Raw genomic sequence first — 93,023 nt, forward strand, 5'->3', positions numbered from 1 at the left:
GGCCGCCATGCAGCGGCAGATGCAGGTGGCCGACTACCGCGCGCGCTATCCGGATGCCTTGTACGAGGTGCTGGAACTGGATGGCGCGGCGGTCGGTCGGCTCGTCACGGCCGCGGTGGGGGACACGCTGCGGGTGGTCGACATCGCCGTCATCCCGTGGGCGCGCGGGCGCGGTGTGGCCGGCACGGCGCTGCGCAGGGTACAGGCACAGGGCGCGCGCCAAGGACGCGACGTGGCGCTGGCCGTGCGCAAGGACAATGGGCGCGCGCGCCGCTTGTATGCGGCGCTGGGTTTCGCGCCCGACGGGGAGGATGCCTTCAGCGTGCAGCTGCGCTGGCGGGTTCAGGCAGGCGTCGCGCCGGGCAGCACCGCCTAGTCGATGCCCGGGTCTGCGCCCAGCCTGAACGCCTTCATCGTGTCCCGGGTGTCCGGGGAACAGCACCCGCCCACGTCCTTGTCCAGGCGGTGCATCGTCCCGGAGACGAGGTACATGTCGTTGCGCACGTTGCCCACCGCCTCGGCGGGCACGTTCGCCATCGAACCGTATTCGCGTACCTGCGCGCCGCTCGAGCGCGGCACGCCGAGGAAATCGAAGCAGCCGGACCATACGACGGCGAGGGCGACAGGCCGACCGACGAACGCAGCGAACAGCACGCCGACAAGCAGGGCGGTGCGCAAGGCGGACGGCGGCAGCCGCGACCTCGACCGCGTGGTCGGGCAGCCGGACCAGACGCGTAACCTGACCGTCTTCTACGCGCGCAAGGGATTCGAGCTGCGCGCGGCCTACAACGACCAGGGCAAGGCATTGCGCTCCATCGTGCCGGACATTCCGTGGCAGGACTTGTACTGGGCGCCGCGCTCCCAGCTGGACCTGCAGGCCGGCTACAATTCACGCCCACGCTTTCGCTGTTCGGCCAGGTGCAGAACCTGCATCGCAGCCGCATGACCAGCCTGACGGCCCCGGACAGAGCCTGCTGAAGGATACCTATTCGGCGCCGCTGGTCGGGTGGATCGGCTTGCGCTATGCCCCGAAGTTCTCAATGCCCGGAACTCGGCGACGAGCGCGTGCAGACGCTGGCCGAGATGCTGGAGGCCGCCGAGCGCCGCATCATGCTCGATCTGGACATGAAGGACGAGCGCGACATCTACGCCGAGGTCGTCGCGCATGCCGGCCCCCATGGCATGGCGCGCCAGCTGGCGGCCAAGCGCAAGCAGGCAGGCGTCGAGCTGGTCTTCCTGCCGCAGGCGCAGTTCATGCCCGTGCGGCTGTGGGCCAACACCCTGACGGCCGTCGGCGTGATCAGCGTGATCGGCAAGGGCGGCGACCTTGGCCGCTGCTGGATTTCCTCGAGCGCGAGGGCATCAAGCACTGATGGACACGCGGCAGGGCCGTTGCTACCATGGTCGCCCTGTCGCGTTCCTTTGCCCTGCGCAGCCCGAATCCATCATGCCGCAACCGCTTCCATCCCCGCCGGACCGCGCAGGCGCCGCCGCGCTTCCCTTGCTCAATCCGCGTCCGCACGTAAGCGTGGTGCCGATCGTCGACGACCGCCAGTGCATCGTCGTCGACGACTTCATGCTGGAGCCGGAAGAGCTGGTTGCGTACGCGGCGCGCAACCGCGCGCACTTCAAGGACGATCCGCGCAACTACTATCCGGGCCCGGAGCTGGCGCTGGGCGGCACCTTCGCGGCGGGCGTGCGCGACGCCTTCCTGCAGCATGCCCGCACGCCGCTCAAGGCCCGGCGCGTGCTCGGGATGGCGAGCCGCCTGTCGCTCGTGACCCGCCGTCCGGACCAGGTGCTGTCCGCCCAGCGACTGCCGCACCGGGACTCGGACGGCCTGCCCGCGGGGGAGGGCATGGCGGCCATGGTGCTGTACCTGTTCAAGGACGAGCGCCTCGGCGGCACCAGCTTTTTCAAGCCGCGGGTGCCGATGTAGGAGATCGCGGCACTGCTGCAGGAATTGAAGCGCCAGGAGCTGGCCGGAGAAACGCCGTCGGCGGACGAGGCGGCGACCTTCGCCATCGCGTCGAGCCGCCATTTCGAGAAGGTGCTGACGATCCCGCCGCGCTACAACCGGGCGATCTTCTACGACGGCGCCGTGTTCCACTCGGGCGACCTGCGCGCGCCCGAGCTGATGGTCGACGATCCGCTCGCCGGGCGCCTCACGGTGAATGCCTTCTTCCGCGTGCGCATGGCCGCGGCCTGAATCGGCCGGCTCAGTGCCGCCATCCGCCGGCCAGCAAGGCCCGCAGCCTGCGCCACGCCCCGGCGCCAGCGCCCGCAGCCGCGTAGGCGCGCGCGCCGGGTAGCCGCAGGACCACTTCCGTACCCAGTTGCGGCCGGCTCCAGATCTCGACGGCGCCGCCAAGCGCCCGCGCGCGGTCGTGCATGCCGCGCACGCCCCAATGGCCCTCGCGGCCGCCGTCCTGCTGGACGCTTTCCTGTACGCCGGAGCCGTCGTCGCGCACCATCAAGCCGAAGGCCTCGCCGTAGACCAGCTCCAGCTCGACGTGCGTGGCCTGCGCGTGCTGGTAGGCGTTGAACACCGCTTCGCGCCCGATCCAGTAGATTTCTTCCCACGCAGCGGCGTCGATCGCGCGTGCATCCCCTTCGGCGACGAGCGTGAAGCGCGGACCGAACTGTTCCTGCAGCGAGGCGCCGAAGCGCGCGAGGACACCCGCGATATCGTCTCCCGCCTGCGGACGCGCGCGCAGGTTGAGCAGCTCGCTGCGGCCTTCTGCCATCACCTTGTCGGCCTGGTCCAGGATCGTCTCGACGCCGCGCTGCTGCTCGCTGCCCGCCGGCCAGCGCTTGGCCATGCCGTGGAAGCGCAGGATCAGTCCCTGCATGCTCTGCAGCAGCGTGTCGTGCAGGGCGCGCGCGATGCGTTCGCGTTCGGCCAGGCGCTCGTGCATCAATTCGCGGTAGCGCCGCCTGATGCGGTTGGTGCGCCAGCGGTACAGGGCGGCGAGCAAGGCCAGCAGGGCGGCGGCGCACAGCGTCTTGAACCAGACCGTCTGCGTCGGCCTGGGCGCGATGTCGAACGACGTCGACGCACCGCGCGTGTTCCAGACGCCATCGTTGTTCGATGCCAGCACCTCGAAGCGGTAGCGGCCGGGGCCGAGGTTCGTGTACGTCGCGGAACGCTGGCCCTCGCTGTCGCGCCAGTCGCGGTCCACGCCGGTGAGGCGGTAGCGGAACGCCATGCGCCCCGGCTCCTGGTAGGACAGGGCGGTGAAGTCGATCTGCAGCGTCTCGGTCCCGGCCGGAAGGCGCAGGCCATTGGCCGGCGCGAGCGTGGTGCCGCCCAGCCGCATGCCGGTGATCGCGACCGGCGGCACCAGGAGATTGCGCGCGAGGCCGGCCGGATTGAAGCTGTACACGCCGCCGGTGGTCGTGAACCACAGCGTGCCGTCGTCGCTGCGGGCGACCGACGGGACCGGGACGATCGCGCTCGTCGTGCCGACCAGGCCGTCGCGGTAGTCGAAGCGGGAAAAGCGCACCGGATAAGCGGGTTCGCGCAGCGCATGCGCCAGTTCGTCCGGCGCAATGCCGGAGATGCCGCCGCTGCCGTTGATCCACAGGGTGCCGTCGCGCGCGAAGGCCAGGCCCGTGATGCCGGCGAACGGCTCGCCGCGGACGCCGGCGACCGGCGCGAAGCGCTTGCCGTCGAAATGATGCAGCCCGTTCTCGCCGCCGATCCAGGCGCCGCCGCCGTCGGTCGGCAGGATCTGCACGACGGTGCCGACGGCCAGGCCGTCCGCGCGTCCGTAGCGCTCCACCGCGCCGGCGCGCATCACGAGCAGCTGGTTGTTCACCGAACCGAGCCAGACGCCGCCCTGCGCATCGGTGGCCACGGTGGATGCCGCGAATGCCGCCAGCGCCGGCACGCCGCCGCCGGGCGACCAGCGGCCGTCGCGGAAGGTGTACAGCCCGTTGCGTCCCATGGTGACCCACAGGGCGCCGGTGCTGTCCTCCGCCAGCGCATAGATCGCACCCCGTCCCGGGACCCCGGGCGGCGCGCCGATGGTGCGCACGCGCCCGTGCTCGAGGACCTGCAGCGTGCTGTTGTAGCGGCCGATCCAGACGTGGCCGCCGGCGCCGCGGTGCAGCGCGGTGATGAGGTCGTTGACGGAGCCGGACGGCATGAAGGCCTGGGGCGTCGCGCCGGGATCGGCAAGGTACAGGTTGTCGAGCCACGCGCTGCCGCCCGGCCCGCCCGCGACCGCCCGCGCGGATGCGCGCTGGTAGGGCGGCAGGGGCAGCGCGCTCAGGCGCGGATCCTTGAAACGGGCCAGCCCGTTTTCGCTGCCGATCCAGATGTTCTGTTCGCGGTCCTCGAAGACGACGTTCGCGGTGCTGTCGCCGGCCCCGTGCGCGACCGGGTGGCGCCGGCGCGGGGCCGGGGCGCCCTGGGGGGCGATGCGCTCGAGACCGTCCGGACCGTCCGCCCAGGCGCGGCCCAGGTGGTCGAAGGCCAGTACCCCGGCGCGGATATCGCCGTCCCAGCGCAGCGGCGGGCCGCGATCCGGTCCTGCCAGCATGTGCATGCCGGGCGTGTCGATGTTCACGGCCCATACGCTGCCGTCCGGATGCTGGGCCAGCGCGCCGTAGCTGATGTCGGCCAGCGTCAGTGCCGGGACCACGCGGTCGGCCCCGCGCGCCAGCATGTAGACGTGGCGCTCTCCGCGCAGCCAGAACGCGCCGCGGCGGTCGAGCAGCAGCTTGTAGACGCGGCCCGGCGGTATGCCCAGTGCGGGGTCGGGGCGCCGCCAATGCCCATCCAGGTAATACAGGCCGCGGCTCGTGGCGAGCCAGGTACGGCCGGACGCGTCCTGGGCGGCGTCGAACACGGTGCCCGCCGGGGTGGCGGGGTCGTCCAGGGTGAAGTGGCGCATGCGCCCGTCGCGCATCAGGCTCACGCCGCCGTATTTGTAGCCGACCCACAGCGTGCCGTCGCGCAGGACGCCGATGGTCGAGATGCCGGTCGACAGCGGTGCCTGTTCTCCGTGCGCGCGCAGGAAGCGGATGCCGTCGAAACGGTACAGGCCCGACGCGCTGCCGATCCAGATCCAGCCGTCCGGCGTCTGGCCGATGCCGGTGATGCCGGTCGGGGCGCCTTCGCGGGCGGTCCAGCTCGTGTACAGGAGGCCGGCGTCCGGCTCGGCGCGTGCGCTTGCCGGCGCGCCGGCGGCCGCCTGCGCCTGCACGGGCGCGAGGAGCAATGCGAGGATGATCGCCAGCAGGGCCGGACGGGTTGCAGGTGGTGAGCGCATGCAGCGGCGGGTTCGTTTCCGGTTGTTCGTGGTGACCGAAATGAATCTTATATGAAGTCCGTCCGGCAGGGGTTGTGTCTGTTGGGCATTTTTTCAACTTCGCCCACCATCCTTCCCGTCCGCAGGCCGCGTGCACCACGCACGAGGCCGATTCATCCGGGCTCAGCAAGGCGACGGGAATGTGGTCATTCATGCTACGCTGCGACGACAATGCGGCCGGGGCAGCGCGCGAGAGTGCGGCCCCGCGGCCGCGGCATCGCCAACATTTCGATAGAAAGCAGCGTCATGAAAACAGAACATCATCCGCCGCGCTTCAGCGTGGCGTCGGCGGTTTTCAATGTGCTCGATCCGATCCCTTTCGGCTTCTTCGTGGGCACGTTGATCTTCGACGTCATCTATGCAAAGACGGCCAACGTCCTGTGGCTGAAGAGCGCCGCCTGGCTCGTGAGCATCGGCCTCGTGTTCGCCATCATTCCCCAGCTGATCAATCTCTGGCGTGTCTGGTTCCAGAAGAACCGCGTCCGCACGACCGGCCATACCGTCAATTTCTGGTTCAACGTGGCCGGCATCGTGGCTGCGCTCGTGAACGCCTTCGTGCATAGCCGGGACGCCTACGCGGTGATCCCCGACGCCGTGTGGCTGTCCGTCGCGACCGTGCTGGCGCTGGGCATCGGCAGGATCATCCTGGCTGGAACACATGTCACTTTCAAGGAATACGGCCATGGGCAAGCGTGAATACGGTTGGGGACGCGCGTTCGGGCTCGCCGCCGGTTTGTCGCTGGTGCTGGGCGCCTGCAGCGAAAAGGCGGGCATCGACCCGTCGCGGCAACTGGGCGCCAATCCGGAACTGCCCAAGGCGCAGGATTTCCTGGTGCCGCCGATGCAGGTGCCCGACGGCGTCGGCTGGAAAGGCGATGCCAAGCCGCAGGTCGTTGCCGGCCTGCGCATCGAGAAGATCGCATCCGGGCTGAAACACCCGCGCCAGCTTCTCGTGCTGCCGAACCAGGACGTGCTGGTCGTGGAAGCGAACGGACCGGGCGAGGAAGCGGTCACGACGCCCAAGCAGGTCATCGCCGGCATCGTCAAGAACCGTTCCGGCAAGGGCGGCAAGGGCGGCAACCGCGTTACCCTATTGCGCAAGAAACCCGGCGCCGCCGGCGAATGGGAGCAGCACGTCTATATCGAGAAGCTGCATTCGCCCTTCGGCGTCCAGCTCGTCGGCGATACGCTGTATGTTGCGAACACGGGCAACATCATGAAGTACCGCTACGTGCCCGGGGAAACGAAGATGTCCGATCCGGGCACGGAACTGGGCGACCTGCCCAGCACGGTCAATCACCATTGGACCAAGGCGCTGCTCGCGAGCCCGGACGGCAAGAAGCTGTACGTCGGCAGCGGCTCGAACAGCAACATCACGGAAAACGGCCTGGACGTGGAATACCGGCGCGCCGCCGTGCTGGAGGTCGATGCCGAAACGGGCGCCAGCCGCGTATTCGCATCGGGCCTGCGCAATCCGACCGGCCTGCAGTGGGAACCGCAGTCCGGAAAGCTGTGGGCGATCGTCAACGAGCGCGATGAAATCGGCGCGGACCTCGTCCCCGATTACATGACATCCGTCCAGGAGAAAGGTTTCTATGGCTGGCCGTACAGCTATTATGGCCAGCACGTGGACCATCGCGTGCAGCCCCAGCGGCCGGACCTGGTCAAGAAGGCGATCAAGCCGGACTACGCGCTCGGCTCGCACGTGGCCGCGCTGGGACTGCTGTTCTACACGGGGACCGGCCTGCCGCAGCAATACCGGAGCGGCGCCTTCGTCGCCGAGCACGGCAGCTGGGACCGCTCGCCCCTGAGCGGCTACCAGGTCGTGTACGTACCGTTCGAAAACGGCATGCCCAAGGGGGCCGCCCAGCCGGTCGTCACCGGTTTCCACTCCAAGGACGAAAAGGAGCTGTACGGCGCGCCGGTCGGACTGGCGCAGGATGCCGAAGGCGCCTTGCTGATCGCCGACGACGTGGGCAATGTCGTCTGGCGGGTGACGAGCGCCGGGCGATAATCGACCTGGCGCGGCTGAATCGACGCGGTCAGCCGTCGGTCGACACCGTCAAGCCTTCCCACCGGTCGAGTTCCTGCGCGAGGGAAGCCAGCTTGCCGCGCACGAGCTGCAGCGCATCGCTGCCCAGCAGCAGGTGCACGGGTGGATCGTCGTGCCCGATGATGGACAGCATCGCGCGCGCCGCCTTCACGGGGTCGCCCGGCTGCTTGCCGCTTTTTTCCGCGCGCGCCTCGCGCACCGGGTCGTCGATGGCCTCGACGTCCGTCACGTCGAGGATACTGGCGAAGGCGCGTCCCGGCGCAAGTTCCTCGAATGCGCGCTTCGCCTCGCTGCCGCGCACGGTGCCGACCAGGCGGTGGCCGTCGGCCAGCGCTTCGCTGGCCAGGGCGCGCCCGAAGCCGCTGCCATCCTTGCCTGAAACGATGAATCGGCAGGCCCGGCGTCAACGCGCGGCGTCCGCCGTCATCATGGGTAGTTGCGGGGAATCGAACGCGGCTTGCGTCGCCGTGTCGTGGCCGACGATGCCTGCGCAGAAGGCGAGCCTGGGGAGGGGATCCCATCGCCCTGGCGCGCGAGCGTCATGCCCAGCGCGACGCCGGCGACGAGGCAGCAGGCGATGCACAGGGCCGCGACGACGAAGGCGTGCGCGATCGCCGCCGGATCGTCGCGTGCGCCCAGGACCGTGTAGAAGATCCCGCCGATCAGGGCCACGCTCAGTGCCGTGCTCACTTGCAGGGTGGAGCTGGCGACGCCGGCGATCATGCCCGACAGGGCGGGCGCGACGCGGCCCGTGATCATCCGCATCAGCGTCGGCAGCCCGAACCCCTGTCCGAAACCGATGGCGAAGAGCAGGGCGGCAAGCGCTCCGGACGCCGGCACCGTGCCGGCCTGCGTCGTACCGACGAGCCAGGCCAGGCCGAGGAAACCGGCGGCCTCCATGCCCATGCCGACCGGATTGACCCAGGCGCCGAACAGGCGCCTGCAGAACGGCGTCGCCAGCGGTCCGAGCAGGAAACCCGCGCCGAAGGGCAGGAACACCAGTCCGGCGCGCAAGGCGCTCACGTGCAGCGCGTCCTGCAGGTAGACCGAGAACAGCAGGAAGAAGGAGCCGATCGAATAGAACGACAGGGCGACCAGCAGGGCGCGGCCCAGCCCCGGCGCGCGCAGGGCGGCGGGGTCGAGCAAGGGCGCGCCGCCGGCGCGGGCAAGTCGGCGCTCGTGGTGCCAGAACACCGTTGCCAGCACGGGCGCGGCGGCGAGCGCCAGCCAGGACCACAGCGGCCATCCCGCCTCGCGCCCCTCGGTCAGGGGCACGATCAGCAAGGCCAGCGTGAGCATCGACAATCCCATGCCGCCCAGGTCCAGCCTGCCGGCCCGGCGCCCGTGCGTCCTCTTCAGCAGGGGAATGCCGAACAGGAGGACCAGGACGGCCACCGGCAGGTTGACGAGGAAGACCGCGCGCCATCCCAGGCCGAACAGGTCCAGCGCGATGAGGATGCCGCCCAGCGCCTGGCCGATCACCGAGGCCAGGCCGAAGACGGCGCCGTACAGGCTCAGCGCCAGCGGCTTCTCCGACTCGGGGAAGATGGCCTGGACGGAGGCGAGCGCCTGCGGCGCCATGACCGCCGCCGTCACCCCCTGCAAGGCGCGGCCGGCGACCAGCGCCCAGGGCGACCAGGCGAAACCGCACAGCAGCGAGGCGGCGGTGAAGCCGACGAGCCCGAGGAAGAACATGCGGCCGCGGCCGCGCAGGTCGCCCAGGCGCCCGCCGGTGATCAGGGTGGCCGCCTATAGCGCGGCATAAGCGGAAATGACCATCTGTTCGGCCGAGGACGAGGTGCCCAGCTCGTGCTGGATCGACGGCAGCGCGACGTTGACGATGAAAAAGTCGAGCGGCGGCAGGAACGATCCCACCAGCAGGACGGCGAACATGGCCCAGCGGCGTGGGTCGGGTGCGGCAGGGGCGGCGTGGGTCATGGGATCTCCTTATGGAACCAAGCGGTTCCTAATTGGGCAAAAAAATTTGTGGTCAGTCGAGGACAAGCATCGTGGTATCCACCATCGCGGCCATATCCGCTTCCGTCATGCCCGTCTTTCCCAGGACGCGCATTCCCTGCGCCTGGCCGACGAGGAAGCGCGCCAATGCCTGCTCGTCGCGCTCGGGGATCTCGCCCCTGGCCTGGCCGCGCACGATGGCGGCGGCATACAGCTGCTGGAGGCGCCGGAACATGCGGCCCGTCCGCTCGGCAATCTCGGGATCGTGCGCCGCCATCTCGGTCGCCATCGCCACGACCAGGCAGCCGCGCCGCCCCGCCTCGCCCGAGGACAGGCGGGCGTAGCGCAGCAGCGAGGCGCGGATCGCATCCTTGACGGCGCCGGGCTGCGACAGCAGGTCCGACGTGTCCTTCAATCCCCTGGCCATGTACACGTCGAGCGCCGCCAGCAGCAGGCCCTTCTTGTCGCCGAACGCCTTGTACAGGCTGCCCCGCGACAAGCCGGTGCCCTCGATCAGGTCGGGCAGGGAGGCGCCTTCGTAGCCGCGCTGCCAGAACACCTCCATGGCGTCGCGGGTGGCGACGTCCAGGTCGAATTCGCGGGGACGGCCGGGGCCGGATTGGTTTGTCATCGTCGTGTCTGCCGAAGGTCGGTGCCAATATATGGACTGATTGGTTCCTATATTAGCAGTCGGCTGGTGCGCGATGCAAGGGTCGATTGCATGCGTGACGCACGTCGTCGGTCATGTCGTCACGCCAGGCTTTTTGCGATAAAAAAAAATGGTCCGCCCCAAGATTTCCCAGTCGCAGAAGCTGGAAAAACAGTCTTCTCAACAGCAAGCCCTGTGTATCGACGTTCCTCACGAAATTGATATACGTGCTCAGCGTCTCGTAGCGGATCGGTTGCAGCGCTTCCAGGCGGAGCATGTCGGCGAGCGATTCGCGCCAGAACAGATTGATGTGGTGGGGCGGGTCGACCATGCCCCATTTTTCGATACCGTGGATGCGCGCATGGATGCAGCCGGGATTCGGGGTCGTCAGTGCGAGGATGCCGCCCGGCTTGATGCGCGCGACGACGGACGACAGGAAGGAACGCGGATCGGGAACGTGCTCGATGACGTTGAAGCAGGTCACCGCGTCGTAGACCTGCTCGTGCTCCTCGACACGCTCGTTGATCAGTTCAACGCCGACCGTGTCCCTGGCGAACCGGATCTCTTGCTCGGACAGCTCGATGCCGCCGGCGCGCATGCCGAACTCCTTCTTCGCCAGCGCGCCGAGATAGCCGTTGCCGGCGCCGACGTCGACAAGCGGGTCGCGCGACCGGCCGGAAGGGGCCGGCGCGGTCGCGCCGGCCGAAGCCTGGGAAGCGCCTCAGGCCGCCTGCTCGCCGCGGTGCGGCAGGCGCCAGTCCTTGCGCACGAAATGGCAGGTGTAGCCGTTCGGATGCTTGACCAGGTAGTCCTGGTGCTCGGGTTCCGCTTCCCAGAACGGGCCGGCCGGCTGCACCTCGGTGACGACCTTGCCGGGCCACAGGCCGGACGCGTCGACGTCGGCGATCGTGTCCAGGGCCACGGCGCGCTGCTCGTCGCTGGTGGTGAAGATGGCGGAGCGGTAGCTGGTGCCGATATCGTTGCCCTGGCGGTTGCGCGTCGTCGGGTCGTGGATCTGGAAGAAGAATTCGAGCAGGCGGCGGAAGCTGGTCTGCTCCGCATCGAAGACGATCTCGAGGGCCTCGGCGTGCGTGCCGTGATTGCGGTAGGTGGCATTCGGCACGTCGCCGCCCGAATAGCCGACACGGGTGGAGATCACGCCCGGCAGCTTGCGGACCAGGTCCTGCACACCCCAGAAGCAGCCGCCGGCGAGGATTGCGGTTTCTTGTTTCACGTCGATTCCTTTCATCGTTGACCAGCCATCCCGGCAGCGTGCCGGGACGAAACGCTGTGTTCCAAGCACTATAGCGCGTTTGGCGAAAGGCTTCCGGCCGCCCTCCGTCACGCGGATGTTGCAAGGGAGCGACGAAAAATGTACCCAAATGTATTTCCATAAAGAAATTGAATATGGGTAATTATTCTCGCATATAGTTGTATGGCGGCAATATTCCGCAGCCCGACGCGTCTCCAAGCTTCCGACGCATTCAATTTCAGTCTTCGATAAAAAGCCAAGAAAATGTTCAAGAAACTGTCGATACGTACCCGTCTCATTGCCACCATGGGCCTGCTCGGCCTGATCCTGCTCGCCTTCGCGGTGCTCGGCCTGTTCGGCATGCACGCTGCGGAAGCGTCGCTGAAGAACGTCTATACGGACCAGCTCAAGTCGACGGTTGCCGTCAATACGGCCAAGAACTTCCTGTCGCGCGCGCGCTTCACGATGGACCGCGCGGCGCTGCACCCGGACGCGCCCGACGTCGAGGCGACGCTCGCGCGTGCCAACGGCTTCCTGGTGCAGGCCGACAAGGCCTGGACCGCCTACATGGCGCTGCCGCAGGACCCGGAAGAAAAAAGCCTGGTGCAGGCCGTGGACGCCAAGCGCGAGATCTACGTCCGGCAGGGGCTGGTGGCGCTGGCCGACGCCGTCCGCAAGGGCGATATCGCGACGGTGGACCGGCTGGCCATGAAGGACCTGACCGCCAGCTATGGCGAATACAACAAGGCGTCCGAGAAGCTGGACGACTACCAGGTCACGGTGGCGAAGGAACAGTACGAGCGCAGCCTGCGCCTGGACCGGAACATCTTTTATGCGCTGGTCGGCGGCATGGCCGTCAGCGTGCTGCTGATCGTCGCCTCGTCGCTGGCATTGGTGCGCGCCATCGTCGGTCCGCTGGGCGAATTGCTTGCGCACTTCGATGCGATGGCCCGCGGCGACCTGTCGACCCACGTCGACCTCGACCGCCACGACGAGATGGGCAAGCTGCTGCACGGCTTCGCCGACATGCAGACGAGATTGGCCACGACCGTGCGTAGCGTGCGCGACAGCAGCGGCCTGATCGCCAGCGCCAGCAGCGAGATCGCGGCCGGCAACCTGAACCTGTCCAGCCGCACGGAACAGCAGGCCAGCAGCATCGAGGAGACGGCGGCGTCGCTCGAGGAACTGACCAGCACCGTGCGCAACAATGCCGACAATGCGCGCCAGGCCAACCAGCTGGCCACCTCGGCATCCGAAGTGGCCGTGCGCGGCGGCAGCATCGTGTCCCAGGTCGTGGACACGATGGGCAACATCAACGAATCGTCGCGCCGCATCGTCGACATCATCACCGTCATCGACGGCATCGCGTTCCAGACCAATATCCTGGCGCTGAACGCCGCCGTCGAGGCCGCAAGGGCGGGCGAGCAGGGCCGCGGCTTCGCCGTCGTGGCGGGAGAAGTGCGCAACCTGGCGCAGCGCTCCGCATCGGCCGCCAAGGAGATCAAGGAACTGATCACGGCGTCGNCGCAAGGGCGGGCGAGCAGGGCCGCGGCTTCGCCGTCGTGGCGGGAGAAGTGCGCAACCTGGCGCAGCGCTCCGCATCGGCCGCCAAGGAGATCAAGGAACTGATCACGGCGTCGGTCGCCAACGTGGACACGGGCGCCCAGCTCGTGGACAAGGCCGGCGCCACCATGCAGGAGATCGTCGACAGCGTCGCGCGCGTCACCGGCATCATGGGCGAGATCATGATCGCCGGCGAGGAGCAGAGCAGCGGCATCCAGCAGATCAACCAGGCCATCGCCCAGATGGACCAGGTGACGCAGCAGAACGCCGCCCTCGTCGAGGAGGCGGCCGCCGCGGCCGACGCGCTGCAGGAACAGGCGCAGACGCTGGCGTCGGCGGTGTCCGCATTCCAGCTGGACCAGGCGGCCGGCCGAATCGGCGCGCCGTCCGGGCCGCGCCGCCTGGCCATCGCGGTGCGCTGACCCGCGGCGGCGCGCCGGTTCACACGACCCGGCGCGGCCGTCAGCGGATCGCCGCTGTTGGGCGGGCAACGGGACAGGAGGGCGGACGGCGGTTTGATGCTATCGTAGCGGTCGTTTCATCCGACCGGACCCTGCATGACACCTCCCGCTCCTTCTTCCGCACACGCTGGCCCCGGCCCGCTGGCGGCCCTGCTGCCCTACGGCGCCTTGCTGGCGTCGCTGCTGTCGGTGACCGTGGGGGCCTCGCTGGCGAAGCAGATGTTCCCGCTGGTCGGCGCCGCCGGCGCCACCGCGCTGCGCCTGTTTTTCGCGGCGCTGATGCTGTGCGCCGTGTTCCGCCCGTGGCGCGGGGGCTGGCGCGCCGATCCGCGCGCGCTGCTGCTGTACGGCGGCACGCTCGGCGTGATGAACCTGAGTTTCTATTCCTCGCTGTCCTATATTCCGCTGGGGATCGCGATCGCGATCGAGTTCACGGGACCGCTGGCCGTCGCCGTGTGGACGTCGCGCCGGCGCATCGATTTCCTGTGGATCCTGCTCGCCGTCGCCGGCCTGGCGCTGCTGCTGCCGATATCGTCGCAAGCCTCCAGCCTCGACTGGCGCGGCATCGGCTTCGCGCTGCTGGCCGGCTGCTGCTGGGCGATCTACATCCTGGTCGGCAAGCGGGTCGCCGGGACCTACGGCGCGGCCGGCTCGGCCTGGGGCGTGGCGCTCGGCACCCTGGTCGCCGTGCCCGTCGGCACCTACCACGCCGGCGCGGGCCTGCTGGCGCCGTCCGTGCTGGCGCTCGGGCTGGCGGTGGCGCTGTTCTCCAGCGCGATCCCGTATTCCTTCGAAATGGTGGCGCTGCGCCGGCTGCCGTCGAATACCTTCAGCACGCTGCTCAGCGCCGAGCCGGCCGTCGGCGCGCTGATGGGCTTCCTGATGCTGGGCGAGCGCCTGACGGCCACGCAGTGGCTGGCGATCGGGCTCGTGATCGCGTCTTCCGTCGGCGCGGCCACCAGCGCCGCGGTGGGAGGCGGCGCGGCCGCGCGGCGCCGGCCGGCGGAAGGCGCCGAGCCACCGCCGCCCCTCTAGGCGCCCGCCGCACGGGGACGCCCGTGCCGGGCTAGTCGGCCACCTTGATCACCAGCTTGCCGAAGTTGCGGCCCTGGAGCAGGTCGATGAACGCCGCCGGTGCGTTCTGCAGCCCGTCGACGACGTCTTCGCGGTAGCGCAGGCGGCCGTCGGCGATCCAGCGCTGCGCCTGTTCCAGGAATGCCGGCCGCAAGTGCGCGAACTCGCGCTGGATGAAGCCGCGGACCAGCAGGCTTTTCTTCAGGATGTCGCGCATGGCCAGCGCCAGCCGGTCGGGGCCCGGCTCCGCCTGCGGCAAGGCGTTGTACTGGGCGATCAGGCCGCATACGGGTACGCGCGCGAAGTCGTTCAGCAGCGGCAGCACGGCATCCCACACCCGTCCGCCCACGTTCTCGAAATAGACGTCGACGCCGTCCGGGCAGGCGGCCGCCAGCTGCGCCGCAAAGTCGGGGGCGCGATGGTCGACGACGGCATCGAAACCCAGCACGTCGCGCACGAACGCGCACTTGTCGGCGCCGCCCGCGATGCCCACGGCGCGCGCGCCGTGGATGCGCGCGATCTGGCCCACGACGGAGCCGACCGCGCCGCTGGCCGCGGCCACCACCACTGTCTCGCCGGCTTGCGGCCGGCCGATCTGCAGCAGGCCGGCCCACGCCGTAAAGCCGGGCATGCCCAGCACCCCCAGGGCCGTGCTGACGGGCGCGGCGGACGGGTCGAGCTTGCGCAGGGCGGCGCCATCGTCGAGCGCATAGCGCTGCCAGCCCGAGTGCGAGAGCACGATGTCGCCGGGGGCGTAACCGTCGTGGCGCGAGGCGACGACGCGCGCGACCGTGCCGCCTTCCATCACGGCGCCGATGTCGACGGGCTTGGCATAGGACTTGGCGTCGTCCATGCGGCCGCGCATATAGGGGTCGAGCGACAGGTACAGCACCTGCAGCAGCACCTGGCCGTCGCCCGGCACGGGCAGCGCTTCCTGCTCGATGCGGAAGTCGTCGGGGCGCGGCAGGCCGGCGGGGCGGGCAGCGAGTACGATCTTGTCGTTGAGCGTCGTGGTCATGGGCGTCTCCCTGTGGATGAAGCTTTCATCGTACGCCGGATCGGCGAAGTCTTCAGGCGGACGGCGCCATGCCGGAAGGACGGTGGACTGCGGCCGGATGTGGTAAAAGATGCCCATCTCATACCAGGAGTCCACGATGAACGATGCAGTCAAGATCACGGCACTACTCATCCCCCGGCCGGGCCAGGCGGCGGCGCTCGAGGCGCTGCTGTTCGACATGGCGCCGCGCTGCCGCGCGGAGCCGGGCAACCTGCGCTGGGACGTATGGCGCGAGCAAGGGCAGGGCGATGAGCGCCGCTTCGTGCTCGACGAGCTGTACCGCGACAACGAGGCCGTCGCCGCCCACCGCGCCACGCCGCACTTCAAGCACTACCTGGCCACGATCAACGACCTGGCCGAGCGCGTGGCGCTGGTGCTCGATCCGGCCCAGGTGGCGTAGCGGCGCGCCCGGCCCGGACGCCTCCCGCGTCGGGCGTCAAGCCGGGCTGTCTTGATGCCGCGTCGACGATCAGGACACCGCGGCGTGCTCGGCGATCCGCACCACGTCCACCGCCGCGATGCGGTGTTCGACGACCCGCGCCACCGCGAAGCGGAAGCCGTCGATGTCGAGCGCGTCACCCACGGCCGGCACGGCGCCGAAGCGTTCCAGCAGCAGCCCGGCCAGCGTCGCAAAGTCGGCGGTGCTGTTGCCGTTGCCCTCGCCGCTGCCGAGCAGGGCGCCGGTCTGCAGCACCTGCTGCAGGTAGTGCAGGTCGGCGCTGCCGTCGACGCGCCAGCGTCCCGGCCCCGTCTCCTGCACGACGGGCTGCTCGTCCTCGTCCGGGAATTCGCCGGCAATCGCCTCCAGGATGTCGATCGGCGTGACGAGGCCCTGCAGCGTGCCGTATTCGTCGGCGATCAGCACCACCTGGCCGTGCGAGCGCTTGAGCGTCTCCATCACCTTCAGTACGCCGCTGGCTTCCGGCATGACGATCGGGGCCCGGATGCTGGCGCGGTCGACGGCGCCCGTCAGCACGATGTCGGCGACCAGGTCGCGGGCCCTGGCCACGCCGACGATCTCGTCGAGCTGGCCGCGGCAGACGGGGAAGAAGCCGTGCGGCGTGACCATGACGCGCTCGCGGATCGCGGCCGGGTCGGCGCCGATGTCGATCCACGAGATGTCGGCGCGCGGCGTCATGACGGAACGGATCGAGCGCTGCGAGAGGCTCAGCACGCCGCTGACCATGTTCCGTTCCTCCGCCTCGAAGGCCGGCGCCTCGCCCGCATCGCTGGTCTCGCCATGGGCCTCGTCCGCTGCGTGGCGCGGCCGGCCGCCCAGCAGGCGCAGCACGGCGTCGGCGGTGCGTTCGCGCAGCGGCACGCGCGCCTCGCGCCTGGCGAAGTTGCGGCGCGCCAGCTGGTTCAGCGCCTCGATCATGACCGAGAAGCCGATCGCGGCGTACAGGTAGCCCTTCGGGATGTGGAAGCCGAAGCCTTCGGCCACCAGGGACAGGCCGATCATCAGCAGGAAGCTCAGGCACAGCACGACGACGGTCGGATGCGCGTTGACGAAGCGCGTCAGCGGCTTCGAGGCGAACAGCATCACGCTCATCGAGATCACGACGGCGGCCATCATGACGCCCAGCTCGTCGACCATGCCGACCGCCGTGATGACGGCGTCCAGCGAGAACACCGCGTCGAGCACGATGATCTGGGCGACCACGGCGGCGAAGCTGGCGTAGGCGCGCTTGCCGCCAGCCGCATGCGTCTTGCCTTCGACGCGCTCGTGCAGCTCGATGGTTGCCTTGAACAGCAGGAACAGGCCGCCCACGAGCAGGATCAGGTCGCGGCCCGAGAAGGACAGCGACCCGGCCGAGAACAGCGGGGCGGTGAGGGTGACCATCCACGAGATCATCGTGAGCAGGCCGAGGCGCATGATCATCGCCAGCGAAAGGCCGACGATGCGGGCCTTGTCGCGCTGGTGCGGGGGAAGCTTGTCCGCCAGGATGGCGATGAAGATCAGGTTGTCGATGCCGAGGACGATCTCGAGCACGATCAGCGTGAGCAGGCCGACCCAGATGTTCGGGTCGAGGAGCGCTTCCATGGTGGTCCGGGGTAGTTAAGGAAAAATCATTGTAGGGGACGGCACCTGCGCGTCGGCGCAGTCTGCACCGAAGGAATAGTGCGGTTTTTCGGGCATGCCCGGCGGCGCCGTGCGCGCAGGTACAATCGAGGCCTCTCATCGCATTGCCGACCATGGATCAACTACTCGCCATCCGTACCTTCGTCCGCATCGCCGAAGCCGGCAGCTTCGGCAAGGCCGCCGACCAGCTGAACATTCCCCGTTCCACGGCCAGCAAGTTGATCCAGGACCTGGAGCAGATGCTCGGCACCCGCCTGGTCCAGCGCACGACGCGCCAGGCCACCGTGACGCCCGAGGGCGCCGCCTACTATGAGCGCGCGCTGCGCCTGCTGGGGGACCTGGACGAGATGGATGCGGAGGCGCGCCGCACGCGCGCGCAGCCGAAAGGCCGGCTGCGCGTGGACATCGGGTCCGCCCATGCGAACTTCGCGCTGATCCCGGCGCTGCCGGACTTCCAGGCGCGCTATCCGGACATCGACCTGCGCCTGGGCGTGAGCGACCGCCCGGCCGACATGGTCGGCGAAGGCATCGACTGCGTGATCCGCGGCGGCGAGCTTGCCGAAAGCACGCTCATCGCCCGCAAGCTGTGCGAGTTGGACATGGTGGTGTGCGCGCACCGCAAATACATCGACCGCCACGGCATGCCCGCGCACCCTTCGGACCTCGAGGACAAGCACCGCGTGAGCGCCTATTTCTCGTCGCTGACAGGGCGCCCGTTCAGCCTGCGCTTCGAGCGCGACGGCGAGACGGTCGAGGTCCAGCCGAAGGGGAACATCGCCGTCAACGAAAGCACGGCGCACCTGACGACGCTGGTGTCGGGACTGGGCATCGGCCAGACCTTCCGCTACCAGTTGCGGCCGTGGCTGGAGCGCGGCGAGGTGGTCGAGGTGCTGCCCGGATGGCGCCTGGCGCGCCATTCGGTGTATGCGATGTACCCGCAGACCCGCCACATGAACGCCAAGGCGCGCGTGTTCATCGACTGGGTGGTCGAGGTGTTCGGCGCGCTCGACGCGCGGGAGCGCGCTTGACACCTGGTATTGTGCCGATTAAAGTCACATTCATGTCCCAGACCAACGTCCAGTTTTCCGTCGCTTCCCACGTCATGGCCGCCCTTGGCGCCCACTACGGCGAGCCGGTGCGCTCGACCGAGCTGGCCGGCAGCGTGAACGCGGAGCCTAGCTTCGTGCGGCGTGTGGTGTCCAAGCTGGCCAAGGCCGGCCTGGTGACGACCACGCGCGGCAAGAACGGCGCGTGCATGCTGGCCAGGCCGCCCGAGCGCATCACGCTGCTGGAGATCTACCGGGCCAGCGAGGCGCCGCCGGCGTTCGCCGTGCACAGCTATCCGGTGCAGGAAGGTTGCCGGATCAGCCGCAACATCAAGGGCTGCATGGACGACGTGCTGCGCGACGCCCAGGACGGCTTCGAGCAGCGCCTGGCGCGCCGCACGCTGGCCGACGTGGTGGCCATGGTGGGGCAGGACGGCTGATTTTTTTACCTGTATCTGTGTTTTTTAAGGTCACAATAATAAGGAATGTCCATGCAAGCACTCGATGACAAGCCGCTCGTCCATGCCGACGGCGAGTCCGCCGGCGCGGCCGCCGCGGCCATTTCCACTGCCACCGCGGCCCCGGCCTGGCTGGCGGTCGCGTCGCTGGCGATCAGCACCTTCGCCTCCGTCACCACCGAATTCCTGCCGGTCGGGCTGTTGACGGGCATCGCGGCCAGCCTGCACGTCAGCGAAGGCGCGGCCGGGCTGATGGTGACGATGCCGGGCCTGGTGGCGGCGGTGACGGGGCCGGCGCTCATCATCGCTTCCGGACGGCTGGACCGCCGCATCGTGCTGCTGGTGCTGTCGGCCGTGCTGGTCGCCTCGAACCTGCTGGCGGCGCTGGCGCCGAACCTGGCGGTCATGCTGCTGGCGCGGGCGCTGCTGGGCCTCGTGGTCGGCGGCTTCTGGACGTTCGCGCCGGGCGCCACAGGCCACCTGTTGCCGGCGCCGCTGCAGCCGCGCGCCATGTCCTACGTGCTGGCCGGCATCTCGCTGGCGACGATCGCCGGCGTCCCCGCCGGGGCCTTGCTGGGCGGCCTCGCCGGCTGGCGCGCCGCCTTCCTGGCCTCGGCGCTCGTGGCCGCCGTGGTGCTGGCGCTGCAATTGAAGGTGCTGCCGCGCATGCCGGCGGCGCGCGCCGTCGTGCCGCGCGACCTGCTGGCGCCGCTGGCGGAGCCGCGCGCGCGCACGGTGCTGGCGGTGGCGCTGTTCCTCGTGTCCGGCCACTTCGTGGGCTATACCTATATGCGGCCGATGCTGCAGCAGGTGTTCGGCTTGTCGAACGACGCCGTCACGACGCTGCTGCTCGCTTATGGCGTGGCCGGTTTCGCCGGCACCTTCCTCGGCGGACGCCTGGTAGCGCGCAGCGTGCGCGGCACGGCGCTGCTGGCCGCCGCCACGATCGGCGCCGTGCTGCTGCTGTCGATGCTGGCCGGGCAGGGCGCGGTGCCGGCCGCCGTCGCCGTCGTCGCCTGGGGCGTCGCGTTCGGCCTGGTGCCCGTCTCGATGACCACCTGGATGCTGCAGGCGCTGCCGCGCTCGCAGGAAGCGGGCCAGGCCCTCCTGGTGACGTTCTTCCAGGTCGCCCTCTCGTTCGGCGCCTTCGTCGGCGGCCTGGTGGTCGACGGCGCGGGCATCCAGAGCGCGTTGTTGCTGGGCGGCGTGCTGGCCATCGCCGGCGCCGTGCTCGTCGGCTGGACTTCCGCTACCATGCGTACACCCTGAAAGGAGAATCGAATGTCCCTCACCATGTCCCAACTGACCGTGCCCGTGTTCGTGCGCGGCCTGAAGATCCTGTCCACGCTGCTGACCAAGGGCGAAGAACACGCCGCGCAGAACGGCATCCTGCCCGAGGTGCTGCTGGGCGCGCGCCTGGCCGACGACATGCTGCCCCTGTCGGCCCAGGTGCAGCGCGCCAGCGACACGTCGAAGTTCGCCGCCCAGCGCATCGGCGGCGGCAGCGCGCCCTCGTTCGCCGACGACGAGGCCACGTTCCAGCAGCTGCAGGAACGCATCGCGAAGACGATCGCCTACCTGGAAAGCGTCGATGCGGCGCAGCTCGACGCGGGCGCCGCGCGCGAAGTGAAGCTGGGCTGGATGCCCGAGGGGACCGTGTTCACGGGCGAGAGCTACCTGCTCACGTTTGCGCTGCCGAACTTCTACTTCCACGTCGTCACCGCCTACGACATCCTGCGCCACAAGGGCGTCGACATCGGCAAGCGCGACTACCTCGGCCCCTTTGGCCCGCGATAAGCCTGCGGCCGGCGCCGGGCCTGCTCGTGCGCCCAGCCGAGCGGGCCGGACGTGGGCCACAGCAGCAGCGCGGCGAGGAAGGCGATGACGCAGCCGATCAGGTTGTCCTCGAGCCGGGCCAGCGCATACAGCTGCCCGGCCGCCGGCGCCGCGAAGTCGGCGACGAGGATGAAGGCCGGCGTGAGGAAGGCGACGAACACCCGGTAACTGTGCGCGCGCAGCGCCATCGTCAGCCCGAACAGCGGAAACACGGCCAGCGCGATCGCCAGCGGCGTCGTGGCGACGAGGCCCAGGCCCATGGCGATGACGGTGCCCGCGACCGTGCCGACCGCCCGCTCCAGGCAGCGCGGCCAGATGCCGGCCGCCGCCGGCTGCAGGATGAGCAGGACGGCCATCGTCGCCCAGTAGCCGTAGTGCAGGCCCATGACGTGGACGACGAGGTAGGCCAGCGCGGCCGCCGGCCCCAGGCGCAGCGCATAGTGGGCGATGGGCGCGGGCGGCACGGCGGGCGGTGCCTCGGGCGGCGGCGGCGCCAGCCGCCAGGCGATGGCGCCCACCACGGCCGCGAACAGGCAGCCGAGCGCGTAGGGCACGATGAAGTGCCAGCCGGCGGCGCCCGCCGGACGGTCCATCATGACGACGCAGGCCGTCGCCACCAGGATCGCCCCCTGGTAGGCGTGCGGCTTCCAGCTGCGCACGAATCCCGCCCCGCCCGCGACGGCCAGCACGGCGAGCGTTCCGGCGGCCAGCCCCTGGTCCGCGGCCCAGGTCGCGGCGGCGCCGCATGCCGTCGACCAGGCCGCGAAGTCGACCATGGCCAGCAAGCGTTGGCGCGCCGTACCCGAGATGGCGGCCAGCGTCGTCCAGAACGCGCCGATGGCGGCCCAGGCAAAGCCGGGCGCGTCCAGCGCCCAGCCGAGCAGCAGCATCGGCGTGCAGGCGAAGGCGCCGCGCAAGCCTTCGCGCAGGTCGAATGCCGCCAGCAGCGAGCGGAGGAACGGTCCCTTCATGCGCGGCCCTGGCGGGTGGCGGCGATGGCGGGCGTGGGGTAGGGCATGCGGACTCCGGGCAAGAAAACGTCAACCCGGAGTCTACGACAGAAATTGTGCGCTGCACCAGACGCCGTGCGCTCAGGTGCGCTCAGTTGCACTCATGCGCGCGCGGTGCCGTCCTCCGGTACCACCGCCCAGGCGGCGCGCGCCAGCAGCAGGTCCGACAGCAGCGCCAGGCCGAAGGCGATCGCGCCGATCAGCATCGGTACGCGGTGCGCGCCGCCGGTGGCCGCGAAGATCCACGAATAGGCATAGCCGGCCAGCGCCTGGAATAGCGCGAACACGGTCGTCGCGCGGCTCCAGGCGGCGCCCTGGGCGGCCGCGTCGTGGCGCAGCGTGTGGCGGATGCGACCCAGCGTCAGCGGCACGACGCCGGACGGGAACGTGCCGATCACGAAGGTCGCCAGCACCAGCGCGGCGCTGCCGTGGGCCAGGACCATCGCGGCCGCGGCGGCGATCTGCAGCGCCAGCGTCAGGCGCGTGGCGTTGCCGATGCCGAGGCGGTCGCCCAGGAAGCCGTACAGCATCGGCCCGGCCGTGGCGCCGGCGCCGTAGACGACCCAGAACAGCGCGGCCGTGTGCGTGTCCATGTGCAGGCCGCGCGCCACGTAGTCGACCAGGAACACCATCATCGGCACCAGCCCGACGGCCTTCAGCGCGTACTGGCCGTAGATCAGCTTCAGCGCGAATCCGGTGCGGGCCGGCGCGGCCAGCGGGGCCTCGTCTGGGGCAGGGGAGGGAGCCGCCTGCGCCTGCGGCCACCAGGTCCAGCTGGCCAGCGTCAGCAGCAGCGACAGCACGCCCAGCCCGGCCCAGGTGGCCGCCAGTCCGCGGTCCAGCAACAGCGGCACGATGGTGCCGGAGGCGGCGATGCCCAGGCCGATGCCGAGGAAGATCGCGCCGCTGGCCAGCCCGCGGCGCGCCGGGGCCACCGTCGGCAGGATGGTCAGCGCGGCCAGCACCATGACGATGCCGCCCGCGAGGCCGGACAGGAAGCGCCAGCCGAAGAACCAGGCGGTATTCAGGGGCACGGCGCAGGCGAAGAACGCGAGCGACGCCAGCAGCATCATCGCCTGCAGCGTGCGGCGCGCACCCAGCCGCGCCGCGAGCGGACGGCCGGCCAGCGCGCCGGCGAGGTAGCCGACCAGGTTGGCCGCGCCGAGGAAGACGACGTCGCTGGCGGCGAACCAGTGGGCGCCGATCAGCGCCGGGATCAAGGGGGTGTAGGCGAAGCGGGCCAGGCCGATGCCGACCAGGCTGGCGCACAGGCCGGCCAGGATGGCGCGCGTGGAAGACCCCGGCGTTGCAGCGGATTCCATGACGATTCCTTATCGTTCGGTGAGCATGTTTGACAGGCTAGTCAAACTTGACATGCCTGTCAAGGATCGGAATAATAGGTTCCATGGCTGGCACAAAACAATTCGACGAGGACGTGGCCCTGGACCGGGCGCTGGACCTGTTCTGGCGCCAGGGCTTCGGCGCGACCTCGATGCAGGACCTGGCGCAGGCGACGGGCGTGCTGCGCGGCTCGCTGTACCACGCGTACGGCGACAAGCAGGCGCTCTTCCTGCGCATCTATGCGCGCTACCGCGAGCGCTACCTGGCGCGGGTGCGCGAGGCGCTGGCGGCGCCCACGCCGGACGAGGCGCTGCGCCGCTACGTCGACTTCGCCGTCGAGATGATCGGCGCTGCCGACGACGCCTCGATGTCGCGCGGCTGCCTGACGACCAAGACGGCGACCGACGAGACGGCGATGGACGCGCCGATCCGCGCCGCGCTGCGCGAGCTGCTCGACGCCGTGCGCGCGCTGGTCGAGGAGCGCCTGGCGCGGCCGGACGCGCAGGGACGGCTGGCGCTGCCCCCGGCGGCGGCGGCGCTGCTGCTCGTGACCGCGACGCGCGGCATGGTCGTGATGGAGCGGGTGTACCGTGACGCGGCGCAGCTGCGGGCCGTGGGCGGGGACGTCGTGCGCTTGCTGTTGCGTCCCGCCTGAACGCGGCGGGCGGCGGGGCCTGACCTTTGGCCAGGCTGGTGCGGTGGGAACGGGCGTAAGATGGTGCGCATTTTGCATGCCTGAACAGGAGCTTCAATGAGCAACGATTGCCAGCATTTCCACGAAGTCGGCCCGCGCGAGGGCAATACCGACGGCTGCGAAGAGTGCCTGCAACTCGGCGACAGCTGGGTGCACCTGCGCGTCTGCCTGGTCTGCGGCCACGTCGGCTGCTGCGACCAGTCGAAGAACAAGCATGCGACCCGCCATTTCCACGCCACCGGCCACCCCGTGATCCGCTCCGACGAGCCTGGCGAGACCTGGGGCTGGTGCTATGTCGACAAGGTCTTCAAGGACCCGGCTTAACGACTTGGCTTAACGCCCCCGTGTAACGACTCTTGCGCAGGGCGGGCACCCCGTGCCCACCGGCCTCGCGCAGCTTACGCGACGCCGCGCCAGCGCACCTGGCCACGCCCGGCCAGCTTGGCCTGGTACATCCAGTGGTCCGCTTCCTTGATCAGGGCGTCGGCATCGAGGGCGCTGCCGGGCGCGTACATGGCGATGCCGATGCTGGCCCCCACCTGCACTTGGCTGCCGCAGACCCGCACCGGTTGCGAGACGGCGCGGATCAGCTTCTCGGCGATGGCGACGGCGTCGCGCGCCTGCTGCACGTTCTCCAGCACGACGGTGAACTCGTCGCCGGCCAGGCGGTACACGCCGTCGGTCTCGCGCACGGCCCCGCGCAGGCTTCGCGCCACATGTTCCAGCAGGCGGTCGCCCGCTTCGTGGCCGCGGCTGTCGTTCACGGCCTTGAAGCCGTCCAGGTCGATGAACAGCAGGGCCAGCGCATGGCCGGCGCGCTGGGCGCGCTTTTGCGCGACGGGCAGCTGCTCCATCAGCGCGCGCCGGTTCGGCAGGCCGGTGAGGGCGTCGTTGCGCGCTTCGAAGTCACGGCGCGCCTCGGCCAGCTTGCGGTCGCTGATGTCGTGCAGGAAGCCGCTGAAGATGCGCCGGCCGTTGACCTCGAGCGCTGTCACGCGCACTTCCAGCGTCACGATGCTGCCGTCCTTGCGCCGGCCCGGCAGCTCGACGCGCCGCCCGATCATCGCCGAGGCGCCCGTGCGCAGGTAGCGCTGCATGTCTTCGCGGTACGCGTCGACGTAGGCGGGCGGGACGATCAGGTCCGTGAGCGGCTGATCCAGCGCTTCGCTGGCGCTCCAGCCGAAGGTGAGTTCGGCCTGGCGGTTCCATGCGACGACTACCCCGCGCTCGTCCAGGCAGATGTAGGCGTCGCTGGCGTTCTGGATGACGCTGCGCAGTTCGGCCTCGCGCTCGCGCAGCGCGCCTTCCGCGCGGCGCTGCTGGATCACGGACGCGGTCAGCATCGCGTTGGTGTTCTGCAGTTCGTGCGTGCGCGCGGCGATCCGTTGCTCGAGCTCGGCGTTCATGCGCCTGATCGCCTCTTCCGCGGCCTTGCGTGCGCCGATGTCGCCGATCGCCGCCACGTAGTATTCGATGGCGCCGTCCGGCGCCGTCTTGCTGGAGACGTTCAGACTGGCCCATACCGGGTCGCCGTTCTTGCGCACATAGCGCTTTTCCATCTGGTAGCTGGCGATCTCGCCGCGTTGCAGGCGCGCCAGCAGCTGCAGGTCGGCATCGAGGTCCTCGTGCCAGGTGATGTCCTGGAATGTCAGCCCCATCAGTTCGCGCTCAGTGTAGCCCAGGATGGCGCACAGGGCCGCGTTCACACCCATCCAGGCGCCGTTCGGCGCGACCAGGGCGATGCCGACGCTGGCCAGCTCGAAGATCAGGCGGAACCGGTCTTCGCTGGCGCGCGCGGCGGCGCTGCTCTCCAGCACGCGCTCGCGCGCGACGTCCAGGCGCTCGCGCGCCTGCACTTCCTTGCTCATGATGTCGGCCAGGTCCTGCAGCGTTTGGCGGTCCTCGGCCGACAGCACGCGCGGTTTCGAATCGATGGCGCACAGCGTGCCGACCGCGTGGCCTTGCGAGGTGCGCACCGGCGCGCCGGCATAGAAACGGATGTGCGGGCCGCCCGTCACCAGGGGGTTGTCGGCGAAACGCGCATCGCGCGCCGCATCCTCGACCACCAGCGGTTCGCTGCCCAGGATCGTGTGGGCGCAGAAGGCTTGCTCGCGCGGGGTCTCGACGGCGTCCAGTCCCACGCGCGACTTGAACCACTGGCGCTCGCGGTCGACGAGCGAGAACAGCGCGACCGGCACGTCCAGCAGGCGTGCCGTCAGCCGGGTGATGCGGTCGAAGACCGGTTCCGGCGCCGTGTCCAGCAGTTGCAGCGCATCCAGCGAAGCCTGGCGCGCGGATTCCGAGGGCGGTCGAGCGGCGATTTGCATGGCAAGGACGGGTCAATGGCAATGCGCTTGACGCGATGCTAGCGCATTCGGCTGATCCATGAGCGCGCGCCGGTTCTTGGGCATCGCCAGCATGAGAGATCATGAATGAATGGCGGTATTCATGATGTGAATTCATAAGCCCATGCAAAGTCCGACCCGTTTTGCATGTCGTTTCGCCATTATCATGCCTGCCTTCATGGCGTACTCCGCCGTATCTCCCACTGCCATTGCCACCACAGCGAAAGGAATCCCATGTCCGTCAAAGCCTACGGCGCCCATGCCGCCGACAAGCCCCTCGAATCGATCGACATCGTGCGCCGTGCTCCCGGCCCGCACGACGTCCAGATCGACATCGCCTTCTGCGGCGTGTGCCACTCCGACCTGCATACCGTGCGCGCCGAATGGGCCGGCACCCTGTATCCCTGCGTGCCGGGCCACGAGATCGTCGGCCGCGTCTCGGCCGTCGGCGCCCACGTCACGACCCACGCGGTGGGCGACCTGGTCGGCGTCGGCTGCATGGTCGACAGCTGCCAGCACTGCGCCGATTGCGCGGACGGCCTGGAAAACTACTGCGACGGCATGGTCGGCACCTACAACGGGCCTACCCCGGACGCGCCGGGCCACACGCTGGGCGGCTACTCGGAGCAGGTCGTCGTGCACGAACGCTACGTGCTGCGCGTGCGCCACGACGAGGCCCAGCTCGCCGCCGTCGCGCCGCTGCTGTGCGCCGGCATCACCACGTATTCGCCGCTGCGCCACTGGAACGCGGGTCCGGGCAAGACCGTGGGCATCGTCGGCATCGGCGGCCTGGGTCACATGGGCATCAAGCTGGCGCGCGCGATGGGCGCCCACGTGGTGGCCTTCACGACGTCGGAATCGAAGCGCCAGGACGCGCACGACCTGGGCGCCCACGAAGTCGTCGTCTCGCGCGACGCCGAGGCGATGGCCGCGCGCGCCAAGACGCTGGACCTGATCGTCAATACCGTCGCCGCCCCGCACGACCTGGACGCCTTCCTGAACCTGCTCAAGCGCGACGGCACCATGGTGCTGGTCGGCGCGCCGGCCACGCCGCACCCGTCGCCGCAGGTGTTCAACCTGATCACCAAGCGCCGCGCGATCGCCGGCTCGATGATCGGCGGCATCCCGGAAACCCAGGAAATGCTGGACTTCTGCGCCGAGCACGGCATCGTCGCCGACATCGAGATGATCCGCGCGGACGAGATCAACGACGCCTACGAGCGCATGCTCAAGGGCGACGTCAAGTACCGCTTCGTGATCGACAGCACGACGCTGGCGGCCTGACGGGCAGCATGGCCGCATGGCCGGATGCAGGGATCAAGCCTTGTGGCGGATGGCGTCGATGACGAGCATCAGCGCGCGCGAGGAATGGCGCCGGCTCGGATAGAAGGCGTGCAGCCCGGGAAAACGGGGGCACCAGTCTTCCATCGCGCCGACCAGCCGCCCCGCGCGCACGTCGTCTCCCACCAGGCTCTCCGGCAGGAAGGCGATGCCGACGCCGGCCAGCGCCGCGTCGCGTATCGGATAGAGGCTGGAAAACACCGCCTGGCCGCGCACGCGCGCCTCCAGGTCCTGTCCCTCGTGCTTCAGTTCCCAGGCATACAGCCCGCCGCTGCTGGGCAGGCGCAGGTTGATGCAGTTGTGCTTCATGAGGTCCTGCAGCGACGCCGGCAGCGGGCGCCGCTCGAAATACGCGGGCGCCGCCACCATCATCATCAGCGTGTCTTCCGTCAGGCGCACGGCGATCATGTCCTTGTCGACCTGGTCGCCGTGGCGCACGCCGATGTCGTAGCGTTCCGCCGCGATGTCGACCAGCCGGTACTCGGAACTGATTTCCACGTGCAGGTCCGGGTACTGCGGCAGCAGCGGGGCGATGCGCGGCCACAGGATGGTGTCGACCACGTGGTCGATCGCCGTGATGCGGACCGTGCCGGCCGGCTTGTCGCCCAGGTCGCTGACGGCCGCGATCTCGGCCTCGATCTCTTCCAGGCGCGGCGCCACGTTCTGCAGCAGCCGTTCGCCCGCCTCGGTGGGCGAGACGCTGCGCGTGGTGCGCGTGAGCAGGCGCACGCCCAGGCGCGCTTCCAGCGAGCGGATGATGTGGCTGAGCGCCGACTGCGTCATGCCCAGCTTGGCGGCGGCGCGCGTGAAACTGCGTTCGCGCGCGACGGCGAAGAACACGAGGATGTCGTTGATGTTGTCCCTGGCCACGGCAGGCTTTCATGAATAAGATCTGGTAATTGTATGCCATATTCATGATCAGCCTTCATGAAATCGGCGTGGTCGCGGCCGCGCCGCTGCGCCGCCTGATTTCATCTGCATCCGGCTATTTGCCGGCCGCGGGTCCGAGCCCGACCGTGACGTTCGCATCGAGTCCCGCGTGTGCATCGACATTGCGTATCTCGGCGACGTAATGGCCGGCGTCGAGGCGTACCGTGCCGATGTCCCGGTAATGGACGAGGGTGGACGGATCGTGCGATGTCGTGCACAAGGTCTCGAATCGCCGGTCTGCCACGATCCGGCCGTTCGCTTGTTCCCTGATCGTGACCTGGACGGAAACCGGTCGCCCCAACGACGGCTTGGCCTCGTCGCGAACGATCGCCGCGTCACGGCCGCAGTACCGCCCGTCGAACGTGCCGGCGAATGCGTCCTGCCGGTAGGCTGCTTGTGACGGGAACTTGAACGCGAAGTAGAACGTATACGCGGTGTCCACCGGGGCGACGAACGCGCGGATGACGCGCGCGTCTTTCCGGTCGAGCGCGAGCGGCGCGTCCGAGAACAATGGCGGAAAGGCGCATGCGGTGCCGATGAAGAGTATCGGACCGATGAAGGAATTCTGGCACAGCGAATGGACGAGTGGATTCATGGCGGTGGCGGTGTCGGCAGAAAAGAGGTCATGATGCCTTGCGCGACCGCCGCCGGGCCCGTGCGGATCCCATGTCGCCGGATCTGCACGGGCAAGTAGCGAAATCCGCTACCTGCGTCCAGTGATCCGTGCGGCCTGCGGCCACGCCTGCCGTACGAAAAATGCCCGGATGCGCAAGCGGATCCGGGCGAAAGGCCGTGCGGGAGAGAATGGCGCGGCGTAGAGGAGACAGTTGCAGGATAGACGATGGCGCGGCGTCCGCCAATCATACGGAAGGATAGGGGGCAGGCAGACGGAAAGGGCGCTCGGAATTTTAGGCAAGGAACTCGGAGCATCGCCCATGGAGAAGCGGTCTCGCGCTTCGTAGAATGCTCCTGCGGCGCATTCCCGCTGCATGGAAGAGGAGAACAACGATGCCCAACGATGCCACCCCTGTCTGGTTCATTGCCGATGCGTCGGCCGGCCTGGCCGCCGCGCTCGCCGAGGCCGTGCTCGACGCCGGCCAGCGTGCCTTCCTCGCCGCGCGCGAGCCGGAGCGCCTGCGCTCCCTCGTGGAACGCCATCCGGGCCGGGCCGAGGCGGTCGCGCTCGACGTCCTCGACGGCGCCGCGGTCGATGGCGCCCTGCGCGATGCCGAGGCGCGGTTCGGCCGCATCGACGTGCTGGCCGCGAGCGCGCAGCAGCGCTACTTCGGCGCGGTCGAGGAGGGCGACGAGGCCGCATTGCGCGCCGTGTTCGAGGAAAACGTGTTCGCTCCCGTGAACCTGGCGCGGCGCGTGCTGCCCGGCATGCGCGCGCGCCGCGCCGGCCACATCGTGCTGCTGGCGCGCGGCGCCGCCCATCTGCCGGCGGGCGACGGCTTCTGCCATGCGGCCCGCTCGGCGCTGGAGGCGCTGGCCGAAGCCCTGTTCCATGAGGTGGAGCGTTTCGGCATCGGCGTGACGCTGGTCGATCCGGGCCCGGGCGACGACGGCCGCGCCACCCCGGCGCGCGCCGCCGGCGCCGCCATCGCCGACTATGCCGACCTGGCCGGCCGCCAGAGCGCAAGCGGCGCGCCGGTCGACGCAACGCGCGCGGCACAGGCGATCCTGCGCGCGGTGGCGGGCGGTCGCGGTCCGCTGCGCCTGGTGCTGGGCCGCGCGGCGCTGCAGCGCGCCTACGACCGCCTGCGCATCCTGAAGGTGGGGTTCGATGCCTGGGCCGAGCTGGCCGCATCGGCCGATCCCGACCTGCCGGAAGCGGCACCGTCGCGCACGCCCCGGGCCGCGCGCGGCCGTGCGCGCACGGGCGCGCCGGCCTGAGGCCCTCACGCCGCCGCCGCGGCGCCCTGCATTTTCCCGCACAGCAGGCGCCCGGCAGGGCTCAGGCAAATCTTGCCGTTGCCGGCGGCATCGTGTTCCAGCGCGATCCAGCCGCCGCCGGCAAGCACGGTCAAGTCGCGCATCAAGTCGCTCATATGACAGTCGCACAGCGTGCGTAGTTGCGCCATCGAGCAGCCGCCTGGACGTGCCAGTTCGGCGTCCCGCAGTGTCATCAGTATCGTCGCCGGCCGCGCCAGCACCTCGTCGTCCATCGTGTTTCCCTCGTCGTTGCTTGACCGTCGCCGGCATGGGATGCGGCGCGTGCGCCCGTGCGGCACAGTCCTGGAGGCGGAGGGTGTCTCCATCGATGGCAGTGTAGCGGCCGTGGCGCTGCCCCGCCACCATACGTCGGTATGGGCGAAGCGCCTGCCGCATGAACGGCTACATCTGCCGGAACAGGTGCGCGAACAGGGGACTCACGCGCAGCCGTTCCCCGCGTCCGCGCAAGTGCAGCGCGAGCTTGCCCGCATCGTCCCGGCTGGCGCCCGCCACGTGGAGCAGGTTGACGATGGTGCCGCGGCTCACCTGCGGGAACTGCCGCGGATCCAGTTGCGCCAGCAATTCCTTCAGCGGTAGGCGGATCAGCGCGTCGCCCTCGAGGCTCACCACATTGACGTACTTGTCGAGCGCCTGGAAGTACACGACGTCCTGCACGGGAATCAGCCGCACCATGTTGCCGACGGCGGCGCGGATCGTGTCCAGGTGGCGGGCCGCCTGCGCTGCAGGCAGCAAGGCGCGCATCTGCGCCACCAGGTCCGCCATGGCGCCATCGCCGCCTCGCTCGCGCAGCCGTTCCTGGATGCGCCGCACCGTGCCGTCCAGCCGCGCCGCGGACACGGGCTTGAGCACGTAGTCGAGCGCCGCCTGTTCGAAGGCTTGCACGGCATAGTCGTCGTAGGCGGTGACGAAGACGACGATGGGAAAAGGCTTCGCGCCGTCCCAGCGCTCGGCCAGTTCCTCGGCCGCTTCCAGTCCGCTCATGCCGGGCATGCGGATGTCGAGGAACAGCACGTCCGGCCGGTGGGCCAGCGCGGCGTCGACGGCGGCGGTGCCGTTCGGCGCGTCCGGCAGCAGGTGCAATCCGGGCCACAGCCCGCCCAGCGTCTGCGCCAGGACGGCGGCCAGGATCGGTTCGTCCTCGGCGATCAGGGCGCTGGCGTTCATGCGGCCTCCAGGGGAACGGTCAGGCGCGCCAGCGTGCCGCGCGGGGTGGCCGGCGCCAGCACGAGGGCGGCGCGCGCGCCGTACAGCGCCTGCAGCCGTTCGCGCGTGGTGGCGAGGCCGATGCCGCCGCCGGATCTGCTGTCGCCGGCCGGCAGGCCGATGCCCGTATCGCGCACGCACACTTCCAGCATCCCGTCGCGCGCTTGCGCCTCGACGACGATCTCGCCGCCGTCGACGTGCGGCTCCAGGCCATGGACGATGGCATTCTCGACGAGTGGCTGCAGCAGCATGGGCGGCAGCCGTGCGCCGCGCAGCGCATCCGGCAGCGTCACGCGATGGCGCAGCCGCGCCCCCATGCGCACACCCATCAGGCCCAGATAGGCCTCGATCGCATCGAACTCCTCGGCCAGCGTCGTCGTGTCGAGGCGGGTGGCGGCCAGCGTCGCGCGCAGGTACTGGATCAGGTGGTCCAGCATGGCGCCCGCGCGGGCCGGATCGATGGCGATCAGGCCCTGCAGGTTGGCCAGCGTATTGAACAGCATGTGCGGCTCGATCTGGGCCTGCAGCAGCCGCAGTTGGGCCTGCAGCGCCTGGCGTTCGATGCGTTCGGCGCGGGTGCGCGCCTCGGCACGCTCGGCCTTGATGCGCTCGACGCGTTCGCGGGCCAGCACCAGCAGTACGACGACGCTGATGGCGAGCAGCGTGAACAGGACGAGGCTGATGCGCGGCACGCTCGGATAGCCGGCCAGGTCGGGCACGGGCCGGCCGATGACGGCCCCGCCGAGCGCGATGCCGGCATAGTGCGCGACGGGCGCGGTGACGACGATGAGCGCCAGCATCGGGCCCGTCCAGCGCCTCCGCCGCGCCGGATCGCCCAGCACGAACAGGCGCACGCCGTCCAGGATCAGCAGGGCGACGAGGCCGACGCAGAGGGAGTAGACGACCTGCTCGTACAGCTCCTGCGGCCGGCCCGCGGCGAGCGTCAGCACGACCCCGGCCCAAGTGCTGACGATGACGGTCCAGCCGAGATCGTCGGCAAAGCGGCGCAGGCGCGGCCATGCCGATGTGTCGGGCATGCAGGTGGGGAGGAGTCGGCCGAGGGTCACCATGGTCTTGCCTTTTTGTAATCCGATGCCGCATTGTGCCGTCGGCGGGAGGCAGGGAGCAAGCCGCATGCGACGAAGCCGGCCCGGCGCGGCATGAAACCGTGCCACGGGCGACGAAACGAGGCGGACGCTGCCCCGCCCGGGCCTCGCCGATAATACGGCATCGCTCTCCACCCGCATGGATCACCATGGAATTCCAGTTTCTCGGTACCTCGTCCGGCACGCCCAGCCGATCCCGCAACGTCAGCGGCCTGGCGCTGCATTCGCCCACGTCGAAGGGGTGGGTGCTGGTCGACTGCGGCGAAGGCACCCAGCACCAGATCCTGCGCACGCACCTGACGCTGCACGGCCTGCAGGCCATCTTCATCACCCACATGCATGGCGACCACTGCTATGGCCTGCCGGGCCTGCTGGCCAGCGCAGGCATGGGCAACCGCACGGCGCCCCTGGCGATCGTCGGTCCGCCGCCGTTGTGGCGCTTGCTGCAGGCCGTGATGGAGACGAGCGAGCTCGCGCTGCCGTTCGCGCTCGACTTCATCGCCATCGACGACTTGCCCGGCCATGCCGCGTTCTGCGACTTCGACGTGCGCGCGACGGCGCTGTCGCACCGGATGCCCTCGTGGGCCTACACGTTCACCGAACGCGACGTGGAACGCCGCCTCGATCCGGAGCGCCTGCGCGCCGCCGGCGTGCCGCGCGGCGAAGCCTGGGGGCGGCTGCAGCGCGGGGAAGACGTGGTCATGCAGGATGGCCGGCTGGTGCGCCCGGTGGACGTCTTGCAGACACCGCGCCGGCCGCGCAGGATCGTCGTGGGCGGCGACAACGACCGGCCGGAGCTGCTGCTGGACGAAGCGCGCCAGGCCGATGTGCTGGTGCACGAAGCGACATATACGGAGGCGATACGGCTCAAGGTGGGACCGGGACCGCAGCACAGCTCCGCGCTGATGGTGGGACGCATGGCGCAGGAAGCGGGCTTGTTGCACCTGGTGCTCACGCACTTCAGCCCCCGCTACCAGGAGCGGCCGGGGCCGGGACAGCCGGGCATCGGCGACGTGGAGGCGGAAGCGCGCTCCGTGTACGAAGGCGGGCTGTTCATGGCGCGCGACTTCGACCGGTATGTGCTCGACAAGCAGTACGTGCTGGAGCGGCTGCCAAGCGAAGAACGGCGGCGGTCCGATGTGGCGTCAGCGCTACAGCCGACGTAGATTTCTCACCATGTCAAAAAGTTTCATCTTTCATTAGAAGAAATATCTCGGATTGTCACAATGTGTGTGCCGCGACGGGCGGCGACGCCACGTCCAGCGGCATCGCCAACGGTGCGGCGACGGCGGGAACGGCGGGACGGAGCGGCGCCAGCAACGACGCGCGCCTGAACGTGGGAGTGGGGGCGAACGCCAACGGCACCCGCCTCGGTGACGTGGCCAGCAGCGCCGGCCCGGAAGCGGGCCGCTCCGCGGCCGGCGTCCAAGACGCAGGACTGGGCAACGTGACCAAGGTCTCGCCCAGCGGCTTGTTCATCAAGAGCCCGGACGCCAGCGGCAGCTACGTGTACGAGACCCGGCCGCAATTCGCCAACCAGCAGCAGTGGACCAGCAGCGACTACCTGTTGAACCAGCTGACGCTGGACCCGGCCACGACGCAGAAACGCCTGGGCGACGGCTTCTACGAACAACGCATGGTGCGTGAGCAGTTATCCGAACTGACGGGCCGTCAATCCGACATCGGCGCCAGCGACGACAGCACCTACAAGCAGCTGCTGACCAACGCCGTCAGCGCCGCCCAGGAATTCGGCCTGCGCCCCGGCGTGGCGCTCAGCGCCGACCAGGTCAGCCGCCTGACCAGCGACATCGTGTGGATGGAAAACCAGACCGTGATGCTCCCGGACGGCAGCACCGAAACGGTCCTTGTGCCGCGGGTGTACCTGGCCCACGTGGGCCAGGAATCGGTGAAACCGACCGGCGCGCTCGTCGCCGGCAATGGCGTGAGCATCAACGTCACCGAGAGCATCGTCAACCAGGGCGGCTTGATCGACGGCGGCAACGGCCGCACCGTGCTGGTGGCGGGGCAGGATATCGTCAATGCCGGCGGCACGATCAAGGGCGGCGCGGTGGCGCTGAAGGCCGACGGCGACATCCGCAATGAATCGCTGACCGTGAAGGAGACGTACGACTTCGGGCCGAACAGCGGGAGCTACACGTCGCTGTCGAACGTGGCGACGATCTCGTCGAGGGGCACGCTGGACATCCTGGCCGGCCGCGACCTGGTCGACCTGGCCGGCAAGATCAACGTCGGCACCAACGCCACGCTGAGCCCCGGCGGCAACATCGACTTCAGCACCATCCAGACCGGCAGCACGTATCAGTCGCAGAGCGCCGGCGTGACGGAGAAGGACAGCAGCATCACGCACCAGCTGAGCCAGATCGGCACCGGCGGCGACCTGACGATCGCCGCAATGGGGAACCTGACCGGTACCCAGGTGTCGATCGGCACCGGGGTAGCGGGGCCGGCAAGCTGCTGGCGGGCGGCAGCATCAACATCGCCGCCGTCAAGAACGAGGTCAAGACCTCGGTGCAGAACGGGCGTGCGCGCAGCGCAGCCGCGCAACTACCAGTTGCGCCTCAAGCATTGGCGCGACTGGCAAGGCGAAGCAGGCGTCATTGCCCGCCATCTCATCAGCTTGCGCGTACAGTAAGAGCTTGGAACGACCTCGATGCCGGCGATATAGGCGCGACCGCTCGCGTTCTCAGGGCGCGTGCCTGGGCGGCGGTCGCGGACCGGAATCCGCCGGGCAGGGGTGGCGCTGCGGGATCCGGACCAGGAATTCGCTGCCGCGTCCTTGCCCTTCGCTGCGCACCTCGATCGTCCCGCCGTGCAGCGCGACGATCTCCTTCACCACCGAGAGCCCGATGCCCAGTCCCGCGCCGCGCTCGGCGTGGGTGCCGTCGGCCTGGGTGAAGATGTCGAAGATGCGCGGCAGCAGCTCCGCGCCGATGCCCTGGCCGTCGTCCTTCACGTAGCAGACGAAGTGGGACTGGTCCACGGTGCAGGACAGCCAGATGTTGCCGCCGGCCGGCGTGTACTTGATGGCGTTGTTGAGCAGGTTGACGATCACCTGTATCAGGCGGCTCGCATCCACGTCGACTTCGATCGGCACCGGCGGCATGACGTGGTGCAGCGTCGTGCCCTTGCTCTCGGCAGCGCTGCCGCAGGCATCGAGCGCTTCGAACAGGACTTCCTGCAGGATGGCGCGGCCGTAGGCGATGCTCATCTTGCCCGTCTGGACGCGGGTGAGGTCGACCAGGTCCTCGATCAGCCGTTCCAGGAAGCCGACCTGGCGGTCCATGATCTTGATCGGCTGCGCATGGCGCGGATTCGGGTCCGGCTGGCGCTTCATGAGTTCCAGCGCCGTCTTCAGCGGCGACAGGGGATTGCGCATCTCGTGCGCGATGGTTCCGATGAACACATTTTTCTCGTGCTGGCGCACATTGCATTCGTGCTGCACGTTCTCCAGGTACTTCATGCGCGTGCGCAGGTGGGTGACGTCGCGGAAGATCTTCACGAAACGGGTGCCCTGGCCGTCTCCCGCATCCATGGCCATGCTGGCGCCGCTGGACCAGAAGCGCGAGCCGTCCTTGCGCAGATGCCAGCGCTCGTCTTCGGCCACGCCCACGACCCGCACCGTATTGGCCTCGTGCTCGTGCATCCGGCGCTCCACGTCTTCGGGCACGAACAGGATGGCCGTCGAGCGTCCCAGCACCTCGTCGGCGCGCCAGCCCGTGACGAAGTGCGCCCCCGCGCCCCAGCCCGTGATGCGCAGCGCATCGTCGTAGAAGACGACGCCGTACTGCTGCGCCGCGCCCAGCAACAGGCGCGCGAACGCGGCGGCCTGGTCGGCATTCCAGTAGCTCGGCATGTCATCCACGATGCGGCTTGTCTCCTCGAGTCACCCATATGATGTCGCCTGTCCCCAACGCTGGACGGCAAGGCATACGCTAGCGCATTTCGGGAAATTCGGGCGCGGCAATCCCGCTAGACCGCGAGTGCGTCGGCCAGCGCCTGCGCCGCCGGCGGCAGTTCGGGCGGGCTGCGCATGCACACGGCGAGCCGCCGCAGCGCCCAGGCATCGGCCAGTGCGACGATGGCGAGGTCGAGCGATTGCGCGCCGCGCCGGGCCGCCACTTCGGACACGATGCCGACGCCGATCCCGCCCGCCGCCAGGCGGCACACGGCATCGAAGCTGCCCACCCGCACGCGCACGCGCAAGGTGCGGCCCGAGCGCGCGGCCTGGTCGGCCAGGTAGCGGCCCAGCGCGCTGTCGTCGGCCAGGCCCACGTGGTCGGCGTCCAGCAGGCGCGAGAACGATACGGCGGTGGCGTCCGGCGCCAGCAGCGCGCGTGCCGCATCCGGCGCCGCCACCGCCACCAGGCGGTCGACGCGGAAGGGCAGGCAGGCCAGGCCGGCCAGGTCGACCGTGTCCGCCGCGATGCCGAGGTCGGCTGCCCCCGCGCGCACCTTGCGCGCCACCTCCGCGCTGGGACACTCGTCCAGCTCCACGTCGATGCCCGGATGGCGGGCCATGAAGCCGGCGAGCGCGTCAGGCAGGTATTCGCTCATCGCGGCCGTGTTGCACGCCAGCCGTACGGCGCCCTTGATGCCGCCCGCGTGGTCGCCCAGTTCCGCCTGCAGCCGCGCGAGCTGCTGGAACACGAGGCGCGCATGGCGCACGACGGCGTCGCCGGCCGCCGTGGGCCGCACGCCACGGCGCCCGCGCAGCAGCAGCGGCATGCCCAGCGCGTCCTCCAGGGCCCCGATGCGCGCGCTCGCCGATGCCAGCGCCAGGTGGGCGCGCGCGGCGCCGGCGGTGATGCTGCCCGCATCGACGACGTGCAGGAACAGCCGCAGGTCGGTCAGGTCGTAACGCAATCGGTTCTCCTCTCTTGCGGAGTGCCTTCGGCAAGGACGAAGGCTGCCTCCGGTTCTTCCGCATTGTCGCAGACCGGGGCGTGGCGAACAATACGCGCCATGAACACGATCCTGTCCGCTGAAGGCCTGGGCACGCTGGCCTATATTTTTCTCGTTTTCCTGCTCGCCGGAACGGTGAAGGGCGTTGTCGGGCTGGGCCTGCCGACGGTGGCCGTGGGCTTGCTGGGCATCGTGATGGCGCCACGCGAGGCGGCCGCGCTGCTCATCATCCCTTCGCTGGTGACGAATGCATGGCAGCTGGCGGCGGGGCCGGGCCTGGCGGACCTGTTGCGCCGCCTGTGGCCGATGCTGGCGGCGATCGTCGCCGGCACGCTGGCGGGCGGGGCGCTGCTGCCGCCAGGCGGCGCGGCGGGCGCGGGGGCGGCGCTGGGCGGCGCGCTCATGCTGTACGCGGCGAGCGGCCTGGCCGCCTTCCGCCTGGACGTGGCGCCGCATGCGGAGCGCCATGCCGGACCGCTCGTCGGCCTGGCGACGGGTCTGATCACGGCGGCGACGGGCGTGTTCGTGATTCCGGCGGTGCCCTACCTGGGCGGTTTGCGGCTGGAGCGGGACGCGCTGGTGCAGGCGCTCGGCCTCGCATTCACGGCGTCCACCTGCGCGCTGGCGGCGGCCTTGCTGCTGGCCGGACAGTGGCGGCTCCATGCGGCTGGCCTGTCGCTGTACGCGCTGGCGCCGGCCCTGCTGGGCATGTGGCTGGGGCAGCACCTGCGCGGCCGCATCCGCCCCGCGCTGTTCCGGCGCTGCTTCTTCGCCGGCTTGCTGGCGCTCGGCCTGCACCTGATGCTGGCGCCGTTCATCCGCTAGCGGGTGCCGGCGCGTCGCCGCCGATGTGCAGCGTCCCGGCGAAGTGCGCGACCAGCGCCTGCATCTTGGCCGCATGCTGGCGGCTGCGCTGCCAGACGAGGTGCAGCGGCAGGCCCGGCGTCGCCAGCGCGGGCAGGATCGCGACCAGCCTGCCTTCGCGGATGCGCTGTTCCACGAGCCAGGTCGCGAGCTGGGCGATGCCCAGGCCGGCCTCGACGGCCGCGACCTGGGCTTCGGCCTGGCCCAGCACGATGCGGCCCTCGACGTGGTGGCGCGTGGGCGGCCTGGCGCCGTCGCGCACGGTCCAGGGGCCCGTGCTGCCGTCGGCGCGGCCGTACAGCACGGCGGCGTGGCCCAGCAGTTCGTCGAAGGAGCGTGGCGTGCCGTGGCGTTCCAGGTAGGCCGGCGCCGCGCAGAAGACCAGTTCCTCGTTGCCCAGGTGGCGGCAGGCCAGCGCCGGCGGCCACGCGTCCGCGCCGCCGATGCGCACGACGAGGTCGATGCCATCCTCGACCGGATCGACGAAGCGGTCGGTGAAGGTGACGTGCGGCGTCACCTGCGGATGCTGCCGAGCGAATGCGAGCAGCGCCGGCATGCCGTGCAAGCGGCCGAAGGTGGCGGGCATGTCGACGCGCAGCCGTCCCGACGGTTCCAGGTGATCCGCCGCCAGCAGCCGCTCGGCGCTGTCCAGCTCTTCCAGCACGCGCACGCAGGTTCGATAGAAGGCGTCGCCGGCATCCGTCATGTCCAGGCGCCGCGTGGTGCGGTCGAACAGCTGCTTGCCGACGCGGGCCTCCAGCCGGGCGATCGCCTTGCCGACGGCCGAATTGGTCAGGTGCAGCCGCTCGGCGGCGGCCGTGAAGCTGCCGGCTTCGGCAACGGCAACGAAAGTCTCAACGCCTTTCAGGCGGTCGGCGGCGCTCATGGCGGTCTATTTCGGAATTTTGTTCTTTAAAGGCTTGGAATTTATATCCAACACGGGAATTCTCGTCTTTTATACCATGCACGCTGGGATTTTTTAAGAAAGCATTGCAATGTCCGGTACCCATTCCGCCGCCCCGGCGGCACGCGCGCCCGTCCAGGGAGGCACCGCGTCGATCACCATCCTCGCCGTGGCGGCCTTCGTCATCGTCACGACGGAATTCCTCATCGTCGGCCTGCTGCCCGCGCTCGCGCGCGACCTCGGCATTGGCGTGGCCAGCGCTGGCCAGCTGGTGACGCTGTTCGCCGTCGTCGTCATGGTCTGCGGACCGTTCCTCACGGCGGCGCTGGCGCACGTCGACCGCAAGCGCCTGTTCGTCGGCATCCTCGTGCTGTTCGCAGCGGCCAACGGCCTCGCGGCGATCGCACCGAACATCTGGGTGCTGGCCGTGGCGCGCCTGCTGCCGGCGCTGGCGCTGCCCGTGTTCTGGGGCACGGCGAGCGACACGGCGGCCCGGATCGCGGGGCCGGGCAAGGGCGGCCGCGCCGTGTCGACCGTCTACCTCGGGATTTCCGCCGCCATGCTGTTCGGGATCCCGCTCGGCACGCTGGCGGCCGACGCCGTCGGCTGGCGCAGCGCGTTCGCGCTGCTGGCCGGGCTGTCGCTGCTGATCGCGCTGCTGATGGCGGCGACGCTGCCGGCCGTGCGCGGCAACGACGCCGCCGCGCCGGGCAGCCAGGCGCAGATCCTGAAAAGCCCGTACTTCCTCGCGAACGTGGCGCTGTCCGTGCTGGTATTTACCGCCATGTTCACCGGCTACACCTACCTCGCCGAAACCTTGGAAAAATCGGCCGGCATCGCCCCGGCGCGGGTGGGCTGGTGGCTGATGGGTTTCGGCGCCGTCGGCCTGGCGGGCAACTGGCTGGGCGGACTGTGGATCGACCGCAAGCCGCTGGCCACGACGGCCCTCTTCAGCGTCGTGCTGGCGCTGGGCATGGCGGGTACGATGGCCTTCGTCGGCCGCTTGCCGGCCTTCGTGGGCGCGCTGGCCGTGTGGGGCGTCGCGAACACGGCGCTGTATCCGATCTGCCAGATCCGCGTGATGAAGGCGGCGACGGGCGGCCAGGCGCTGGCGGGCACGATCAACGTGTCCGCGGCCAACGGCGGCATCGCGCTGGGCGCCGTCGTGGGCGGCGTGAGCATCTCCAACTGGGGTGCCGGGAATATCGGCTACGTGTCCGCCGCCATCGCGCTGCTGGCGGCGCTGGCCGTGCCGCTCGTGGCCGGGATGGCGGCGCCACGCGCATAAAAGCGCGTATCCACCGCCATGACGGGAAACGCGGCGGGCAGGTCCTGCCGCGCCACCTGTTCGAAGCCGTGCTTCTCGTAGAAGCGGTGCGCGGCCAGGAACTTGTCGGTCGTGCCCAGCCAGATGCGGCGCATGCCCATCGTGTGCGCGTGCGCGAGCAGCGTGTCCAGCAGCCGCGCCGCCGTGCCGTACTCCTTCCCCCTGTGGTTCGCCGCGACAAACATCTTGCGCAGCGCGCCGTCGCCATGGCCGCCGTCGTGCAGCCCAATGTCGAGCAGGGCGATGGTGCCGACGACCGTGCCTTCGTCCAGCGCGACCCAGAAGCCGCCGCCGCCTTGCTGGTAGAAGCCCGCGATGTCTAGCAGGTCGGGCTGGTCGGCCAGCGTGACCGGGATGCCGAATTCCGCCTGCTGGATCGGAAGGATGACGTCGACGACGCCGGCGGCGTGGGGTGGGGAGAAGGGAACGATGTGCATCCCCCCAGCGTAACAGCTTATTTTGCGGGAGTCAGTCCAGGTTCTCGTGGTGCTCCGCCACGCCTTCCTTCCAGTAGGCGGACACGCGCGTGGCCTGGCGCGGAATCCCCTTGTCCGCCAGCAGCTTGCGCACCTGCGCCATCACGAACGCTTCGCCGCCGCCCCAGGCAAAACCGTGGCCGGGCGGCAGCGCCAGCTGTTCCAGCGCCGCCAGCAGCGCATCGGGCGTGTCGAACCAGCGGATGTCGGCGGCGGCGGCGCCGGCAAAGGCGCGGCGGTCGGCGGCGTCGGCCAGCGCCAGCACGAACGCGCGGCTGCCGGCCGGCAGTTCTTCCAGGCGGCGCGAGATCGCGGGCAGGGCGGTGGCGTCGCCCACCAGCAGGTGCCAGGCCGCCTCCATCGGGATGATGAACGAGCCGCGCGGGCCGCCGATCTGCATGCGCTGGCCCGCTTGCGCCCGGCGCGCCCAGTCGGACGCGGCGCCTTCGCCGTGCAGGGCGAACTCCACGACCAGTTCCCGCGCTTCGCGGCTGAAGCGGCGTGGGGTATAGTCGCGCCTCGCCTGTCCACCGTTGCCGTCGTCGAAGAAGAATTTCACATGGTCGTCGAAGGACAGCGAGACGAAGTCGGCCAGCGCCTCGCCCTGGAACGTGACGGCGACGAAGCCGGGGCTCAGCGGCTCGACGCGCGCGACTTCGAGGTCGCGCAGCTTGAGTTCGTGGCGCACGCGCTGGATTTCCGGTGCGGCGGCGTTGGTGTGCGTGGCATCCTGTTGCATCGTTGCTCCAAAATTAGTTGATAATGTCCACCATTATGCAAAGCAAAGTTGATAAAGTCAACCAATCCCCTGCCGCAGGCGAGGTCATCGAGGCCATGCACGCGATCATGCATCTGTTCCGCTCGGCGCGGCAGCGCAGCCTGCGCGACGGCGCCCACGAGCTGGCCCATATGGAGGCGAAGGCGCTCGGCTACTTCGCGCGCCATCCCGGCGCTACCCAGAGCGACATGGTGGCGCACGCGGGCCGCGACAAGGCCCAGGTGGCGCGCCTGATCCGCACGCTGCGCGAGCGTGGCCTGGTCGACGCGACGGTGGACGAACAGGACCGCCGCATCACGCGGCTGGCGCTGACGCCGGCCGGCGAGGCCATGCACGCGGCCCTGCACCAGGACGACGGCCGGCTGGCCGAGGCGGCGCTGGCTGGCATCGGCGAGGCCGAGCGGGCCGCGCTGCTGGCGCTGCTCGACCGGGTACGCATCAACCTGGCGGCACAAGAGGACTGAAACCAACTGTGGTTTTTTTACGCGGGTAATGACACAGCGCAACGATGCAGCTATAGTTTCCTCAAACAAATATTGCTGGAGACGATCGATGCGCTGGTTGAAGACATTACAAGCCCGTCTCGGCGGTACGCGCCTGCGCGGGTCCCTGCGTGGCCTGGTCGCCCATGCGCGGGACGGCAGCATCACGACGGCCATCAACGCCGCGCGCCTGCGCAAGGAAGTCGACCATGCGCTGGGCCGCGCGCGCGAGCAGGCGGCCGCCGCGCAGGCGCTGGCCGGCGCCGCGCGCGAGGTGACGGACCTGTCGGCCGGCGTCAAGGCCGGCACCGACGAGATCGCGGGCACGGCGGGCCGCAACCTCGACGCGGCGCGCGCCTCGATGGGCGAACTGGCCAGCCTGGAGCAACGCATGCGCGCCATCGAATCGCAGGTCGAGGGCTTCGCCGGCACGGTCGAGCAACTGGTCGCGCATTCGCGTGCGATCAGTGAATTCGGCGCCATCATCGACCGCATCGCCAACCAGACCAATCTGCTGGCCATCAATGCCGCGATCGAGGCCGCGCGGGCCGGCAGCGCCGGGCGCGGGTTCGCCGTCGTCGCCGGCGAGGTGCGCCGGCTGTCCCAGCTCGTCAACGAGGAAACGGCCAAGATCGCCGGCGCCAACGGAGAGATGCGCGAACTGGTCGAATCGGCCAGCGGGGCCACGTCCGCCATCCTGGACGGGGTGCACGTGTCGGCGCGCGAGGTGGCGCAGGCCGCCGGCCGCTTCCAGTCCTTCGTCGCCGACTTCGAAAGGATGACGGGCACCGTCAACGAGATGGCGCAGGCGATGCAGGCGCTGGACGGCATCAGCCAGGACATCGGCGTGAAGGTCGGCGACGTGGCCCGCAACGCGTCCGAAGCGGGCAGGGCGATGAACGACGCCTCGCGCCGCGTCGACGAGGTGCGCGCCACCACCGAGGACATCCAGGCCACGCTGGCGGGCTTCCACACGGGCGGCACGCCGTTCGATGCCCTCGTGGAGGCGACCACGGGCCTGCGCGACGAGGTGCGGCGCTGCCTGGAAAGCCACCAGGCGCGCGGCGCCGACATCTTCGACCAGGCCTACCGCGCCATCCCGAATTCGGATCCGCCGCGCTATACCACGTCGTACGACGGCGCCGTCGAGCGCGACCTGCAGGCGCTGTTCGACCGCGTGCTGGGCGCGCTGCCCGGCTGCGCCTATTCCCTCGCCGTCGACAACCGCGGCTACGCGCCGGCGCACAACGCACGGTATTCGCGCCGGCCGACGGGGGTGCGCGAGCACGACCTCGTCAACTGCCGCAACAAGCGCATCTTCGACGACCCGGTCGGAGCGCGGCTGGCCGCCAACCGCAAGCCTTTCCTGTTCCAGACCTATCTGCGCGATACGGGGGAGGTGATCAACGATCTGTCGATGCCGGTGGAGATCGGCGGGCGCCACTGGGGCGCGGTGAGGGTGGGGTTCGATTCCGCGAAGTTGCGCACCGCGTTGCCGCATGCGGCCTAGGCCGGCCTGGGCGAACTGGCCGCCTTGCGCCATCCTGCGCAGGCGCACCGGGTGAGCATGGACGCGCGCGATAGCGCCTCCCGCAACAGCCGGCACCCCCGGGGGATAGCGGCCGGCAAGGTCGAGATGTTCCTACAGCTCCATGCCGAACACCCTGATCAGGGCGAAGGTGGCGATGCCGATGCCGCCGAGCAGCACGACGAAGATCGCGGCCGCCTTCCCACCCGCGCGCAGCAAGGCGCGCGTGTCCATGACCTTTTCCTTCTTGCCCTGGTCGTAATGCCACTTAATGGCGAAAAACATGCCCGTGACGAGCACGACCACCTTGAATGTCACGAAGACGATCGGGATCCAGTCCATGATGTCGATTCTTTCCAAGCGATGACTACATAATCCGAGGCGCATTCCTCGGTACGGCGTTGCGGCAGCTGCATCGTTCGTTAGCGCCACCGTCTTAACTGTGGGGCATACTACTTGAAAGCAATTTCCATACATTGAGACAAAATGTCCCAGTTGAGAACCATGCAAGAAGAAGGCTTGACAACCTGGTATCCGCGATTGGCGGCGCGCGGCGGGCCCCGTTTCCTGCAGATCGCCGATGCGCTGCAGGCGGCCGTGGAAGACGGCTCGCTGAAACCGGGCGACCGGCTGCCGACGCAGCGCCAGTTGGCAGCCCAGCTGGGCGTCGACCTGACGACTGTCACGCGCGCCTACGACGAAGCCAGGCGCCGCAACCTGCTGGAGGGCCGGGGCGCGCGCGGCACGTATGTCGCGGCGGCGAAAGCCGAATTGACGTCGATCCTCGACCTGAGCATGAACACCCCGCCGCCGCCGGACGGCGTGGACTTCGACGACCTGTTGAAACAGGGCCTGTCCCAGGTGCTGATGCGCGCGGACAACGAATTGCTGATGACCTACCACCTGGGCGGAGGCAGCGACGCCGACCGCAAGGCCGGCGCCCGATGGCTCGCGCCGATGTTTGGACAGCTGGACGCGGGGCAGGTGATCGTCTGTCCGGGTGCGCAAGCGGCGATCGCCGCATTGATCCTCGCGCTGACCGAGCCTGGCGACGTCATCCTGGCGGAACCGATGACGTATCCCGGCCTGCTCGCCGCGGCAACCCAGTTCGGCCGCCGCATCGTGGCGGTGCAAGCGGACCGGCACGGGATGCTGCCCGACAGGCTCGAGCAGGCCTGCCGCCAGCACGAGGCTGCGCTGGTCTACCTCAATCCGACATTGCAGAACCCGACCGCCATCACGATGCCGGAACGCCGCCGCAAGGAGCTCGCCGTCGTCGCGCAGCGCTGCAAGCTGCGCATCCTCGAGGACGATCCCTACTGGCTGCTCGCCGATGCCGCGCCGCCGCCCATCGCCGCGTTCGCACCGGAACAGGTCGTGTACGTGTCCACGCTGTCGAAATGCCTGACGCCCGGCTTGCGGATCGCCTTCGTGCTCGTGCGCGACCCGCGCGAAGGCAAACGTTTGCTGGCCGCGCTCAGGTCGTTCGCGCTGATGGCTGCGCCGCTGACGGCTGCACTGGCCACCCAGTGGATCCTCGACGGCTCGGCCGGGCGATTGATGGACGGCGTGCGCAAGGAAGCGCGGCTGCGCCACCGGATGGCGCGCGCTGTGCTGGCGGGACGCTACGGCGGCGCGGGAGACGGCCTGCACGTGTGGCTGCCGTTGCCGGCGTACTGGAATTCCTCGCAACTGGCGCGCGCCGCCGACAGCGAAGGCATCGCCGTGACGCCGGCGGAGGCGTTCGCCACCGGCGGCGCATCCGCGAATGCGATCCGGATCTCGCTGGGCAGCATCCAGGATCGTGCACGCTTGCAGGCGGGGCTGCAACGGCTGTCCGACCTGCTGGCGAGGCGGCCGGAGTCGTTCGGCGCTGCCGTCGTTTGAAGGTTGAGGAAATACTGTGCTTCGTGTGGGAGTGCTCTACCGGGTATTCCCGCTCCACCCAGTGCTCCCCACCTCTACGACGTGGAATCTGACCCGCGCTAAGCTTGCTCGTTATGACAGTCAGTGAACTTTCTCTATCAGCACGATGCTAAACTTGGCCAAGCGGATACGACAGAAAGAGATCAATTGCGTACCAATATAGTCCTTATCGATTTCGAGAGCGTGCAACCTGCATCCCTCAGTCTCCTTGCTGCCGACCACTTCAAACTCAAGTTATTCGTTGGAGCCACGCAGAACAAGCTGCCCTTCGATCTGGTAACGGCAATGCAACGCATGGGGGAACGTGCGGAATATGTCAAGATTGCGGGCGTCGGGCCGAACGCTCTGGACTTCCACATTGCTTACTACATCGGGCGCCTTTCTTGCGGCGAGCCGGACGCTTTCTTTCACATCATCTCAAAGGACAGCGGATTCGATCCGCTCATCCAGCATCTTAAAGACCAGAAGATTTTCTGTGGCCGCTGGCCGTCACTCGAAGCGATTCCAGCAGTGAAAGCGACGCACATTAGGACGCCTGATGAGCGCGCCCGCGTGTTTTTTGGCAGGCTGCAACAGCCAAATGCGACAAAACCGCGTACAGAGAAGACATTACGGAGCTCGGTTGCCGCTCATTTTCAACGACAACTCGCAGATGCCGACGTTTCCGGAGTCATCGATGCCCTACAGGGACTTGGTTACTTGTCCATCATCGGTGGCAAGGTGACGTATGCGTCATCCAACTAGAAATCGAGATTCGACACTTCACCAGAGGACTCTCCTGACTGTATCGAGCGTCCGCTTCGGGGCGTGGGTGGCCGTGCGCGCGCCACGTCGTCGCTTCCCGGTTCGTCAGCCTGTGAAACAGAGCGCCGGGCTATACCGTACCGGCATGAAGCGCGCGAAAGTATTCCGTTTGCAAATGTTTTCGCTAACATGCACAATGTCGTCTCAACAATAATGCGAACGTAGCCGCCACGGTAGCGCTACGCCGGGAGACGAACCGACGCCGCCGGCGCCGGATGGCGCGCCTGCGCCCAGCTTCATCCACGCTTCCTCGGTCGTAACGCCATCCGCCACGCACGGACGCTCCGATTACCTTGCTTTAGAGGACTGGATGAGACCGACCCTGAACCGCACTCTGTTCGCGCTAACATCGGCGTTCGCGATCGCCGCGCCGCTGTACGCCGCGCCCCTCTCGACCCTGGACCGCAACGGCGCCTGGGTCTCCGTCGAGGCCTACGGCCCGAACGTCGTGCACGTGACCATCGCGGTCGACAAGGACGAAGTGCTGAAAGGGCCGGGCTACGGCATCCTGCCGAAGCAGGCCGACAACAGCGCCTTCCGCCATACCTCGGGCGCGGACGGCGACGTGTTCGTCTCGAAGGGCATGACGCTGCGCGTGAATCCGGCGCCGCCGGCGCGCACGCCGAGCCAGGGCGAGAAGTATTTCGCGCCGGCGCTGGCCTCGGTCGGTTTGCAGGTACTGAATGCAAAGGGCGAGAAAGTGCTGGACATGGGCGGTTGGGAAATGTCGCCGCACACGGTCAACGGCGAGAAGACCTACCAGGTCGGCGCTTCGTTTGCCGCCGCGCGCGACGAGCACCTGTACGGCATGGGCCAGAACCAGGAATCGCTGTCCGGCCTGGACCTGCGCGGCCGCGTGCTGGACTGCAAGCACTGGTACGACGCGCCGGGCGGGGAGAGCGTGTGCGTTCCGTTCATGGTGTCCTCGAAAGGCTACGGCATCGTCTGGGACAACCCGTCGGCGACGCGCTTCCAGGGCGCCATCCACGGCCGCACCGTGTTCCAGTCGCAGGTGGGCGAGCGCGTGAGCTTCTTCGTCATCACGGGCAATACCCCGGACGAGCTGTATTCCGGCTATGCGCGCCTGACGGGCAAGACCCCGATCCCGCCGAAGTCGGCATTCGGCCTGATCCAGTCGAAGGCGCGCTACGAGACGCAGGCCGAGGTGCTGCGCGTGGCAAATACCTACCGCCAGAAGAAATATCCGCTGGACGTGATGGTCGTCGACTGGTTCTACTGGACCCGCATGGGCCAGATGGACATCAACCCGGCCGAGTATCCGGATCCGGACGGCATGAACAAGCAGCTGCACGACATGGGGATGGAATCGATCATCTCGATCTGGCCGCGCTACGAAACGTCGGGCCGCTATTTCAACGAGCTTGACCGCAAGGGCTTCCTGCTGAAGGACAAGGACGGCAAGAGCGTCGACGGCCTGCCGTTCCGCTCGGACCGCACGGGCGGCCTGATCGATGCGACCAATCCGAAGGCGCGCCAGTGGTTCTTCGAAAAATCGCGCGACAACATCCTGTCGCACGGCTTCGATTATCCGTGGCTGGACGAGACCGAGCCGGACCTGGTGCCGGACGGCTTCTTCTATTCGATCGGCTCGGGCGACCGCTACCACAACCTGTTCCCGCTCGTGCACGTCGAAGGATTCGCCGACAATATGCGCGCGTGGAAGCCGAACAAGCGCGTGCTGATCCTGTCGCGCGCCGCCTACCTCGGCTCGCAGCGCACCGGCGCACTGTTCTGGTCCTCGGACATCACCTCGACCTGGGAAGCGCTGCAGCGCCAGATCCCGGCGGGCCTGAACATGGTCGCTTCCGGCATCGCGCTGTGGGGCAACGACATCGGCGGCTGGCAGAAGATCCCGCAGACCAGCACCGCCACCAAGGCGCCGCTCGTCGACCCGGCCGGCGCGGAAGACGTCGTGGGCAAGAACCAGGATTATCCGGAACTGATGACGCGCTGGTTCCAGTACGGTACCTTCCTGCCGACGCTGCGATTGCACGGCGACCGCAAGCACGCCGACATCTGGTCCTTCGGCAAGCAGGCCGAGACCATCATGGCGCGCTACGACCAGCTGCGTTACCAGCTGATCCCGTACATCTACAGCCAGGCCAAGTTCACCCACGACACGGGCGCGCCGTTCATGCGTCCGCTGTGGATGGACTTCGGCACCGACCCGAACGTCGCCAACATCGGCACCCAGTACATGTTCGGCCCAGCCTTCCTGGTGGCACCGGTCACGGAGCAGGGACAGACGGAGAAGGACGTGTATCTTCCGGCCGGCACCGACTGGTATGACTTCTGGACCAATGAAAAGTTCAGCGGAGGCCGCTGGATCAAGGCCCAGGCCCCGATCGACCGCATCCCGGTCTTCGTGAAAGCCGGTTCCGTGATCCCGATGGGCGCCGACGTCCAGTCGACCCGCGGCAAGCAGGCCATCGCCCAGGTGCTCGTCTATCCGGGCAAGGACGGCGAGTTCTCGCTGTACGACGACGACGGCGTGTCGTACGACTACGAGAAGGGCAAGTCGACCGTGACGAAGCTGCGCTGGAACGATGCGTCGGGCAAGCTGAGCGGCGATGCCGGCATGGCGAAGCTGGTGAAGGTGGCCGGCAAGTAAGCTGTCCGGCCCTGGAAACGACAAGCCCCTGCTCGACGGCAGGGGCTTTTTTTATTGCCGGTGCGCGTCGCTGCGCGAGGCATCAATGATCGTAGCTGAGCACCCGCAGCAGCTTCCATTGGCCGCCATCGCGCTCCCACACCATCGAAAACCGGTACACGCCGCAGCTTTCCGGCTCGGCAGGCGAGGGCTTGTTGCAAAAGCGGTGCTTGCCGATGTGCATGGCGTGGTCGGGCCCGGTGGGAAATACTTCGACCGTCTCAGGCATCGCCTCGCGCCGCACGCGGGCAGGAGCGGCGAAGTTTTTTTCGAAGATGGCGATGTTCTCGGCGTAGCCGGTGACGCCGCTACGGTCGTGATAGAACTCGAGGCGCGGGCTGAAGCCGGATTTCAATCGGCCGATGTCGCGCCGGTTCAGTCCTTCGAACAGGCGGGCGTCGGCGGCCACGATCTCGGCTGTCAATTGTTCCCGCGACTGCGTGCCCGCGTCCGCCGACGCAGCGCTTCCTGCCGCCGCCAGGCATAGTGCCGCCGCCATCCTGTTCATGTTCGCCTCCGTCTCGTTGGAATGACGCGACTATGCCAGCGCGGCACGCCGCCCGCACGCCGGTTCCGACGAACGGTCGGAACGATGGCGCGAACGGCGCGACCGAGCTTCACGACTCTTGAAATTCCCCGGCCGTCCCCATCTGGTCCGTATCGCGGCCCGGCCGCTTCTCTACGGAACCCCATGCGACTCTTCCTGCGCAGCCTCGCCGTCGCCCTGGTCCTGATCGCGGCCGAGGCCGTGCTGCGCCCATGGCTGGAAGGCGTCGCCTACGCGATCCGCCTGGCCTCGCTGCCTGCGCCCGGCGTGCTCCCGGTGCCAGTGGCCGGGGTCAAGCCATCGCAACTGGCCGATACCTGGGGCGGGGCGCGCAGCGAAGGACGCAAGCACGAGGGCATCGACATCTTCGCCAGGCGGGGCACGCCCGTGCTGTCCAGCACGGAAGGCATCGTGCTGCGGGTCGGGACCAACCGCCTCGGCGGCCAAGTCGTGTGGGTGCTTGGGCCTGGCGGCCAGCGTCATTATTATGCCCACCTGGACCGCTACGGCGACGTCCATGCCGGCAAGCGCGTGGCGCCGGGAAGCGTGGTCGGCTACGTCGGCAATACGGGGAACGCCCGCACCACGCCGCCGCACTTGCACTATGGCATTTATGAAGCGGAAGGTGCCGTCAATCCCTATCCTTTTCTGCATCCGCGCAACGCTCGCTAAATGTTCGCGCGAAATAAACGGAAAATTCGAAAACCGCATCCGCGCTGAAATATAATCGGCCTCCAATAGACATCTAATGCTTTGAGGCTCGATATGGCGCGCAATGTGCGTCGCGAACACTTGGTGTCGCGGCATCTTGAGGTAGCACTGGTGTACAAGGAAATGCTGGGCGTCGACGAAGCCATGGCCTATCTCGAGCGAGAAAACATTCCGAAAGGAATGGCGGAACGGTATCTCCACGCCGCGAGCAAGCCGGTCCCCGGCGGCGACGCCGATGCGGCGCCTCCGCCGCAAGCCAGTTGCCGGCGCAGGAATCACGTGCACGATGCCATCGTCGAAGCCGCCCTGAAGATCGAACGCAAGATGGGCACGGCGTCCGCGCTTGCCTTGCTGCGCAATGAACAGGTTCCGGAAAACGTGATCCTGCGGCTGGCTGCCGAAGGTCCCCGCCAGCTCCGCCTGCGCGAAGCATCCGGCGACGACGCGCTGCGCTGATGGCCGCGATGAGCGGCTCGCAGGCGCGCGTCCACCCTGTCCCCAACATCACCTGACGATCGGCATAATCCTACACGCGCACGACTGAGGACGACGGAACGCCCGCCCGCACTACAATCGTGCGTATGCGAGGAGGGTAGGTCCGTGCCGATGGATACTGCGGTTCAACAAAGAAATACGCTCGAAGGCCAGCTGCGCCGCGATACCGTGCTGTGGCGCTACCTGGACGCCGCCAAGCTGTTCGACTTCTTCGAGAATTCCACGCTGTTCTTCTGCCGCGCCGATCATTTCTCGGATAAGTTCGAGGGCGCGTTCACACCCTCGCTGCGCGAGCAGATCAGCCGTGCCCATGCCTGCGGCGAGATCGGCTACGACTACGAGCAGTTCAAGCGGCGCATGCGCGAATCCGTGTTCATCAATTGCTGGCACCGCAACCAGGACGACAGCGCTGCGATGTGGGCGCTGTACGGCAAGTCCGACTGCGCGGTGGCGCTGACCACCACCGTGGGCCAGCTTGCCGACGTGCTGGAGGGTATCTCCGAACACAAGACTTCGATCGTGCGCGTCGAATACGTGAAGCACTGGCGCGACCCCAAGCTCGACGTGTCGCCCGACTACACGCGCATCTTCGCCTACAAGACCAAGGCCTACGAGTACGAAAAGGAAGTGCGCGTGGTGGTGGACCGCAGCGGCGACGAGGCGGGGCCGCCCGCCGATCCGGGCATCGTGGTGCCGGTCGATGCGACGCGGCTGCTGCGCAGCATCGTCATCGCGCCGGACGCGCCGCCCTGGTTCGAGCAGCTGGTGCGGCAGTCGGCCGGGCGTTACGGGGTGAGGGCGCCGGTGCGCAGGTCGAAGCTGGCGACGGATCCGATTTGATCGTCAGTGTGACTCCGTCGTCCCTGCGCAGGCAGGGACCCATGCTGAAGCGCAGAATTCGATATCCTGGAAGTACCCGACGGCTTCCAACATACCGGCTTCGGACGCTCGGCACGGGTCACCGCCTGCGCGGGGACGACGTATTGGATGCTCAAGCCGCCCGGTGCGTCGCGCTCTCCGGCGGCGCCACGCCCGTCGCTTCGGCCACGCTGCTTTCGTTCGCGTAGCTGTCGCCGCCCATGCCGTCGTCGTGGTGGAAGGGTGCGAACCAGGTCGCGAGGAAGGACGGTATCGTGGCCACCATCACGAACACGAAGTAGCCGACATAGCCCATCATCTCCTGCAGGTGGCCGCTGACCACGCCCGTGATCATATTGCACAGTCCCATCAGGCCCGTGCCGAACGCGTAGTGGGTGGTCGTGTACTTGCCCGGCGCGAGCTGCTGCATCAGGTAGATCATGAAGCCGACGGAGCCAAAGCCGAAGAAGAATTTTTCGATGACGACGCCGGCGGTGATCGCCAGGGTGCTGGTCGGCAGCAGGATCGCCATCGCCAGGAAGGTCGCGTTCGGGATGTTCACGGCGCAGCACAGCACGAACAGCACGCGCTTCAGGCCCCGCTTGGCCACGTACATGCCGCCCAGCAGGGAACCCAGCAGCACGGCCACCAGGCCGTAGGTGCCGTAGACGATGCCCAGCTGCTCGTTCGACAGGCCGAGGCCGCCCTTGCTGGCCGCGTCGACCATGAAGAAGGGGCCGATCTTTTCCAGCAGGCCGATGCTGACCCGGAACAGCAGGGCGAACGCGACCATCTTCCACACGTCGCGCTTCTGGAAGAAGGTGACGAAGGAATCCCACAGGATCGCGCCGGCGCCGCGCAGGCTGGTCGGCGTGTTCTCGGCGCGCGCGCCTTCCGGCATCACGCGCACGTGCCACAGCGCCATCAGCACGATGATGGCGGCGACGATGAAGAAGATCACGCGCCAGGCATCCATCCAGTCCGGCCCGAATACCTTCGGGTCGTGGTGGAACACCTCGACGTGCAGCTTGCCGCTCAGGTAGACGAGCAGGCCCGAGGCAACGATGGGGCCGATGTTCCACGACAGGCTCTGCACGCCGCAGTACAGCGATTGGGCGCGCGTGTCGAGCGAGGTCACGTAGACGCCGTCGCTGGCGATGTCCTGGGTGGCGCCGATGAAGGACATCACCCAGAACAGCGGCAGCATCAGCGCCATCCAGTTGGGCATGCCCATGGCCAGCGCGGCCGCGGCGAAGCCGATGCCGACCAGCGCCTGGGTGCACAGCACGAAGAATTTCTTGGTGCGGTACATCTCGACGATGGGTGCGAACAGCGGCTTGATCGTGTACGCGAGGATCAGCATGCTGGAATACGCGGCGGCGTCGCCGTTGTTCATGCCCAGGTTCTTGAACATGATGGCGGTCACGCTGGTCAGCATGATGTAGCCGAGGGCCATCGTGAAATAGCCGGTCGGGACCCACAGCAGCGGGTGGCGGGAACGTTCAGGCGTGGACATGGGGCGGGGCGGTGACGGAATCGATCGGGGCGCGCTGGAGTGCCGCGCGCGCGTCGAGCAGGCGGTCTTCGAGCAGCGCGGCGGCGCCGGCCAGCGCCGGGTAGGGCGCGTGGATCACGAAGCAGGGGATCTGCGCGGTGAAGCCGGAGAAGCGGCCCTTGTTCTCGAAGCGGGCGCGGAACGGAGAACGGGCGAACCAGTCGCCCAGGCGCGGCACGACGCCGCCGCCGATATAGATGCCGCCGCGCGCGCACAGCGTGACGGCGACGTTGGCGGCCATCGTGCCGAGCATGCCGCAGAAGACCTCCAGCGTCTCGACGCACAGGGCGTCGCTGCCGGCAAGGCCGCGTTCGACGATCTGCGCCGGCTCCAGTGCGGCAATGGGAAACTGAGCAGGAGCATGCGCGGCGCCGCCGCGCGCGGCCAGCGCTTCGTGGATCAGGGCCAGGCCCGGACCGGAGACGAGGCGCTCGGCCGACACGTGCGGCCACTTGGTCCAGCAGTACGACAGGATCGCCTGCTCGCGCTCGTCCGCCGGCGAAAAGGCGACGTGGCCGCCTTCGCTGGCCAGCACGGTCCAGCGCGATCCGTTCGGGATCAGGCCGCCGACGCCCAGCCCCGTGCCGGCGCCCACCAGGCCGATCACGGCGTTCGCGTGCGGCGCCTGGCCGCCCACCTGCACGAGGTCGGACGCGGGCAGCTGCGGCACCGACATCGACAGGGCGGCGAAGTCGTTCACCACCAGCAGCGTGTCCAGGCCCAGGCTCGTGCGCGCCGCCTCGATCGAGAACTGCCAGCAGTGGTTGGTCATCTTGACGAAGTCGCCATCGACGGGGTTGGCGATGGCGACCGCCGCGTGGCGCAATTCCTGGGCCGCGCCCGGGTGGCGCGCCAGGTAGGCGCGCACGGCGTCGGTGAATTCCGCATAGTCGGCGCAGGCCAGCGTGGCGACTTCCTCGATGCGGCCGGGGCCGCGCTGCAGCGCGAAGCGGGCATTGGTGCCGCCGATGTCGGCCAGCAGCCGGGGGCCGCCGAACAGCACGTCGTCCATGGCATCCCTCATGTCAGGCAGCCTGCAGCGCAGCGCGCTGGCCGGCGATGAAGTCGCGGTACCACAGGGCGCTCGCCTTGGGCGTGCGCTCCAGGGTCTCGTAGTCGACCCAGACGATACCGAAGCGCTTGGCATAGCCGGAGTTCCATTCGAAATTGTCCATCAGGCTCCACAGGAAGTAACCGCGCACGTCGATGCCCTTGTCCATGGCGTCCTTGAGGGCTTCCAGGTGGGTGCGCACGTACTCGATGCGCACCTGGTCGTCGATCTCGCCGTTTTCCACGCGGTCGACGGCCGCCATGCCGTTTTCCGTAATGTACACCGGCGGCAGGTCGGGGTACTCGTCTTTCAGTTGCACCAGCAGCTCGGTCAGGCCCTGCGGGTAGATCTCCCAGCCCATGTCGGTGAAACCGTTGCCGCCGACGGGTTTCGGCGGAGGCACCTGGGCGCTCATCACTTCGCGGCGGTAGTAGTTCACGCCCAGGAAGTCGATCGGCTGGGCGATGATGTCGAAGTCGCCCTCGTGGACGTCGGGCGCGTTGGCGCCGTGCGCCTGCAGCGACAGCTCCGGGTAGCGCTTCTTGAAGATCGGGTCCATGAACCATTCGATCGAGTTCGCCCATTCCAGCGCGGCCAGGCGCTTGTCGGCCTCGCTGTCGGTCGCCGGATCGGCGGTCCACTGGTTCAGCACGATGCCCAGCTCCGCCTTGGTGCGGGTGGCGCGCATGGCCTTCATCGCCAGGCCGTGCGAGAGCAGCAGGTGGTGCGAAACCTGGATCGCCTGTTTTTTATCGGCCACGCCCGGCGCGAACTGGCCGTTGCCGTAGCCGAGGTTGGCGGTGCACCACGGTTCGTTGTGGGTGGCGATCGTGGCCAGGCGGTCGCCGAAGCGGCGCGCCACTTCGTGCGCGTAGTCGGCGAAGCGGTGCGCCGTGTCGCGCGACATCCAGCCGCCGTCGTCCTGCAGGCCTTGCGGCAGGTCCCAGTGGTACAGGGTCAGGTGGCCCGCCATGCCTTTTTCGTCGAGCGCGTCGAGCAGGCGCTTGTAGAAATCGAAGCCGGCCTCGTTCCACGCGCCCTTGCCGGTCGGCTGCACGCGCGCCCACGCCATCGAGAAGCGGTAGGCATCCACGCCCAGCGACGCCATCAGGGCGACGTCGTCGCGGTAGCGGTGGTAGTGGTCGCAGGCGACGTCGCCGTTGCTGTGGTCGATGATCTTGCCGGGCGTGTGCGAAAAGGTGTCCCAGATCGACGGGCCCTTGCCGTCGGTGTCGTGGGCGCCTTCGATCTGGAAGGCGCTGGTGGCGACGCCCCAGGTGAAATTGCGGGGAAAGTGAAGGGAATCGGTCATGGTGGTCCGGGAATGAGTGGGCGCCGGCATGGATGCCGGCAGCCTTGAAAACGATAACATACTGGATGGCGGCGGGCCGGGGCGCCGCTTTCGCGCTGCCCCGGCCCGGATGCGCCGGATCAGAAATCGACGCCGGTATTGAAGCCGAAGGTGCGCGGCGGCTGGTACTGGCCGACCCACGCGCCGAAGGCGTTGCTGGCGCTGGTCTTGATCTTTTCGTCGCTGACGTTGCGCACGAACAGGTCGAGCCACCACTTGTCGCGGCTGTAGCGCAGGCCGAGGTCGGCGCGGCCGAACTCCTTCTGGCGGTCTTCCGGACCCAGGTCGAACACGGACAGCGTGGTCTTGGTCTCGTAGTGGGCCGAGATGCGCGGCGCCAGGGTCTCGCCGTCGCCCAGGCGGAACACGTGCTGGTACTGCACGTGGGCCGAGAACTTCGGCGTGTGCGGCATGGTGTGGCCGGTCACGTCCAGGCAGGTGCTGATGCCGGGGACGCTGCAGGCCGGCAGCACGTAGTCGTTGGAGCCGCCAATCAGGTGGCCCAGCTTGGCGTGCGGCGTGAAGGTCAGCGCGGCCAGGATGCGGTCGTCCGGGCTCAGCTTGGCCGTGATCTCCGACTCCAGGCCGTAGATCTTGGCGCCTTCGGCGTTGTTGGTGGCCAGGCCGCGGGTGCCGTCCGGGTTGGTCACCGGGGCGCTGAACTGGAAGCCGCGGAAGCGCTCGTAGAACAGCGCGTTGTTGATCTGCAGGGCGCCGTTCAGGAACGTGCTCTTGTTGCCGATCTCGTAGTTGGTCAGCGTCTCGTCGCCGTACGGACGGCCGCCGTCCTGCAGGCCGCCCGACTTGTAGCCGGTCGACACGCTGGCGTAGACCATGTTGCGGCGGTCGATGTCGTAGCTCACGCGCGCCAGGCCGGTCCACTTGCTGCCCGTGTACTCGCCCGAGTTGGACGGGTTGTTCGGGGTGTAGCCCTGGCCCGGGCGGGTCGGGTCGATCTGCGGCGAGACCGGGACCTGCGGCACGGTCGGATCGCCGTTCCAGCTGTAGCCGTTGCCGCCTTCGTTGGTGCGCTTGTCGTGCGTGTAGCGCGCGCCGCCGGTCAGGTGCAGGCTGTCGTTGATGTTCCAGGTGGCCTGGCCGAAGGCGGCCGACGATTTCACGGTCTCTTTCGGCTGGATGAAGGAACCCTGCCAGTTGACGGTGCCCGACTGGGTGCCGTTGAAGATCGGGATGTCGAAGCGGATGCTGTTGTCCTCGGCGCCGTAGTACAGGCCCAGCTGCCAGTCCACCGTGCGCTTGCCCAGCGACTGCAGTTCCACTTCGTGGCTGTAGTTCTTGTAGTGCGACTGCACGGTATTGTTGGCCTGGTAGGTGGCGCCTGTCGAGAAGCTGGTCGGGATCGCCACGCCGGCGTCCTGGTCGTAGGTCGAGCTGCCGTCGAACTTCGACCAGCCGGCGATGTAGGTCAGGCCCATCTCCGGGGTCAGCTCGTACTCCAGGCGCGAACGGACCGAGTCGGTGTCGCGCTTGAGCGTCGGCGCAACGTCGGCCAGCGTCGACCAGAAGTCCTGGCCGGGACGCGGGTTCTGCATCAGGTTCATCGGCAGCGTGCCGCGGTCGGCGAAGCGCTCGTAGGCGATGTTCCAGTGCAGCTTGTCGGTCGGCTGCCACAGGAAGGACAGGCGCACGGCCGTCTGGTCCTGCGAATTGTACTTGTCGCCGCTGTTGACGAACTGGCCGGCATTGATCGGCTGGAACTTGGCCGGATCGCCGCCGCTGGCGGCCCAGGCCGCGCGCTGGCTGTCCAGCGGGATGTTCGGCAGGCGCTGGTAGTCGACGTAGCCGTCGTGCTGCTCGTGCACGAAGGCGACGCGCATCGCGGCCTTCTCGCCCAGCGGGATGTTGACGGCGCCGCGCGCGCCGTAGCGCTTGTAGTCGCCCAGGCCGATCTCGGCGCTGCCGCTGTGGCTGCCCAGCTTCGGCTTGGCGGTCTGCATGTTGACGGCGCCGACGGTCGAGTTGCGGCCCCACAGCGTGCCCTGCGGGCCACGCAGCACTTCGATGGTGTCGAGGTCGAACAGCAGGCTGGTGGCGCCTTCCGGACGCGGCGAGTACACGCCGTCGACGAACACGGCGACCTCGGGGTCGGCGTATTCGGTCTTGGCGCTGTCGTTGCCGATGCCGCGCATGGTAAAGGTGGTGACGCCGTGGTCGCCCTGGCCGGTGGCCTGGAAGCCCGGTACCAGGCTGACCACGTCGAGCAGGGTCTGGACGTGGTTGTCTTCCAGCGTCTGCGCGTTCAGCGCGGTGACGGCGATCGGGGTCTTCTGCAGCGAGGTGGAACGTTTGGTCGCGGTCACGATGACTTCGGCCACCTTGCCGTTGTCGGCGATCTGGGCGGTCGGGGCGGTCTGCGCCGCCGGGGCGCCGGAACCTGCGGGCACGGCCGGATCAGTCGCCTGGGCATGGGCGTTCGCGGCCGCGAAACCGGTGCACAGGGAGAGGATGGCGAATTGAATCGGCGTGACGATGCGCCGGCCGTGGGGGGCGGTCTTCTTCATTACTACAGTCTCCAAATAATTATGCGCGCGTCGGGGCGCGCGGCGATGGCTTGGCGATTATTTTTATTGAAAACGATTTCAGTAGAAGTGAAATCGATTTCATCGTACACTCAGCAGAAATCCGATGTCAAACATAATTTTTCAAAAGAACATGCCCGGCAGGGCGATGGAGACCATATGCACACCGAAAAACCGGCCGCGCACGGCGGTGTATTGATCGTCGGCGGCGGCACCGCCGGCTGGCTCACCGCCTGCTTCCTGGCGAAGCAATTGGGCGCGGGCCGCCCCGACGGCGTGCCCGTCACGCTCGTGGAATCGCCCGAGATCGGCATCATCGGCGTGGGCGAGGGCACCTTCCCCTCGATCCGCGGCACGCTCGCCGCGATCGGCATCGACGAGGCCCGCTTCATCCAGGCCTGCAGCGCCACCTTCAAGCAGGGCATTTCGTTCCGCCACTGGGTGCGCGCGCCCGGCCAGGCGGGGCCGGCCAGCTACTTCCACCCGTTCAGCCAGCCGAGCCAGCGCCAGGGCGGCTTCGAGCTGCTGCCGTACTGGCTCGCGGGCGACGCTGGCGCTGTGGGCAACCCTGGCTTCGCCGCAGCCGTCACGATGCAGCAGCGCGTGGCCGATGCCGCCCACGGGCCGAAGCGCGTCCACGATCCGGATTTCCTCGGCCCGCTGAACTACGCCTACCACTTCGACGCGGCGCGCTTCGCCGCGCTGCTGGCCGAACATGGCCGCACGCTGGGCGTGCGCCACGTGCTGGGCAACGTCGAGCGCGTCGAACTGGATGCGCAAGGCATGATCGGCGCCGTCCATACGGCGGAACACGGGGCGCTGCGGGCCGGCCTGTACGTCGACTGCACTGGTTTCCGCGCGCGCCTGATCGGCGAAGCGCTGGGCGCGCCGTTCAAGCGCCTGGACGACGTGCTGTTCGTGGACCGCGCCGTCACGCTGCAGGTGCCGTACGCCACGCCCGACGCCCCGATCCCGTCGTACACGATCTCGACGGCGCACGAGGCCGGCTGGACCTGGGACATCGGCCTGCAGCGGCGGCGCGGCATCGGCTACGTGTATTCGAGCCGCCATACGGACGATGCGCGCGCGGAGCAAGCCCTGCGCGGCTACATCGGCGCCGGCGCCGACGGACTGGAGGCGCGCCGCCTGGCGCTGCAGGTCGGCTACCGCGAGACGCAGTGGGTCGGCAACTGCGTGGCCGTGGGCCTGTCCGGCGGGTTCCTGGAACCGCTGGAATCGTCCGGCATCGGACTGATCGAGGCCGCCGCCTACCTGGTCGGCTTCCTGTTCCCGCACGGCGGCGAGTTCGCGCCGGCGGCGCGCCAGTTCAATGCGCAGATGCGCGAGCGCTACGAGCGCATCGTCGACTTCATCAAGCTGCACTACTGCCTGACGCAGCGCGTGGACAGCCGCTTCTGGATCGACAATGCCGACCCGGCGTCGATCCCGGATTCGCTGCGCGACCGCCTCGAGCAATGGAAGACCAGGCCGCCGCACCGCCTCGACTTCGTCACGGACCTGGAGATGTATCCGCCGTCCAGCTGGCAATACGTGCTGTACGGGATGGAGTACGCGACCCGCCTGCATCCGTCGGCGCTGGATCCGGCGCGCCGCGCCGCCGCGCGCCAGGAATTCGCCACCATCGCCCAGGTGGCCAGGAAGGCGCTGGCGGACCTGCCGCCGCACCGGGCGCTGGTCGAGCATTTCTGTAACAAGGCGGCGCGTTCAGGAAACGCGCGCCACGTTGCATGAAACAATTTCTGAAATCGGTTTCGCCGCTGCTATACTCGTCGTGCCTGGTGTGGAATACAGACCTCCACGCCAACCACGAGACGAAGAAAGCACCATGAAAAAAGAGCCCAGCAGCAGCGCGATGGTCACCGTGCACGAAGTGGCGCGCGTGGCCGGCGTTTCCGCCGCCACCGTGTCGCGCTTCCTGAACGGCACCGCCCGCGTATCCGAGGACAAGCGCCAGGCCATCGAGAGCGTGATCAGCAAGTTGAACTACAAGCCGAACGTGCTCGCGCAGAACCTCAAGATGGGCAGCTCGCGCACCGTCGGCGTGCTGACCCAGTCGCTGATGTCCGGCTACTTCGCCGACGCGCTGGCCGGCGTCGACGAGGCGCTGCAGGGCACCGGCTACGCGCCGCTGATCGTGTCCGGCCACTGGCATGCGGACGAGGAGGCGGAGCGCATCGAACTGCTGATCGCGCGCCGGGTCGACGGCCTCGTGATCCTGAGCGGCAAGCTGAAGGACGCGCAGATCCTGAAACTGTCGCAGCGCGTGCCCATCGTCGCCTTCGGCCGCGAGCTGCAGGGCCCGCGCGCCTACGGCTTCTGCCTGGACAACTACTGGGGCGCCTGCGAGGCGGTCGAGCACCTAATCGTCCAGGGCCATCGCAACATCGCCTTCATCGGCGGGCCGTCCGACCACACGGACGCGCTGGCGCGCCTGGCCGGCTACCGCGACACGCTGGCCAAGCACCGTATCAAGGAAAAGCAGCAGCTGATCGTGGCCGGCGACTTCCAGGAATCGAGCGGCCTGCTGGCGGTGGAGCGGCTGCTGGAATCGGGCCAGCGCTTCTCCGCGATCTTCTGCGCCAACGACCTGACGGCCTACGGCGCGCGCCTCGCGCTGTACCGGCGCGGCATCCGCGTGCCCGAGGACATCTCGCTGATCGGCTTCGACGACCTGCACAGCTCCATGTACACGACGCCGCCCCTGACCACCGTGCGCCAGCCGCTGTTCGACGTCGGCAAGAGCCTGGGCCGCGCAATCGTCAAGATGATCGGCAACGAAGCGCACGACGTCGACGTGCCGCAGCTGAACCTGGTGGTACGCGAATCCGTCCGCCGCGTCGGCTGATTCGCTTGCCATCATTCGGGGTTAATTCGGGGTCAGAGCACATTTTCGAGCGTCGATCCTTCGTAACTCGTTGATTTTGCGATGAATAATTGCGCGGCTGCCGAAAAAATGTGCTCTGACCCCGAATTTATTTGCTTGTCTTGATGAACGTGGCGATGTAGCCGGCTGCCGTTTCCGGGTATTGGTGCTGCGGGCCGTGACCGGCCTGCGGGAAGGTCACGAGTTGCAGCGTAGGCAGCTGGCCGTTCAGCGCATGCCAGTTCTCGACCGGGAACACGATGTCGTGGTCGCCGGCGATGTGCAGGATGGGCAGCGTCGTGTGCTTCAGCGCTTCCAGGATTTGCGGGGCCGGGAAGGCGGGGAAGCGCGGCGTGGGGCCCAGGATGGCGGCGGCCCAGGCGGCGTCGATGTCGGGGCTGCGGCCTTCGCGGCGCTCCCAGGTGCGCGCGTACGATGCGGCCGCCGCGGCGCGGCTCGCTGCGGACTTCGGCTCGAAGAACAGGATGGTGTCCTTGTCGACGCTGCTGCCGGCGATGGCGGCGGTCTCGTTGAACAGGGCCTCGCCGGGCTTGACGGCGACGTCCGGCGCGGCCGTGGCGATCAGGACGGCGTGGGACAAGCGCTGCGGCTGGGTCGCCGCCACGATTTGCGCCACCATGCCGCCCAGCGACCAGCCGGCGATCACGGCGTCGCGCAGGCCCAGCGCCTCCATCAGGCCCACGGCATCGCGCGCCAGCAGCGCCGGGTTCATCTGGCGCTCGCCGCTGGACAGGCCCCAGCCCGCGTAGTCGAAGGTGATCACGCGCAGGCCATGGCCCGCGAGCGCGTCGAGGAAGGCCGGATCCCACATGTCGAGGTTGCCGCGAAAGCGCACGCACAGCAGGATCGGCTTGCCCGCGGGATCGCCGATCGAGCGGTAGGCCAGGCGGCGGTCGCCCAGGTCGGCGTACTGGTTGGGCGCGTCGATGGCGCTGTAGTGTGCGGTATTCGTAGTCACTGCATCCTCTTTTCGATAGGGTCAGGCGGCAAAGCCTCCGTCCGCCAGCAGGTCGGCGCCGGTGACGAAGCTCGATTCCGGCCCGGCCAGCCAGGCGACCAGCGCCGCGATCTCCTGCGGCCGGCCGTGGCGCGGCAGGGCCATGAAGGCGTGCAGCGAGCGGCCGAAGTCGGTGCCTTCCGGGTTCATGTCCGTGTCGACGGGGCCCGGCAACACGTTGTTGACAGTAATATCACGCGGCCCGAGGTCGCGCGCCAGCCCTTTGGCCAGCCCCGTCAGCGCCGACTTGCTCATCGCATAGAACGCGGCGCCGCCGAACGGCACGCGCAAGGCATTCGTGCTGCCCACGTTGACGATGCGCCCGCCGTCCGGGATATGGGGCAAGGCCGCTTTCGCGGTGGCGAACACGGCACGCAGGTTGACGGCCACGGTGCGGTCGAAGTCGGCGAGGGAGAAATCGTCCAGCGTCCCCGGCAGGAAAATGCCGGCATTGTTGACGACGACGTCGATGCGGCCGAAGCGCGCGGCGGCGGCATCGACGGCAGTGGCGATCGCCTTCGCGTCGGTGGCGTCGGCCTGCAGGGCGAGGGCGCGCCCGCCGGCGAAGGCGATCTCGGCGGCCAGCGCATCGGCGGCGGCGCTGCTGCTCTGGTAGGTGAAGGCGACGGCGGCGCCGTCGGCGGCCAGGCGGCGCACGATGGCCGCGCCGATGCCGCGTGCCGCGCCGGTGACGAAGGCGACTTTGTTGTCGAGAGGGTGGTTCATGATCTGCTCCTCGATGGTGAAGGGGATGAATGCAGTATCATTCCAACCGCCGGTTGAAACTAGCCGGGTAATTGGCACATCAATTTCAACTGTTGGGAACAGGTCGACCATGACGACGGATGCCTTCACCCACCTCGACAGCTTCATCTTCAGCGCCGAGGAAGGCGGCTTCTCGGCCGCGGCGCGCAGGCTCGGCATGACGCCGGCCGGCGTCAGCAAGAACGTGGCCCGGCTCGAGGCCAGCCTGGGCGTGCGCCTGTTCCAGCGCAGCACGCGCCGGCTGCGCCTGACGGAGGAGGGCGCCCAGTTCCTGGCCGCCGTCGGCGAACCCTGGCACCGCATCCAGGATGCGATGGCGGTGCTGCGCGAAGGCGCCGGCCATCCGTCCGGCCTGCTGCGGGTGGCGCTGGCGCCGGCCGTCGGAAGGATGCATTTCGTGCCGATGCTGGACGCCTTCCATGCGGCCTACCCGGACGTGCTGCCCGACCTGCATTTCGAGAACCGCCAGGTCGACCTGATCGCCGAAGGCTTCGACGTGGCCATCGGCGGCGGCGTCGAGCTGACCCAGGGCCTGGTGGCGCGCGAACTGGCCAGGGTGCGGGTGATCGCCGTGGCCGCGCCGGCCTACCTGGCGCGCCGCGGCATGCCGCAGCACCCGGACGAGCTGGCGGCGCACGATGCCATCGGCCGCCGCGCGATCCGCAACGGACGCCTGCAGAGCTGGACGCTGCGCACCGACGACGGCCGCGAAGCCGCCGCCGAGCTGAATCCGGTAGCCGTGCTGGACGACCCCGAGGCAATGGCCAGCGCGGCGGCGACGGGGCTGGGCCTGACGCTGCTGCCCGTGCCGCACGCCGGTCCGCGCCTGGCCAGCGGGGAGCTGGTGCGCATCCTGCCGGACTGGTATGCGGACACGGGGCCCCTGTTCATCTATTATTCGAGCCGCAGGCTGCTGCCGGCCAAGACGCGCGTGTTCGTCGACTTCGTGGTGGAGCGTTTCCGGTCGCTGGGCCTGGCCAGCGCCTTCACGGCCTGACGGCTGGCGATCCGGCAGCGCTAGCGCGCGGGCCGTGCGGACTGGCGCCGGTCGCGCTGGCGAAAATGCTGCGGGGAACACAGGACCCGCAGTGCCACGGCGCGCGGGACCCCGGCTTCTTCCATGAACAGCAAGGCCGGGTGGACACCCTGGCGCGTGCATAATTCCAGTGCTTGCTGAACGCTACTGGCGGTAGCGAGATCGGTCCGCAGATCGTTTCCGTGATGTGCATCCATGCGCGTCTCCATGCGAGGAGAGGATGCTAGCAAAGCCATCAATACACTTAAAGTAGTTTGTGAAGATTTTTGAGTAAGCGATTGATTTCGTGGCACAACTGCGAATAATAACGCTTTGCTATTGCGCGAACTCGACGCTGCAGGTAATGCGTTCGCGCAAGCGCGGCAGGCCGATGCGAGGGCACGGCCGCGCGCCATCGGGACGTGGCACGCGGGGCGAAGCTCGCTATTCTGGCAGATTTTTTGGTGCCTGCGTGCATCCTGGTCCCGCCGCGCCGCCGCCATGCAGGCCGCATGGCGTACACTGGACAGCCGGCGGCGAAGCCGGCGCCCCACGACCAAGGAGGCAGACCCGATGTTCGGCACGATCCGCAATCTGCTGCGCCCTCCGCCCGGGATGGCGTTCGACTTCAGCCAGCCGGCGGGCGAGCCGGCGCTGGCGCCGGCCGGCGGCGTGTCGTGGCGCGTGTTCGCCAATCCGGTGGCGTTGTTCGTCGGCGGCGTGGCTGCGGTGCTGCTCGAATTGGCGGAACCCTCGGTGCGCGCGGGCGTGTGGGACCACAGCGGCTTCCGGCGCGATCCGGCGCTGCGCCTGCGCCGCACCGGCTTCGCGGCCATGATGACGGTCTACGGCCCGCGCTCCGCCAGCGAGGCGCTGATCGCCCGCGTGGTGCGCATGCACGACCGGGTGCAAGGGAACACGCCGGACGGCGTCGCCTACCGCGCCAACGATCCGCGCTTGCTCGACTGGGTGCAGGCGACCGCCACGTTCGGGTTTTCCGAGGCCTACCACGCCTACGTCCGGCCCCTGTCCGCGGCCGAGCGGGATGCCGCCTTCGCCGAGGGGCAGCCGGCCGCGCGGCTGTACGGCGCGACGGGCGCGCCGCGATCGCGCGCGGAGTGGGAGGCGCTGCTGGCGGCGACGGCCCCGGGCCTGGAAGGCTCGGCCATCCTGTCCGACTTCATGCGCATCATGGCGGCGGCGCCGATCCTGCCTCGGCCCCTGCGCTGGCTGCAGCGGCTGCTGGTGCGCGCCGCGGTCGAGATCGTGCCGGAGCCCGTGCGCTCGCTGCCGCAATTGCGCGGCCGCGGCCTGCGGCCGGGGGAGGCGCTGCTGGTACGCGTGCTGGCGCGCGTCGCCGGCCTGCTGCCGCTGGGCGACACGCCGCCGGCGCAGGCGGCCCGGCGGCTGCGCGGGACCGGCCCGGGACGCTGCAATGCGGCCGACTAGGCGCCGCGCAGCCGGTCGACCAGTTGCCCGAGCGGCATCGGCCGGTGGTACAGATAGCCCTGCATGCAGGGGCTGCCGTGCGCAGCCAGGTAGCGCGCCTGCGCCTCCGTCTCGATGCCTTCCGCGACCACGCGCAGGCCGAGGTGGCCCGCCATCGCCAGGATGGACTGCACGATCGCCGTGCTGCTCGGGTCGTTCGGCGTATCGTGCATGAAGCTCCTGTCGATCTTCAGCTCGTACAACGGCATCTTCTTCAGGTAGGCCAGGTTCGAGTAGCCCGTGCCGAAGTCGTCGACCGAGAAGCGGATGCCCAGGCCGGCCAGTTCGTGCATGCGCGTGATGGTCTGACCGATGTCCTCGACCAGCAGACCCTCCGTCACTTCGAAGATCAGCTGGCCGGGCGGCGCCCCCGTCTCGGCCAGGATGGCCCGTACCTGCTGCACGAAGTCGGGCTGGCGGAACTGCAGCGGGCTGACGTTGACGGACAGCGACAGCGGGTGGCCGGCCCGTTCCAGCGCCAGCCAGGTGGCGCAGGCTTCGCGCAGCGACCAGTTGCCCAGCGCAACGATCAGGCCGCTGGATTCCGCCACGGGGATGAAGACGTCGGGCGGCACCATCGTGCCGCCGGCGCGCTGCCAGCGCATCAGCAGCTCGGCGCCGACGGGGTTGCCGCGGTGGTCGACCTGCAGCTGCAGGTGCATCGCCAGTTCGCCGTTGTCCTGCGCCCGCGCCAGGTCGCGCTCCAGCGTCAGCCGGTGCTGGGCCTGCGCCAGCATGGCGCCTTCGAACAGCACGACGCCGTTGCGCCCACCGGCCTTGGCGTGGTACATCGCGGTGTCCGCTTCGCGCAGCAGGTCGTGCGCCGTCGTCGCCGTCTCCGCGCCGGCCCGCGGTGCCAGCGCCACGCCGATGCTGGCGGCGATGTGGAAGGGCTGGCCGTCAAGGTCCAGCGGCGCGGCCAGCGCCTCGCGCACCTGGTCGGCGACGTCCAGCGCCGTGCGCGCGGCGGTGGGCGGCGCCGCGGCGAGCCCCGCGAGCAGGACCACGAATTCGTCGCCGCCGATCCTGGCTACCGTGTCGCCTGGGCGCACGGCACCCGCCAGCCGCGCGGCCGCATGGCGCAGCAGGGCGTCGCCGGTGGCGTGGCCGCGCGCGTCGTTGACGTTCTTGAAGTTGTCCAGGTCCAGGTACAGCACGGCGGCGAGTTCCCCGGCCGGGCCGGCCGGCGCCAGGACCGCCTCCAGGCGTTCCATCAGCAGGCGCCGGTTCGGCAGGCCCGTCAGCACATCGTAGAAGGCCAGCCGGTGGATGGCGTCGGCGGCCGCGCGGCGCTCGGTCACGTCGCGCCCGACGACGACCCAGTGGCTGGGGCGCGCGCCCGAACGCGCGAAAGGCAGCATCTGGAGCTCGACCCAGTACGCTTCGCCGGCGCGCGTGTAGCTCTTCAGCTCGGCACTGCAGGGCTGGTCCGTGCGCATCGCCTCGACCAGGCGGGCGACGACGGCCGGGTCGGTGTCCGGTCCCTGCAGCACGTGCAGGCTGTGGCCGACGATGTCCTCGCGCGCATAGCCGGTGCGGCGCACGAAGGCGTCGTTGACGAAGGTGATGGGCTGGCCCGCGTCCTCGTCGTCGACGGCCCTGGCGATCAGCACCATGTCGTTCAGGCGCGCGACGGCCGCCGAGGTCAGTTCCAGTTCGCTGTTCAAGTCGTGCAGCACCGCCTGGTTCGTCTCGAGCGTGGCGGCGGCCGTGCGCGCCTGGGCGAGCGACAGCGACAGGCCTTTGAGCAAGGTACTGCAGGTGAGCGTGAGCATCGCCCCGACGGTGGCATAGTTGAGCGCGGCGACCAGCGACGGCTTGAACGGGTCGCTGCCCCAGCCGGGCACGCTCAGGCTGATGTGCCCGGACGCCCCGAGTGCGACGAGGGTGACGGCGCCCAGCGCGATGGCCAGCATGGCCGGACGCAGCCCGAGCAGGATCGCGGCCACGAGCGGCGGTCCGAGCAGGTAACTGAGGCTGGCCGCGCCAACCGTCAGCATCAGCGCGACCGACAGCCCGTAGACGACGGCCAGGAAATGGAGCACGCGCGTCGCGTACGCCATGTGCTTGCGGCGCCAGACCACGACCAGCCACGCCAGCGCGACCGAGTCGGCCAGCGCCACCTGCCACATGCCGTGCTGGACGAGGAAGGGAGCCATGGCGCCGATCGAGAGGGCGCCGACCACCAGCACGACGGACAGCAGGGAAGAGAAGGTCCGTTCGCGCCAGCCGTCGATATCGGTGACATTCACCATGGAGTGCATGGAATGAGGCAGCGGACAGGGCGCCGGCCGCAGTGTTTTCAATCCGCCATCATAGATTGCCCAAGCGTAACTGTCACTCGGTTTTTGCCGAATTGTTCCGAATTCGTCAATTTTTGGCGGCGGATGTCTCCCTGCCTCGGCGCCGGTTGCGGTGCTGCCGGATTGTCATGATGCGGACACGCGCGGCCGTTACAATGTCGGGTCCCACCCATCCATCCATGCCACGGAGTTCGACGACCGCCATGCCCACCGCCTTCCGCCCACGCCGCCACACGATGTCCATCCTGCTCCTCGCCGGCGCCGCCTTGCTCGCGCCGCTGACGGCCGCCGCCGCCCCCGCCGCGACGAAGTCCGTTGGCGCGGCCAGCGCCGCCGCCGTGAAACCCAAGCTGGTCGTGGTGATGGTGATCGACGGCCTGCCGTCCGAGCAGGTGCAGCGCTACCGCGACCAGTTCGGCCCGGGCGGCCTGCGCCGCCTGCTGGAGCAGGGTGCGAGCTTCACCAACGCGCACCAGGCGCACGGCGTGACCGTCACGGCGATCGGCCACACGGCCGTGCTGTCCGGCGCCTATCCGTACCGGCACGGCATCATCGGCAACAACTGGCTCGACGCCGACGGCAATTCCGTCTACTGCACCGAAGACAGGCGCTTCACCTACATCGGCGAGGAAACCGATGCCCACGACGGCACCTCGCCCGCCAACCTGCGCGTGGACACGCTGGGCGACCAGCTGCGCTACGCGACGGGCAACCGCAGCAAGGTATTGACGGTGTCCGGCAAGGACCGCGGCGCGATCCTGTTGGCGGGCAAGACCGGCACCGCCTACATGTTCATGGACAAGACCGGCGACTTCGCCAGCAGCACCTATTACATGCAGCAGCACCCGGCCTGGGTCCAGCGTTTCCAGGCGGGCAAGCCACAGGACCGCTACTACGCCAAGTCGTGGAAGCCGCTGCTGGCCGATAGCGCGTATGCCGACGACGCGCCGTATCCGGAAGCGACCACGAAAAGCCCGAACCGCTTCCCGTTCACCTTCTACAGCGAGAGCGGCAAGCCGGACGGGGACTACTACGGCCGCCTGAAGGTCAGCCCCGCCGTCGACGAGCTGACGCTGGACTTCGCCCAGGCCGCCGTCGAGGGCGAGCAGCTGGGCAGCAACCCGAGCGGCGCCACCGACATCCTCGGCATCAGCCTGTCGGGCCACGACTACGTGAACCACGCCTACGGCCCGGAAAGCCGCATGTCGCACGACCACCTGCAGCAGATCGACCGCCGCATCGCGACCTTCTTCGACTTCCTCGACCGCCGCATCGGCATGGACAACGTGCTGGTCGTGCTGACCGCCGACCACGGGTTCTCGAACACGCCGGAATTCTCGCAGTCGCGCCATATCGACGCGCAGCGCATCGATCCGAAAGCGCTGCTGGATGGGCTGGACAAGGCCCTGGCCGCGCGCTTCGGCGCCACGGGCCTGGTGAAGAAGTCGATGCTGCCCGAGGTCTACCTCGACTATGCCGCCATCGACAAGCGCGGCCTGGCGCGCGCCGACGTGGAAAGCGCGGCGGCGCGCCACCTGCTGGGCCAGCCCCATATCGCCGAGGTGTTCACGCGCACCCAATTCGAGGAAGGCGTGGCCTCCAGGTCGCGCCTGGGCCTCATGATGCAGCGGGCCTGGAACCGCCAGATGTCCGGTGACCTGATGGTGGTGCCGAGCGCCTATTCCTTCTTCGGCAGCGGCAGCTCGGGCACGACCCACGGTACCCCGTACAACTACGACAGCTCGGTGCCGCTGCTGATCATGGGCAAGCGCTGGATCCATCCGGGCGACGTGGGCCAGTACACGGAGGTCGTGGACATCGCGCCGACGCTGGCCCACATCCTGCGCGTGCGCGCGCCGGCCGCCGCCGAAGGCCGCGTGCTGGTCGAAGCGTTGCGCTGACGCCGCGGCGGGATGCGCCCATCGCGCCGCGTCCCGCTATACTTCGCACCACGAGCACTTTCACTTCCGGTAAGAACCCCATGTACGCAGCAGTCGACCTCGGCTCCAACAGCTTCCGTCTCCACATCGGCGAACCGATCGCCGGCCAGATCCACCTCGTGCGCACGGCGCGCGATCCGATCCGGCTGGCCGCCGGCCTCGGACCCGGCAACGTGCTGGGGGCGGACGCCCAGGCCACGGCCCAGAAGACGCTGCGCGACTTCGGCGCCATCCTGCGCCAGTACCGGCTGGACGCCGTGCGCGTGGTGGCCACCAACACGCTGCGCGTGGCCGCGAACGCGGAGCAGGTGCTGCCGCGGCTGGAGGAAGCCATCGGCTATCCGATCGAGATCATCTCGGGGGAAGAAGAGGGAAGGCTGATCTACATGGGCGTGGCGCGCGCGCTGGGCGCGAAGCCGGAGCAGCGCCTCGTGATCGACATCGGCGGCGGCTCGACGGAACTGATCGCGGGCCTGGGCGACGAGATCGGCATGGTCGAGTCGTTCAGCATCGGCACCCATCCGCAGAGCGCCGCCTACTTCGAGGGCGGCCACATCAGCGCAGATGCCTTTCACTCGGCGGTGAACGCGGCGCGCGCCCGTTTCGAGGACCTGGCCGGGCAATTCCGCGAACACGGCTGGGAGGCCGTGTACGGCTCCTCCGGCACGATCCGCGCGATCAACGAAGTCATCGCCAGGAACGGCCTGGGGGACGGCACCATGTCCTTCGCCAGCCTGCTGGCGCTGCGCGACAGGCTGATCGACCTCGGCCACGTGGACGCCTTCGACCTGCCGGGCGTCAAGCGCGAGCGCGTGATCGTCATGGTCGGCGGCTTGTCCATCCTGATCGGCGTGATGCAGGAACTGGGAGTGAAGACCATGACAGCGATTAATGCCGGCCTGCGCCTCGGGGTGCTGTCCGATCTCGAATTGCGCGCCAACCGTCAGGACCGGCGCGACCTGGCGATCCAGGACTGCATGCGCCGCTTCGGCGTCGATGCCGGCCGCGCCGCGCGCACGGCGAATATCGCGCGCAAGCTGTTCGACAAGCTCGCGCCGCAGGACGAAGCCGTGGCCCACCACCTGCTGCGCGGCACCATGCTGCACGAGGTGGGCCTGGCCGTCTCGCACACTGGAGCGCACAAGCACGCGGCCTATATCGTCGAGCATGCCGACCTGCCGGGCTTCACGGCGCGCGAGCAGCGCCTGATGAGCATGATCGTGCTGGGGCAGAAGGGCAATCTGCGCAAGGTGCGCGAGGTGCTCGCGGCGCCGGACCTGGCCAAGGCCGTGCTGGCACTGCGCCTGGCGGCCGTCTTCATGCACGCGCGCGTGGACGCCGACGTCGACACGCTCAAGCTGCGCATGAAGGGCAGGATCGACGTCGAGACGCCGCGCGGCTGGCTGGGCCAGCATCCGACGGTGGCATCGTGGTTCGAGAAGGAGGCGGCGGCGTGGAGCGACGTCGGCATCCCGTTCCAGGTGACCCAGGGCTGACGATGGCTTTTTGTGAAGGTTTTTTTGCAATCCGGCGCGTGCGCGCCGCCCCGGATGTGTTAAATTTGCCAGATTAATTCAACACGCTTGTTCCCGGCACCCAAGCCACGTGCCGGTACCTCGCCATGCCGCATATCCTCCTGGTCGACGACGAAGAAGCAGTGCGCTACGTCTTCGAACGCTATCTCAGCATCCTCGGTTATCGCATCACGACGGCGCGCGACGGTGCCGAAGCGCTCGGCATGCACCAGGCCGATCCCGCCGACCTGATCATCACCGATTTCCGCATGCCCTATATGGACGGCGGCGAATTGCTGGCGCGCCTGCGCCGCATCGATCCGCACCTGCCGGCAATCCTGATTTCCGCCAACCCGGTCGATGCCGGACCGCTGCTGGACGGCGTGCGCTTCTTCTCCAAGCCGGTCTCGATGCCGGCGCTGTCCGAGACCATCGCCGCCATGATCGGCGGCGGCCGGCCGGGCCCCGGCGAAGGCATCGGACACGGCAATCGGGTCGGCGAGCCGAACGCATTGCGCAGCCGCCAGTGCGCCGCATAAGGACGTCGCCCCGGCGCAGGCCGGGGCGACGTGATGGCTGCTGACGGAAGGCGCCGGACCGATGGATCCCGGCGGCCCCGCCGTTCTTCAACCACGCTTGCCGCGGCGGCGCAGGCCGGCCGCCAGGGCCAGGCCCAGGCCGAACGTGGCCAGCGTCGCCGGCTCCGGCACGGCCTTCGGGCCGATGCCGTCGTTGGCCGCGAACGTCGTGAAGCTGGCGCCGGCGGCCTTGAACTGGGCCTGCTGGACGCCGTCGCAGCAGCCTTCCAGACCGTAGATCGTCAGCGTGTGGTTGCCCGCGGCGAGCAGCGAGGAGGCCTGCAGGTATTGCGTCGTGGAGGAGTAGCTATTGCCCCAGTACATATCCGTCGAGCGCGAGGTCAGCGCCACGCCGTCCAGGAACAGGGCGCCGCCGTAGCCGAAATCGACGCCGGTACGGAAGGTCCAGGTGGCCGCGTTCGCCACGCTGAAGTCGATCGTCGCCTTCCATGCGATATTGCTGTTGCTGCCGCCGCTGAACTGGTTCGCGTTGGAGAGATTGTCGTAGGACGAGATGGTCTTCGTGCCGTAGCCCGCGCCCTGGCTCAGCAGCGCGCGCTCGACCACGTCCTTGTAGGCCGTGGCACTGCTTTGCGACCCGGCGTTGCTGTAGGCGGTCTGCAGGGTGATGACGCTGGCGTTTGCCTGGGCGGCGAAGCAGGCGAGGAGGATGGCGCAGCTGGTCTTAACGTTTTTCATTGTCTTTCAGGAAAATATATTTGCGTATTTGTAAATATACCATCGGTGTGGACAGTTTGTTGAAATTGATGATCGGATAATAATGAACAATAAAAATTTGATGTTTTCGCGCAACGTCGTGCATGCGGCATGGGGGACGATGCTGGCGGCGCTCGCCATTCCCGCCATGGCGGCGGACATGACCAGTTGCGCGGGCAAGGCCCCGTCCGGCGAACTGCGCGCCGAGCGGGTGGCGGCCGCGGCGCCGTCGCGGGAAGGCGCTTCCCTGTACGAGGGCCCCGTCTGGATCGGCGGCGCGCTGTACTTCTCGGACTTCGGCCTGGAGGGGACCTTCCCGTCCCGAATCCGCAAGCTGGCGCCGGACGGCAGCGTGGGCACGGCCTTCGAGGACAGCGGCAGCAACGGCCTGGCCGTCGACGGCGCCGGCAAGCTCGTCGCGGCCAGCCACAAGGACAAGGCGTTGGTGCGCATCGACCTGGCGAACGGCAAGCGCACGCCGATCGCGGGGCGCTACGACGGCCAGCCGTTCAATTCGCCGAACGACATCGCCATCGCCCGCGACGGCACCCTGTACTTCACCGACCCGGATTACCAGCAGGCGGCCGCGCCCGGCCGCCAGGGCGTCACCGGCATCTACCGGGTCGGCACGGACGGCAAGGCGGCGCTGCTGGACGGCAGCCGCAAGAACCCGAACGGCATCGCCCTGTCGCCCGACGAGAAGGTGCTGTACGTGAATGCGCTGGATGGCGTGCTGCGCGCCTATCCGGTCGTCGACGGCGCCGCGCGCCTGCCGGGCCGCGACGTGGTCAAGGGCCTGGACGGGCCGGACGGCATGACGGTCGATTGCCAGGGGAACGTCTACGTGACGGAGCACGCCGCCAGGCGCGTGCGCGTGTTTTCGCCGCAGGGCAGGGAGCTGGCGACGATCCGCGTCGACGCGAACGTGACCAACGCGGCCTTTGGCGGCGGCGACGGCAAGACGCTGTACATCACGGGGGCTGGCGCCTTGTGGCAGGTACGGCTCGGCCTGCCGGGCAAGCCGTATTGACGAGGGCCGGTACGGCGCCTGCCGCACCGGCGCCGGATCAGCGGGTAGAGGTACCGGAGGTGCTGGAGCTGCCCGAGGTGTTGCCCGACGTGCTGGACGGCTGGGTCGCGCCGCCCGTCGAGGTGCCGCTGGGGTCGCTGGCGGTCGGCGTGTTGTAGGCGCCGATGCCCGTCGTGTTGCCGGTGCCGCCCGAGCTGGCGCCGTTGTCGCTCTCCGTCCGGCCGGCCCCGTTGCTGCTACCGGTGCTCGAGCTCATGCCGCCGAACGAGCCGGCGCTGTCATTGGTCGTGCCGGTGGAGCTGCAGGCGGCCAGGCCAAGCGCCATCAGGCCGCCGATCAGTACGCGTTGAACCGTTTTCATGGTCTTCTCCCGTGGGTGTTTGCTGGCGTCGATCATGCGGCGCCGGCGCGCTGGCGGGAATAGGATGGGTCCGTCGGGAATTGTAGGAGCGCGCTCACGGCCTGCTTGCACTGCTTGCTGCGGGACCTGCGTCGCCCGTACACTGGTCATCCACCCAAGCGGCGGAGGAGACGATGATGCCGAGCAAGAATACGGTATGCCTGTGGTTCGACGGCGACGCCCTCGAAGCGGCGACCTTCTACGCGAAGACCTTTCCCGACAGCGCCGTCGGCAAGATCTTCCGTGCCCCGGGCGACTACCCGTCCGGCAAGCAGGGCGACGTGCTGACGGTGGAGTTCACGGTGGCCGGCATTCCCTGCATCGGCCTGAACGGCGGTCCGGCCTTCACGCACAGCGAGGCCTTCTCGTTCCAGATCGCCACCGACGACCAGGCCGAGACGGACCGCCTGTGGAACGCCATCGTCCAGAACGGCGGCCAGGAAAGCGCGTGCGGCTGGTGCAAGGACCGCTGGGGCTTGTCCTGGCAGATCACGCCGCGCGCCATGAGCGCGGCGCTTGCCGATCCCGACCAGGCCGCGGCCCGGCGCGCCTTCGAGGCGATGATGACGATGGGAAAAATCGACATCGCCGCCATCGAGGCGGCCCGGCGTGGGTGAATGAACACGTCGCCCCGGCGCAGGCCGGGGCTGATGTCGTGGCGTCGCCGGAACGCGCAGGACCTGGGCCCCGGCCTGCGCCGGGGCGACGGTTTCATGGCCAGCGATAAACGCGGTCCGATGGGTGCTAGGCCTTCAGCACGACGCGCTTCTTCTCCCGCGCCGACTGGTAAATGGCCTCGATGATGCGCATGTCGCGCAAGCCTTCCTCGCCCGCGACGATCGGGGTCCGGTCTTCCATCACGCACTGCGCCATGTGGTCGAGCTGGCCGGCGAACTGCGTCGCGCCGGGGCCCGGTGGCGGCGTGATTTCCTCGCCGCGGCCGCTGCCGACCCACAGGCGGTTGCCGCGGTAGGCCGTCGCCGGTTCCATCTCGATGCGTCCCTTGTCGCCCACGAGCAGGATATGGTTCTGGTTGGCGCTGTACATCGACTGGCAGGAGCCGATCACGCCGGACGGGAATTCCAGCTGGAAGCCGATCTGGTCTTCCACTTCGCGGAAACGCGGGTCCTTGCGGTCCGTCGTTTCCTGCGCATAGACGGCGATGGGCTCCTCGCCCGTCATGTAGCGCGCCGCGTTCAGCGCGTAGATGCCGATGTCCATCATCGAGCCGCCGCCCGACATCGCCTTCTTCAGGCGCCAGGCGTTCGGGTTGCCGAAGGTGAAGCCGTGTTCGGAACGGAAGTAGCGCAGCTTGCCGATCTCGCCGGCCCGGGCGCGGCGGCGCGCTTCCAGGTTGGTCGGCTCGAAATGGCAGCGGTAGCCGATCATCAGTTTCTTGCCGGCCTGGCGGCAGGCGGCGATCATCGATTCGCACTCGGCGGAAGAGAGCGCCATCGGCTTTTCGCACAGCACGTGCTTGCCGGCCTTGGCGGCGCGGATCGTATACTCCGCGTGCATGGAGACGGGCAGGCAGACGTAGACGATGTCGATGTCCGGGTTGTCGCGGATGCGGTCGAAGTTTTCGTAGTTGTAGATATTCTTTTCCGGCACGTCGTATTGCGCGGCCACGCGTTTCGCCTTGTCCGCGTCGCCGCTGACGAGGGCGACCAGTTTGCTGTGCCGGCAGTTCTTGAATTCCGGGATGATCACGCCGAGGCCGTAGCCGCCCAGGCCCACGATGGCATAGCCCAGCTTGCGCTGCGGTTCGGCCGCGCGCAGGGGAAAGGCGGCCGCGCCGGCCGCCAGGGCGCCGCCGGCCAGCACGAGGTTGCGTCGGTTCAGGTCGATCATCTGTGTTGTCTCCTTGTTGTTGTCGTACGTGGGGCGCCGGCGGATGCCGGCGTCCGAGAAATCGATTTCAGTTGTGGGGAAATTGTAATACGGATGCGCCCGCGCAGGCGCGGCAAACGGCTGTGTCGCATCAAAATTATGCAACTAACCGACATGAGAGGCGGGAAGCGCGGCGGGTGCGGGCCTGGCGGCCCGCCACGGCGGTCAGCGCAGCTTGCCGACCATGTCCGGCCCCACGGCCAGGCGGATGAAGGGGGCGGGATCGTCGTCGCTCTTGCGCGCGATCCACAGCACGCTGGCCTTGCGGATCTTCCACTCGTGCGGGCTGCCGGAGAAGACCTGCGCGGCCACCTGGCCCAGCAGCGGCTGGTGGCCGACGATGACCACCGGCAGGCGCTGGCCAGGCCAGCCGGCCGCGTCCAGGATCCGGTCCGGCGTCGAATCAGTGTTCAGCGCGTCGACGGTGGTGAACTTGCGGCCCAGCGCCTCGGCCGTCTGCACGCAGCGCAGGGCGGGGCTGACGAGGATGCGGCACTGCGCCGGCAGCTGGCGGTCGAGCCAGGCGCCCACGCGCGAGGCGTGGCGCGCGCCCTTCGAGGTCAGCGCGCGGCGCTGGTCGCCCTCGTGGGTGGCGACGTGCGGTTCAGCCTCGGCGTGACGCCACAGGATCAGTTCCAAGCTCGTTCTCCTTGTGATTGGCATGCGTCTCGGCGCCGGCGCCGAGCATGTCCATCAGCGCCTGCTGGGCGCTGAACGGTTTCTGGCTGCCGCGCGGCTTGCGGCGGCGGTAGCGGCCCTCGTTGCCCAGTTCCCAGGCGTTCACGTTGTCCTTCAGGTAGACCTGCAGGCCTTCGCGGATGACGCGCTTCTTCAGCGCCGGCGAACGGATGGGGAACGCGATCTCGACGCGGCGGAACAGGTTGCGGTTCATCCAGTCGGCGCTGCTCAGCCAGACGTCGTGCTTGAGGGCGTTGCGGAAGTAGTAGATGCGCGTGTGCTCGAGGAAGCGGCCGACGATCGAGCGCACCTTGATGTTCTCCGACAGGCCGGGCACGCCGGGCCGCAGCGCGCACGCGCCGCGCACGATCAGGTCGATGCGCACGCCGTCGTTCGAGGCGTCGTACAGCGCGCGGATGACGGAATCGTCGGTCAGCGAATTCATCTTGGCGATGATGCGCGCCGGCTTGCCCTCGCGCGCCAGCGCCGCCTCCTGGCGGATCGCCTTGACGATCTCCTTCTGCAGCGAGAACGGCGCCAGCCACACCGCCGAGAGCTGGGTCGGACGCGTCAGGCTGGTCAGGTGGATGAAGACCTCGTTGACGTCGGCCGTGATTTCCTCGTCCGCGGTCAGGAGGCCGAAGTCCGTATAGAACTTGGCCGTCGTCGTGTTGTAGTTGCCGGTGCCCAGGTGGGCGTAGCGGCGCAGGCCGGACGGCTCGCGGCGCAGCACCAGGGCCATCTTGGCGTGCGTCTTGAGGCCGACGACGCCATACACGACCTGGGCGCCCGCTTCCTCCAGGCGCTGGGCCCAGTTGATATTGGCTTCCTCGTCGAAACGCGCCATCAGCTCGACGATGACGGTGACTTCCTTGCCGCGCTGGGCGGCGCCGATCAGCGCCTCCATCAGCTCGGAATTCGAGCCGGCGCGGTAGATCGTCTGCTTGATCGCGACCACGTTCGGGTCGGCGGCGGCGCAGCGCACGAAGTCGATCACGGGCTGGAAGGACTGGAACGGGTGGTGCAGCAGCACGTCCTGCTTGCCCAGCACGTTGAAGATGTCGTGGTGCTGGGCCAGCTTGGCGGGGAAGCCCGGCACGTAGGGCGGGAACTTCAGGTCCGCGCGCGTGTTGGTGTTGGCGATCTCGAGCAGCCGGCCCATGTTCACGGGGCCGTCCACCGTGAACAGGCGCGAGCGGTCGATCGAGAACTGGTCGAGCAGGAAGTCGGCCAGGTGCTTGGGACAGCCGCGCGCCACTTCCAGGCGCACGGCGAAACCGTAGTTGCGGCTGTGCAGTTCGCTCTGCAGCGCCTGGCGCAGGTTCTTGACCTCTTCCTCGTCGACCCACAGGTCGCTGTTGCGCGTGACGCGGAACTGCGAGTACGACACCACCTCGCGGCCCGTGAACAGGTCCGCCATATGGGCCTGGATGACAGACGACAGCAGGCAGTAGGAGGCGCCCGGCTTGTCCGACAGTTCGTCCGGCAGGCGGATCACGCGCGGCAGCACGCGCGGCGCCTTCATGATGGCGATGCCGGTGCCGCGCCCGAACGCATCCTTGCCGGACAGTTCGACGATGAAGTTCAGGCTCTTGTTGATCACGCGCGGGAACGGGTGTGCCGGGTCGAGTCCGACGGGCGTGAGCAGCGGGCGCACTTCCTTGTCGAAGTACTGCTTGACCCAGGCCTTCTGGGCCGCGTTGCGGTCGGAGCGGCGCAGCAGGTGGATGCCGTTCAAGGACAGCTGCGGCAGGATCTCGTCGTTCAGCAGCGCGTACTGGCGCGCGATGATCTGGCGGCATTCCTCGGCGGCGCCGTCCAGGTCCGCACGGCCCGGCTCCGGACCGCCCTGGTCTTGGTGCTGGGCCAGCAGGCTGGCCACGCGCACTTCGAAGAATTCGTCCAGGTTGCTGCTGACGATGGTCAAAAAGCGCAGGCGCTCGAGCAGCGGCAGGCGCGGGTCTTCGGCGTTTTCCAGCACGCGCCGGTTGAACTCGAGCAGCGACAGTTCGCGGTTCAGGAAAGGCGCAGGCGCGTCCGCCGGCAGCGAGGCGCTGGCCTCGTCCGTTTTCAACTTCACATCCATTTTTCGGGAATATTTCACTAGTGGCAACAGAGTGTAGAAGCCGCAGATGACAGGATTGTGACAGAGAACGGCCGAGTTATTGCATCCGGACGCGACGCGCGCGCGCGGAGGGCCATGACAACGGGGTGTGGTGGGTGGAATCGAATGCAGCCGACGGGGTTGCGCCGGTCCGGCGCACGCCGCGGGCAGGGGCGGACGGCTGGTATGGCCAGGACGGCGGGACCCTCGTCCGGGGCCCGCCCGTCCGCCGTGCAGTGCCCCGCTCAGCTATTGTTATACAGCGGATTCGGCGCGATGTAGACCTTGGCCCCGTCCACGCCGAAGTCCTGCGGCGCGATCTTGTCCAGGGGCGCCACGCCGTCGCGCTGCACGGTGTTGAAGGTCCAGGCGAAGCTATGGTCGCCGTGGACGAAGCGCACGGTCTCGCCGTCGTTCACGTTCGCGTAGCGGGCATGGTCGTCCAGCACGATGGTGCGGCTGGCCGCATCGGCGGGGGCGGGCATGCCGTAGGCGGCGGCACCGACGCGCACGGTGGGCATGGCCTGGGCGGCCGATGCGCAGGACAGGACGAGGACAGCGGCAAGGGTAGCGGTGGCTTTCATGACTTTCTCCTTCAGTGGGTTGCGATGAAGGACAGTCTAGGGGGGCGACGCTGTCGGGTCCGTGACGGCCGGATGACAATGCTGTCATCCATGGCGCGCCGGGCGGCTCCGTGTTTACGCCGCCTGCTCGCGTCCGCGCCGCAGGTCTTCGCGTGGCGGGCGCCCGAACATGCGCGTGTACTCGCGCGTGAACTGCGAGGGGCTTTCGTAGCCGACCTGGTAGGCCACGGCCGCCACGTCGCGGCTGCTGGCCGCCAGGCGCGCGCGCGCCTCGTGCAGGCGGATCTGCTTCTGGTACTGCAGGGGGCTCAGCGACGTGATTTCCTTGAAGTGGCGGAACAGCGTCGAGGCGCTCATGCCGCTCACCGTTTCCAGTTGCTGCGTCGAGACCGGCTCCGCGTAGTGCTGCTGCAGCCAGCGGATGGCGCGGCCGATGCGCGAGGAGCGACTGTCGACCATGCCCACTTCGCGCAGCAGCGGACCGTGCGGGCCGCACAGGAGGCGCCACAGGATCTCGCGTTCCAGCAGCGGGCGCAGGATGCGCACGTCGTCGGGCTGGTCCAGCAGGCTCACGAGGCGTCCGAGCGCGTCGAGCAGCTGCGGCGAGGCCGCGTGCACGGCCATCGCGGCGGCGTCGCCGTCGGCGACGCCCGCCCCGGCTTCCAGCAGCAGGCCGCCGATGTCGGCCGGGCGCAGCGTCAGCGCGATGCCGACATAGGGTTCTTCCGCGCTGGCCTGGATCACCTGGCCCACCGCGGGCATGGCCAGCGAGACGATCAGGCAGTCTCCCGGGCCGTAGTCGAAGGTGTGGCCGCCCACGGTGGTGCGCTTGCGTCCCTGCAGGATCAGGGCGAAGGCGGGTTCCTCGATGCCGCTGACCGGTTCGCTGGGCGCGGTGAGGGTGCGCACGCGCAGGCCGGGAACGACGCAATCCGGACCGGTGCCGGCATGGCGCAGGGCGAGGCGGGTGAGGTCGTCGAGGGTCATCATGGCGTCGGGACGTGTCGGGAGAAACCGGCTGCCGGGTGGACGGCCGGCGGCGCCATCGGGCGCGGCGTCGAAGCGGGAAAAGCGCTGTGCATACACCCATTGTAATGGACGCGCGCGCGCCACGCACCCCCCATCTTTGACAAGCGCTCCTGTCAGCCTGGTGCGCCGCTGCGCCGCGTTCAGCGGGCGCCGCGGAACAGGGAAAAGCCGGGCGGGCGCCGACGCCGTGGCGGCGCGGCATACGCCAGGCGCGCGTCCAGGCGCAGCGCGACCAGTGTCCCGCTGCCGGGCGGGCCGGCGGCGCCGATCGCGATGCCTGCCCCGATGGCGGCGGCGCGTTCGCGCATGCCGGCCAGGCCCCAGTGCCCGGGGCGCACCGGGCCCGGCGCCAGGCCGCGGCCGTCGTCGCGCACTTCCAGCGCGAACTCCGTGTCGTCGTAGCGCAGCCGCAGGGTCACGTGCGCGGCATGGGTATGGCGGAACGCGTTCTGCAGCGCCTCGCGCGCGATGAAGCAGGCCTCCTGCGCCACCTCGGGACGCAAGGCGCGCTGTGCGCCGTCGACGGCGATGTCGAAGCCGACGCCGTACTGTTCCCCCAGCATGTGCCCGAGCGGCGCCAGCGCCGCGGCCAGGTCCTGCCCCGGCGCGCCCGCGCCGCGCAGCGCATACAGCTCGTCGCGGCCCTCGGCGAGCGTGCGCCGCGCCTGTTCCAGCGTGCGATCGAGCAGGGGCCGGGAAGGGTTGTCGGCCGGCAGGCGGTCGCGCGCCGTCTCGAACAGCATCAGCAGGGCCTGCACCGACTGCATCAGCGTGTCGTGCAGCGTGCGCGCGATGCGTTCGCGCTCGCCCGCGCGTTCGCGCAGCAGGCGGCGTAGCTGGCGCGTGGCGGCGCGCAGGCGCAGCCGGTAGAGCAGCCACGCGGCGAACGCCGCGGCGGCCGCGCATAGCACCTTGAAGGCCGTGCTTTGCACGAAGGTCGGGGCAATGCCGAAGGACAGCGCGGCGCCGCGTTCGCTCCACACGCCGTCTTCGTTCACCGCCTGCACGCGGAAGCGGTAGTCGCCCGGCGCCAGCCGGCTGTAGTAGGCGCTGCGGCGCGTGCCCGCGTCCTGCCAGTCGGCGTCGACGCCTTCCAGGCGGTAGCGGAAGCGCACCCGTTCGGGCATCGTGAAACTGGCGGCGTCGTAATCGATCTGCAGCGCGCGCGTGCCGGCGGGCAGCAGCATGCCGTCGCGCGGCGCGAACGCTTGCCCGTGCGCGCCCACGGCGCCGATGCGCAGCGGCGGCGCCACCAGATTGCGGTACAGGCGGCGCGGATCGAGCCACGCGGCGCCGTCCGTGGCCGCCAGCAGCAGCCGGCCCTGACGGTCCTGCAGCAGGCTGGGCTGGGCGGTACGGAAATGGGCGATGCCGGGGTAGCCATCCAGCGTGTCGAACACTTCGCACGGCAGCCGGGTGCGCGCCGGGGCGGCCAGCAGGGCGCTCCAGTCGGCGCCGCGCACGTGCACCAGGCCGCGGCTGCCGTTGAGCCAGAGGTCGCCGTCGGGCGTCTGCACGATGCCGGTCACTCCCGCGAAGGCGCCTGGATCGGCAGCCTCGACCTGGCGAAAGCGTGTGCCGGACAGTAGCGCCAGACCCCGGTCGCCGCCAGCCACCAGCGTACCGCCGACGTCGGCCAGCGTGGCGACCAGTCCGATGTCGAGCCCGTCCGGGCGGCCGTAGCGCCGTAGCTTGCCGTCGCGCAGCGCGTGGATGTCGCTGTCGTAGCCGATCCACAGCGTGCCGTCGCGGGCTCGGCCCACGCCGTTCGGCGGGCGCTCCGGCAGGCCGAAGTCGGTGGCCGGGCGCCAGGCGCCATCCGCATAGCGATACAGCCTGTCGTTGACGAAGCTTGCCCACAGTGCCGCGCCGTCGTCGACCATCAGGCGCGCGCCCTCGTAGCGGTCGCCGCGGTGTTGCAGGTTGGCGGGGAAGGGAATGCGTTCGGTCTTGCCGTTTGCACGGCGCTCGATGTGGGTGCCGGTGCCGACCAGCAGGCTGCCATCGTTGCCGGTCGCCAGCGCGGTGACACGCTGGTCGGGCTGCAGCACTGGACCGCCGGCATCGAGGCGCCAGAATTGCCACAGGGGCCCGACCTTGGCCGTGGCCCACAGCGTGCCGGCACCGTCGTGCGCGAGCGTGATGTAGCCGCTGTCGGGCGCCAGGGGGAGCGGCATGAGGCGGTTGTGGCGCAAGCGGTCGACGCCGCGGCGCGTGCCGAGCCAGATATTGCCTTCGCCGTCTTCGAGGATGGTCTTGACGGTTGTGCTGCTGAGGCTGTCCGGCCGGGCCAGGCGTTCGCCGTCCGCGACCATGACGGTCTCCTTGTCCGCGAGCCCGGCCGGGGTGGTGCGTGCCACGCCGCCGGCCAGGGCCGCCCACAGGTTGCCGTCGCGGTCGAAGATGTGGGAGAACGCGGTGGGCAGGCCCGCATGGGGCCGCCCGGCCGGATACGCGGCGAGCGCCGCCGGCACCCGCCGGATGCGGTCGTTGGCATCGTTCCACAACTGCCCGTCCGGAGACAGCAGCAGGCCGTAGCCGGTTGCCGCGATGCCGGTAGCGACGAAGCGCTGGGTCGCGTCGTCCAGGCGGAAGACGGCGCCGTCCCCGGCCGCCAGCAGGGCGCCGTCGGGCGCGCGCCACAGGTCTTGCGCAGGACCCGGCAAGCCATCCTCGGCACGTACCCAGCGGCCACCGTCCAGGCGCAGCAACCCCTTCGTGGTCAGCACCCAGTCGCGCCCCGCGCGGTCGCGTTCGAACCCGCGCACGCCGCCCGCCGGCAGGCCGTCGGCCGTGCCGTAATGGCGCAGCACGCCGCCGTGCCAGACATCGGCGCCGCCGAAGCGGTAGCCGATCCACAGCGCGCCGTCGGCATGGGCGCGCAGGGCCGACAGCACGTTCGACTGCAGCGCCGTGCCGCCGAGGCTGCGCACGTGCTCGAAGCGCACGCCGTCGAAGCGGTACAGGCCGGACGTGGCGGCGAACCACATGGTCCCGCCTGCCCCCTGTGCCATGTCCCAGACGTCGCCGGGCATGCCGTCCTTGCTGGTCCACATGTCGTGGTGCAGGTGGTCGAGCGGGATACGCGGGTCCAGCGCGCGGGCAGCGGCGGCGGCGCCGCACAGCGTCGCGAACAGGAATGCGCGGAAGAAATTGGATGGCAGCATGGCCGGCATTGTAATGGAACGCCGTTGCCTTGCGCCGGCCCGCCGCCTGCATCCCGACTGCATCTGTATACGAACGGATACTGGTGACGCCCGCATGGTCGAACTACCATGGCCTGCCGGTGATATCCGGCTCCAAGACTACGGTGCCGCGCCAGCGCCGTCCGATAACCCTGACGAGGACACACCAATGAACAATCCGAAACTCGAAGTGCTGACGCCGCAGAACAGCCAGCTGATCATCATCGACCACCAGCCGCAGATGGCGTTCGCCGTGCAGTCGATCGACCGCCAGACGCTGAAGAACAACGTGGTGGGCCTGGCCAAGGCGGCGTCCGTCTTCAACATCCCGACCACCATCACCACCGTCGAGACCGAAAGCTTCTCCGGCCACACCTTCCCGGAAATCCTGGACGTGTTCCCGGGCAAGCCCATCCTCGAACGCACCTCGATGAACTCCTGGGACGACCAGAAGGTGCGCGACGCGCTGGCCGCCAACGGCCGCAAGAAGGTCGTCGTGGCCGGCCTCTGGACCGAGGTCTGCAACACCACCTTCGCGCTGTGCGCCATGCTGGAAGGCGACTACGAGATCTACATGGTCGCCGACGCCTCGGGCGGCACCTCGAAGGAAGCGCACGACTGGGCGATGCAGCGCATGGTGCAGGCCGGCGCCGTGCCCGTGACCTGGCAGCAGGTGCTGCTCGAGTGGCAGCGCGACTGGGCCCGCCGCGAGACCTATGACGCCGTCGGCGCCATCGTCAAGGAGCATTCGGGCGCCTACGGCATGGGCATCGACTACGCGTACACGATGGTGCACAAGGCGCCGGAGCGCGCCAAGCCGGGCCACGAGACGCTGGCCCCTGTCGCCGCACCGGTGCGCTGAGCAAGCCATCCTCGCCGGGCCGCGCCGCGTGCGCCGGCCCGGCGCCACTTTTCGCACGGAGCGCCCCATGAAGTTCTACCTGGTTTCCCTCGCGGTCGGCCTCCTGGTCGGCTGCATCTACGCCTTGCTGCAGGTGCGCTCGCCGGCCCCGCCGGCCATCGCGCTGATCGGCCTGTTCGGCATGCTGGTCGGCGAACAGGCGGTGCCGATCGCCAAGCGCCTGATCTCCGGCGAGCCGGTCACCGTCTCCTGGTTCCGCGCCGAGTGCGTCAGCCGCATCAGCGGGGTCGAGCCCCCGCGCCAGGCGCCGCAAGACCCCGCGGCATGAGCTGCGCGCCCGACGCGCCATACCGCGTCCTCGTCGTCGTCGACGACGACGCCGTGCGCGAAGCCATGCTTAACCTCCTGACGGCGGCCGGTTATGCCGCCGAGGGCTTCGGCGACGGCGCCGCGCTGCTGGCGACGGCGCAGGCGCACCTGGCCCACTGCGCGGTGCTCGACATCCACCTGGGCGACGCCGATGGCTTCACGCTGGCCGAACGCCTGCGCGCCGGCGCGCCCAACCTGCCGCTCATCTTCATCACGGGCGACGAGGACCCGCGCCTGGACGAACGCGCCGGCCGCGCCGGCGCCCTGGCCCTGATGCGCAAGCCGGTCGACACCGACTGCCTGCTGGCGCTGATCGACGCGATACCGCCCGCGAGGACGCCCCGATGAACGCACATTCCAGCTATCCGATTTGGCGCGACCCAGCATTTTCCGCTATTCTTGCCCCCATGAATGAACTGGAGACAGGGATGAGCGAGCGCCTCGTCATGGTGCTCGACGACGATCCGACCATCCGCAGCGCCGTCTCGGATCTGCTCGAGGCGGAAGGATACCGCGTCGCCGCGTTCGCCTCCGCCGCGGACTTCCTCGAGACCCCGGCGCCCGCCATTCCCTCGTGCGTGATCCTGGACATGCAGATGCCCCAGTTCGACGGCATGACCGTGCTCCAGCACATGGCGCGGCGCCGCCTGGCCTTGCCCGTCATCTTCCTGACGGGGCATGGCTCGATCCCGCTGTCCGTCGCCGCGATGAAGGCGGGCGCCAACGAATTCCTGACCAAGCCGGTCGATCCGGACGCGCTGCTGGCGGCCGTGGGCGAAGCGCTGGCGGCCGACTGCGCGCGCATCGCCGAGCGCCGCGAAACGGACCGGCTGGCCGAGCTGCACGCCCAGCTGACCCCGCGCGAACGGGAGGTGTTCGCGCTGGCCATCGGCGGCCTGCTCAACAAGCAGATCGCCGACGAGATGGGCATCAGCGAGATCATGGCCAAGGTGCACAAGCGTAACCTGATGCAGAAGATGCAGACCCGCACGCTGGCCGAGCTGGTGCGCATGGCCGAGCGGCTCGGCATCGAGATCACGCGCCGGCGCTGAGCACCCGGCGCCCACGGCTTGAATGCCGCAGGCGCGCGGCCGGCGGCCTTACTGCCGGGGGGCCGACCGCACGCCGTCCAGCGTGCGGCCGACCCACGCGGCCAGCGCGTCGTCGTCGCCCATGCGGCCCGCATACGGGTAGTCCGGCATGAAGGGCTCGCGCGTCGCCTGTGCCGTCACGTACAGGGCCGACGGAATGTACAGCGCGCCGCGCCCGCTGGGCAGGTCGGTGCGCGCGATCTCGCCCAGCGGCGAGTAGCCGATCGTCGCCTCGCCCAGCAGCACGGCGTCGCCCGTCGCCTGCAGTTGCTGGACGAAGTTCATGCACGAGCTGAAGCAGTTGCGGTCGATGACGGCGGCCAGGCGCGGACCGCGCGGACGCTTGACGACGAAGGGCGCTGGCGGCGCATCCGACGCGGGAGGCGCACCGCTGACCTGGGCCATCCTGCGGCCTGCGCGCATGGCCTCGCGCACCTTCGCCAGGTCGGCCGCGAATTCGTCCTTCGAGGCGGCGAATTCCGGCTTTGCCGCGTAGTGCTGGAGCAGGGCGACGGTGGCCCCGTCGGCGATCAGGTATTTCCGCATCCCTCCCGCTTCCGCCAGTTGCAGGCTGTACGCTTGTCCGTACAGCACGCCCAGCGCCCGCCGGCCCCAGCTCGAATCGCCGCCGCCGTTGCCGCGCAGGTCGAACACGATCCAGTCGGCATCCTTGACGGTGGCGAGCTGCTTGTACAGCGCTTCGTAGGCGGTTCCCGACGCGGCGCCGTTAAAGTCGGGCATGCCGACCCAGTAGCGGCCCTTGCCCAGCGCCGTCATGCCGACCGGCTTCGCACGCGCGGCGCTGGCGCGGCGCCGCGCGTCGAAGCGCGCGACGGCGGCGGCATCGCCCGCCACCTGCAGCGGCAGGGCATAGCGCCGGCGGCCGCCGTCGGGCAGGTCGAACACGCAGGCCTTGGGCGTCCACCCCAGGCCCGCATCGAACATCACCTGCTGGGCCAGGGTCGAGAACGTGCCCGCGTATTCGATGCTGGCGCTGTTGAACGGCGCGGCCTCTTCCTTGAGCCAGGTGCCGATCCAGGCGCCGTCGCAGCTCTGCGCGATGGCGCCGGCGGGCGGCAGCGGATTCGGCCAGCCCGGCTCCGTCCACACCACGCGGTAGCGGCCGTCGACCAGGTCGAGCACGAGGCCGGTCCAGCCGCGCGTCTTCTGGCGCAGGTCGATGCCGGTATGGGGATCGCCGAAGCCGGCGATGAAGCGCCGCATCAGCCGCAGGTAGTCCTGTTCCGTATGCACCTCGTCCACCTGGGCCAGCGCAAGCGCGCTCCCTGCGGCCAGCGGCGCGGAGACGCTGGGCAGGCCGCCGACGATGCCGGCATGGCGGGCCGCGACCGTGTCGATGGCGAAGCGGATGTCCTGGCGCGCGGCCGCGGTCCAGTCGGTTTCCGGGGAGGCGGCGCCGGCGGCGGCGCACAGCAGCGAGAGCGCGAGCGTGGCGCCGCGCAGGCGGGACGAGGAGGGCATGGATGGGCGGGCAGGGTTGGGATGCCTGAAGCGTAACAAACCGTGACGCAAGAAAATGCGCGCATTGTCACGCCCGCGGCGCCGTCCGCGAAGCCGGCGCGAAGGCGCTATACTGGCCGCATGCGCATCCAGCTTTTTTCCGACCTCCACCTCGAACGCAATTCCGGTTTCGTCCCCTTCATCGCACCCGACACGGACGTCGTCGTGCTGGCCGGCGACATCGGGTCCTACCAGTCCAATTCGCGCCTCACGGACGAGGACTTCGGCCTGGCGCGTTTTTCGCCGCGTCGTGCCGATGCGCCGAAGGCGCGCGTGCTGTACATCCCGGGCAACCACGAATTCGATTCGCTGGAGTACGACACGGCGTATGCGCGCCTGCGCGCAAGCTGCGAACGGCTGGGCATCGAATGGCTCGACCGCGAGACGGTGACGATCGAAGGCGTGCGCTTCGTCGGCACCACGCTGTGGGCCGACTTCGACGCACTGGCGAGCCGCGAGCCGGACGCCGGCAAGCGCCTCAAGGCGCGCGAGAAGGCCTTTCGCGCCGCGAACTACTATCTCGCCAGGAACACGACGCTCAAGGATGGGCAGCCGGTGCTGGCCGAGCAGCAGCGCGAGATGTCGCTCGATTGCCAGGCCTGGCTGCGCGCCGCAATGTCGGCGCCGTTCGACGGCACCACCGTCGCCGTCACCCACTACGCGCCCAGCTTGCAAAGCGCCGATCCCCGCTATGGGCTGACGCCTGGCACGGCGGGCTTCTGCAATGCCATGGACGACATGTTCGCGCTCGCCGACGTGTGGATGCACGGCCACCTGCACTGCGCCAACGACTACCTCGTCGAGACGGAGACGGACGGCCGCCGGCGCACCTGCCACGTCATCGCGAATCCGCTCGGCTATGCGGGCAAGGGCGAGCAGGAAGCGTTCCGGCCGGACCTGGTCATCGCGCTGCAGGACCGCTTGCCGCAGGACCGCTCGCGATAGGACGGCGCGCTGCCGGCGCGCCGGCGGCCTGCAGGTGCGACGCCAGCGTCGCCTCCGAGAGCTCGCCGATGCGGCGGCCGACCAGGCGTCCCCTGGCGTCGAAGAACAGCGTGGTCGGCAGGCCCGGCGACCCGGTTGCCCGGCCCAGCGCGCCGCTGCGGTCCAGCAGCAGGCGGTCGAGCTGCACGCCGGCCTCGCGCAGGTAGGTGGCGACGGCCGCGGCATCCTCGCCCTGGTTCACGAACACGAAGCGCACGCCCGCGTGCGCGCGCTGGGCGCGGGCCAGCAAGGGCATTTCGCGCCGGCAGGGCGGACACCAGGTGGCCCACAGGTTGAGCACGACGGGCTGGCCCGCCAGCGTGCGCAGGTCGACGCGCTTGCCGTCCGGTCCTTCCAGCGTCAGCGCCGGCAGCGCGCCGGCCGGTTCGCGTGCCGTCCACCACAAGTGGCTGGCGCCCCAGGCGACGAGGGCGGCCGCGAGGCCGGCCGCGACGGCGCGGCGGGCAGGGCGCCGCCGCCACGCCAGCGCCGCGCCGCACAGCACGGCGGCGACTGCGGCGACGCTCGCGTCGAAACCGCCGTCGCGCAGGTCCAGCACGCGCAGGGGATCCGCCCCGTAGCCGGACCACCAGCGCGCGACGAAGCTGGCGCGGCCCGCGACCAGGGCTGCGGCGGCGCACATCCACAGCAGGCCCTCGACGCGCACGCCGCCGCGCCTGGCCACGGCATTGCCGACGCCCAGCGCGGCGAACAGCGCGAGCAGGGCCGTCAGCACGCCGGGAGCAAAGGAAAACGGTCCGATCGTCATCGTGCCCTCCTATTCGTCGCGCAGTTCGCGCGGGATCGCGTAGCCGAAGCGCTTCGGGTCGAACGTCAGTGCCCAGGTATGCGCCTCGACGGGCCGGCCGTCCAGCGTGCCGCCCGCGGTCACGGTGATCGGCGCCGGCAGCATGCCGTCGCTGGCGGCGAGGCGGTAGGACCAGCTGCGCTGCTCGCAGCGCAACGGTTCCTCTTCCTCCTCCTCTTCCGTGTCGTCCGGGGCCGCGTGGTTTGCCGCGTCATTTGCCGCGGCATTGTCCGCCGCATTGTCGGCATCCGGCGTCGTGTCCCGGTTCCAGGTCTCCCACGCGGCCTTCGCCGCCTCGCACGACACGGCGGGGCGCGCCGTGCGCGCGGCCAGGAACTCGCCCAGCACGGCGATCTCGCCGCCGTGCGGCGCGAGCACGGTATTGGTGGTCGTCACGGGCGCCTGCGCGGGGTCGGTGCCGCTCTGCGCCCGCACGATCCAGCCGCGCAGGTTGGCGCCCAGCGCCAGGAAACGCACCTGTTCCGGCCGCACGGCCAGCGTCGATTCGTACTTGACCTGCAGGCTCGCCTGCGCCAGGTTGCCGTCCCAGGGGCGGGCGGGGTGGAGGTGGAAGGCGCCGTAGACGGCGTGCTCGCTGCCGTCCACGGCCGCACCGCTGGCGACGAAGTACAGCTCGTCGCCGTCGGCGCCGTCCGTGATCTTCTCCTGCTGCACTACGCGCATCAGGTAGGTGACGTTGTCGTCGCCCGTGTACAGCCAGCCCTTCTTCTCCGTCGAATAGCTGCCGTAGGTCGCGGCCATGACGCTGTCGATCACCGTCGCCTCGTCGATGGCGACGCGCGGCGTGCCGCGGTAGGCAGCCGTGCCGACGACGACCAGCGCCAGCAGGACGGCCCCCGCGAGCACGTAGAGCAGCACCCGCAGGCGCGAGCGGCGCGGCCGGGCGCCGGGTTGCGCCGCCCGGGCCACGGGTTCCTTCAGGTCGTCCATCTGTTCCTCGACATCGAAAACGGGATTGCGAATTCCCAGTTATCAAATTTTACAGGATCGAGGCGTCAATACGGGGCGCCGCCCCTGTGGCGACGGCTTGCGCGCAGCTGGATCAGGGGCGCTTCAACTGCCCGATGACGCTCGCCACCTTGGTGGTGATGACGTCGACCGCCGGGCCGTTGGCGCCGTGCGGCAGGATGACGTCGGCATGGCGCTTGGTCGGTTCGATGAACTGCTTGTGCATCGGGCGTACCGTTTCCATGTACTGGGCGACGATGCTCTCCATCGTGCGGCCGCGCTCGGCGATGTCGCGCTGCATGCGGCGGATGAAGCGCACGTCGGGCGCGGTGTCGACGAAGATCTTCAGCGACATCATGCTGCGCAAGTCCGCGTCGTACAGGGCGAACAGGCCCTCGATGACGATGACGGGGGCCGGCTTGACGGGAATCGTCTTGTCGGAGCGGTTGTCGATCGTGAAGTCGTACTCGGGCATGGCGATCGTTTCGCCGTTGCGCAGGGCGCGCACGTGCTGCACCAGCAAGGGCCAGTCGAAGGCCTGCGGATGGTCGTAGTTCTGCTTGCGGCGCACTTCGGGGGACAGGTCGGACTGGTCGCGGTAGTAATCGTCCTGCATCACGACCGAGACCATCTCGGCGCCGAACGACGCCAGGACCTGCTGGGTCACCGTCGACTTGCCGCTGCCGCTTCCGCCGGCGACACCGATGACAAACGGAGGGGTGGGAATCTCATTCATCCCCGCATGATACCGGAGTGGCGGGGGATCCGACAGGGCTGCTTGAACCGACGCCAGGCGATCGACGGCGCTGTTGCGTTACCGGAGCTCGTCGCAGCCGGTCAATAAAAACGGCTGATGCACGCAGTGGCAACTGCGCACGCGCGTTTTATGTTTGATCCTCGTAAAGAACGCCGCCAAGCAGCCGGGCCGACAGATTATAGGCAAGGCAGGACAGGGCCGTCGCGACGGCGCCGGAGAGCGCAAACAACAGCGGCATCACAATCAAGTACATCCACCATTCGGTGCGGTCCGGGTAGCCGTGACGTTCCGGATCGAAGCTTTTGAAAAAGCGCATCAGCGCGACGGTGGGATAAGAGAGAAAGAAAGCAACCAAGAGGCCGTGCAGTGTGGCACTCATTACACCAATACGTTTCAGACGTTTTTCGCTCATGTGGTTCTCGCAGATACCTGACGCACCAGGTAATTCTTTCTAAAAAGATCTTGTAGCACGATGCGTCGGGAGCCAATAAAAAGAGTGGCGCTCACGTATCGGAACAAGCAAGGGGGCGGCGACAGGCCATCCGGTCAAGGCCGATCGGCGCCGGCGTCTGCAAAGTTGTCACGCAAGAATTCGTCCTCGCGCTGTATCGTCAGGCCCGCTTCCTCCGCCAGCGCCAAGATGCGTGGCAAGTCGGCATGCTTTGCCAACAAAGGGGACCAATCGCTGCCACCCGTTCTGATGTGCAGGAGTTCCATGCCGTGCTGCCTGACCCAGATGGAAAACGACAGCAGAATGTCGGCGGCAGTTGCTTCTTCGGTTCCGCTTGAGTGCCACGGGGCAGGCTGGCAATGAGAACGCAAAGCTTCGTTTGCCCGCCATTCGATTTCTTCGCTCGCGCGATAGTCAAGATGGATCAGTAGCCATTTGCCGAGTTGTTGTCCGCGTTCCCCGACCAAACCGTTGAGCAAGGCGTCGCCAGCCATCTCGCCGGGTTGAAGGCATGACATGACTCGGCTGGCAAGACGCTGGCTTTCATCGGCCCCTAGATGTTGGGATATCAATAGGACGAATTGCTTCAAGGCTCGTCTTGATTTTCTGGATACGGAAAAGTGCTCCTGGAGGATCTGCGTGTCCGACAGGCTCTCGTCCGCTTCGACATGGACGTCGGGTCGACGGATATCCTTTTCCAGCAGCTTTTTCAGGAAGGTGAACATGATACGTGGTGGTGGCAGCCTGACGCGGATGGCAATACGCCGGGTCGGTCAATCGCAGCCAAATTCCTCGTACGGGAGTTTGGCTTCCTGGTTTTCCTGCGACAGGTCGGCCCACTTGCGGCCGGCGTCGAGGTCTTTGTCGACGCCGTCACCGGCGCACAACATGATCGCCACGTCGGCCTGGGCCGAGGCCAAGCCATGCTGGGCAGCCACGAGGTCGAGCGCATACGCTCTTGCCGCGTCTTTTCTCGCGTACGCCGAATCCCTCTTGTAGACATCCGCCAGTCGCGCGTGGGCGATGGGATGGCCTGCCTGCACGGCCGCTTCGAACAAGCCGAGGGCACGCGCCCGGTTCGCTGCGAGATCACGCGGCTGGCAGCCCCCGGTGCAGTACCAGAGCCACGTGCCGAGGAGATACTCGGCACTCGGGACCTTCGCGTCCGCCGCAACGCCCATCAGTTCATAGGCGCGCTGGGACCGGCCGTCTTCCATCAGATTACGTGCCAATTGCACCGTCGCCGCGAGATCACGCTGCGCATGCATTTTCTCGAGTGTCGCGTTGTCCAGGTCATGAACGCGGGCAAGGTAGGGATCTGACCACTCGGCGGCATGGATCGCACTACTGAGGCAAGCAAGCAAGAGGAAAAATTTCTTCATTGCATGATTATAGGTGGGTCGAACACGGGCTCCTACCGGGATGTTGTCCTTATGTAACTATGAGCTGGAGCGTCGGCAAGCCCAAGTTTGCCAAGCGCAACGGTCTGAACCGACCCAAGTTTGCATGCCGCGAACGACATTGGGCCCCTGCCTGTGAACTGACCCAGAGAAGTTAGACATAACT

85 protein-coding genes and 5 pseudogenes (1 of these 90 running past the window's edge) are annotated in these 93,023 nt (G+C 68.8%); 43 read left to right on the plus strand and 47 right to left on the minus strand.

All coding sequences use genetic code 11. The features are described from left to right. Positions 1-376: the 3' portion of a GNAT family N-acetyltransferase gene (locus QPK32_RS18245; RefSeq protein WP_290414212.1), read on the plus strand. 128 nt of this gene lie to the left of the window's left edge; 376 of the gene's 504 nt are visible here — the last part of the coding sequence; its start codon lies beyond the left edge, outside the window; its stop codon occupies positions 374-376. On the opposite strand, the gene QPK32_RS18250 is transcribed toward QPK32_RS18245, so the two are convergent. Further along, positions 373-654, minus strand: coding sequence for a hypothetical protein (locus QPK32_RS18250; RefSeq protein ID WP_290414213.1), 282 nt, complete (start codon positions 652-654; stop codon positions 373-375). The genes QPK32_RS18245 and QPK32_RS18250 overlap by 4 nt on opposite strands. A gap of 16 nt (positions 655-670) precedes the next feature. On the opposite strand from QPK32_RS18250, the gene QPK32_RS18255 reads away from it, so the two are divergent. Beyond that, a complete protein-coding gene (locus QPK32_RS18255; protein ID WP_290414214.1) occupies positions 671-946 on the plus strand; it encodes a hypothetical protein in 276 nt (91 codons plus the stop codon). 501 nt (positions 947-1,447) lie between these two features. Further along, positions 1,448-2,209, plus strand: a pseudogene (locus tag QPK32_RS18260) (DUF6445 family protein). Positions 2,210-2,219: 10 nt separating this feature from the next. Here QPK32_RS18260 and QPK32_RS18265 read toward each other — a convergent pair. After that, positions 2,220-5,279, minus strand: coding sequence for a triple tyrosine motif-containing protein (locus QPK32_RS18265; RefSeq protein WP_290414215.1), 3,060 nt, complete (start codon positions 5,277-5,279; stop codon positions 2,220-2,222). 285 nt (positions 5,280-5,564) lie between these two features. Between QPK32_RS18265 and QPK32_RS18270 the strand changes: the two genes are divergently transcribed. Together QPK32_RS18270 and QPK32_RS18275 are read left to right on the plus strand one after the other, a co-directional pair. Continuing rightward, entirely contained in the window at positions 5,565-6,014 is a 450-nt protein-coding gene (locus QPK32_RS18270; protein ID WP_290414216.1) for a hypothetical protein, read from the plus strand. Continuing rightward, positions 6,001-7,332, plus strand: coding sequence for a sorbosone dehydrogenase family protein (locus QPK32_RS18275; RefSeq protein ID WP_290414217.1), 1,332 nt, complete (start codon positions 6,001-6,003; stop codon positions 7,330-7,332). Before QPK32_RS18270 ends, QPK32_RS18275 begins: the two co-directional genes overlap by 14 nt. A 28-nt stretch (positions 7,333-7,360) precedes the next feature. Here the strand turns inward: QPK32_RS18275 and QPK32_RS18280 are convergent, their stop codons facing one another. The 5 genes and pseudogenes from QPK32_RS18280 to msrA form a co-directional block, all read right to left on the minus strand. Then, complete coding sequence (locus tag QPK32_RS18280) at positions 7,361-7,672, minus strand: hypothetical protein (RefSeq protein WP_374046765.1); 312 nt, start codon at positions 7,670-7,672, stop codon at positions 7,361-7,363. Between the two features lie 125 nt (positions 7,673-7,797). Continuing rightward, positions 7,798-9,309 (minus strand): annotated as a pseudogene (locus QPK32_RS18285) (MFS transporter). Between the two features lie 52 nt (positions 9,310-9,361). After that, positions 9,362-9,958, minus strand: coding sequence for a TetR/AcrR family transcriptional regulator (locus QPK32_RS18295; protein ID WP_290414219.1), 597 nt, complete (start codon positions 9,956-9,958; stop codon positions 9,362-9,364). 52 nt (positions 9,959-10,010) lie between these two features. Further along, positions 10,011-10,643, minus strand: a pseudogene (locus QPK32_RS18300) (class I SAM-dependent methyltransferase); the annotation flags it as partial. A gap of 54 nt (positions 10,644-10,697) precedes the next feature. After that, a complete protein-coding gene (gene msrA / locus QPK32_RS18305; protein ID WP_374046766.1) occupies positions 10,698-11,210 on the minus strand; it encodes a peptide-methionine (S)-S-oxide reductase MsrA in 513 nt (170 codons plus the stop codon). Positions 11,211-11,534: 324 nt separating this feature from the next. Here msrA and QPK32_RS26720 point away from each other — a divergent pair. The 3 genes and pseudogenes from QPK32_RS26720 to QPK32_RS18320 form a co-directional block, all read left to right on the plus strand. Then, positions 11,535-12,212, plus strand: a pseudogene (locus tag QPK32_RS26720) (Tar ligand binding domain-containing protein); the annotation flags it as partial. A gap of 87 nt (positions 12,213-12,299) precedes the next feature. Beyond that, positions 12,300-13,213, plus strand: a pseudogene (locus QPK32_RS26725) (methyl-accepting chemotaxis protein); the annotation flags it as partial. Positions 13,214-13,348: 135 nt separating this feature from the next. Then, positions 13,349-14,287 (plus strand): EamA family transporter, encoded by a 939-nt coding sequence (locus tag QPK32_RS18320; protein ID WP_290414220.1) that lies wholly within the window; start codon positions 13,349-13,351, stop codon positions 14,285-14,287. A gap of 31 nt (positions 14,288-14,318) precedes the next feature. On the opposite strand, the gene QPK32_RS18325 is transcribed toward QPK32_RS18320, so the two are convergent. Beyond that, positions 14,319-15,344, minus strand: a complete 1,026-nt coding sequence (locus QPK32_RS18325; RefSeq protein ID WP_290414221.1) for an NADP-dependent oxidoreductase — start codon at positions 15,342-15,344, stop codon at positions 14,319-14,321. Positions 15,345-15,480: 136 nt separating this feature from the next. Between QPK32_RS18325 and QPK32_RS18330 the strand changes: the two genes are divergently transcribed. Next, positions 15,481-15,783: a putative quinol monooxygenase gene (locus QPK32_RS18330; protein WP_290414222.1), complete on the plus strand. Its 303-nt coding sequence runs from the start codon at positions 15,481-15,483 to the stop codon at positions 15,781-15,783. A gap of 69 nt (positions 15,784-15,852) precedes the next feature. Here QPK32_RS18330 and QPK32_RS18335 read toward each other — a convergent pair whose 3' ends face one another. Next, positions 15,853-17,427: a TerC family protein gene (locus tag QPK32_RS18335; RefSeq protein ID WP_290414223.1), complete on the minus strand. Its 1,575-nt coding sequence runs from the start codon at positions 17,425-17,427 to the stop codon at positions 15,853-15,855. A 152-nt stretch (positions 17,428-17,579) separates the two neighbouring features. On the opposite strand from QPK32_RS18335, the gene QPK32_RS18340 reads away from it, so the two are divergent. The 4 genes from QPK32_RS18340 to QPK32_RS18355 are packed head-to-tail and all read left to right on the plus strand — an operon-like array spanning position 17,580 to position 20,767. Beyond that, positions 17,580-18,494 carry a LysR family transcriptional regulator gene (locus tag QPK32_RS18340; protein WP_290414224.1) on the plus strand — a complete coding sequence of 305 codons (915 nt, stop codon included), beginning with the start codon at positions 17,580-17,582 and terminating at the stop codon, positions 18,492-18,494. Positions 18,495-18,526: 32 nt separating this feature from the next. Beyond that, a complete protein-coding gene (locus QPK32_RS18345; RefSeq protein WP_290414225.1) occupies positions 18,527-18,952 on the plus strand; it encodes an Rrf2 family transcriptional regulator in 426 nt (141 codons plus the stop codon). Positions 18,953-19,003: 51 nt separating this feature from the next. After that, positions 19,004-20,239: an MFS transporter gene (locus tag QPK32_RS18350; RefSeq protein ID WP_290414226.1), complete on the plus strand. Its 1,236-nt coding sequence runs from the start codon at positions 19,004-19,006 to the stop codon at positions 20,237-20,239. Positions 20,240-20,251: 12 nt separating this feature from the next. Beyond that, positions 20,252-20,767 (plus strand): DUF1993 family protein, encoded by a 516-nt coding sequence (locus tag QPK32_RS18355; protein WP_290414227.1) that lies wholly within the window; start codon positions 20,252-20,254, stop codon positions 20,765-20,767. Here QPK32_RS18355 and QPK32_RS18360 read toward each other — a convergent pair. Together QPK32_RS18360 and QPK32_RS18365 are read right to left on the minus strand one after the other, a co-directional pair. Next, on the minus strand, positions 20,740-21,777 hold the full coding sequence (locus QPK32_RS18360) for an FUSC family protein (protein WP_290414228.1): 1,038 nt from the start codon (positions 21,775-21,777) through the stop codon (positions 20,740-20,742). The two genes, QPK32_RS18355 and QPK32_RS18360, sit on opposite strands and share 28 nt — an antisense overlap. Positions 21,778-21,917: 140 nt before the next feature. Then, positions 21,918-23,138, minus strand: a complete 1,221-nt coding sequence (locus tag QPK32_RS18365) for a YbfB/YjiJ family MFS transporter (RefSeq protein WP_290414229.1) — start codon at positions 23,136-23,138, stop codon at positions 21,918-21,920. A gap of 83 nt (positions 23,139-23,221) precedes the next feature. Here QPK32_RS18365 and QPK32_RS18370 point away from each other — a divergent pair, with 83 nt between their 5' ends. Both QPK32_RS18370 and QPK32_RS18375 read left to right on the plus strand, forming a co-directional pair. After that, complete coding sequence (locus QPK32_RS18370; RefSeq protein WP_290414230.1) at positions 23,222-23,812, plus strand: TetR/AcrR family transcriptional regulator; 591 nt, start codon at positions 23,222-23,224, stop codon at positions 23,810-23,812. A 96-nt stretch (positions 23,813-23,908) separates the two neighbouring features. Next, complete coding sequence (locus tag QPK32_RS18375) at positions 23,909-24,175, plus strand: UBP-type zinc finger domain-containing protein (RefSeq protein WP_290414231.1); 267 nt, start codon at positions 23,909-23,911, stop codon at positions 24,173-24,175. A 74-nt stretch (positions 24,176-24,249) separates the two neighbouring features. Here QPK32_RS18375 and QPK32_RS18380 read toward each other — a convergent pair whose 3' ends face one another. Further along, positions 24,250-26,178: a PAS domain S-box protein gene (locus tag QPK32_RS18380; RefSeq protein WP_290414232.1), complete on the minus strand. Its 1,929-nt coding sequence runs from the start codon at positions 26,176-26,178 to the stop codon at positions 24,250-24,252. A gap of 252 nt (positions 26,179-26,430) precedes the next feature. On the opposite strand from QPK32_RS18380, the gene QPK32_RS18385 reads away from it, so the two are divergent. After that, entirely contained in the window at positions 26,431-27,480 is a 1,050-nt protein-coding gene (locus QPK32_RS18385) for an NAD(P)-dependent alcohol dehydrogenase (protein WP_290414233.1), read from the plus strand. A gap of 33 nt (positions 27,481-27,513) precedes the next feature. Here the strand turns inward: QPK32_RS18385 and QPK32_RS18390 are convergent, their stop codons facing one another. Continuing rightward, entirely contained in the window at positions 27,514-28,407 is an 894-nt protein-coding gene (locus QPK32_RS18390) for a LysR family transcriptional regulator (RefSeq protein ID WP_290414234.1), read from the minus strand. A gap of 115 nt (positions 28,408-28,522) precedes the next feature. Continuing rightward, positions 28,523-29,062: a hypothetical protein gene (locus QPK32_RS18395; RefSeq protein WP_290414235.1), complete on the minus strand. Its 540-nt coding sequence runs from the start codon at positions 29,060-29,062 to the stop codon at positions 28,523-28,525. Between the two features lie 413 nt (positions 29,063-29,475). Between QPK32_RS18395 and QPK32_RS18400 the strand changes: the two genes are divergently transcribed. After that, positions 29,476-30,363 carry an SDR family NAD(P)-dependent oxidoreductase gene (locus tag QPK32_RS18400; protein ID WP_290414236.1) on the plus strand — a complete coding sequence of 296 codons (888 nt, stop codon included), beginning with the start codon at positions 29,476-29,478 and terminating at the stop codon, positions 30,361-30,363. Positions 30,364-30,368: 5 nt separating this feature from the next. Here the strand turns inward: QPK32_RS18400 and QPK32_RS18405 are convergent, their stop codons facing one another. From QPK32_RS18405 to QPK32_RS18415, 3 genes are all read right to left on the minus strand, one after another. Beyond that, positions 30,369-30,635, minus strand: coding sequence for a hypothetical protein (locus QPK32_RS18405; protein WP_290414237.1), 267 nt, complete (start codon positions 30,633-30,635; stop codon positions 30,369-30,371). A gap of 169 nt (positions 30,636-30,804) precedes the next feature. Further along, positions 30,805-31,587 (minus strand): LytTR family DNA-binding domain-containing protein, encoded by a 783-nt coding sequence (locus tag QPK32_RS18410; RefSeq protein ID WP_290414238.1) that lies wholly within the window; start codon positions 31,585-31,587, stop codon positions 30,805-30,807. Further along, the gene (locus QPK32_RS18415; RefSeq protein WP_290414239.1) at positions 31,584-32,663 is read right to left on the minus strand and encodes a sensor histidine kinase; all 1,080 of its coding nucleotides are present in this window, start codon (positions 32,661-32,663) and stop codon (positions 31,584-31,586) included. The genes QPK32_RS18410 and QPK32_RS18415 overlap by 4 nt, the downstream gene beginning before the upstream one ends. A gap of 218 nt (positions 32,664-32,881) precedes the next feature. Here QPK32_RS18415 and QPK32_RS18420 point away from each other — a divergent pair, with 218 nt between their 5' ends. Both QPK32_RS18420 and QPK32_RS18425 read left to right on the plus strand, forming a co-directional pair. Then, a complete protein-coding gene (locus tag QPK32_RS18420; protein WP_290414240.1) occupies positions 32,882-33,898 on the plus strand; it encodes an MBL fold metallo-hydrolase in 1,017 nt (338 codons plus the stop codon). Between the two features lie 62 nt (positions 33,899-33,960). Continuing rightward, entirely contained in the window at positions 33,961-35,385 is a 1,425-nt protein-coding gene (locus QPK32_RS18425) for an S-layer family protein (RefSeq protein ID WP_290414241.1), read from the plus strand. Positions 35,386-35,436: 51 nt separating this feature from the next. Here QPK32_RS18425 and QPK32_RS18430 read toward each other — a convergent pair whose 3' ends face one another. Both QPK32_RS18430 and QPK32_RS18435 read right to left on the minus strand, forming a co-directional pair. Further along, positions 35,437-36,606, minus strand: coding sequence for a PAS domain-containing sensor histidine kinase (locus tag QPK32_RS18430; RefSeq protein ID WP_290414303.1), 1,170 nt, complete (start codon positions 36,604-36,606; stop codon positions 35,437-35,439). A gap of 116 nt (positions 36,607-36,722) precedes the next feature. Further along, entirely contained in the window at positions 36,723-37,616 is an 894-nt protein-coding gene (locus QPK32_RS18435) for a LysR substrate-binding domain-containing protein (protein ID WP_290414242.1), read from the minus strand. Positions 37,617-37,715: 99 nt separating this feature from the next. Here QPK32_RS18435 and QPK32_RS18440 point away from each other — a divergent pair, with 99 nt between their 5' ends. After that, on the plus strand, positions 37,716-38,480 hold the full coding sequence (locus QPK32_RS18440) for a sulfite exporter TauE/SafE family protein (protein WP_290414243.1): 765 nt from the start codon (positions 37,716-37,718) through the stop codon (positions 38,478-38,480). Here QPK32_RS18440 and QPK32_RS18445 read toward each other — a convergent pair. Next, complete coding sequence (locus tag QPK32_RS18445) at positions 38,470-39,405, minus strand: LysR substrate-binding domain-containing protein (protein WP_290414244.1); 936 nt, start codon at positions 39,403-39,405, stop codon at positions 38,470-38,472. The genes QPK32_RS18440 and QPK32_RS18445 overlap by 11 nt on opposite strands. A gap of 109 nt (positions 39,406-39,514) precedes the next feature. On the opposite strand from QPK32_RS18445, the gene QPK32_RS18450 reads away from it, so the two are divergent. Then, a complete protein-coding gene (locus tag QPK32_RS18450) occupies positions 39,515-40,711 on the plus strand; it encodes an MFS transporter (RefSeq protein WP_290414245.1) in 1,197 nt (398 codons plus the stop codon). Here QPK32_RS18450 and QPK32_RS18455 read toward each other — a convergent pair. Together QPK32_RS18455 and QPK32_RS18460 are read right to left on the minus strand one after the other, a co-directional pair. Beyond that, positions 40,633-41,187 carry a GNAT family N-acetyltransferase gene (locus tag QPK32_RS18455; protein WP_290414246.1) on the minus strand — a complete coding sequence of 185 codons (555 nt, stop codon included), beginning with the start codon at positions 41,185-41,187 and terminating at the stop codon, positions 40,633-40,635. The two genes, QPK32_RS18450 and QPK32_RS18455, sit on opposite strands and share 79 nt — an antisense overlap. Before the next feature lie 31 nt (positions 41,188-41,218). Then, positions 41,219-41,965: a siderophore-interacting protein gene (locus QPK32_RS18460; protein WP_290414247.1), complete on the minus strand. Its 747-nt coding sequence runs from the start codon at positions 41,963-41,965 to the stop codon at positions 41,219-41,221. Between the two features lie 107 nt (positions 41,966-42,072). Here QPK32_RS18460 and QPK32_RS18465 point away from each other — a divergent pair, with 107 nt between their 5' ends. Together QPK32_RS18465 and QPK32_RS18470 are read left to right on the plus strand one after the other, a co-directional pair. Then, a complete protein-coding gene (locus tag QPK32_RS18465) occupies positions 42,073-42,468 on the plus strand; it encodes a MarR family winged helix-turn-helix transcriptional regulator (RefSeq protein ID WP_290414248.1) in 396 nt (131 codons plus the stop codon). 88 nt (positions 42,469-42,556) lie between these two features. Further along, positions 42,557-43,996 (plus strand): methyl-accepting chemotaxis protein, encoded by a 1,440-nt coding sequence (locus QPK32_RS18470; protein WP_290414249.1) that lies wholly within the window; start codon positions 42,557-42,559, stop codon positions 43,994-43,996. A 132-nt stretch (positions 43,997-44,128) separates the two neighbouring features. On the opposite strand, the gene QPK32_RS18475 is transcribed toward QPK32_RS18470, so the two are convergent. Further along, on the minus strand, positions 44,129-44,356 hold the full coding sequence (locus tag QPK32_RS18475) for a hypothetical protein (protein ID WP_290414250.1): 228 nt from the start codon (positions 44,354-44,356) through the stop codon (positions 44,129-44,131). Between the two features lie 144 nt (positions 44,357-44,500). On the opposite strand from QPK32_RS18475, the gene QPK32_RS18480 reads away from it, so the two are divergent. The 3 genes from QPK32_RS18480 (at position 44,501) to QPK32_RS18490 (ending at position 49,376) form a co-directional block, all read left to right on the plus strand. Beyond that, positions 44,501-45,901, plus strand: a complete 1,401-nt coding sequence (locus tag QPK32_RS18480; protein WP_374046767.1) for a PLP-dependent aminotransferase family protein — start codon at positions 44,501-44,503, stop codon at positions 45,899-45,901. Positions 45,902-46,024: 123 nt separating this feature from the next. After that, a complete protein-coding gene (locus QPK32_RS18485; RefSeq protein ID WP_290414252.1) occupies positions 46,025-46,684 on the plus strand; it encodes a PIN domain-containing protein in 660 nt (219 codons plus the stop codon). Between the two features lie 370 nt (positions 46,685-47,054). Continuing rightward, positions 47,055-49,376 carry a glycoside hydrolase family 31 protein gene (locus tag QPK32_RS18490; RefSeq protein WP_290414253.1) on the plus strand — a complete coding sequence of 774 codons (2,322 nt, stop codon included), beginning with the start codon at positions 47,055-47,057 and terminating at the stop codon, positions 49,374-49,376. An 82-nt stretch (positions 49,377-49,458) separates the two neighbouring features. Here QPK32_RS18490 and QPK32_RS18495 read toward each other — a convergent pair whose 3' ends face one another. Continuing rightward, positions 49,459-49,923 carry a nuclear transport factor 2 family protein gene (locus QPK32_RS18495; RefSeq protein ID WP_290414254.1) on the minus strand — a complete coding sequence of 155 codons (465 nt, stop codon included), beginning with the start codon at positions 49,921-49,923 and terminating at the stop codon, positions 49,459-49,461. 183 nt (positions 49,924-50,106) lie between these two features. Between QPK32_RS18495 and QPK32_RS18500 the strand changes: the two genes are divergently transcribed. The 3 genes from QPK32_RS18500 to QPK32_RS18510 all read left to right on the plus strand — a co-directional run bounded on the left by QPK32_RS18500 (position 50,107) and on the right by QPK32_RS18510 (position 52,008). Continuing rightward, entirely contained in the window at positions 50,107-50,634 is a 528-nt protein-coding gene (locus tag QPK32_RS18500) for a M23 family metallopeptidase (RefSeq protein ID WP_290414255.1), read from the plus strand. Positions 50,635-50,727: 93 nt separating this feature from the next. Next, entirely contained in the window at positions 50,728-51,129 is a 402-nt protein-coding gene (locus QPK32_RS18505; protein ID WP_290414256.1) for a hypothetical protein, read from the plus strand. 144 nt (positions 51,130-51,273) lie between these two features. After that, entirely contained in the window at positions 51,274-52,008 is a 735-nt protein-coding gene (locus tag QPK32_RS18510; protein WP_290414257.1) for a DUF2971 domain-containing protein, read from the plus strand. A 151-nt stretch (positions 52,009-52,159) separates the two neighbouring features. Here QPK32_RS18510 and QPK32_RS18515 read toward each other — a convergent pair whose 3' ends face one another. The 4 genes from QPK32_RS18515 to QPK32_RS18530 form a co-directional block, all read right to left on the minus strand. Then, a complete protein-coding gene (locus tag QPK32_RS18515; protein WP_290414258.1) occupies positions 52,160-53,542 on the minus strand; it encodes an MFS transporter in 1,383 nt (460 codons plus the stop codon). Then, positions 53,529-54,605 carry a glucokinase gene (locus QPK32_RS18520; RefSeq protein ID WP_290414259.1) on the minus strand — a complete coding sequence of 359 codons (1,077 nt, stop codon included), beginning with the start codon at positions 54,603-54,605 and terminating at the stop codon, positions 53,529-53,531. The genes QPK32_RS18515 and QPK32_RS18520 overlap by 14 nt, the downstream gene beginning before the upstream one ends. Position 54,606: 1 nt before the next feature. Continuing rightward, on the minus strand, positions 54,607-55,944 hold the full coding sequence (locus QPK32_RS18525) for a GH1 family beta-glucosidase (protein WP_290414260.1): 1,338 nt from the start codon (positions 55,942-55,944) through the stop codon (positions 54,607-54,609). A gap of 119 nt (positions 55,945-56,063) precedes the next feature. Continuing rightward, positions 56,064-58,505: a TonB-dependent receptor gene (locus QPK32_RS18530; protein WP_290414261.1), complete on the minus strand. Its 2,442-nt coding sequence runs from the start codon at positions 58,503-58,505 to the stop codon at positions 56,064-56,066. A 177-nt stretch (positions 58,506-58,682) separates the two neighbouring features. Here QPK32_RS18530 and QPK32_RS18535 point away from each other — a divergent pair, with 177 nt between their 5' ends. After that, the gene (locus QPK32_RS18535; RefSeq protein ID WP_290414262.1) at positions 58,683-60,275 is read left to right on the plus strand and encodes a tryptophan halogenase family protein; all 1,593 of its coding nucleotides are present in this window, start codon (positions 58,683-58,685) and stop codon (positions 60,273-60,275) included. Between the two features lie 94 nt (positions 60,276-60,369). Continuing rightward, the gene (locus QPK32_RS18540; RefSeq protein WP_290414263.1) at positions 60,370-61,389 is read left to right on the plus strand and encodes a LacI family DNA-binding transcriptional regulator; all 1,020 of its coding nucleotides are present in this window, start codon (positions 60,370-60,372) and stop codon (positions 61,387-61,389) included. Between the two features lie 127 nt (positions 61,390-61,516). On the opposite strand, the gene QPK32_RS18545 is transcribed toward QPK32_RS18540, so the two are convergent. Together QPK32_RS18545 and QPK32_RS18550 are read right to left on the minus strand one after the other, a co-directional pair. Further along, the gene (locus QPK32_RS18545) at positions 61,517-62,386 is read right to left on the minus strand and encodes an alpha/beta fold hydrolase (RefSeq protein WP_290414264.1); all 870 of its coding nucleotides are present in this window, start codon (positions 62,384-62,386) and stop codon (positions 61,517-61,519) included. 21 nt (positions 62,387-62,407) lie between these two features. Beyond that, complete coding sequence (locus QPK32_RS18550; RefSeq protein ID WP_290414265.1) at positions 62,408-63,151, minus strand: SDR family oxidoreductase; 744 nt, start codon at positions 63,149-63,151, stop codon at positions 62,408-62,410. A 109-nt stretch (positions 63,152-63,260) separates the two neighbouring features. Between QPK32_RS18550 and QPK32_RS18555 the strand changes: the two genes are divergently transcribed. Further along, positions 63,261-64,187, plus strand: coding sequence for a LysR family transcriptional regulator (locus tag QPK32_RS18555; protein WP_290414266.1), 927 nt, complete (start codon positions 63,261-63,263; stop codon positions 64,185-64,187). Positions 64,188-64,207: 20 nt separating this feature from the next. On the opposite strand, the gene QPK32_RS18560 is transcribed toward QPK32_RS18555, so the two are convergent. Beyond that, the gene (locus QPK32_RS18560) at positions 64,208-64,423 is read right to left on the minus strand and encodes a hypothetical protein (RefSeq protein WP_290414267.1); all 216 of its coding nucleotides are present in this window, start codon (positions 64,421-64,423) and stop codon (positions 64,208-64,210) included. Positions 64,424-64,778: 355 nt separating this feature from the next. Here QPK32_RS18560 and QPK32_RS18565 point away from each other — a divergent pair, with 355 nt between their 5' ends. Further along, positions 64,779-65,654, plus strand: coding sequence for an oxygenase MpaB family protein (locus QPK32_RS18565; protein ID WP_290414268.1), 876 nt, complete (start codon positions 64,779-64,781; stop codon positions 65,652-65,654). On the opposite strand, the gene QPK32_RS18570 is transcribed toward QPK32_RS18565, so the two are convergent. Further along, complete coding sequence (locus QPK32_RS18570) at positions 65,651-67,948, minus strand: bifunctional diguanylate cyclase/phosphodiesterase (RefSeq protein WP_290414269.1); 2,298 nt, start codon at positions 67,946-67,948, stop codon at positions 65,651-65,653. The two genes, QPK32_RS18565 and QPK32_RS18570, sit on opposite strands and share 4 nt — an antisense overlap. A gap of 251 nt (positions 67,949-68,199) precedes the next feature. Between QPK32_RS18570 and QPK32_RS18575 the strand changes: the two genes are divergently transcribed. The 3 genes from QPK32_RS18575 to QPK32_RS18585 all read left to right on the plus strand — a co-directional run bounded on the left by QPK32_RS18575 (position 68,200) and on the right by QPK32_RS18585 (position 71,989). Beyond that, the gene (locus QPK32_RS18575; protein WP_290414270.1) at positions 68,200-69,897 is read left to right on the plus strand and encodes an alkaline phosphatase family protein; all 1,698 of its coding nucleotides are present in this window, start codon (positions 68,200-68,202) and stop codon (positions 69,895-69,897) included. Between the two features lie 80 nt (positions 69,898-69,977). After that, a complete protein-coding gene (locus QPK32_RS18580; RefSeq protein WP_290414271.1) occupies positions 69,978-71,432 on the plus strand; it encodes a Ppx/GppA phosphatase family protein in 1,455 nt (484 codons plus the stop codon). A gap of 125 nt (positions 71,433-71,557) precedes the next feature. Continuing rightward, complete coding sequence (locus tag QPK32_RS18585; RefSeq protein ID WP_290414272.1) at positions 71,558-71,989, plus strand: response regulator; 432 nt, start codon at positions 71,558-71,560, stop codon at positions 71,987-71,989. Between the two features lie 87 nt (positions 71,990-72,076). On the opposite strand, the gene QPK32_RS18590 is transcribed toward QPK32_RS18585, so the two are convergent. Then, the gene (locus QPK32_RS18590; protein ID WP_290414273.1) at positions 72,077-72,727 is read right to left on the minus strand and encodes a CCXG family PEP-CTERM protein; all 651 of its coding nucleotides are present in this window, start codon (positions 72,725-72,727) and stop codon (positions 72,077-72,079) included. Between the two features lie 82 nt (positions 72,728-72,809). On the opposite strand from QPK32_RS18590, the gene QPK32_RS18595 reads away from it, so the two are divergent. After that, on the plus strand, positions 72,810-73,775 hold the full coding sequence (locus QPK32_RS18595; protein WP_290414274.1) for an SMP-30/gluconolactonase/LRE family protein: 966 nt from the start codon (positions 72,810-72,812) through the stop codon (positions 73,773-73,775). 37 nt (positions 73,776-73,812) lie between these two features. On the opposite strand, the gene QPK32_RS18600 is transcribed toward QPK32_RS18595, so the two are convergent. Further along, positions 73,813-74,136 carry a hypothetical protein gene (locus QPK32_RS18600; protein ID WP_290414275.1) on the minus strand — a complete coding sequence of 108 codons (324 nt, stop codon included), beginning with the start codon at positions 74,134-74,136 and terminating at the stop codon, positions 73,813-73,815. Between the two features lie 176 nt (positions 74,137-74,312). On the opposite strand from QPK32_RS18600, the gene QPK32_RS18605 reads away from it, so the two are divergent. Next, entirely contained in the window at positions 74,313-74,792 is a 480-nt protein-coding gene (locus QPK32_RS18605; RefSeq protein ID WP_290414304.1) for a VOC family protein, read from the plus strand. 127 nt (positions 74,793-74,919) lie between these two features. On the opposite strand, the gene QPK32_RS18610 is transcribed toward QPK32_RS18605, so the two are convergent. The 6 genes from QPK32_RS18610 to QPK32_RS18635 all read right to left on the minus strand — a co-directional run bounded on the left by QPK32_RS18610 (position 74,920) and on the right by QPK32_RS18635 (position 83,627). Further along, positions 74,920-76,026: a Gfo/Idh/MocA family protein gene (locus QPK32_RS18610; protein WP_290414276.1), complete on the minus strand. Its 1,107-nt coding sequence runs from the start codon at positions 76,024-76,026 to the stop codon at positions 74,920-74,922. A gap of 204 nt (positions 76,027-76,230) precedes the next feature. Then, on the minus strand, positions 76,231-76,704 hold the full coding sequence (locus tag QPK32_RS18615) for a histidine phosphatase family protein (RefSeq protein WP_290414277.1): 474 nt from the start codon (positions 76,702-76,704) through the stop codon (positions 76,231-76,233). Further along, entirely contained in the window at positions 76,670-78,829 is a 2,160-nt protein-coding gene (gene ppk1 / locus QPK32_RS18620; protein ID WP_290414278.1) for a polyphosphate kinase 1, read from the minus strand. The genes QPK32_RS18615 and ppk1 overlap by 35 nt, the downstream gene beginning before the upstream one ends. A gap of 263 nt (positions 78,830-79,092) precedes the next feature. Then, complete coding sequence (locus tag QPK32_RS18625) at positions 79,093-79,431, minus strand: CzcE family metal-binding protein (protein WP_290414279.1); 339 nt, start codon at positions 79,429-79,431, stop codon at positions 79,093-79,095. Positions 79,432-79,545: 114 nt separating this feature from the next. Further along, entirely contained in the window at positions 79,546-80,421 is an 876-nt protein-coding gene (locus QPK32_RS18630) for an AraC family transcriptional regulator (RefSeq protein ID WP_290414280.1), read from the minus strand. Positions 80,422-80,600: 179 nt separating this feature from the next. Next, positions 80,601-83,627, minus strand: coding sequence for a sensor histidine kinase (locus QPK32_RS18635; protein ID WP_290414281.1), 3,027 nt, complete (start codon positions 83,625-83,627; stop codon positions 80,601-80,603). A gap of 187 nt (positions 83,628-83,814) precedes the next feature. Between QPK32_RS18635 and QPK32_RS18640 the strand changes: the two genes are divergently transcribed. The 4 genes from QPK32_RS18640 (at position 83,815) to QPK32_RS18655 (ending at position 85,928) form a co-directional block, all read left to right on the plus strand. Beyond that, positions 83,815-84,507: a hydrolase gene (locus QPK32_RS18640; protein WP_290414282.1), complete on the plus strand. Its 693-nt coding sequence runs from the start codon at positions 83,815-83,817 to the stop codon at positions 84,505-84,507. Positions 84,508-84,574: 67 nt separating this feature from the next. Then, positions 84,575-84,835: a XapX domain-containing protein gene (locus QPK32_RS18645; RefSeq protein ID WP_290414283.1), complete on the plus strand. Its 261-nt coding sequence runs from the start codon at positions 84,575-84,577 to the stop codon at positions 84,833-84,835. Then, complete coding sequence (locus QPK32_RS18650) at positions 84,832-85,224, plus strand: response regulator transcription factor (RefSeq protein WP_290414284.1); 393 nt, start codon at positions 84,832-84,834, stop codon at positions 85,222-85,224. The genes QPK32_RS18645 and QPK32_RS18650 overlap by 4 nt, the downstream gene beginning before the upstream one ends. 80 nt (positions 85,225-85,304) lie before the next feature. Beyond that, positions 85,305-85,928 carry a response regulator transcription factor gene (locus tag QPK32_RS18655; RefSeq protein ID WP_290414285.1) on the plus strand — a complete coding sequence of 208 codons (624 nt, stop codon included), beginning with the start codon at positions 85,305-85,307 and terminating at the stop codon, positions 85,926-85,928. A gap of 48 nt (positions 85,929-85,976) precedes the next feature. Here QPK32_RS18655 and QPK32_RS18660 read toward each other — a convergent pair whose 3' ends face one another. After that, the gene (locus tag QPK32_RS18660; RefSeq protein ID WP_290414286.1) at positions 85,977-87,449 is read right to left on the minus strand and encodes a S41 family peptidase; all 1,473 of its coding nucleotides are present in this window, start codon (positions 87,447-87,449) and stop codon (positions 85,977-85,979) included. 120 nt (positions 87,450-87,569) lie between these two features. On the opposite strand from QPK32_RS18660, the gene QPK32_RS18665 reads away from it, so the two are divergent. Beyond that, complete coding sequence (locus tag QPK32_RS18665) at positions 87,570-88,433, plus strand: metallophosphoesterase (RefSeq protein ID WP_290414287.1); 864 nt, start codon at positions 87,570-87,572, stop codon at positions 88,431-88,433. On the opposite strand, the gene QPK32_RS18670 is transcribed toward QPK32_RS18665, so the two are convergent. The 6 genes from QPK32_RS18670 to QPK32_RS18695 all read right to left on the minus strand — a co-directional run bounded on the left by QPK32_RS18670 (position 88,390) and on the right by QPK32_RS18695 (position 92,839). Beyond that, on the minus strand, positions 88,390-89,241 hold the full coding sequence (locus tag QPK32_RS18670) for a TlpA disulfide reductase family protein (protein WP_290414288.1): 852 nt from the start codon (positions 89,239-89,241) through the stop codon (positions 88,390-88,392). The genes QPK32_RS18665 and QPK32_RS18670 overlap by 44 nt on opposite strands. A 9-nt stretch (positions 89,242-89,250) precedes the next feature. Further along, positions 89,251-90,231: a hypothetical protein gene (locus QPK32_RS18675; RefSeq protein ID WP_290414289.1), complete on the minus strand. Its 981-nt coding sequence runs from the start codon at positions 90,229-90,231 to the stop codon at positions 89,251-89,253. A gap of 112 nt (positions 90,232-90,343) precedes the next feature. Then, positions 90,344-90,985: a uridine kinase gene (gene udk / locus QPK32_RS18680; protein ID WP_290414290.1), complete on the minus strand. Its 642-nt coding sequence runs from the start codon at positions 90,983-90,985 to the stop codon at positions 90,344-90,346. Between the two features lie 148 nt (positions 90,986-91,133). Continuing rightward, on the minus strand, positions 91,134-91,418 hold the full coding sequence (locus QPK32_RS18685) for a hypothetical protein (RefSeq protein WP_290414291.1): 285 nt from the start codon (positions 91,416-91,418) through the stop codon (positions 91,134-91,136). 134 nt (positions 91,419-91,552) lie between these two features. After that, positions 91,553-92,182 carry a hypothetical protein gene (locus tag QPK32_RS18690; protein WP_290414292.1) on the minus strand — a complete coding sequence of 210 codons (630 nt, stop codon included), beginning with the start codon at positions 92,180-92,182 and terminating at the stop codon, positions 91,553-91,555. 48 nt (positions 92,183-92,230) lie between these two features. Beyond that, the gene (locus tag QPK32_RS18695; protein WP_290414293.1) at positions 92,231-92,839 is read right to left on the minus strand and encodes a hypothetical protein; all 609 of its coding nucleotides are present in this window, start codon (positions 92,837-92,839) and stop codon (positions 92,231-92,233) included. Positions 92,840-93,023: the final 184 nt, after the last annotated feature.

The sequence above is a fragment of the Massilia sp. YIM B02763 genome (assembly GCF_030412015.1).
Classification (GTDB): domain Bacteria; phylum Pseudomonadota; class Gammaproteobacteria; order Burkholderiales; family Burkholderiaceae_D; genus Telluria.

What these genes read in the sequence shown, in the direction of transcription:
- QPK32_RS18655 (WP_290414285.1), top strand. Translation starts at nt 85,305, where the DNA reads ATGAGCGAGCGCCTCGTCATGGTGCTCGACGACGATCCGACCATCCGC.
- QPK32_RS18665 (WP_290414287.1), top strand. Translation starts at nt 87,570, where the DNA reads ATGCGCATCCAGCTTTTTTCCGACCTCCACCTCGAACGCAATTCCGGT.
- QPK32_RS18455 (WP_290414246.1), bottom strand. Translation starts at nt 41,187, where the DNA reads ATGCACATCGTTCCCTTCTCCCCACCCCACGCCGCCGGCGTCGTCGAC.
- QPK32_RS18575 (WP_290414270.1), top strand. Translation starts at nt 68,200, where the DNA reads ATGCCCACCGCCTTCCGCCCACGCCGCCACACGATGTCCATCCTGCTC.
- QPK32_RS18550 (WP_290414265.1), bottom strand. Translation starts at nt 63,151, where the DNA reads ATGAACCACCCTCTCGACAACAAAGTCGCCTTCGTCACCGGCGCGGCA.
- QPK32_RS18580 (WP_290414271.1), top strand. Translation starts at nt 69,978, where the DNA reads ATGTACGCAGCAGTCGACCTCGGCTCCAACAGCTTCCGTCTCCACATC.
- QPK32_RS18670 (WP_290414288.1), bottom strand. Translation starts at nt 89,241, where the DNA reads ATGACGATCGGACCGTTTTCCTTTGCTCCCGGCGTGCTGACGGCCCTG.
- QPK32_RS18370 (WP_290414230.1), top strand. Translation starts at nt 23,222, where the DNA reads ATGGCTGGCACAAAACAATTCGACGAGGACGTGGCCCTGGACCGGGCG.
- QPK32_RS18600 (WP_290414275.1), bottom strand. Translation starts at nt 74,136, where the DNA reads ATGAAAACGGTTCAACGCGTACTGATCGGCGGCCTGATGGCGCTTGGC.
- QPK32_RS18630 (WP_290414280.1), bottom strand. Translation starts at nt 80,421, where the DNA reads ATGATGACCCTCGACGACCTCACCCGCCTCGCCCTGCGCCATGCCGGC.
- QPK32_RS18495 (WP_290414254.1), bottom strand. Translation starts at nt 49,923, where the DNA reads ATGAACAGGATGGCGGCGGCACTATGCCTGGCGGCGGCAGGAAGCGCT.
- QPK32_RS18405 (WP_290414237.1), bottom strand. Translation starts at nt 30,635, where the DNA reads ATGGACGACGAGGTGCTGGCGCGGCCGGCGACGATACTGATGACACTG.
- QPK32_RS18660 (WP_290414286.1), bottom strand. Translation starts at nt 87,449, where the DNA reads ATGCCCTCCTCGTCCCGCCTGCGCGGCGCCACGCTCGCGCTCTCGCTG.
- QPK32_RS18595 (WP_290414274.1), top strand. Translation starts at nt 72,810, where the DNA reads ATGAACAATAAAAATTTGATGTTTTCGCGCAACGTCGTGCATGCGGCA.
- udk (WP_290414290.1), bottom strand. Translation starts at nt 90,985, where the DNA reads ATGAATGAGATTCCCACCCCTCCGTTTGTCATCGGTGTCGCCGGCGGA.
- QPK32_RS18490 (WP_290414253.1), top strand. Translation starts at nt 47,055, where the DNA reads ATGAGACCGACCCTGAACCGCACTCTGTTCGCGCTAACATCGGCGTTC.
- QPK32_RS18325 (WP_290414221.1), bottom strand. Translation starts at nt 15,344, where the DNA reads ATGACCACGACGCTCAACGACAAGATCGTACTCGCTGCCCGCCCCGCC.
- QPK32_RS18340 (WP_290414224.1), top strand. Translation starts at nt 17,580, where the DNA reads ATGGATCAACTACTCGCCATCCGTACCTTCGTCCGCATCGCCGAAGCC.
- QPK32_RS18500 (WP_290414255.1), top strand. Translation starts at nt 50,107, where the DNA reads ATGCGACTCTTCCTGCGCAGCCTCGCCGTCGCCCTGGTCCTGATCGCG.
- QPK32_RS18570 (WP_290414269.1), bottom strand. Translation starts at nt 67,948, where the DNA reads ATGGTGAATGTCACCGATATCGACGGCTGGCGCGAACGGACCTTCTCT.
- QPK32_RS18625 (WP_290414279.1), bottom strand. Translation starts at nt 79,431, where the DNA reads ATGAAAGCCACCGCTACCCTTGCCGCTGTCCTCGTCCTGTCCTGCGCA.
- QPK32_RS18395 (WP_290414235.1), bottom strand. Translation starts at nt 29,062, where the DNA reads ATGAATCCACTCGTCCATTCGCTGTGCCAGAATTCCTTCATCGGTCCG.
- QPK32_RS18480 (WP_374046767.1), top strand. Translation starts at nt 44,501, where the DNA reads ATGTCCCAGTTGAGAACCATGCAAGAAGAAGGCTTGACAACCTGGTAT.
- QPK32_RS18540 (WP_290414263.1), top strand. Translation starts at nt 60,370, where the DNA reads ATGAAAAAAGAGCCCAGCAGCAGCGCGATGGTCACCGTGCACGAAGTG.
- QPK32_RS18365 (WP_290414229.1), bottom strand. Translation starts at nt 23,138, where the DNA reads ATGGAATCCGCTGCAACGCCGGGGTCTTCCACGCGCGCCATCCTGGCC.
- QPK32_RS18335 (WP_290414223.1), bottom strand. Translation starts at nt 17,427, where the DNA reads ATGGAAGCGCTCCTCGACCCGAACATCTGGGTCGGCCTGCTCACGCTG.
- QPK32_RS18610 (WP_290414276.1), bottom strand. Translation starts at nt 76,026, where the DNA reads ATGATCGACCTGAACCGACGCAACCTCGTGCTGGCCGGCGGCGCCCTG.
- QPK32_RS18520 (WP_290414259.1), bottom strand. Translation starts at nt 54,605, where the DNA reads ATGAGGGATGCCATGGACGACGTGCTGTTCGGCGGCCCCCGGCTGCTG.
- QPK32_RS18530 (WP_290414261.1), bottom strand. Translation starts at nt 58,505, where the DNA reads ATGAAGAAGACCGCCCCCCACGGCCGGCGCATCGTCACGCCGATTCAA.
- QPK32_RS18685 (WP_290414291.1), bottom strand. Translation starts at nt 91,418, where the DNA reads ATGAGCGAAAAACGTCTGAAACGTATTGGTGTAATGAGTGCCACACTG.
- ppk1 (WP_290414278.1), bottom strand. Translation starts at nt 78,829, where the DNA reads ATGGATGTGAAGTTGAAAACGGACGAGGCCAGCGCCTCGCTGCCGGCG.
- QPK32_RS18415 (WP_290414239.1), bottom strand. Translation starts at nt 32,663, where the DNA reads ATGCCCGACACATCGGCATGGCCGCGCCTGCGCCGCTTTGCCGACGAT.
- QPK32_RS18605 (WP_290414304.1), top strand. Translation starts at nt 74,313, where the DNA reads ATGCCGAGCAAGAATACGGTATGCCTGTGGTTCGACGGCGACGCCCTC.
- QPK32_RS18565 (WP_290414268.1), top strand. Translation starts at nt 64,779, where the DNA reads ATGTTCGGCACGATCCGCAATCTGCTGCGCCCTCCGCCCGGGATGGCG.
- QPK32_RS18445 (WP_290414244.1), bottom strand. Translation starts at nt 39,405, where the DNA reads ATGAGCGCCGCCGACCGCCTGAAAGGCGTTGAGACTTTCGTTGCCGTT.
- QPK32_RS18695 (WP_290414293.1), bottom strand. Translation starts at nt 92,839, where the DNA reads ATGAAGAAATTTTTCCTCTTGCTTGCTTGCCTCAGTAGTGCGATCCAT.
- QPK32_RS18440 (WP_290414243.1), top strand. Translation starts at nt 37,716, where the DNA reads ATGAACACGATCCTGTCCGCTGAAGGCCTGGGCACGCTGGCCTATATT.
- QPK32_RS18635 (WP_290414281.1), bottom strand. Translation starts at nt 83,627, where the DNA reads ATGCTGCCATCCAATTTCTTCCGCGCATTCCTGTTCGCGACGCTGTGC.
- QPK32_RS18360 (WP_290414228.1), bottom strand. Translation starts at nt 21,777, where the DNA reads ATGAAGGGACCGTTCCTCCGCTCGCTGCTGGCGGCATTCGACCTGCGC.
- QPK32_RS18385 (WP_290414233.1), top strand. Translation starts at nt 26,431, where the DNA reads ATGTCCGTCAAAGCCTACGGCGCCCATGCCGCCGACAAGCCCCTCGAA.
- QPK32_RS18420 (WP_290414240.1), top strand. Translation starts at nt 32,882, where the DNA reads ATGGAATTCCAGTTTCTCGGTACCTCGTCCGGCACGCCCAGCCGATCC.
- QPK32_RS18590 (WP_290414273.1), bottom strand. Translation starts at nt 72,727, where the DNA reads ATGAAAAACGTTAAGACCAGCTGCGCCATCCTCCTCGCCTGCTTCGCC.
- QPK32_RS18675 (WP_290414289.1), bottom strand. Translation starts at nt 90,231, where the DNA reads ATGGACGACCTGAAGGAACCCGTGGCCCGGGCGGCGCAACCCGGCGCC.
- QPK32_RS18430 (WP_290414303.1), bottom strand. Translation starts at nt 36,606, where the DNA reads ATGCCGAGCTACTGGAATGCCGACCAGGCCGCCGCGTTCGCGCGCCTG.
- QPK32_RS18265 (WP_290414215.1), bottom strand. Translation starts at nt 5,279, where the DNA reads ATGCGCTCACCACCTGCAACCCGTCCGGCCCTGCTGGCGATCATCCTC.
- QPK32_RS18515 (WP_290414258.1), bottom strand. Translation starts at nt 53,542, where the DNA reads ATGTCCACGCCTGAACGTTCCCGCCACCCGCTGCTGTGGGTCCCGACC.
- QPK32_RS18380 (WP_290414232.1), bottom strand. Translation starts at nt 26,178, where the DNA reads ATGCAAATCGCCGCTCGACCGCCCTCGGAATCCGCGCGCCAGGCTTCG.
- QPK32_RS18345 (WP_290414225.1), top strand. Translation starts at nt 18,527, where the DNA reads ATGTCCCAGACCAACGTCCAGTTTTCCGTCGCTTCCCACGTCATGGCC.
- QPK32_RS18275 (WP_290414217.1), top strand. Translation starts at nt 6,001, where the DNA reads ATGGGCAAGCGTGAATACGGTTGGGGACGCGCGTTCGGGCTCGCCGCC.
- QPK32_RS18535 (WP_290414262.1), top strand. Translation starts at nt 58,683, where the DNA reads ATGCACACCGAAAAACCGGCCGCGCACGGCGGTGTATTGATCGTCGGC.
- QPK32_RS18470 (WP_290414249.1), top strand. Translation starts at nt 42,557, where the DNA reads ATGCGCTGGTTGAAGACATTACAAGCCCGTCTCGGCGGTACGCGCCTG.
- QPK32_RS18640 (WP_290414282.1), top strand. Translation starts at nt 83,815, where the DNA reads ATGAACAATCCGAAACTCGAAGTGCTGACGCCGCAGAACAGCCAGCTG.
- QPK32_RS18560 (WP_290414267.1), bottom strand. Translation starts at nt 64,423, where the DNA reads ATGGATGCACATCACGGAAACGATCTGCGGACCGATCTCGCTACCGCC.
- QPK32_RS18475 (WP_290414250.1), bottom strand. Translation starts at nt 44,356, where the DNA reads ATGGACTGGATCCCGATCGTCTTCGTGACATTCAAGGTGGTCGTGCTC.
- QPK32_RS18465 (WP_290414248.1), top strand. Translation starts at nt 42,073, where the DNA reads ATGCATCTGTTCCGCTCGGCGCGGCAGCGCAGCCTGCGCGACGGCGCC.
- QPK32_RS18525 (WP_290414260.1), bottom strand. Translation starts at nt 55,944, where the DNA reads ATGACCGATTCCCTTCACTTTCCCCGCAATTTCACCTGGGGCGTCGCC.
- QPK32_RS18375 (WP_290414231.1), top strand. Translation starts at nt 23,909, where the DNA reads ATGAGCAACGATTGCCAGCATTTCCACGAAGTCGGCCCGCGCGAGGGC.
- QPK32_RS18690 (WP_290414292.1), bottom strand. Translation starts at nt 92,182, where the DNA reads ATGTTCACCTTCCTGAAAAAGCTGCTGGAAAAGGATATCCGTCGACCC.
- QPK32_RS18460 (WP_290414247.1), bottom strand. Translation starts at nt 41,965, where the DNA reads ATGCAACAGGATGCCACGCACACCAACGCCGCCGCACCGGAAATCCAG.
- QPK32_RS18355 (WP_290414227.1), top strand. Translation starts at nt 20,252, where the DNA reads ATGTCCCTCACCATGTCCCAACTGACCGTGCCCGTGTTCGTGCGCGGC.
- QPK32_RS18295 (WP_290414219.1), bottom strand. Translation starts at nt 9,958, where the DNA reads ATGACAAACCAATCCGGCCCCGGCCGTCCCCGCGAATTCGACCTGGAC.
- QPK32_RS18400 (WP_290414236.1), top strand. Translation starts at nt 29,476, where the DNA reads ATGCCCAACGATGCCACCCCTGTCTGGTTCATTGCCGATGCGTCGGCC.
- QPK32_RS18320 (WP_290414220.1), top strand. Translation starts at nt 13,349, where the DNA reads ATGACACCTCCCGCTCCTTCTTCCGCACACGCTGGCCCCGGCCCGCTG.
- QPK32_RS18350 (WP_290414226.1), top strand. Translation starts at nt 19,004, where the DNA reads ATGCAAGCACTCGATGACAAGCCGCTCGTCCATGCCGACGGCGAGTCC.
- QPK32_RS18645 (WP_290414283.1), top strand. Translation starts at nt 84,575, where the DNA reads ATGAAGTTCTACCTGGTTTCCCTCGCGGTCGGCCTCCTGGTCGGCTGC.
- QPK32_RS18330 (WP_290414222.1), top strand. Translation starts at nt 15,481, where the DNA reads ATGAACGATGCAGTCAAGATCACGGCACTACTCATCCCCCGGCCGGGC.
- QPK32_RS18555 (WP_290414266.1), top strand. Translation starts at nt 63,261, where the DNA reads ATGACGACGGATGCCTTCACCCACCTCGACAGCTTCATCTTCAGCGCC.
- QPK32_RS18270 (WP_290414216.1), top strand. Translation starts at nt 5,565, where the DNA reads ATGAAAACAGAACATCATCCGCCGCGCTTCAGCGTGGCGTCGGCGGTT.
- QPK32_RS18410 (WP_290414238.1), bottom strand. Translation starts at nt 31,587, where the DNA reads ATGAACGCCAGCGCCCTGATCGCCGAGGACGAACCGATCCTGGCCGCC.
- QPK32_RS18505 (WP_290414256.1), top strand. Translation starts at nt 50,728, where the DNA reads ATGGCGCGCAATGTGCGTCGCGAACACTTGGTGTCGCGGCATCTTGAG.
- QPK32_RS18450 (WP_290414245.1), top strand. Translation starts at nt 39,515, where the DNA reads ATGTCCGGTACCCATTCCGCCGCCCCGGCGGCACGCGCGCCCGTCCAG.
- QPK32_RS18650 (WP_290414284.1), top strand. Translation starts at nt 84,832, where the DNA reads ATGAGCTGCGCGCCCGACGCGCCATACCGCGTCCTCGTCGTCGTCGAC.
- QPK32_RS18585 (WP_290414272.1), top strand. Translation starts at nt 71,558, where the DNA reads ATGCCGCATATCCTCCTGGTCGACGACGAAGAAGCAGTGCGCTACGTC.